The sequence below is a fragment of the Microbacterium sp. Root553 genome, from assembly GCF_001426995.1.
Classification (GTDB): Bacteria; Actinomycetota; Actinomycetes; order Actinomycetales; family Microbacteriaceae; genus Microbacterium.
Map to the genome: position 1 here is coordinate 2887444 of NZ_LMFY01000001.1, position 92533 is coordinate 2979976.

The 92533-nt window shown below is 68.0% G+C and carries 83 protein-coding genes, 1 tRNA gene and 3 rRNA genes (1 of these 87 cut by a window edge); 16 read left to right on the top strand and 71 right to left on the bottom strand.

Annotated features, from left to right (window positions below; translation table 11 throughout):
• From ASD43_RS13630 to ASD43_RS13735, 22 genes are all read right to left on the bottom strand, one after another.
• Nucleotides 1-1255 carry the 5' portion of a hypothetical protein gene (locus ASD43_RS13630; RefSeq protein ID WP_235564137.1) on the bottom strand. It extends 254 nt beyond the left edge of the window, so the window shows 1255 of its 1509 coding nt (coding positions 1-1255); its start codon is at nucleotides 1253-1255; its stop codon lies off the left edge, out of view.
• 117 nt (nucleotides 1256-1372) lie between these two features.
• Entirely contained in the window at nucleotides 1373-4891 is a 3519-nt protein-coding gene (dnaE, locus tag ASD43_RS13635; protein ID WP_056418540.1) for a DNA polymerase III subunit alpha, read from the bottom strand.
• Nucleotides 4892-4901: 10 nt separating this feature from the next.
• On the bottom strand, nucleotides 4902-5522 hold the full coding sequence (locus ASD43_RS13640; RefSeq protein WP_056419682.1) for a GNAT family N-acetyltransferase: 621 nt from the start codon (nucleotides 5520-5522) through the stop codon (nucleotides 4902-4904).
• A gap of 79 nt (nucleotides 5523-5601) precedes the next feature.
• Entirely contained in the window at nucleotides 5602-6522 is a 921-nt protein-coding gene (locus ASD43_RS13645; protein ID WP_056418543.1) for an RluA family pseudouridine synthase, read from the bottom strand.
• 2 nt (nucleotides 6523-6524) lie between these two features.
• Entirely contained in the window at nucleotides 6525-7085 is a 561-nt protein-coding gene (lspA, locus tag ASD43_RS13650) for a signal peptidase II (RefSeq protein WP_056418546.1), read from the bottom strand.
• A gap of 96 nt (nucleotides 7086-7181) precedes the next feature.
• Nucleotides 7182-7784 carry a DivIVA domain-containing protein gene (locus ASD43_RS13655; RefSeq protein ID WP_045253736.1) on the bottom strand — a complete coding sequence of 201 codons (603 nt, stop codon included), beginning with the start codon at nucleotides 7782-7784 and terminating at the stop codon, nucleotides 7182-7184.
• Between the two features lie 154 nt (nucleotides 7785-7938).
• On the bottom strand, nucleotides 7939-8238 hold the full coding sequence (locus ASD43_RS13660; protein ID WP_235564139.1) for a YggT family protein: 300 nt from the start codon (nucleotides 8236-8238) through the stop codon (nucleotides 7939-7941).
• A gap of 3 nt (nucleotides 8239-8241) precedes the next feature.
• Nucleotides 8242-8721, bottom strand: a complete 480-nt coding sequence (locus ASD43_RS13665; protein ID WP_056418549.1) for a cell division protein SepF — start codon at nucleotides 8719-8721, stop codon at nucleotides 8242-8244.
• A 43-nt stretch (nucleotides 8722-8764) separates the two neighbouring features.
• Nucleotides 8765-9469 carry a YggS family pyridoxal phosphate-dependent enzyme gene (locus tag ASD43_RS13670; protein ID WP_056418553.1) on the bottom strand — a complete coding sequence of 235 codons (705 nt, stop codon included), beginning with the start codon at nucleotides 9467-9469 and terminating at the stop codon, nucleotides 8765-8767.
• Complete coding sequence (gene ftsZ / locus ASD43_RS13675) at nucleotides 9466-10617, bottom strand: cell division protein FtsZ (RefSeq protein WP_056418556.1); 1152 nt, start codon at nucleotides 10615-10617, stop codon at nucleotides 9466-9468. The genes ASD43_RS13670 and ftsZ overlap by 4 nt, the downstream gene beginning before the upstream one ends.
• A 175-nt stretch (nucleotides 10618-10792) precedes the next feature.
• Complete coding sequence (locus ASD43_RS13680; RefSeq protein WP_056418559.1) at nucleotides 10793-11740, bottom strand: FtsQ-type POTRA domain-containing protein; 948 nt, start codon at nucleotides 11738-11740, stop codon at nucleotides 10793-10795.
• 3 nt (nucleotides 11741-11743) lie between these two features.
• Complete coding sequence (gene murC / locus ASD43_RS13685; RefSeq protein WP_056418562.1) at nucleotides 11744-13141, bottom strand: UDP-N-acetylmuramate--L-alanine ligase; 1398 nt, start codon at nucleotides 13139-13141, stop codon at nucleotides 11744-11746.
• A 62-nt stretch (nucleotides 13142-13203) separates the two neighbouring features.
• Entirely contained in the window at nucleotides 13204-14280 is a 1077-nt protein-coding gene (locus ASD43_RS13690; protein ID WP_056418566.1) for a UDP-N-acetylglucosamine--N-acetylmuramyl-(pentapeptide) pyrophosphoryl-undecaprenol N-acetylglucosamine transferase, read from the bottom strand.
• On the bottom strand, nucleotides 14277-15467 hold the full coding sequence (gene ftsW / locus ASD43_RS13695; protein WP_056418569.1) for a putative lipid II flippase FtsW: 1191 nt from the start codon (nucleotides 15465-15467) through the stop codon (nucleotides 14277-14279). The genes ASD43_RS13690 and ftsW overlap by 4 nt, the downstream gene beginning before the upstream one ends.
• Before the next feature lie 15 nt (nucleotides 15468-15482).
• Nucleotides 15483-17021, bottom strand: a complete 1539-nt coding sequence (gene murD, locus ASD43_RS13700) for a UDP-N-acetylmuramoyl-L-alanine--D-glutamate ligase (protein WP_056418572.1) — start codon at nucleotides 17019-17021, stop codon at nucleotides 15483-15485.
• The gene (gene mraY / locus ASD43_RS13705) at nucleotides 17011-18123 is read right to left on the bottom strand and encodes a phospho-N-acetylmuramoyl-pentapeptide-transferase (RefSeq protein ID WP_056418575.1); all 1113 of its coding nucleotides are present in this window, start codon (nucleotides 18121-18123) and stop codon (nucleotides 17011-17013) included. Before mraY ends, murD begins: the two co-directional genes overlap by 11 nt.
• Nucleotides 18120-19532: a UDP-N-acetylmuramoyl-tripeptide--D-alanyl-D-alanine ligase gene (locus ASD43_RS13710; RefSeq protein ID WP_056418578.1), complete on the bottom strand. Its 1413-nt coding sequence runs from the start codon at nucleotides 19530-19532 to the stop codon at nucleotides 18120-18122. The genes mraY and ASD43_RS13710 overlap by 4 nt, the downstream gene beginning before the upstream one ends.
• Before the next feature lie 28 nt (nucleotides 19533-19560).
• Nucleotides 19561-21342: a peptidoglycan D,D-transpeptidase FtsI family protein gene (locus ASD43_RS13715; RefSeq protein ID WP_056418583.1), complete on the bottom strand. Its 1782-nt coding sequence runs from the start codon at nucleotides 21340-21342 to the stop codon at nucleotides 19561-19563.
• Nucleotides 21343-21383: 41 nt separating this feature from the next.
• Nucleotides 21384-21959 (bottom strand): hypothetical protein, encoded by a 576-nt coding sequence (locus ASD43_RS13720; RefSeq protein WP_056418586.1) that lies wholly within the window; start codon nucleotides 21957-21959, stop codon nucleotides 21384-21386.
• Complete coding sequence (gene rsmH, locus ASD43_RS13725) at nucleotides 21956-22894, bottom strand: 16S rRNA (cytosine(1402)-N(4))-methyltransferase RsmH (protein ID WP_056418588.1); 939 nt, start codon at nucleotides 22892-22894, stop codon at nucleotides 21956-21958. Before rsmH ends, ASD43_RS13720 begins: the two co-directional genes overlap by 4 nt.
• 114 nt (nucleotides 22895-23008) lie before the next feature.
• Entirely contained in the window at nucleotides 23009-23440 is a 432-nt protein-coding gene (mraZ, locus tag ASD43_RS13730) for a division/cell wall cluster transcriptional repressor MraZ (protein ID WP_056418591.1), read from the bottom strand.
• Between the two features lie 262 nt (nucleotides 23441-23702).
• Nucleotides 23703-24074 (bottom strand): DUF3040 domain-containing protein, encoded by a 372-nt coding sequence (locus ASD43_RS13735; RefSeq protein ID WP_056418595.1) that lies wholly within the window; start codon nucleotides 24072-24074, stop codon nucleotides 23703-23705.
• A gap of 84 nt (nucleotides 24075-24158) precedes the next feature.
• Between ASD43_RS13735 and ASD43_RS13740 the strand changes: the two genes are divergently transcribed.
• Complete coding sequence (locus ASD43_RS13740; RefSeq protein ID WP_056418598.1) at nucleotides 24159-25259, top strand: polyprenyl synthetase family protein; 1101 nt, start codon at nucleotides 24159-24161, stop codon at nucleotides 25257-25259.
• A gap of 57 nt (nucleotides 25260-25316) precedes the next feature.
• Here the strand turns inward: ASD43_RS13740 and ASD43_RS13745 are convergent, their stop codons facing one another.
• Nucleotides 25317-25628, bottom strand: a complete 312-nt coding sequence (locus ASD43_RS13745) for an Rv2175c family DNA-binding protein (RefSeq protein ID WP_327044385.1) — start codon at nucleotides 25626-25628, stop codon at nucleotides 25317-25319.
• A 260-nt stretch (nucleotides 25629-25888) separates the two neighbouring features.
• On the opposite strand from ASD43_RS13745, the gene ASD43_RS13750 reads away from it, so the two are divergent.
• Complete coding sequence (locus tag ASD43_RS13750; RefSeq protein WP_056418600.1) at nucleotides 25889-27070, top strand: LysM peptidoglycan-binding domain-containing protein; 1182 nt, start codon at nucleotides 25889-25891, stop codon at nucleotides 27068-27070.
• A 79-nt stretch (nucleotides 27071-27149) separates the two neighbouring features.
• Complete coding sequence (pknB, locus tag ASD43_RS13755; protein ID WP_056418603.1) at nucleotides 27150-29096, top strand: Stk1 family PASTA domain-containing Ser/Thr kinase; 1947 nt, start codon at nucleotides 27150-27152, stop codon at nucleotides 29094-29096.
• 103 nt (nucleotides 29097-29199) lie between these two features.
• Here the strand turns inward: pknB and ASD43_RS13760 are convergent, their stop codons facing one another.
• On the bottom strand, nucleotides 29200-30540 hold the full coding sequence (locus ASD43_RS13760) for a class II 3-deoxy-7-phosphoheptulonate synthase (RefSeq protein ID WP_045253717.1): 1341 nt from the start codon (nucleotides 30538-30540) through the stop codon (nucleotides 29200-29202).
• A 37-nt stretch (nucleotides 30541-30577) separates the two neighbouring features.
• Nucleotides 30578-31276, bottom strand: a complete 699-nt coding sequence (locus ASD43_RS13765) for a lysophospholipid acyltransferase family protein (RefSeq protein WP_045253716.1) — start codon at nucleotides 31274-31276, stop codon at nucleotides 30578-30580.
• A gap of 150 nt (nucleotides 31277-31426) precedes the next feature.
• Between ASD43_RS13765 and ASD43_RS13770 the strand changes: the two genes are divergently transcribed.
• The gene (locus ASD43_RS13770) at nucleotides 31427-33259 is read left to right on the top strand and encodes an AMP-dependent synthetase/ligase (protein WP_056418608.1); all 1833 of its coding nucleotides are present in this window, start codon (nucleotides 31427-31429) and stop codon (nucleotides 33257-33259) included.
• Between the two features lie 67 nt (nucleotides 33260-33326).
• Here ASD43_RS13770 and def read toward each other — a convergent pair whose 3' ends face one another.
• From def to ASD43_RS13785, 3 genes are all read right to left on the bottom strand, one after another.
• On the bottom strand, nucleotides 33327-33818 hold the full coding sequence (gene def, locus ASD43_RS13775) for a peptide deformylase (protein ID WP_056418612.1): 492 nt from the start codon (nucleotides 33816-33818) through the stop codon (nucleotides 33327-33329).
• Nucleotides 33818-35848, bottom strand: coding sequence for a nucleotide-binding protein (locus ASD43_RS13780; RefSeq protein WP_056418615.1), 2031 nt, complete (start codon nucleotides 35846-35848; stop codon nucleotides 33818-33820). The genes def and ASD43_RS13780 overlap by 1 nt, the downstream gene beginning before the upstream one ends.
• A 64-nt stretch (nucleotides 35849-35912) precedes the next feature.
• Nucleotides 35913-39320 carry a pyruvate carboxylase gene (locus ASD43_RS13785; RefSeq protein WP_056418618.1) on the bottom strand — a complete coding sequence of 1136 codons (3408 nt, stop codon included), beginning with the start codon at nucleotides 39318-39320 and terminating at the stop codon, nucleotides 35913-35915.
• A 93-nt stretch (nucleotides 39321-39413) separates the two neighbouring features.
• Here ASD43_RS13785 and ASD43_RS13790 point away from each other — a divergent pair, with 93 nt between their 5' ends.
• A complete protein-coding gene (locus tag ASD43_RS13790) occupies nucleotides 39414-40226 on the top strand; it encodes a ParA family protein (protein ID WP_056419691.1) in 813 nt (270 codons plus the stop codon).
• Between the two features lie 88 nt (nucleotides 40227-40314).
• Here ASD43_RS13790 and ASD43_RS13795 read toward each other — a convergent pair whose 3' ends face one another.
• The 3 genes from ASD43_RS13795 to ASD43_RS13805 form a co-directional block, all read right to left on the bottom strand.
• Complete coding sequence (locus tag ASD43_RS13795) at nucleotides 40315-40860, bottom strand: MerR family transcriptional regulator (RefSeq protein WP_056418621.1); 546 nt, start codon at nucleotides 40858-40860, stop codon at nucleotides 40315-40317.
• A 99-nt stretch (nucleotides 40861-40959) separates the two neighbouring features.
• Nucleotides 40960-41646 carry a transcriptional regulator FtsR gene (gene ftsR, locus ASD43_RS13800; RefSeq protein ID WP_056418624.1) on the bottom strand — a complete coding sequence of 229 codons (687 nt, stop codon included), beginning with the start codon at nucleotides 41644-41646 and terminating at the stop codon, nucleotides 40960-40962.
• Nucleotides 41646-42131, bottom strand: a complete 486-nt coding sequence (locus tag ASD43_RS13805) for an FHA domain-containing protein (RefSeq protein WP_082539404.1) — start codon at nucleotides 42129-42131, stop codon at nucleotides 41646-41648. Before ASD43_RS13805 ends, ftsR begins: the two co-directional genes overlap by 1 nt.
• A gap of 99 nt (nucleotides 42132-42230) precedes the next feature.
• Here ASD43_RS13805 and ASD43_RS13810 point away from each other — a divergent pair, with 99 nt between their 5' ends.
• Nucleotides 42231-42908: a copper resistance CopC family protein gene (locus ASD43_RS13810; protein ID WP_056418626.1), complete on the top strand. Its 678-nt coding sequence runs from the start codon at nucleotides 42231-42233 to the stop codon at nucleotides 42906-42908.
• Between the two features lie 9 nt (nucleotides 42909-42917).
• Nucleotides 42918-44315, top strand: a complete 1398-nt coding sequence (gene lpdA, locus ASD43_RS13815; RefSeq protein WP_056418629.1) for a dihydrolipoyl dehydrogenase — start codon at nucleotides 42918-42920, stop codon at nucleotides 44313-44315.
• A gap of 57 nt (nucleotides 44316-44372) precedes the next feature.
• On the opposite strand, the gene ASD43_RS13820 is transcribed toward lpdA, so the two are convergent.
• From ASD43_RS13820 to ASD43_RS13840, 5 genes are read right to left on the bottom strand one after another with little or no spacing between them, the layout of a single operon-like run.
• Nucleotides 44373-45092, bottom strand: a complete 720-nt coding sequence (locus tag ASD43_RS13820; protein WP_056418632.1) for a methyltransferase domain-containing protein — start codon at nucleotides 45090-45092, stop codon at nucleotides 44373-44375.
• A complete protein-coding gene (locus ASD43_RS13825) occupies nucleotides 45089-46246 on the bottom strand; it encodes a type III polyketide synthase (RefSeq protein WP_056419697.1) in 1158 nt (385 codons plus the stop codon). Before ASD43_RS13825 ends, ASD43_RS13820 begins: the two co-directional genes overlap by 4 nt.
• 54 nt (nucleotides 46247-46300) lie before the next feature.
• Complete coding sequence (locus ASD43_RS13830) at nucleotides 46301-46942, bottom strand: CYTH domain-containing protein (protein WP_056418636.1); 642 nt, start codon at nucleotides 46940-46942, stop codon at nucleotides 46301-46303.
• The gene (locus ASD43_RS13835; protein ID WP_056418640.1) at nucleotides 46935-47147 is read right to left on the bottom strand and encodes a hypothetical protein; all 213 of its coding nucleotides are present in this window, start codon (nucleotides 47145-47147) and stop codon (nucleotides 46935-46937) included. Before ASD43_RS13835 ends, ASD43_RS13830 begins: the two co-directional genes overlap by 8 nt.
• Before the next feature lie 35 nt (nucleotides 47148-47182).
• The gene (locus tag ASD43_RS13840; RefSeq protein WP_056418641.1) at nucleotides 47183-47653 is read right to left on the bottom strand and encodes a prepilin peptidase; all 471 of its coding nucleotides are present in this window, start codon (nucleotides 47651-47653) and stop codon (nucleotides 47183-47185) included.
• Between the two features lie 133 nt (nucleotides 47654-47786).
• On the opposite strand from ASD43_RS13840, the gene ASD43_RS13845 reads away from it, so the two are divergent.
• Genes ASD43_RS13845 through ASD43_RS13855 form a run of 3 tightly spaced genes read left to right on the top strand, consistent with a single transcriptional unit; the run spans nucleotide 47787 to nucleotide 53577 of the window.
• Nucleotides 47787-48581, top strand: a complete 795-nt coding sequence (locus ASD43_RS13845) for a hypothetical protein (protein ID WP_235564141.1) — start codon at nucleotides 47787-47789, stop codon at nucleotides 48579-48581.
• Complete coding sequence (locus ASD43_RS13850) at nucleotides 48578-50116, top strand: DNA polymerase Y family protein (protein ID WP_056418645.1); 1539 nt, start codon at nucleotides 48578-48580, stop codon at nucleotides 50114-50116. Before ASD43_RS13845 ends, ASD43_RS13850 begins: the two co-directional genes overlap by 4 nt.
• On the top strand, nucleotides 50116-53577 hold the full coding sequence (locus ASD43_RS13855) for an error-prone DNA polymerase (RefSeq protein WP_056419700.1): 3462 nt from the start codon (nucleotides 50116-50118) through the stop codon (nucleotides 53575-53577). Before ASD43_RS13850 ends, ASD43_RS13855 begins: the two co-directional genes overlap by 1 nt.
• Nucleotides 53578-53580: 3 nt before the next feature.
• On the opposite strand, the gene ASD43_RS13860 is transcribed toward ASD43_RS13855, so the two are convergent.
• The 8 genes from ASD43_RS13860 to ASD43_RS13890 form a co-directional block, all read right to left on the bottom strand.
• Nucleotides 53581-53970 (bottom strand): hypothetical protein, encoded by a 390-nt coding sequence (locus ASD43_RS13860; protein ID WP_056418649.1) that lies wholly within the window; start codon nucleotides 53968-53970, stop codon nucleotides 53581-53583.
• A gap of 367 nt (nucleotides 53971-54337) precedes the next feature.
• Entirely contained in the window at nucleotides 54338-54505 is a 168-nt protein-coding gene (locus ASD43_RS17420) for a hypothetical protein (RefSeq protein ID WP_188042338.1), read from the bottom strand.
• Between the two features lie 103 nt (nucleotides 54506-54608).
• The gene (locus ASD43_RS13865) at nucleotides 54609-54953 is read right to left on the bottom strand and encodes a hypothetical protein (RefSeq protein WP_056418652.1); all 345 of its coding nucleotides are present in this window, start codon (nucleotides 54951-54953) and stop codon (nucleotides 54609-54611) included.
• Between the two features lie 95 nt (nucleotides 54954-55048).
• Nucleotides 55049-55348, bottom strand: coding sequence for a DUF7882 family protein (locus tag ASD43_RS13870; RefSeq protein WP_056418655.1), 300 nt, complete (start codon nucleotides 55346-55348; stop codon nucleotides 55049-55051).
• Between the two features lie 50 nt (nucleotides 55349-55398).
• The gene (locus tag ASD43_RS13875; RefSeq protein ID WP_056418660.1) at nucleotides 55399-55824 is read right to left on the bottom strand and encodes a hypothetical protein; all 426 of its coding nucleotides are present in this window, start codon (nucleotides 55822-55824) and stop codon (nucleotides 55399-55401) included.
• 173 nt (nucleotides 55825-55997) lie between these two features.
• Nucleotides 55998-58223: an Ig-like domain-containing protein gene (locus tag ASD43_RS13880; protein WP_056418661.1), complete on the bottom strand. Its 2226-nt coding sequence runs from the start codon at nucleotides 58221-58223 to the stop codon at nucleotides 55998-56000.
• A 903-nt stretch (nucleotides 58224-59126) separates the two neighbouring features.
• Nucleotides 59127-59645 (bottom strand): hypothetical protein, encoded by a 519-nt coding sequence (locus ASD43_RS13885; RefSeq protein WP_056418664.1) that lies wholly within the window; start codon nucleotides 59643-59645, stop codon nucleotides 59127-59129.
• A gap of 96 nt (nucleotides 59646-59741) precedes the next feature.
• Nucleotides 59742-60797 (bottom strand): acyltransferase family protein, encoded by a 1056-nt coding sequence (locus ASD43_RS13890; protein WP_157550981.1) that lies wholly within the window; start codon nucleotides 60795-60797, stop codon nucleotides 59742-59744.
• 186 nt (nucleotides 60798-60983) lie between these two features.
• Here ASD43_RS13890 and trpS point away from each other — a divergent pair, with 186 nt between their 5' ends.
• The 3 genes from trpS to ASD43_RS13905 all read left to right on the top strand — a co-directional run bounded on the left by trpS (nucleotide 60984) and on the right by ASD43_RS13905 (nucleotide 63568).
• Complete coding sequence (gene trpS, locus ASD43_RS13895; RefSeq protein WP_056418670.1) at nucleotides 60984-62018, top strand: tryptophan--tRNA ligase; 1035 nt, start codon at nucleotides 60984-60986, stop codon at nucleotides 62016-62018.
• Nucleotides 62019-62159: 141 nt separating this feature from the next.
• Nucleotides 62160-62996 carry a leucine-rich repeat domain-containing protein gene (locus ASD43_RS13900; protein ID WP_157550983.1) on the top strand — a complete coding sequence of 279 codons (837 nt, stop codon included), beginning with the start codon at nucleotides 62160-62162 and terminating at the stop codon, nucleotides 62994-62996.
• A 38-nt stretch (nucleotides 62997-63034) separates the two neighbouring features.
• A complete protein-coding gene (locus ASD43_RS13905) occupies nucleotides 63035-63568 on the top strand; it encodes a hypothetical protein (protein WP_157550985.1) in 534 nt (177 codons plus the stop codon).
• A 159-nt stretch (nucleotides 63569-63727) separates the two neighbouring features.
• Here ASD43_RS13905 and ASD43_RS17705 read toward each other — a convergent pair whose 3' ends face one another.
• The 3 genes from ASD43_RS17705 to ASD43_RS13915 all read right to left on the bottom strand — a co-directional run bounded on the left by ASD43_RS17705 (nucleotide 63728) and on the right by ASD43_RS13915 (nucleotide 65034).
• Nucleotides 63728-63967: a LysE family transporter gene (locus tag ASD43_RS17705; protein ID WP_200946592.1), complete on the bottom strand. Its 240-nt coding sequence runs from the start codon at nucleotides 63965-63967 to the stop codon at nucleotides 63728-63730.
• A 234-nt stretch (nucleotides 63968-64201) separates the two neighbouring features.
• On the bottom strand, nucleotides 64202-64642 hold the full coding sequence (locus tag ASD43_RS13910) for a hypothetical protein (RefSeq protein WP_157550987.1): 441 nt from the start codon (nucleotides 64640-64642) through the stop codon (nucleotides 64202-64204).
• Between the two features lie 318 nt (nucleotides 64643-64960).
• Nucleotides 64961-65034, bottom strand: a tRNA-Pro gene (locus tag ASD43_RS13915).
• A gap of 133 nt (nucleotides 65035-65167) precedes the next feature.
• On the opposite strand from ASD43_RS13915, the gene ASD43_RS13920 reads away from it, so the two are divergent.
• Both ASD43_RS13920 and ASD43_RS13925 read left to right on the top strand, forming a co-directional pair.
• A complete protein-coding gene (locus ASD43_RS13920; protein ID WP_056418688.1) occupies nucleotides 65168-65623 on the top strand; it encodes a hypothetical protein in 456 nt (151 codons plus the stop codon).
• Nucleotides 65624-65687: 64 nt separating this feature from the next.
• Complete coding sequence (locus tag ASD43_RS13925) at nucleotides 65688-66074, top strand: RNA-binding S4 domain-containing protein (protein WP_056418690.1); 387 nt, start codon at nucleotides 65688-65690, stop codon at nucleotides 66072-66074.
• 27 nt (nucleotides 66075-66101) lie between these two features.
• Here the strand turns inward: ASD43_RS13925 and ASD43_RS13930 are convergent, their stop codons facing one another.
• The 21 genes from ASD43_RS13930 to ASD43_RS14025 all read right to left on the bottom strand — a co-directional run bounded on the left by ASD43_RS13930 (nucleotide 66102) and on the right by ASD43_RS14025 (nucleotide 87534).
• Nucleotides 66102-67037, bottom strand: a complete 936-nt coding sequence (locus ASD43_RS13930) for an NUDIX domain-containing protein (protein ID WP_056418693.1) — start codon at nucleotides 67035-67037, stop codon at nucleotides 66102-66104.
• A gap of 172 nt (nucleotides 67038-67209) precedes the next feature.
• Nucleotides 67210-68748 (bottom strand): ribosome biogenesis GTPase Der, encoded by a 1539-nt coding sequence (gene der / locus ASD43_RS13935; RefSeq protein ID WP_056418696.1) that lies wholly within the window; start codon nucleotides 68746-68748, stop codon nucleotides 67210-67212.
• Entirely contained in the window at nucleotides 68741-69415 is a 675-nt protein-coding gene (cmk, locus tag ASD43_RS13940) for a (d)CMP kinase (RefSeq protein WP_056418700.1), read from the bottom strand. Before cmk ends, der begins: the two co-directional genes overlap by 8 nt.
• On the bottom strand, nucleotides 69408-70553 hold the full coding sequence (locus tag ASD43_RS13945) for a prephenate dehydrogenase (RefSeq protein ID WP_082539406.1): 1146 nt from the start codon (nucleotides 70551-70553) through the stop codon (nucleotides 69408-69410). The genes cmk and ASD43_RS13945 overlap by 8 nt, the downstream gene beginning before the upstream one ends.
• Nucleotides 70550-71338 carry a pseudouridine synthase gene (locus tag ASD43_RS13950; RefSeq protein WP_056418702.1) on the bottom strand — a complete coding sequence of 263 codons (789 nt, stop codon included), beginning with the start codon at nucleotides 71336-71338 and terminating at the stop codon, nucleotides 70550-70552. Before ASD43_RS13950 ends, ASD43_RS13945 begins: the two co-directional genes overlap by 4 nt.
• Nucleotides 71335-71937: an SMC-Scp complex subunit ScpB gene (gene scpB, locus ASD43_RS13955; RefSeq protein ID WP_056418706.1), complete on the bottom strand. Its 603-nt coding sequence runs from the start codon at nucleotides 71935-71937 to the stop codon at nucleotides 71335-71337. The genes ASD43_RS13950 and scpB overlap by 4 nt, the downstream gene beginning before the upstream one ends.
• The gene (locus tag ASD43_RS13960; RefSeq protein ID WP_056418709.1) at nucleotides 71927-72748 is read right to left on the bottom strand and encodes a segregation and condensation protein A; all 822 of its coding nucleotides are present in this window, start codon (nucleotides 72746-72748) and stop codon (nucleotides 71927-71929) included. Before ASD43_RS13960 ends, scpB begins: the two co-directional genes overlap by 11 nt.
• Entirely contained in the window at nucleotides 72732-73565 is an 834-nt protein-coding gene (locus ASD43_RS13965; RefSeq protein ID WP_056419707.1) for a ParA family protein, read from the bottom strand. Before ASD43_RS13965 ends, ASD43_RS13960 begins: the two co-directional genes overlap by 17 nt.
• A gap of 143 nt (nucleotides 73566-73708) precedes the next feature.
• Entirely contained in the window at nucleotides 73709-75055 is a 1347-nt protein-coding gene (locus ASD43_RS13970) for an ABC transporter permease (RefSeq protein WP_082539407.1), read from the bottom strand.
• Nucleotides 75055-75699, bottom strand: a complete 645-nt coding sequence (locus ASD43_RS13975; RefSeq protein WP_235564179.1) for an ABC transporter ATP-binding protein — start codon at nucleotides 75697-75699, stop codon at nucleotides 75055-75057. The genes ASD43_RS13970 and ASD43_RS13975 overlap by 1 nt, the downstream gene beginning before the upstream one ends.
• Before the next feature lie 83 nt (nucleotides 75700-75782).
• Nucleotides 75783-77405 (bottom strand): hypothetical protein, encoded by a 1623-nt coding sequence (locus ASD43_RS13980; RefSeq protein WP_056418716.1) that lies wholly within the window; start codon nucleotides 77403-77405, stop codon nucleotides 75783-75785.
• A gap of 1 nt (nucleotide 77406) precedes the next feature.
• Nucleotides 77407-78423, bottom strand: a complete 1017-nt coding sequence (locus ASD43_RS13985; protein ID WP_056418718.1) for a hypothetical protein — start codon at nucleotides 78421-78423, stop codon at nucleotides 77407-77409.
• A 131-nt stretch (nucleotides 78424-78554) separates the two neighbouring features.
• A complete protein-coding gene (gene xerD, locus ASD43_RS13990) occupies nucleotides 78555-79457 on the bottom strand; it encodes a site-specific tyrosine recombinase XerD (protein WP_056418720.1) in 903 nt (300 codons plus the stop codon).
• A gap of 2 nt (nucleotides 79458-79459) precedes the next feature.
• Nucleotides 79460-80038, bottom strand: a complete 579-nt coding sequence (locus tag ASD43_RS13995) for an NUDIX domain-containing protein (protein WP_056419713.1) — start codon at nucleotides 80036-80038, stop codon at nucleotides 79460-79462.
• A gap of 13 nt (nucleotides 80039-80051) precedes the next feature.
• Nucleotides 80052-81749, bottom strand: coding sequence for a CTP synthase (locus ASD43_RS14000; RefSeq protein WP_056418725.1), 1698 nt, complete (start codon nucleotides 81747-81749; stop codon nucleotides 80052-80054).
• Nucleotides 81750-81766: 17 nt separating this feature from the next.
• Entirely contained in the window at nucleotides 81767-83458 is a 1692-nt protein-coding gene (recN, locus tag ASD43_RS14005) for a DNA repair protein RecN (RefSeq protein ID WP_056418734.1), read from the bottom strand.
• A complete protein-coding gene (locus ASD43_RS14010) occupies nucleotides 83455-84369 on the bottom strand; it encodes an NAD kinase (protein ID WP_056418738.1) in 915 nt (304 codons plus the stop codon). Before ASD43_RS14010 ends, recN begins: the two co-directional genes overlap by 4 nt.
• Nucleotides 84366-85163: a TlyA family RNA methyltransferase gene (locus ASD43_RS14015; RefSeq protein ID WP_056418742.1), complete on the bottom strand. Its 798-nt coding sequence runs from the start codon at nucleotides 85161-85163 to the stop codon at nucleotides 84366-84368. Before ASD43_RS14015 ends, ASD43_RS14010 begins: the two co-directional genes overlap by 4 nt.
• Nucleotides 85160-85336 carry a hypothetical protein gene (locus ASD43_RS17425; RefSeq protein ID WP_200946593.1) on the bottom strand — a complete coding sequence of 59 codons (177 nt, stop codon included), beginning with the start codon at nucleotides 85334-85336 and terminating at the stop codon, nucleotides 85160-85162. The genes ASD43_RS14015 and ASD43_RS17425 overlap by 4 nt, the downstream gene beginning before the upstream one ends.
• 59 nt (nucleotides 85337-85395) lie before the next feature.
• On the bottom strand, nucleotides 85396-86433 hold the full coding sequence (locus ASD43_RS14020) for an HAD-IIA family hydrolase (protein WP_056418745.1): 1038 nt from the start codon (nucleotides 86431-86433) through the stop codon (nucleotides 85396-85398).
• Nucleotides 86434-87534: a hypothetical protein gene (locus ASD43_RS14025; RefSeq protein ID WP_235564180.1), complete on the bottom strand. Its 1101-nt coding sequence runs from the start codon at nucleotides 87532-87534 to the stop codon at nucleotides 86434-86436.
• Between ASD43_RS14025 and ASD43_RS17245 the strand changes: the two genes are divergently transcribed.
• Nucleotides 87493-88746 (top strand): hypothetical protein, encoded by a 1254-nt coding sequence (locus ASD43_RS17245; protein ID WP_157550988.1) that lies wholly within the window; start codon nucleotides 87493-87495, stop codon nucleotides 88744-88746. The two genes, ASD43_RS14025 and ASD43_RS17245, sit on opposite strands and share 42 nt — an antisense overlap.
• A 45-nt stretch (nucleotides 88747-88791) precedes the next feature.
• Here the strand turns inward: ASD43_RS17245 and rrf (ASD43_RS14035) are convergent.
• The 3 genes from rrf (ASD43_RS14035) to ASD43_RS14045 form a co-directional block, all read right to left on the bottom strand.
• Nucleotides 88792-88911, bottom strand: a 5S ribosomal RNA gene (gene rrf / locus ASD43_RS14035).
• A 41-nt stretch (nucleotides 88912-88952) separates the two neighbouring features.
• Nucleotides 88953-89069 (bottom strand): 5S ribosomal RNA (rrf, locus tag ASD43_RS14040).
• Between the two features lie 105 nt (nucleotides 89070-89174).
• Nucleotides 89175-92279 (bottom strand): 23S ribosomal RNA (locus ASD43_RS14045).
• Nucleotides 92280-92533: the final 254 nt, after the last annotated feature.

The window sequence follows — 92533 nt, forward strand, 5'->3', positions numbered from 1 at the left end:
CGACGGTGCGCGGGGACGAGACGTCGTACGCCGTGGCCCCCAGCAGGGACTCGATGCTGCCGGTGTCCGAGAGGATCTCCTGCGTCTGGCCCCGGGACCGTCGGGAGTACGCCGGCACGTACTCCTCGTCGGCGGTGGCGTCCTCGGTACCCGTGCCGCCCCCGGAGGCGTGCGCGGCGAGCGGTACCTGCTCGGCGAGATCGATCCGGGCGACCTCGTCCGTGGCGTGCTCCCCCGAGAGTTCGACGTCGAGCCCGCCGGCGGGAAGCGGCGTGGTGGTGTACGCCGGCGTGGCCGAGCTCGCCGATGCATCCCCGGCGACGGGAGCCTGCCCAAAGTCGGCGCCGAGATCATCCGTCTGGACCGGATCAGCCGCGAGGGTGGGCTCCACGAACAGAGCGTGGTCACCGGCGGGCTGCGCGGACCCGGACGCCAGCTGCTCCTGAGCGGGAGCCTGCCAGTCCTGGGCGGGAGTCGGCGGCTCCTGAACGGGAGCCTGCTGCTCCTGGGCGGACGCATCCGTCGTCCAGGAGGAATCCTGCAGAGCCTCGTCTGCCGTGGCGTCCGCTGCGACCGGGGCGGAGTCCGCCGTGACCGGGGCGGAGTCGGCTGCGACCGTGGCGGCCGTCGGCTCGGGTCGAGGACGCGGGATCACCGGACGGACGGGGTTGGCATTGCGGTGGGCGAGTGTGACCAGTCGACCCTGGAAGTCCTCCTTGAGCCCCGGTACCAGGGGCGCGAAGACCGTCAGCACCACGAGCGCCAGTGCAGCGATGAGCTGGACGACACCGTTCCAGGAGAGTCCGAAGGCTCCGATCTCGATCGCGACGGTCACGGCGCTCCACAGCGCTCCGAGCCAGTAGACGGCGGCGACGGAGAACGCGACCGAGGCGAACTGATCGATCCCCAGTGAGCCGACCCGGCGGATCCCGTCGGGCGAGAAACGTCGCAGGATGAGCAGGAAGACCGCGGCCGTCGGGACTCCGACCGGGAGCACCCACTGGATCCCGGTGCCCCAGATCGAGACACCGCCGAGGTGCGGGAAGAACGACGCGATGAACGCGATGGCCCAGACGCCCACGATCAGCAGCTCGCGCAGAGTGAATCCGATGATGCCGAACTCCGGCGTCACCTCCTCGTCGTACAGCACGCCGTCGTCGTCGGAGAAGACCTCGTCGGCCGTGTGCTCCGTCGACGCCGTCCGGTCATCGGCATCCGTGCCGGCGCCGCTGAGGAAGGGTGATTCCGTGCTCATGGGGAGGGTCCTTTCGCCACGGTGCAGAGCTTCTGACGCCCGCACCCGAACGCGTCCTGATACTACCCGGTGCGTCCGTGAGGTCCTCACCGGAAGACGCCCCTCACGGGACCTCGGTCACCCCAGGCAGGTGGGTCCGAGGAGGGACTTCAGATCTCCGAACAGATCAGCCGTGACCTTGACCGGCATGGGGACCTCGAACACCTTCGCGGTGTTCCCGCGGTGCACCCGCAGCACCACCTCGGTCTCGCCGTTGTGTCGCCGCAGCACCTCGGCGAGCTCGTTCATGACCCGCTCGGTCGCACGCTGTTCTGCGAGCACGAGCGACAGCGGGCCCGCTGCATCGAAGGACCCCACATCGGGGGCGAACGCCGACTGGGCATGCAGGTTGAGCCCGTCATCACGTCGCGACACCCGACCGCGCACGGCCAGGATCGAGTCCTGCTGCAGGACGTGCTGGAACTCGGTGTAGGTCTTTCCCATGAACATGACCGTCACCTCGCCGTTGAAGTCCTCGATCGTGATCATGCCGTACGGGTTCCCGCTGGCCTTCGCGACGCGATGCTGCACGCTCGTGACGAGCCCGGCGACGGTGACCTGGTCGCCGTCCTGCACGTCGTCGGAGTTGTTGAGGACGTGGATCGAGATCGACGCGTGCTTCGCCAACGGGACCTCGAGACCGGCGAGCGGATGGTCCGAGACGTAGAGTCCGAGCATCTCGCGCTCGAAGGCGAGCTTGTCCTTCTTGATCCACTCCGGACGCGGCGGCACCTTGGCGGGGGCGACCTCCTCGAGGCCGTCGTACAGACTGTCGAAATCGAATCCGATCGCTCCCTGCGCCTCGTTGCGTTTGCGGTCGACGGCGGCCTCGACCGCATCCTCATGCACTTCGAGCAGCGCGCGGCGCGTGTCTCCCAGCGAGTCGAACGCACCGGCCTTGATCAGCGACTCCACGGTGCGCTTGTTCGAGACGTGCAGCGGCACCTTCTCGAGGAAGTGGTGGAACGACGTGAATCGCTCGCCCTTGCGGGCCTTCACGATGCCTTCGACGACGTTGCTTCCGACGTTGCGCACCGCTCCGAGGCCGAAGCGGATGTCGTCGCCCACGGCCGCGAAGTAGTTGATGGAGTCGGAGACGTCAGGGGGAAGCACCTTGATGCCCATCCGTCGGCACTCGTTGAGGTACAGCGCCATCTTGTCCTTCGAGTCGCCGACGCTGGTGAGCAGCGCCGCCATGTACTCGGCGGGGTAGTGCGCCTTGAGGTAGGCGGTCCAGTACGAGACCACCCCGTACGCGGCCGAGTGCGCTTTGTTGAAGGCGTAGTCGGAGAACGGGAGCAGGATCTCCCAGATCGCATTCACGGCGCCGTCGGAGTATCCGTTGGCGTGCATGCCGGCCTGGAAGCCCTCGAACTGCTTGTCGAGCTCGGACTTCTTCTTCTTTCCCATCGCGCGACGCAGGATGTCGGCCTGTCCGAGCGAGAACCCCGCCACGCGCTGGGCGATGGCCATGACCTGCTCCTGATAGATGATCAGTCCGTAGGACTCGTCGAGGATGTCGGCCAGCGACTCGGTGAACTCCGGGTGGATGGGAGTGATCGGCTGCTGGCCGTTCTTGCGCAGCGCGTAGTTCGTGTGCGAATTCGCCCCCATGGGCCCCGGCCGGTACAGCGCGATGAGCGCCGAGATGTCGCCGAAGTTGTCGGGCCGCATGAGCCGCATGAGCGATCTCATCGGACCGCCGTCGAGCTGGAACACGCCGAGCGACTCACCCCGACCGAGCAGGTCGTAGGCTCCCCGGTCGTCGAGCTCCAGCTTCTCGAGGTCGAGCTCTTCGCCGCGGTTGGTGCGGATGTTGTCGAGGGCGTCCGAGATGATCGTGAGGTTGCGCAGCCCGAGGAAGTCCATCTTGATCAGGCCGAGCGACTCGCAGGACGGATAGTCGAACTGCGTGACGATCTGGCCGTCCTGCTCGCGGCGCATGATCGGGATGATGTCGATCAGCGGCTCGGACGACATGATCACGCCCGCGGCGTGGACGCCCCACTGACGCTTCAGCCCCTCGAGACCCAGCGCGCGGTCGAAGACCGTCTTCGCCTCGGGGTCGGTCTCGATGAGCGCGCGGAACTCGCTCGCCTCTTTGTAGCGCTTGTGCGCCGTATCGAACATGCCGCCGAGCTCCATGTCCTTGCCCATGACGGGAGGCGGCATGGCCTTGGTGAGACGCTCACCCATGCTGAACGGGAAGCCGAGCACGCGGCCGGCGTCCTTGAGGGCCTGCTTCGACTTGATGGTGCCGTAGGTGACGATCTGCGCCACGCGCTCCGAGCCGTACTTGCGGGTCACGTAGTCGATGACCTCGCCACGGCGACGATCATCGAAGTCGACGTCGAAGTCGGGCATCGAGACGCGGTCCGGGTTGAGGAACCGCTCGAAGATCAGACCGTGCTCGAGCGGGTCGAGGTCGGTGATCCGCATCGCGTAGGCGACCATCGAGCCGGCGCCGGAGCCTCGACCCGGTCCGACGCGGATGCCGTTGTCCTTGGCCCAGTTGATGAAGTCGGCGACGACGAGGAAGTAGCCGGGGAAGCCCATCTGCAGGATGATGCCGGTCTCGTACTCCGCCTGCGTGCGGACCTTGTCGGGGATGCCGCTCGGGTACCGGTAGTGGAGGCCGGCCTCGACCTCTTTGATGAGCCAGCTGTCTTCGGTCTCGCCGTCCGGCACGGGGAAGCGCGGCATGTAGTTCGCCGCCGTGTTGAACTCGACCTCGCAGCGTTCGGCGATCAGCAGCGTGTTGTCGCACGCCTCGGGGTGGTCGCGGAACAGTTGGCGCATCTCGGCCGCGGTCTTGATGTAGTAGCCGTCGCCGTCGAACTTGAACCGGTTGGGATCGTCGAGTGTCGAGCCGGACTGGACGCAGAGCAGCGCCTCGTGCGCGCCGGCCTCGTGCTGGTGGGTGTAGTGGGAGTCGTTGGTGCCGACCAGCGGGATCTGCAGGTCCTTGGCGAGCCGGATGAGGTCGGTCATCACCCGACGCTCGATGGACAGACCGTGGTCCATGATCTCGGCGAAGTAGTTCTCCTTGCCGAACAGATCCTGGAACTCCGCCGCGGCCGCACGTGCGGCGTCGTACTGACCGAGACGCAGCCTGGTCTGGATCTCGCCCGAGGGGCAGCCGGTCGTGGCGATCAGCCCTTTGCCGTACGTCTGCAGGAGCTCCCGGTCCATGCGGGGCTTGAAGTAGTAGCCCTCCATGCTCGACAGCGAACTGAGGCGGAAGAGGTTGTGCATCCCCTGGGTGGTCTCGCTCCACATCGTCATGTGGGTGTACGCGCCGGAGCCCGAGACGTCATCGCTCTTCTGATCCGGCGAGCCCCACTGCACTCGGGTCTTGTCGCTGCGGTGGGTACCCGGGGTGACATAGGCCTCGAGACCGATGATCGGTTTGACCCCGGCCGCGTTGGCGGCCTTGTAGAACTCGAATGCGGCGAAGGTGTTGCCGTGATCGGTCACCGCGATGGCCGGCATCTCGTAGTCTGCGGCGGCCTGAGTCATCGCCGCGATCTTCGCCGCCCCGTCGAGCATCGAGTACTCGCTGTGCACGTGCAGATGGACGAAGGAGTCGGATGCCATGCCTTCGAGTCTACGGCTGACCCCCGACATCGGAGCCGCTGCGGGGGGTCGCCCCGGCCCCTCGAAGATCGAGGCGCATGAGCACCCGGGGGAAGCCGTCGAGCGTGGATCGCGTGTCGGTCGCCTTGGTGAATCCCGCCGCCTCGAACAGCGCCCTCGTCCCGACATACGCCATCGTGAGGTTCACCTTCTCGCCACGGTTGTCGACGGGATAGCCCTCGATCGCCGGTGCGCCCAGCCTCTTCGCGTGCGCGACGGCCCCCTCGATCAGCGCGTGCGATATGCCCTGCCTGCGGTGCCCCGGACGCACTCGCACGCACCAGAGCGACCACACGTCGAGGTCGTCGATGTGCGGGATGAGCCTGTTCCTCGCGAACGTGGTATCCCGGCGGGGATGAACCGCCGCCCACCCGACAGGTTCGTCGTCGAGGTAGGCGATCACGCCGGGAGGCGGGTCCTGATGGCAGAGCTCCCGCACGCGATCCGCGCGCTGGGAGCCTCGCAGCTCGTTGTTCTCTTTGCTGCCGATCCGATAGCTCAGGCAGAAGCACACGTTCGACGTCGGCTTCTTCGGCCCCACGAGAAGGGCCACGTCGTCGAACTCGGTCGCCGGTCGCACCTCGATGCTCATGCCGAGAGTCTGATGCACCCCACGGACATCGTCGAGCATCTCGATCGATTCCCGACGGGGATGGACGACTCGGAACGGGCTATTCGCCGCGCAGGATCTCCAACGCATGCTCGAAATCCGCAGGGTAAGCCGACTCGAACTGCACCCACTCCCCCGTGGCGGGGTGCGAGAACCCGAGCTTGTGCGCGTGCAGCCACTGCCGGGTGAGGCCGAGCCGTGCCGACATCGTGGGGTCCGCGCCGTAGAGAGGGTCGCCGACGCACGGATGCCGGAGCGCGGCCATGTGCACGCGGATCTGATGCGTGCGCCCCGTCTCCAGGTGGATCTCCAGCAGAGACGCACCCGGGAACGCCTCGAGCGTCTCGTAATGGGTGACCGACGGCTTGCCGTCCGGCGTCACCGCGAACTTCCATGAGTGGTTCGGATGCCGCCCGATCGGCGCCTCGATCGTCCCCGTCAAGGGATCGGGGTGACCCTGCACGACCGCGTGATAGATCTTCTCGACCGTGCGCTCTTTGAAGGCGTGCTTCAGCGCGGTGTACGCGGACTCGCTCTTGGCGACGACCATGAGCCCGCTCGTGCCGACGTCGAGTCGGTGCACGACGCCCTGTCGTTCGGGAGCGCCGCTCGTCGCCACACGGAATCCCGCCGCGGCCAGCGCACCCACCACCGTGGGGCCCTCCCAGCCGAGGGACGGATGAGCGGCGACGCCGGTCGGCTTGTCGACCACCACGATGTCGTCGTCGTCGTACACGATGCCCAGCTCGGGGACCGCGATCGGGATGATGCGCGGCTCCTCCTTCGGCTGCCATTCGACCTCGAGCCAGCCACCGCCGCGAAGGCGATCCGACTTGTCGAGCGTGACACCGTCGAGGCGCACGCCTCCGGCTGCGGCGACGTCCGCTGCGAACGTGCGGGAGAACCCGAGCATCTTGGCCAGGGCGGCGTCGACGCGCGTTCCCTCCAGTCCGTCGGGAACGGGGAGAGAGCGGGACTCCACGCTCAGCGTCCGTCCGACGCGGGCGCACCCGGCGTCGTACCGTCGAGGCGTGAGGAACCGGCCTCGGCGGAGGAGGACTCCGCATCGGCGTCGACAGCGGCGGCCTCGGCTTCCTCATCGGTCTCGACGGCGACGTGATCGCGGTCGCGGGTGCCATCGAACCGCAGCCCGAACACCACGAGCAGCGCCACGGAGATCATGCCGGTGACGATGAAGATGTCGGCCACGTTGAAGATCGCCGGCATCATCCAGGGCATGGAGATCATGTCGACCACATGACCCATCGGGAAACCGGGATCGCGGAACAGGCGATCGGTCAGGTTGCCCAGCACACCGCCGAGGAGGCAGCCGAGCACGACGGCCCAGAGCCGGGAGCGGAGTCCTGTGGCCTTCCACACGATCACGCAGGCGACGACCGCGAGTGCGATCGTGAAGATCCATGTGACGTCGGACCCGAGCGAGAAGGCGGCACCGGGGTTGCGGACGTAGTACAGCTGAAGGAACTCGCCCAGCACGGGGACCGGCTCCTGCAGCGGCAGGTTCTCGGTGGTGAGGTACTTCACAAACTGATCGGCGGCCAGCACGAGCGCTGCGAGAATCGCAACGATCGCGCCGGCCGCCGACCGACGAAGGGCGGGGCGTCCTGGCAAAAGGACGACCTACAGTCCGATCGCGGAGACCGGAGTCGAGTCCGTGGATCCCGACTTCTCGTCGAGGTCGCGGAGCTGGCCCTCGATGTATCCGCGCAGCTGCGAGCGGTAGTCGCGCTCGAAGTTGCGGAGCTCGGTGATGCGGGCCTCGAGCGTGTTGCGCTCGCGCTCCAGGCGTGCCGACTCCTCGCGCTGCTTGGCCTCGGCCTCGGTGCGGATGCGGTTCACCTCGCCCTCGGCGTCGGCGATGAGCTGGTCGCGCTTGGCTTCACCCTCGGCGACGTGCTCGTCATGCAGACGCTGTGCGAGCTCGATGATCCCGGCCGTGGCGGTCGCCGAGCCGGAAGGCGTCGGCTCGGCCGGGGCGGGAGCCTCGGCGACGACGGGAGCAGGGGTCTCGGCGACGGGAGCAGGAGCCGCGGCGGCGACGGGTGCGTCACCGGACTCGAATGCTGCCAGCTTGGCCTTGAGCTCGGCGTTCTCCTCGAGGGCCTTGCGCCACTCGATGACGATCTCGTCGAGGAAGTCGTCGACCTCGTCGGGGTCGAAGCCGTCCTTGAAACGGACGTGCTGGAACTGCTTGGTGACGACGTCATCCGGGGTAAGTGCCATGGTGGCTCCTTCGATGAGTTCGGTTGCCAGTGTTGATGATGGCATGGTCGAGATGTGGCGCGAACCCGGGGCGCGCACCTGGGAGCCAAGCATAGCCCCCGTGCCTGTCAGCCGCGACGACACGACACTCGGGCTCGGCGAAATCTCCGGGCTGTCAGATGAAGTTTCGCACGATGCTCATCAGGATGAGCACGATCAGGATGGTGATCGAGAAACCGAAATCCAGAGAGATCCCGCCGATCCGGAGGGGCGGGATGATGCGCTGGAAGAACCGCACGGGCGGGTCGGTGACGGTGTACACGAGCTCGGCCGCGATGAGGCCGGCGCCCTTGGGCCGCCATTCCCGATTGAACAGCGGAATGTAGCTGAGGATGAGTCGCGCGAACAGCACGATCAGATACAGCAGGAGCGCCAGATGGACGGTGCTGGCGATGATGGAGACGACGATCCCCACGGTCTACGACTGGTCGAAGCCCGCAGACTCGGCGTCTGCGTGGGCGATTCCCCCGTGGCCGGACACCGAGATGTTCTCCGGAGAGAGCAGGAACACCTTCGAGGTGACCCGCTCGATGCGGCCGTAGAGGCCGAGCGAGAGCCCGGACGCGAAGTCGATCAGACGGCGAGCGTCGGCGTCGCTCATCTGGGAGAGGTTGATGATGACCGGGACACCCTCGCGGAAGCTCTCAGCGATGAGCTGCGCATCGCGGTACTGCTTCGGGTGCACGGTGAGGATCTCGTTCACTGCCCCTCCTGCGGGCTGACGCACGGCGACGGGGCGCCGCAGCGGGGTGACGGGGGCCGGCGCGGGCTCTTCCCGATCACGGTCACGGTCGCGGTCACGCTCGCGCTGGGCGCGAGCGGGAGCCGGCTCTTCGTAGACCTCTTCCTCATCGGCGAGGCCGAGATACACCATGGTCTTCTTCAGCGGGTTACCCATCGTGTCCTCCGGTTCGAACGAGTCGGGTTGGTCTGTTCACAGGTTAACCCCGGTCGGGGCGGGGGCCCGTGATTGCGGAGCCGATCCGCAGGTGTGTCGCGCCCGCGTCGATGGCCTCGACGAAATCGCCGGTCATCCCGGCCGAGATCCAGGTCGCGGACGGCTCGAGCAGGCGCACCTGATCGGCCACCACCCGCAGCCGGGAGAAGGCGGATGCCGGCTCCTCGTCGAGCGGAGCGACGGCCATCACGCCGCGCAGCCGCAGCGAGGACAACGACAGGATGTGCTCGGCGAGGGTCGACGCGTCGGCGGGCTCGATCCCGCCGCGCCCTTCGTCCTTCGTGAGGTTCACCTGGATCAGCACGTCGAGCGGCTCATCATCCTCGGCCACCCGGTGCAGGGCGTCCGCCAGCTTCGCCCGATCGAGCGAGTGCACGGCATCCGCGCTCCGACGGATCGCCGACGCCTTGTTGGTCTGCGCCTGCCCGATGAAGTGCCAGCGGACATCCAGGTCGCCCACCTCGGAGACCTTCGATGTGAGCTCCTGCTGACGATTCTCCCCCACCTCGAGGACCCCCAGCGCGTGCAGGTCGCGCACGAGGGACGCGGGGTGGAACTTCGTCACGACGATCCGGGTGATCTCCGAGGGGTCGCGATCCGCTCGGCGCGCTGCGTCGGCGATCCGTTCGTCGATCGCCGACAGCCGCGCGGCCAGAGCCGAACGGCTCTGGCCGGGGCCGTCCGTCACTTCAGGAATTCGGGGATGTCGATGTCGTCGTCGGCGAAGGCCGGCTCGATGCTGGTCGTCGCGACGCGCTGCTGCACGCGCTCCGGTGCGGCAGGCTCTGCGGCGGGCGTGCTCTCCTCGTCCTTCGACAGCGTCACCTCGGGCAGCGTGCTCGCGGCGGCGGGACGCGTGACGACCATCGGGTCGAGGCGGAGCGACGGCTCGCCGCTGTCGAAGCCGGCGGCGATCACGGTGACGCGCACCTCATCGCCGAGCGTGTCGTCGATGACGGTACCGAAGATGATGTTCGCCTCGGGGTGCGCTGCCTCCTTGACGAGGTCAGCGGCGTCGTGGATCTCGAAGATGCCGAGGTTCGATCCACCCTGGATCGAGAGCAGCACGCCGTGCGCTCCCTCGATGCTCGCCTCGAGGAGCGGCGATTCGACGGCCAGCTCTGCGGCCTTGATCGCCCGGTCGGCGCCGCGGGCGGATCCGATTCCCATGAGTGCGGATCCCGCACCCTGCATGACGGACTTGACGTCCGCGAAGTCGAGGTTGATCAGACCCGGCGTCGTGATGAGGTCGGTGATGCCCTGGACACCCGCGAGGAGCACCTGGTCGGCCGTGGCGAAGGCCTCGATCATCGAGATGCCGCGGTCGCTGATCTCGAGGAGACGGTCGTTCGGCACCACGATGAGGGTGTCGACCTCTTCCTTGAGCTTCACCACGCCGGCCTCGGCCTGGCTCTGACGGCGACGGCCCTCGAACGAGAACGGCTTGGTGACGACGCCGATGGTCAGCGCGCCGATCGACTTCGCGATGCGTGCGACGACGGGAGCTCCACCGGTTCCGGTTCCGCCTCCCTCGCCCGCGGTCACGAAGACCATGTCGGCTCCCGTGAGCGCCTGCTCGATCTCTTCCGCGTGGTCTTCCGCGGCGCGGCGCCCCACCTCGGGGTCGGCTCCTGCGCCGAGACCACGGGTGAGCTCGCGACCGACGTCGAGCTTGACGTCGGCGTCGCTCATGAGCAGCGCCTGGGCGTCGGTGTTCACGGCGATGAACTCGACTCCGCGAAGACCGAGGTCGATCATGCGGTTGACGGCGTTGACGCCGCCACCGCCGACGCCGACGACCTTGATGACGGCGAGGTAGTTCTGGTTCTGGCTCATGGCCGGCCTCCGAGTAGTCGAGCCTGTCTATGGGTGAGAATCCAGGGCTTGAACCTTAAACCTCAACTAGAGGTGTAAAGTATTTCCCGGTATTGGTTTCTCTTGTTCGAAGGTAAGCGCGATGCACACGCGCGCACGCAGCGACACGGGCGTGTCGCCCGTTTGACGCCGAAAGTCAGCCGACGACGACGGCGTGCGGCGACGTGACGTCGATGGAGGACGCCCCGGGATTGCCGATCAACGTCTTCGAGAGGACCTCGCTCTTCATCGGCGAGTTCTCCGAGCTCCCCCACACGACGGTCAGTCCGGTGTTCAGCGTGAGCGTCACATCGTCGGCCGTCGTCGCTCTGACTCCGGTGAGAGATGCGCGCAGATCCGCAGGGACGGACCGTATGACGAGTCCGGCGCTCTCGAACGCGGCCGAATCCGTGCCGCCCTCGATGTCGAGCAGGGGCTGCCCCTCCGGCTGATCCGAGGTCGTGGAGAGCGCGACGCCCGCCGCATCGACCAGCGTGTACCCCGCATCCGAGCGGATGACGCCGACGGGGGTCCGCTCGACGATCCTCACCGTCAGGTCATGCGGAGGCTTCGCTTCGAGCGCGTAGGTCTCTATCAGCGGGAAGGCCAGCAGGGCCGCCTTCACCTCGCTCGAGTCGACGAGCGCCAGAGGCGTGCCCACCTGCCCCGCCAGAGCGGTCTCGACCGCGGCAGGATCGAGGGTCGAGGCGCCGACGACCGTGACCTTCTCGACCGCGAAGAGCGGGCTGTACGCCGCGATCACCGTGCCGCCCACCACCACGGCGATCGCGCCGACGGTGCTCAGCCAGATGATGCGGCGACGACGCGACCGCTGCGTGAATCGCCGGATCTCGGCTCTCAGCGCCTTGCGGCGCGCTCGGGCCGCGCGCCACACGTCACGCGTGGACGTCGGCCGATCCGACGCCTCCTGCACGGTCTCGTCCGCACCGTCGGCCTGCGAGCCCACGGGCTGATCCGCACCGGTGCGTGTGGTGGGGTCGTCGCGCTGCGCACGAGATGCCCGACCCGCGCCACGGCGTCGCGACGCCGTGGCGCCGTCCGCGGCCCCCGCGGGCGGGGTGGGGAGCGCAGGTGGACGCCGCATCGGCTAGGCCCCGGTGGTGCGCAGCGACTCGAGCACCTGCGGGATGATCTGGTAGACGTTGCCGCAGCCGAGAGTCACGACGAAGTCGCCCTCACGCGCGACGGATGCCGTGTAGTCGGCCGCCTGCTGCCAGTCCGCGACGTAGTGCACGTGCGCGGGGTCGCGGAATGCGCCACTCACCAGCTCGCCCGTGACGCCGGGGACCGGATCCTCCCGCGCACCGTAGACGTCGAGCATCACCGTGTGATCGGCGTGGGCCTCGAGCACGTCGGCGAACTCCTGGAACATGTGCTGCGTGCGCGAATAGGTGTGCGGCTGCTGGATCGCGATGATGCGACCGGCGCCTGCGAGGGAGCGCATGGCCTCGAGCGCCGCGCGCACCTCGGTCGGGTGATGCGAGTAGTCGTCGTAGACCGTCACACCGCGTTCGACGCCGTGCTGCTCGAGACGACGCACCGTACCGGCGAAGCCTTCGACGGCACGCGCGGACTCGGCGAGCCCGAAGCCGACGGCGAGGAGGACCGTGATGGCACCCGCCGCGTTGATCGCGTTGTGCACTCCCGGCACGGCCAGCTGCAGACGGACGCTCTCGTCGCCGCGACTGATCGTCGCGGAGACGGGCCCCGCTGCCACGATGTCGGTGACGCGGACGTCGGCATCCTCCGCCTGTCCGAAGGTGAGGACGTGCGGATGCGACAACCCTGCCCCGACCCGCAATGCCCCCGGGTCGTCGCTGGAGATGACGACGGCCTCGGTCGCGGCATCGGCGAAGCGGACGAACGCATCGTGGAACGCCTCGTCGGAACCGTAGTGGTCGAGGTGGTCCGGGTCGACGTTGGTGATGAGCGCCACGGCCGTGTCGTAGAGCAGGAAGGTGCCGTCGGACTCGTCGGCCTCGATCACGAACAGCTCCCCCGTGCCCGTCGCACTGGAGATGCCCAGCTGCTCGATGACACCGCCGTTGACGAAGTTCGGATCCGCGCCGAGTGCCTGCAGAGCCGTCACGATCATGCCGGTCGACGTGGTCTTGCCGTGCGCGCCTGCGACCGAGACCAGTCGGCGCGAACCGATGAGCCAGTGCAGTGCCTGCGAACGGTGGATCACGTGCAGGCCGCGCTCCTTCGCCGTGACGAACTCCGGGTTCTCGGGCCAGATCGCGCCGGTGTGCACCACGGTGTCGGCATCGCCGAGGTGAGCAGCATCGTGCCCCACATGGACGACCGCCCCGGCGGCCGCGAGGGCGCGCAGATTGTCGCTGTCGGCGCGGTCGCTCCCGGACACCCGGATGCCCGCGTCCAGGAACATCCTGGCGAGGCCGCTCATGCCGGAACCACCGATGCCGATGAAGTGGGCGGAGGAGATCGACTCGGGGATCGGGAGGGAGAGGTCAGGTCTGATCATGTCGGATTCAGTCTACTTTTCGGTAGGGACGTTTCGGCGGCGCGACGCCGCCGGAGGCACGGTCAGGAGACGCCGAGTGCGCGATCCACGAGGGCGATCACGTTCTCGGTGCCGCTGCGGGTCCCGACCTTCCCAGCTGCTGCGGCCATCTCAGCGAGCCGCCCCGGATCGTTCAGGACGGGGATCACGATGCGGCGCACGGCATCGCCGTCGAACGACGCGTCGTCCAGCAGGCGTGCCGCTCCGACGGCGACGGCCGACGCGGCGTTGAGCCGCTGCTCGCCGTTGCCCACCGAGTACGGCACGTACAGGGCGGGGATGCCCAGCGCGCTGATCTCGCTGACCGTGGCGGCGCCGGAGCGCGAGACGATCAGGTCGGCGAGGGCGAACGCGAGATCCATCCGATCCACGTAGCGCCGCAACGCGTATCCGGGCACCTCGGGGTCGACGAGGTCGCTGCGCTCCCCCGTGACATGGAGCAGCTGCCAGCCGGTGGCAAGGATGTCTCCCCACGAATCCGCGAGCGCGTCGTTGAGGCGCTGAGCACCGAGCGAACCGCCGAAGACGAGCAGCACAGGGCGGACGGCGTCGAGTCCGAAGTGCACCGCCGCCTCGTCGCGGGCTGCCGCGCGATCGAGCTCGATGACCTCACGGCGCAGAGGCATGCCCACCACCTCGCTGCCGCGCAGACGGGTGCCGCCGAAGGCGACTCCGGTGGCCGCAGCCCCTCGCGCGCCGAGGACGTTGGCCAGTCCCGGCTTGGCGTTCGCCTCGTGCACGACGAAGGGCACGCCCTCGCGACGGGCCGCGACGTAAGCCGGAGCGGCGGCGTAGCCGCCGAAGCCCACCACGACATCCACGTCGTGGGCCCGGATGTGGTCGCGGACCTGGGCGACGGCGCGGCGGAATCGAGCGGGGAAGGACGTCGCCTGCCGGTTCGGACGGCGCGGGAAGGGCACCTTGTCGACGATCAGAAGCTCATAGCCGCGGACGGGGACGAGTCGGGACTCGAGGCCCTCGGCGGTGCCGAGCACGAGCACATCGGCGTCGGCATCCCTGGCCCGCAGTCCGTCGGCGACGGCGAGCAGGGGGTTGACGTGACCGGCGGTGCCACCGCCGGCGAGAAGGTACGAGGTCACCGTGCGACCCTACCCCGCCCCACTGATGCGTTCCGCAGAGGAGCCTGAGCCTCGACGGCGGGGATGGTGCGGGCGAAGGAGAGCAGCACTCCGCAGGCGATGAGCACGGCGAGCAGCGCGGTGCCGCCCTGTGACATGAACGGCAGCGGAACTCCCATGACGGGGAAGAGACCGATCACGACGCCGACGTTGAAGACGGCCTGGCCGGTGATCCAGACCGTGATCCCGCCGGCGGCGACGCGGATGAACGGGTCGGCCGTCTTGCGGATGATGTGGAAGGCACCGACCGTGAACAGCGTGAAGAGCGCGAGCACGACGATGCATCCGATCAGACCGAGCTCCTCGCCGACGATCGCGAAGATGAAGTCGTTCCCCGCAGCGGGCAGCCACCCGTACTTCTCCTGCGAGTTGCCCAGACCGACGCCGAAGATCCCGCCCGAGGCCATGCCCCAGATGCCGTGGATCGACTGGTAGCAGTCCCCTGTGTAGGCCGACATGTCGGAACAGGTCGCGGTGATGCGCCGCATCCGGTCGGGGCTGGTGATGGCGAGAGCGATCACCGACACGACCCCGAGGAGCACGGGCAGGATGAACAGGCGCAGCTTGACGCCGGAGAAGAACAGGCACCCGAGCAGGACGATCACGAGCACCATCGCCGTGCCGAGGTCCTTGCCCGCGATGACCGTGCCGATCGCGAGCGCCCCGACGGGCACGACGGGGATGAAGACCTGGTGCCAGGTGCCGAGCATGGTGTGCTTGCGCATCAGCACGAAGCCGATCCAGAGGGCGAGGGCGAGCTTGAGGAACTCCGACGGCTGCAGGGTGAAGCCCGCGACCATGATCCAGTTGCGGTTGCCGCCGTCCTCGATGCCGAGGGGGGTGAACACGAGCAGCTGGAGGGCGACCGCACCGAAGAGCGCAGGCCACGCCATCTTCTTCAGGAAGGCGATCGGCAGTCGCGAGATCAGGAACATGAGCGGGACGCCGAGGACGGCGAAGATGCCCTGGCGCAGGGCGCCGTCCATCGGATTCTCGCCGCTGGCGACCGCGGTGGCGCTGGTCGCTGAGAGCACCATCACGAGTCCGAAGATCGTCAGCATCAGCGCGGCCGACGCGATCATGAGGAATTCGGTGGAGACCGGGGTGAACCTCCGGCCGAGCGAGACGCGAGCGGCGAGACCGCTCATCCCCCGCCTCCGGACTCAGACCGTGAGGGGCGTGCGACCTGAGTCATCGGCGTTCCCCCGGTCTATCCAGTCCCGCACCGCCTCGGCGAAGCGGTGTCCGCGATCCGCGTAGCCGGAGAACTGGTCGAAGGATGCCGCTGCGGGGGCCAGCAGGACTGTGCCCTCACCCTCGACGATCCCCGCGGCGATCTCCACGACGCGATTCATGACGTGATCAGTCTCGCCAGCATCCACCTCGAACACCGGGACCGTCGGCGCGTGTCGCTCGAATGCCGCGACCACCGATCCGCGCTCGACGCCGATCACGACCGCCGCCTTGGCCGTCGCACCGACCGACGCGACGAGCTCGCCGATGTCGACGCCCTTGAGGTCGCCGCCGACGACCCAGATCGCTCCCGGGTATGCGCGCAGCGACGAGGCCGCGGCATGCGGGTTGGTCGCCTTCGAGTCGTCCACCCAGGTGATGCCCGCATGGCGCGCGATGACCTGGATGCGGTGCTCGTCGAGGCGGAAGGACTGCAGCGCGGCGTGGATCGCCTCCGGCTCGACTCCCAGCGATCGGGCGAGCGCGCTTGCGGCCAGGATGTTCTGCACGATGTGCGGAGCCGCGAGACCGACCCGCTCCAGGTCGGCGACGGTGGTGAGCTCGAGCGCGCTGCGCGCCCTGTCGTCGAGGAAAGCCCTGTCGACGAGCAGCCCCTCCACCACGCCGAGGTCGCTGGGACCGGGGATCCCGAGGTCGAACCCGACGGCACGCGCCCCCTCGACCACCTCGGCCTGCTCGACCATGGTGCGGGTCGCCGGATCTGCCTTGTTGTAGACGCACGCGACGCGGGTGTTCCGGTACACGATCGCCTTCGCATCGCGGTAGGCATCGGCGCTGCCGTGCCACACGAGATGATCGTCCGCGAGGTTGAGACACACGGACGCGTGCGGGTACAGCTCACCCTCGGCGCTCGACCGGCCGAGATACCAGAGCTGATGGCTGGACAGCTCGACCACCAGCACGTCGAAGCCCTCGGGGTCTCGCACCGCATCGAGGATAGGCACTCCGATGTTGCCGCAGGGGGCGGCGCGCAGCCCGCCCTCGACCAGCAGCGACGCGGTGAGCTGAGTGGTCGTCGTCTTGCCGTTCGTGCCGGTGATCAGCACCCAGTCGGCGGACGAGCCGTCCGCTCGCCGCACCTTGTCGCGCACACGCCAGGCGAGTTCGACGTCGCCCCACAGAGCGATGCCGGACTCCTGCGCCCAGCGGATCACGGGATGTGCGGGCGAGAACCCGGGAGAGGCGATGATCACCTCGGGATCGAATCCGCTCAGGGCGGCGGGCACCGTCGCCAGCGGACCGAGCTCGAGGCGGGCCCCGATCACCGGAAGCAGCCGGGCGTACTCCTCTTCGGCGGACTCGCTGAGCACGAGCACGTCGGCGCCGAGCTCGGTCAGGGTGTCGGCGACCGAGAAGCCCGTCATCGACAGGCCGAGCACGGCGACCCGCAGGCCGGACCAATCGGCGTGCCAGCTGGTCAACGTCGCGAGCCTGGCGTCAGTCGACACGGGTCAGCCATTCCACATAGAACAGACCGACCGCAGAGACGGCCAGGAGACCTGCGATGATCCACATGCGCACCACGATGGTCACTTCGGACCATCCGCGCATCTCGAGATGATGGTGGAAGGGGCTCATCAGGAACAGCCGCTTGCCGCGAGTGATCTTGAAGTAGCCGCGCTGCAGGATGACCGACCCCGAGGCCATGACGAACACGCCGGCGATGATGAAGAGCAGCAGCTCGGTGCGGGTGAGGATCGCCATCGCGGTGATCACGCCGCCGATCGCCATCGAGCCCACATCGCCCATGAAGACCTTCGCCTTGGGCGCGTTCCACCACAGGAACCCGATCAGGCTCGAGGCGACCGACGCCGCGATGATCGCGAGGCTGAAGGGGTCGCGGACCTCGTAGCATCCGCTGAACGCCGCCTTCTCGACGCCCTCCCCCACACACGACTGCTTGAACTGCCAGAAGGCGATCAGGCTGTAGGCGCCGACGACGATGACCCCGGCACCGGCCGCGAGACCGTCGAGACCGTCCGTCAGATTCACGCTGTTGGACGTCGCGACACCGATGATCGCGATCCACAGCAGGTAGAGCACCCATCCGAGGATCGCCGCGAAGGCGAACAGGTTCAGCCACGGGATGTCGCGGAACAGCGAGATCGATCCGGATGCGGGGGTCTGATCGTACGCGTTGGGGAAGTTCAGGGCGACGATCCCGAACGGGATGATCACGACGAGCTGACCGATGATCTTGCGCCATCCCGACAGACCGAGGCTGCGCTGGCTGTGCACCTTCATGTAGTCGTCGATGAAGCCGACGGCGCCGAAGCCGACCATGAGCCACAGCACGAGCAGTGCGGAGAGCGCGGGGGTGCCGCCGCCGACGTACGTCGCGGTGAAGTAGCCGACCATCGTGCCGAGGATGAAGATGACACCGCCCATGGTGGGCGTGCCGCGTTTGGCCTCGTGGCTCGGGTTCTCGATCGCTTCGGGGGTGCGGATGACCTGCCCCCAACCCCACTTGCGGAAGAGCCGGAGGAAGACGGGAGTCAGGAACAGGGTGAAGGCGAGCGATATCGCGGCCGCCATGATGAGAGACCTCACGAGAACAATTCTCCCAGACGATCGCCGAGATGCCGCAGGCCCACGGAGTTGGACGACTTCACGAGGACCCGATCGCCGTCACGCAGCTCCGTGCGCAGGTACTCGAACGCCGCGTCCTGGTCGGGGAAGAAGACGGCTTCGCTGTCCCAGGACCCCTCGCTGATCGCGGAGATGAACAGTCGGCGCGCCTCCGGCCCGACGACCACGATGCGCTGGATGTTGAGGCGCACGGCGAGCAGTCCGATCCGGTCGTGCTCCTCGCCCGCGGTCTCGCCGAGCTCGCTCATGGCGCCGAGGACGGCGACGGTGCGCTCGTCCTGGCCGGTGATCTGCGCGAGGGTGCGCAGCGCTGCCGCCATCGAGTCGGGGCTCGCGTTGTACGCGTCGTTGATGATGCGCACCCGGTCGTTGCCGAGGGGCTGCATCCGCCAGCGCTCGGCGATCTCGACGGTCTCGAGGCGCGCGACGGCGTCGGCGGTCGACACTCCGAGCACCCGAGCGGCGGCGATCGCCGCGAGCGCGTTGCCCACGTGGTGCGCGCCGAGCACCTGGAGCCGCAGCGGGATCCGCTCTCCGCCTGCCTCGACCACGCACGTCGTACCCGAGGCGGTCACCTCGACATCGTGCGCGCGGACGTCTGCGGCATCGCTCTGCCCGAAGCCGACGACCGACATCCCCCGGGACGTCGCCAGCTCGCGCATGGCGGCGACACGGAAGTCGTCCACGTTGAGCACGGCGGTGCCCGACGCGGTGGCCGCAGAGACGAGTTCGGACTTCGCCTTCGCCGTCGCCTCGATCCCGCCGAACCCTCCGGCATGGGCCATGCCCACCATGAGGACCACCGCGACATCGGGATGCACGAGACCTGCCAGCCGCGCGATGCTGCCGGGAGCGTCCGCTCCGAATTCGCTGACGAGGAATCGGGTGCCGTAGGTGACGCGCAGCATCGTCACGGGCGCGCCCACCTCGTTGTTGTAGGACTTGATGGGAGCGACGGTCTCACCCTCGTCGGCGAGGATGCGAGCGAGGAAGTTCTTCGTCGTGGTCTTGCCGTTCGAGCCCGTGATGCCCACGATCCTGAGGTCACCGGCGGCGCGGACCCGAGCGACGACCTCGCGGGCCAGATCCGCGAGGGCGGTCACGGCGTCGGGGACCACGATCTGCGGGATGTCCTCGTCGACCACGTGCTCGACGATCGCGAGAGCCGCGCCCGCCTCGCGCGCTGCGCCGACGAACCGGTGCCCGTCGGTCTCGGCACCGGGCTTCGCGACGAAGATCGAGCCGGGACCCATCTCTCGGGAATCGGTGTCGACGATCCCGTCGACGATGGTCTCGGCTGTCGCGGGACCCGCGAGACGGAGATCACCCCCGAGGACGGTGGCGATCTCAGCAAGCGACAGGGCGATCATGACGTCTCCAGGCGCGGCGGGGCGCCGGCTATTCGAACTTCGGGAGCGGTGCGTCCATCGGAGTGGAGGACGGCATCACGCGGTAGGTCTTCATGGTCTGGGTCATCGCCTTCTGGAAGGCCGATGCGGTGGCGGCAGACGATGTAATTCTAGTCGGCTCGTCGAGTGTGACCACGACGACGTACTGGGGGTCGTCGACCGGGGCGAAGCCCACCATGCTCGTGTAGTAGACGCCCGACTTGTAGCCGCCGTTGCCGTCGGGGATCTGTGCGGTACCGGTCTTGCTGGTCACGCGGTAGCCGGGGACCTGGATGCGTTCGGCGTTGCCGCCCTGGACGGCGACGTTCTCGAGCATCCGGGTGATGTCCGCTGCCGTCTGGGTCTTGATGATCTGCTCGTGCGCGGGGGTGTCGGGCGTGACGACGGTGCCGTCCGGCGTGGTGCAGGACTCGATGAGCGAGAGACCGATCTTCTCGCCGCCGTTCGCGATCGCCTGGTAGGCACCGGCGAGCTGCGGGGCCGTCACCGTGAAGTACTGCCCGAAGGTGGTCGTGTACAGCGACTGGTTGTCCCACTCGCTCGTGGGATGCAGCAGTCCGCTCGTCTCGTCGGGGAAGCCGATCGTCTTGGTCCCGACGCCGAAGCGCTCGAGGTAGTCGTGGCGCACGTCGGGGCTGACCATGGTGCCGAACTTCGACAGCGCCACGTTCGACGAGTCGATGAGGGCGCCCGCGAGCGTGTACTGGAAGGTCGGGTGCACGAAGGCGTCGTTGATGACCGCACCGTTCTCGAACTTCTCGTGCGACGACGCCGACACCGTGGGGGTCGTCATCGTGACGCCGGCGTTCTCCATGATCGCCGCGGCGGTGACCGGCTTGAACGTCGAGCCCGGCTCGAACGGGTAGGTGAAGAGCTTGCTGCCCCAGGTGTCGGGCGACGAGGCGTTGAGGTCGTTGGGGTCCATGGTCGGCCACTCGGCCGCGGCGCGGATCTTGCCGGTCCCCACCTCGACCACCGTGACGGTGCCGCCCTTGGCGCCCTGGGTCTGCGCCTCTTCGGCGATCATCTGCTGCATGTACCACTGCAGGTCGCTGTTGATGGTCAGCTGCACCGAGCCGCCGTCGACCGCGTCGGTCCTGCTCTCGCTGCCCGGGATGACCACGCCGTTCTTGCCGGTGCGGTACGACTCCTCACCGTCGGTCGGAGCCAGGCACTTCTCGTCCATCTTCTCGACGCCGGCCTGAGCGGTGCTCGTGCCGTCGAGGAAGCCCAGAAGGTTCCCGGCCACGGCGCCGTTCGGGTAGACCCTGACCTCGCGAGGCTTCATCTCGAGGTAGGAAGAGATCTTGAGGTCGCGCAGCTGGATGTACTTCTCGGTGCTCAGCCCCTTCACGAGCGGGAAGTACTGCGAGTCGGGGTTGTCCGCGAGCACCGCCGCGACGTCGGCGCGGAGCTTGTCGGCGTCCAGGCCCATGATCTCCGCGATGCGCGTGGACGCCTCCGCCCAGGGCAGCGCCGGCGGGTTCTTTTCGTCCTCCTCCAGCAGGCGGATGACCTGCGGGCTGAGCTGCGCGTCGTACACCAGCACGCTCTCGGCGAGCACCGAGCCGTCGGCGTCGACGATCGATCCGCGTTGACCGGGGATGGCCGTGCCGTGCGCGATGTACTCCATCGACTGGGCGACGTGCTCGTCGGCCTTGACCACCTGGATGTCCACGAGTCGGACGACGAACGCCCCGAGGACCGCGAGGATCACCGCCAGAGCGACGACCGTGCGTCGCCGAGGCGTCCGGGTGGCTCGTGTCGTCATGGATGCTCTCCGTCAGCTCGGGGTGGTCGGTGGGGTCGTGGCTATCGTGTGCTCGGACTCGGGAGGCCGTCGGTGATGGCCGGCGGGAGCTCCTGCATCGACTGCCCCGACGGTGCGTCCGGAGTGTCGTCGTCCGCTGTCGACGCGTTGACCGGGACGTCGTTGAGGAGTGCGTTGCCCACCGCGCCCGCGCCGGTCGGATCGATCGTCGACGCGCCGGCCGCGCCGGTCCCCTGCCCGAACACCGCGCCGTCGCTCAGTCTCAGGTACGCAGGCGAACCCGCCACCACCATGCCCAGCGCCGCAGCGCTCGTCGCGAGCGACTGCGGGGAGCTCATCCCGGTGAGGTCCTCCTGCAGCGCATCGGTGCGCAGGTCGAGCTCGTGCTGCTGCGAGGTGAGTCCGGCGAGCGTGAACGAATCCTGGGTGATCGCGAGCGAGAGCCCTATCTGGGCCGCACCGATCGCGAGCGCTCCCCCGACGGCCAGCAGCGCGTAGGCGAGCCTCGGGCGGCGACGCTGCGGCGTCCCGGTGACGGGCTGCAGTGTGCGGCGGGGAGTACGGGCGGGAGCCTCGGGTGCGGGCCGGTTCGGACGGACGGCGGCGTTCAGGCTCATGAGTTCTCCCGCACCTTCTCGGCGGCGCGCAGGCGCACCGGGATCGCCCGAGGATTGCGTGCGCGCTCGTCGTCGTCGGCGAGTTCCGCGCCCCGGGTGATGATGCGGAATCGTGGCGCGTGCTCCGGAAGCTCGACCGGGAGGCCGCGCGGGGCGGTGGATGCCGCACCGGCGGCGAACGCCTGCTTGACGAGCCTGTCTTCGAGGGACTGGTACGACATGACCACGATGCGTCCGCTCGGCGCCAGGGCGTCCATCGCGGCCGGGATCGCGTCGGCGAGCACGTTGAGCTCGGCGTTCACCTCGATGCGCAGCGCCTGGAAGACGCGCTTCGCCGGGTGTCCCGCGCGCTGCGCGGCGGCGGGCGTCGCGGCGATGAGAATCTCGACGAGTTCACCGGAACGGGTGATCGGCTGCTTCTCGCGGGCGGCGATGATGAACCGCGCGTACCGTCCGGCGAGCTTCTCCTCGCCGTAGCGCTCGAAGATGCGGCGGAGGTTGCCCTCGTTGTAGGTCGCGATGACCTCGGCGGCGGTGATGCCCTTGGTCTGATCCATCCGCATGTCCAGCGGAGCATCCTTGGAATACGCGAAGCCGCGTTCCGCTTCGTCCAGCTGCAGCGATGAGACGCCGAGGTCGAAGAGGATGCCGGCGGCCCCCTGCGCATGCAGTCCGATCTCGTCGTAGACCGTGTGCACCAGCGTGACCCGGTCGGCGAAGCGTGCGAGCCTCTCCCCCGCGATGCGGAGGGCGTCGGTGTCGCGGTCGAGACCGACGAGGCGGATGTGCGGGAAGCGCTCGAGGAGCGCCTCGGAGTGGCCACCCATGCCCAGCGTGGCATCGACGAGCACCGCTCCGTCGGCCTGCAGGGCCGGAGCGAGCAGCTCGACACAGCGGTCGAGCAGTACGGGGGTGTGGATGTCGCGGAGGTTCATGATCTTTCTCGGGTGACCCTGTGGTGGAGTCCAAGGCCCTGATCCCCCTCCGCTTCTCGACCCGGCACCGGGGAAGTGTGTCGGGGCGGGAGCGGCGGGGCATCACGGCCGTGGTCAGAAGAGTCCCGGGATCACCTCCTGCTCGAGATCGGAGTAGGTCTCCTCACCGGCGGCGAGGTAGGCGTTCCAGCTCTCGGCATCCCAGATCTCGGCATGTGCGCCGACTCCGGTGACGATGAGCTCCTTCTGCAACCCCGCGTACTGACGGAGGTGGGCGGGGATGGTGATGCGGTTCTGGCTGTCGGGCATCTCCGCACTCGCACCGGAGAGGAACAGACGCATGAAGTCGCGCGCCTGCTTGTTCGCGAGCGGCGCCTGACGGATCCGCTCGTGCATGGTCTCGAACTCGGCCGTGCTGAACACGTAGAGGCAGCGCTCCTGCCCCCTGGTGACGACGATGCCGCCACCGAGGTCTTCACGGAACTTCGCGGGAAGGATGACCCTTCCTTTGTCGTCCAGCTTCGGCGAGTGCGTGCCCAGCAACATCGGCCATCACCCCCTCTCCGTCCGGCCCAACTCGAGGTGCGCCCCACTTTACTCCACTTTCCTCCACAAACCTACGACGAATCGGCGCCCAGGCACTCCGATCAGAACCCCGACCCGCGACATTTCGCGGTATCACAGGGATCGCGGCGGGTGGAGGGAGGTGGAGGACGGAGACGACGCGGGCGCGCGCCCGGCGCAGACACGACGAAGGCCCGGATGCTCAGAGCATCCGGGCCTTCGTAGAGGAAGTGTGTGGGGAGAGTCAGCGGCCGTCTTGGCGGCGGTCCCATCGATCGTTCATCCGGTCCATGAAGGACGCGGAGCTGTGCTGCTTGGCGGCACGCTCCTGAGGCACCGACGACAGGGGCTTGCGCACCGGGGTGACGGCGAACATCACGCCGCCGAGCATCGCGGCAAATCCGACGACGCCGACCACGACGCCCCAGACGTCTCCGAGGACGACTCCGACGATCAACCCGCCGACGCCGGCGAGGAGCAGCAATGCTCCGTAGACCAGATTGCGGTAGCTGAGTGCTCGGTCACCTGACGGCGCACTGACGACGTCTGCGTCGTTGTGGAGGAGATGGCGTTCCATCTCGTCGAGCAGACGCTGCTCCTGTTCGGAGAGTGGCATTTCGTCCCCCTCGGGTATCGTCTGTTCATTCTACGCGCGGTATGCGGCTCCGGGCTAGCAGTTGGCGCCCTGTTCGCTTTACGTATGCTGGGAGTCGTGCCGTCCCCCACACTCGTCCCCGACGCCGTCGCCGCACGCCTGCATCTCTTCCTGGAGCGGATGCGGAGCGAGTCGAGCGACTACGGCCCCGACGCGGCCGGTCTCATCGACTCGGCCGCCGACACGCTCGTCGGAGGCAAACGACTCCGGGCCCGCTTCTGCCACGCCGGTTGGCAGGCCGTCGCCCGCGTCGCAGACCGGGCCGCCGCACCGACGGATGCGCTCTGGGACGTCTGCGCCGCTCTGGAGATCTTCCAGTCCGCCGCCCTCGTGCACGACGACCTGATCGACAACTCCGACACCCGCCGCGGTCGCCCCGCGGCGCACCGCGCACTCGAGGGCACGCACCGCGATGCGGGGTGGCGCGGCGACGCGGCGGCGTTCGGCCGATCCTCGGCGATCCTGCTCGGCGACCTCCTGGTGGCGTGGAGCGACGATCTTCTCGAGGATGCCGTGGCCCCGCTCCCCCATGCGGCGGCGGTCCGTCACGAGTATGCGCGCATGCGTCGAGATGTCACCGTCGGGCAGTTCCTCGACATCGCGGAGGAGTCCGCGTGGAGTGTGCACGCCACCGAGTCGCATCTCGCTCGCGCGCTGCGCGTGGTCTCTCTCAAATCCGCGCGCTACAGCATCGAGCAGCCTCTCGTGCTCGGCGCGGCGATCGCCGCCGGCGATGCGGATCAGCTCGACGCGCTGCGGCGCTTCGGGCACCCCGTCGGAATGGCCTTCCAGCTCCGAGACGACCTGCTCGGCGTATACGGCGACGCCGCCGTCACGGGAAAGCCCGCGGGCGATGACCTGCGCGAAGGCAAGCGCACTGTGCTGGTCGCGCTCACGCGGCAGACCCTCGACACCGCGACACGCGATCTGTTCGATGAGATGCTCGGGGACCCCGACCTCACGACCGAGCAGATCGCGTTCCTGCAGGACATCATCTCGGGCTCCGGCGCGCTCGATCAGGTGGAGCGGATGATCGGGGACTACGCCGAAGAGGCCGACGGGGCGCTCTCCGACGCACGCCTCGACGGCGCTGCGCTCGGAGAGCTGCGGGATCTGGCGCGCGCGGCGACCGTCCGGACGGCCTGACAGGACCCCTGCGGTTCGGAGCCGCACCGGCTCACGAGGGTCAGGGTCAGGTCAGGGTCAGGCGAGGGTGCGAGCGATCCGACGGACCGAGCTCTTGTGCCCGGCGAGGAGAGCGTCGATCGGCGAACGGCCCAGCTCCTCCTCGGGTGCGAGCAGCCAGTCGATGACCTCGTCGTCGGAGAAGCCCGCATCCTGCAGCACGATGATCGTGCCGCGCAGCGACGGCAGCGGGCTGCCGTCGACGATGAACACGGACGGGACCGCGAAGACGCCCGTGCGGCGCGAGCCCACGAGGTAGTGCTCGTCGATCAGCCGGCGGACACGACCGAGGGCCTCGTCGAGGACATCGACGAGGTCGGGCATCGTCAGCCACTCGGTGGGGGTGGGTGCAGACGCAGCCGCGAGGTGCGCGGATGCCGTCGCGGGCTCCGGGTTCTCGGGACGATTCTCAGACGGGTTCACTTCAGGCACAGACACGATGCAACTATCTCACCTCTGCGCGCACCTCGCACTTTCATTCACACCAGTCTCTTCCGTCTCTCCAGTCTCATCTTGCACATGAGCCCCTCCAGTTGACTTACGTTTACATCCGTGTCAGCGTGGGCGGACGCCGAACAAGGGAGATCGCCTTGAGAACGCAGACTGTCGCGCACCGAACGCGCTACCTCCGACTGGGCGTGCCCGCCGCCGTGCTGGGAACGCTCACGGGGGCCATCGCCGTCGCACCCGCGCACGCAGAAGGCGCCGCCCGTCCGGTGGAGCGACTGCAGTCGCCACCCACCCGCTTAGCGCCGACCGAGGCCCCACCGGCCACGTACACGGTGCAGCCGGGCGACACGATCGCCGCCATCGCCACCCGATTCGGCCTGCGCACCGTGGACGTGCTCACCGCCAACGGGCTGGGATGGCGGTCGGTCATCTACCCGGGTCAGGTGCTCTCGCTCACCGGATCCGCCGCACCGAGCGCGCCCGCGACGTCGCCCTCCCCCGTCGTCACGACGACCACCCACGCGGTGGTCGCCGGAGACACGGTGTTCGGCATCGCGCAGAGGTACGGCACCACCGTCGACGCGGTGCTCGCCGCGAACGGGCTGACGCGCGCATCCGTGATCTATCCCGGGCAGCAGCTCGCGCTGACGGGTGCCCCGGCCCCGGCAGCGCAGGCACCGGCCGCCCCGGCGGTTGCGCCCGCATCGGCCCCCGGCGGCCGGACTCACACGATCGTGCCCGGCGACACCCTCTTCGAGCTCGCCAGGACGTACTCCATCACGGTCGCCCAGCTCTATGCGCTCAACGGCCTGACCGCCGAATCGATCATCTATCCCGGGCAGAGTCTCGTCGTCGCTGCGGCGCCGGCCCCCACCCCGCCGACCGCACCAGAACCTCCTGTGCAGCTGTCCACGGCCCTCGATGCCGAGCAGGCCGGCAACGCCGCTCTCATCATCGGCATCGGCAGGGAGCTCGGCGTACCGGACCGCGGCATCGCGATCGCTCTCGCGACGGCGATGGTGGAGTCGGGCATGCGCAACCTCGCCTGGGGCGACCGGGATTCCCTCGGCCTCTACCAGCAGCGCCCGAGCATGGGGTGGGGCTCGCCCGAGCAGGCCATCGACTCCGACCGCAGCACCCGCGTCTTCTACGGCGGCGCGTCGGATCCCAACGGTCCGGCATCCCGCGGCCTGCTCGACGTCTCCGGCTGGGAGGGCATGCGGTTCACCGACGCGGCCCAGGCCGTGCAGATCTCCGCATATCCGGAGCGGTACGGCCAGTGGGAGACGCAGGCGTACCAGTGGCTCGCCAGCCACGGGTGAGGCGGTTTCCGGCAAACCCGCAGGGTCGAGGGGCGAGCCGCTCCCCGAGCTTTCAGGCAGTTCTCCATAGAATCTTGACGTGACGACCAATCAGCAGGCCGACCCCCTCATCGGGCGGCTCGTCGACGGTCGGTACCGGGTGCGTGCACGGATCGCGCGCGGAGGCATGGCGACCGTCTACGTCGCCACCGACCTCCGGCTCGAACGGCGCATCGCCCTCAAGGTCATGCACGCCCACCTGAGCGATGACTCCGCCTTCCAGAGCCGGTTCATCCAGGAGGCCAGGGCCGCGGCCCGCCTGGCCGACCCGCACGTGGTCAACGTGTTCGATCAGGGCCAGGACGGCGAGCTCGCCTACCTGGTGATGGAGTACCTGCCAGGGATCACCCTGCGCGAGCTCCTGCGCGAACAGAAGCGCCTGACGATCCCGCAGACGATCACGATCATGGATGCGGTGCTCGCCGGGCTCTCCGCCGCGCACCGCGCAGGCATCGTGCATCGCGACGTCAAGCCTGAGAACGTGCTGCTCGCCGAGGACGGCCGGATCAAGATCGGCGACTTCGGGCTCGCCAGGGCGACGACCGCCAACACCGCCACCGGACAGCAGCTGCTGGGGACGATCGCCTACCTCGCGCCCGAACTGGTCACCCGCGGGACGGCGGACGCCCGCAGCGACATCTACGCGCTCGGCATCATGCTCTACGAGATGCTCGTGGGTGAGCAGCCGTACAAGGGCGAGCAGCCGATGCAGATCGCCTTCCAGCACGCGACCGAATCCGTGCCGCGCCCCAGCGTCCGCAACCCGGGGGTGCCCGAGCAGCTCGACGAGCTGGTGCTGTGGGCCACCGAGAAGTCCCCCGACGAGCGACCGGACGATGCTCAGCAGATGCTCGATCGTCTGCGCGAGATCGAACGCGGGCTCGGCATCGCCCCCGCCGTCGCGGCGGCGACCATGTCGCAGCGTTCCCAGGCGGATTCGGGCGACGTCACCAAGGTGATGCCGAGCACGATCGCGATCGCCGATCCGACCGCGCCGGTGGCCGCGCCCGTCGACAACGCCACGCTGCTGCGCCGACGCTCGTCGCGTCGACGTGCGCGCGGCGCTTTCCTGCTGACGCTGGTTCTGCTACTCGCGACCGTGGCCGGCGGAGTCGGCTGGTGGTTCGGGTCAGGACCGGGATCCCTCGTCGCCGTTCCTGCGGTCGCAGGGATGTCGTACGACGATGCAGCCAACGCTCTGACCGCCGAGGGGTTCGTCCCCGTCCGCGGCGAGGAGAACTCCATCGATGTCGCCCGCGACCAGACGATCCGCTCCGACCCCGACGAGGGCGCCCGACTCGACAAGGGTGCCGAGGTCACGGTCGTCGTCTCGATCGGCCCTGCATCGCACACGGCCGAGACACTCAACGGCAAGACCGAGCAGGAGGCCCGCGATTACCTGGCGGGCATCAGGGTCAACACGGCCGAGACGTCTCTGGTGCTGTTCTCCGATGCCGATGCCGGGCGGGTGATCAACGCCTTCGTCACCCCGCGCGACGGCGGCGAGGTGTATGCCTGCGCCGAGGGCTGCGAGCTGTTCGAAGACGATGCGGTCGAGCTGTATGTCTCGGCCGGTGCGTTCCCCGACGTCGCGGGGTTGTCCGTCGACCAGGCCACGAAGACCCTCACCGACAAGCAGCTCCAGGTCAGCGGAGACATCCAGTACGTCTCGAGCGAGGACGTCGACAAGGATCGCGTCATCGGCGTCGCCGATCGCGCCGAAGAGGGCAACTGGCGCCCCGGTGACCAGGTCCAGCTCATCGTGTCGACGGGCCCTCCCCTGTTCCCCGTCCCGGATGTCACCGGGATGAGCCGGGACGAAGCCGCGCAGGCGATTCGCGATGCGGGCTTCGAGCCCACCTGGAACGGCATCTGGAACGCCTTCCCGAACGACTTCACCGAGGTCACCGGATCGGATCCGGGCGAGGGTGAGCAGCGACGCAAGGGGACGAAGATCACCCTGCAGATCCGCAGCAGCGCCTTCTAGCCGCGTGACGGCGGCCGTCGCTGCACAGCTCCTCCGGCGCACCGATCAACGAGAACCGCCCTCCCGGAGACTCCGGGAGGGCGGTTCTGTCGTCGGTCAGGGATCAGCGCTTCTCGAGCTCCTCGGCCACGAGGAACGCGAGCTCGAGCGACTGCATGTGGTTCAGGCGCGGATCGCACAGGCTCTCGTAGCGGGTCGCGAGAGCCGCCTCGTCGATGTGCTCCGATCCACCGAGGCACTCGGTGACGTCGTCACCCGTGAGCTCGACGTGGATGCCGCCGGGGAACGTGCCGACGGCGCGATGCGCCTCGAAGAATCCGCGCACCTCGTCCACGACGTCGTCGAAGCGGCGCGTCTTGTATCCGGTCGGCGTGGTGATGCCGTTGCCGTGCATCGGGTCGGTCACCCAGAGCGGCTGGGCGCCGGAGTCGCGGACCGCCTCGAGCAGCGGGGGAAGCGCGTCGCGGATCTTGCCCGCACCCATCCGGGTGATGAACGTCAGCCTTCCGGGCTCGCGGTTCGGGTCGAGCTTGTCGATCAGCGCGAGAGCGGTCTCGGGGGTCGTGGTCGGTCCGAGCTTCACGCCGATCGGGTTGCGGATCTTCGAGAAGTAGTCGACGTGCGCACCGTCGAGCTCGCGCGTGCGCTCACCGATCCACAGGAAGTGCGCCGAGGTGTTGTACGGCGTGTCCGTGCGGGAGTCGATGCGGGTCATCGGGCGCTCGTAGTCCATGAGCAGTCCCTCGTGCCCGGTGAAGAACTCGACGCGCTTGAGCTCGTCGAAGTCGGCACCCGCCGCCTCCATGAACTTGATCGCGCGATCGATCTCCGCCGCCATGCGCTCGTACCGCTGGTTGGCCGGGTTCTGCGCGAAGCCCTTGTTCCAGGAGTGCACCTCGCGCAGGTCGGCGAAGCCCCCCTGCGTGAACGCCCGGATGAGGTTCAGCGTCGAGGCGGCCGTGTGGTACCCCTGCAGCAGGCGACCCGGATCGGGCTGACGCGACAGCTCGGTGAAGTCGTACCCGTTGACGATGTCGCCGCGGTAGGCGGGCAGTGTGACGTCGCCGCGCGTCTCCGTGTCGCTCGAACGGGGCTTCGCGAACTGCCCTGCCATGCGGCCCATCTTGACGATCGGCATCGATGCGCCGTACGTGAGCACGACCGCCATCTGCAGGACGGTCTTGATGCGGTTGCGGATCTGCTCGGCGGTCGCGCCGGCGAACGTCTCGGCGCAGTCGCCGCCCTGAAGCAGGAACGCCTGTCCGGATGCCGCACGCGCGAGACGGTCGCGGAGGTTGTCGACCTCGCCGGCGAACACCAGCGGCGGGAGCGCCCCGATCTGCGTGGAGACCTCGGCGACGCGCTCTGCGTCCGCCCACTGAGGCTGCTGCTTGATCGGGAGCGAACGCCACGCATCAAGCGCGTCGATGTGGTGCTGGAGCATGAGACCAGCCTAGTGCGCGCGTGGCGCGCCGGATGCCTCAGGACCGCTGTGTGACGCGGGCCGGAAGACGGTCTTTCACGGTCGACGCGTACACGTCGTCGTACTGCTGCTCGCCGAGGCGGTGGAGGGCGACCATGATCTCGTCGGTGACCGAGCGGAGGATGTATCTGTCGTTCTCCATGCCCGCGTATCGCGAGAAGTCGAGGGGCTCGCCGATCACGATGCCGACCCGAACGACACGGGGCAGCCGCTGCCCGATCGGCATCGCGGTGTCGGTGTCCACCATGATCACGGGGACGACGGGGACCTTCGCCTCCAGCGCCATCCGGGCGATGCCCGTGCGACCCCGATAGAGTCTGCCGTCGGGACTGCGGGTCCCCTCCGGGTAGATCCCGAGGAGGTCGCCTCGACCGAGCACCTGGAGGCCGGTGTTGAGGGATGCCTCCGAGGCCTTGCCGCCGGAGCGATCGATGGGGATCTGCCCCGTGGCCTTCATGAAGAACTTGGTCGCCCAGCCCTTGAGTCCGCGCCCGGTGAAGTAGTCGCTCTTCGCGAGGAAGGACATGGGACGGTCGATCATCAGCGGCAGGAAGATCGAGTCCGCGAAGGACAGGTGGTTGCTGGCGAGGATCGCGGCGCCGTTCGCGGGGATGTTCGCACGCCCGACGACCCATGGGCGGAACACCGCTTTGACCACGGGACCGATCGCGACGTACTTCATCAGCCAGTAGAACATCGAGGTGAAGTCTAGCGCCGAGACCGCGATCCGCCGCGCACGGAACGACAGCTCCGCCATGGGCGACTGGGTTTCATCAACCGTGCGACCGAGTCTCATACCCTAGACTCGGGTGCAACCCAGTGCCCGACCGGTACCGAAGGAGCTGCCGTGGTCCAATTCGAAGTCCCCGCCGTCGTCCCCGCCGATCCCGATGCGAACATCGCCGACCTGCTGGCCCAGCGCGTCGCGGCGACGCCGGATCGCCCGCTCTTCTCCGTTCCGGATGGCGAGGGATGGCGCGACATCAGCGCCTCTGCCTTCGAGACCGCGGTGATCGCCCTGGCCAAGGGCCTCGTCGCAGCCGGCATCCAACCCGGCGAGAAGGTCGGTTTCCTCGCGCGCACCACCTACGAGTGGACGCTCGTCGATTTCGCGCTCTTCTACGCGGGTGCCGTGATGGTCCCGATCTACGAGACCAGCTCGCCGTCGCAGATCCAGTGGATCCTCGAGGACTCCGGCGCCATCGCGCTGATCGTCGAGTCCCCCGAGCACTTCGCCCGACTCGACGAGGTGCGCGGCGATCTGCCCCTGCTCCGCGAGGTCTGGCAGCTGCATCTCGGCGCGATCGACACGCTCACGGCGCAGGGCGCATCGGTCTCGGATGCCGAGATCGAACGCCTGCGCGGCATCGCGGTCGGCTCCGACATCGCCACGCTGATCTACACGTCCGGCTCCACGGGCCGCCCGAAGGGCTGCGTGCTGACCCACAGCAACTTCGTCGAGCTGTCGCGCAACTCCGCCAAGGCCCTGGATGCCGTCGTGCAGACGCCCGGGTCGTCCACGCTGCTGTTCATCACGACGGCGCACGTGTTCGCCCGCTTCATCTCGATCCTCAACATCCACGCCGGCGTGCGCACCGGGCACCAGCCGGACACACGACAGCTGCTTCCGGCACTCGGATCGTTCAAGCCGACATTCCTGCTCGCCGTCCCCCGCGTCTTCGAGAAGGTCTACAACTCCGCAGAGCAGAAAGCGGAGGCCGGCGGCAAGGGCAAGATCTTCCGCGCCGCCGCGGATGTCGCGATCCAGCACTCCAAGCTGCTCGAGGAGGGGAAGAGCATCCCGTTCGGGACGAAGCTGAAGTTCGCCCTGTTCGACAAGCTCGTCTACGGCAAGCTGCGGGATGCCATGGGCGGTCGCATCGTGTACGCGGTCTCAGGCTCCGCTCCGCTCGGAGCGCGCCTCGGGCACTTCTTCCACAGTCTCGGCGTCGTGATCCTCGAGGGCTACGGCCTCACCGAGACCACCGCGCCCGCGACCGTCAACCTCGCCGACAAGTCCAAGATCGGCACGGTCGGCCCCTCGCTCCCCGGCGTGGGAGTGCGGCTCGCAGACGACGGTGAGATCGAGGTGAAGGGCGTCAACGTCTTCAAGGAGTACTGGAACAACCCCGAGGCGACCGCCGCGGCGTTCAGCGACGACGGCTGGTTCCACACCGGTGACATCGGCAGCTTCGACTCCGAGGGGTTCCTCACCATCACCGGCCGCAAGAAGGAGATCATCGTGACGGCGGGCGGCAAGAACGTCGCACCGGCGGCTCTCGAGGATCCGATCCGCGCGAACCCGATCATCGGACAGGTCGTGGTCGTCGGCGACCAGCGCCCCTTCATCTCGGCCCTGATCACCCTCGACCCCGAGATGCTGCCGACCTGGCTCGCCAACGCCGGGCTGCCGAAGGACATGTCGCTGGCGGATGCAGCGACCGATGACACCGTGCGCGCCGAGATCCAGAAAGCCGTGGATGCCGCCAACTCCCGCGTCTCGCGCGCCGAGTCCATCCGCAAGTTCACGATCCTCGACAGCGAATGGACCGAGGCCTCCGGGCACCTGACGCCGAAGCTGTCGATCAAGCGGAACGTGATCATGAGCGACTTCGCCGATGAGATCTCGGCGATCTACGACGAGCCGGTCACCACCACGAACGTCGCCATCGGCGGCTGAGCGGCACACCCCCATCACGAGAGAGGCCCCGCCGTCACGGCGGGGCCTCTCTCGTGATCCGGAGCGGTCAGAACCAGGCGCTCTCGCGCACTTCGCGCATGGCGCGCTTGCGCGTCTCGGCGTCGAGCCTGTTGAGGTAGAGCGTGCCGTCGAGGTGATCCGTCTCGTGCTGCAGCGCCTGGGCCAACAGGCCGTCGCCCTCCAGGACGACAGGCTCGCCGTCGAGGTCGATCCCCTCGACACGGGCCCACGGATGACGCAGGGCATCGTGCCACAGTCCGGGAACGGACAGGCATCCCTCTCCCGTCGGGACCGGCTCGCCACGCACCTCGGTGAGCACGGGGTTCAGCACGTAACCGATGTCGCCGTCGATGTTGTAGCTGAAGGCGCGGAGCGCCACACCGATCTGCGGAGCGGCCACACCGGCACGGCCGGGGAGCTCGACCGTGTCGATCAGGTCGGCGACCAGTGCCCGCACGCCGTCGTCGATCGCGCCGATCGGCGCACACACCGTGCGCAGCACCGGGTCTCCGAAGACGCGGATCTCGCGAACCGTCATCAGGCGTCCTTCGCCCGGAGTCCCTCGACGAGGAGCGCCGCGAGCTCCCGCGCCGCCACCCGCGTCTCGGGCTGCAGGTTCGCGAAGACGATCGTCCCGCCCCCGGCGATCTGCGCGTCGTACGGCATGCGCACGACCTTCTTGGCGCGGGTGCGGAAGTGCGCCTCGAGCTCGTTCAACCGCACGAGCGGGGCGCCCGGGGTCGACTGGTTGAGCACCACGACTGCGTCCCGCGCCTGGTCGGCGTATCCGTTGCTCTCCAGCCAGGTGAGGGTCTCGGATGCGAGACGCGCCTCGTCGACGCTCAGCCCCGACACGATCACGATCTGGTCGGCGAGGTCGAGCGTGGCCGACATCACCGAGTGGACGATGCCGGTGCCGGTGTCGGTGAGGACCAGCGAATAGTAATGCGCCGCCACCCCCGCGACATCGCGGTAGTCGCTGTCGCTGAAAGCCTCCGCGATCCGCGGATCCGAGTCCGAGGCGAGCACGTCCAGCCGCGTCGCATCGCGCGCGACGATCGCCGAGATGTCATGGTAGCCGCGGACCTCGTCATGGATGCGGACGAGGTCTCGCACCGAGCGCTTGTGGTTCGGTCGCACGACCCGATCGGCGAGAGTGCCCCGGTCAGGATTCGCGTCGACGGCGATCACCCGATCGTCCCTGGCATCTGCGAGGGCCATACCCAGCAGAGCGGTGATGGTCGTCTTTCCCACGCCGCCCTTGCGGGAGAGCACGGGGACGAAACGGGCGTTCCCCACGATCGGGGCCGCGATCCGCGCGCTGAGCGCCTTGCGCTCACGCGCACGTCGTCCGTCGCCGATGTTGATGCGGCGTCCGGAGATCGTGTAGAGGAAGTGACTCCAGGCGCCCTCCGGTTCCGGCTTGCTGACGCGGTGCGGATCGAGCAGGCGATCCGCGGTGAGCAGGTCCGCGCTCTCCCGGGAGGAGTCCTCGAGGTCGTCCAGCCTCTTCGAGGTGAGCTGCACGTCCGTGCGCGCGGCCCGACCGCCGCGCGGTGCGAGGGGTGCGCTCTTCGATGTGTCCACTGTCGAACTCTCCTTCTTGGCGAGCGATGCCGCTGCCGCGGATCTGCGGGAGGTGGGCACGGATGCGGTGTCGGCGCGTGCGCGGGCGACGAAGGCCGCCGCCGCAGCGGCATCCGCCGCATCGGCCGCAGCCGTGTCGACAGTGATGGTGACCGGCTCCGGGGCGGGCGCGGGCTCGGGCTCGGCATCCGGCTCGGACTCGCGCTCGATCTCCCGCTCCGGCTCGACCTCAGGCTCGACCTGCAGCTCCGGCTCGACCTCAGGCTCGACCTGCAGCTCCGGCTCGACCTCAAGCTCGACCTGCAGCTCCGGCTCGACCTCAGGCTCGATCTGCGGCTCCGGCTCGGCATCCGGCTCAGGCGCGATCTCAGCGACACCCGCATCGATCTCCGGCTCCGTCTCAGCCATCAGCTCCGGCTCTGCTTCTCGCGCAGGTTCGAGTTCGGTCTCCGCCGGTCCGGCGTCCGCCTCGGCCTCGGTGGGTTCCAGCTCCGGCTCAGGCTCGGGGTCCGGCTCGGCATCCAGCTCGGGCTCGGCATCCAGCTCGCCCTCGGCAGCCGACTCCGGCTCGAGTTCGACCTCAGCCTCAGCCTCAGCCTCAGCCTCAGCCTCAGCCTCAGCCTCAGCCTCAGCCTCAGCAGTCGATTCGGGCTCGGGCTCGGTCCGGGGTTCCGACTCGACGGGAAGCTCGATGATCATCGGCGCGCTGCCCAGCGCCGGCGGCGAAGCGATGCCCGCCGCGAGAGTCTCCGCAGCCGCCTTCGATGCGGCGACCGGCTCGTCGACGATGAGGTCGGCGATCACCTCACCGTCGACGACGCCGTCGTCCTCGAGGTCGTCATCGTCGTCCGTCGGCAGAACCACGCTCACCTGAGCGGTGTTGCCGAGGATGCTGATGTGCGAGGTGTCCAGGGATGCGGCGTCGTCGAGCACCCCTCGGGACTCCTCGTCCGGCGTATCTGCCACTTTCTTCGGGGTCACGTCGTCGCTCCAAGCTTGTGCGGGCCTCGGGTGCGCTGGTGAGCGCGGCCTCGCCCGCACAAGATTAGTGCGCGGGAGTGATCACGACCAAAAGATCTCCCGCTTCCACCTGCTGGGTGGCGCCGATCGCGAGACGTCCGATCACGCCGTCGACCGTCGCGGTGATGGCGGCCTCCATCTTCATCGCCTCTATGGACGCGACCGGCTCACCGGCGCGCACCGAGGTCCCGACGTCGACCTTGAGCGTGACGACCCCCGAGAACGGGGCCGCGATCTGACCGGGCACTGAGGTGTCGGCCTTCTCGACCTCGTGGGCTTCGACCGCCACGGATCGATCGCGCACGAACACCGGACGCAGCTGCCCGTTCAGTGTCGTCATCACCGTGCGCATGCCCTTGTCGTCCGCGTCGCCGATCGCCTCGAGGCCGACGAACAGCTGCACGCCACGGTCGATCTCGACCCGGTGCTCCTGACCTTGGACGAGGCCGTAGAGGTAGTCCGAGGTGTCGAGCACGGAGAGGTCGCCGTACTGCTCGCGCACCTGGGCGAACTCGCGGGTGGGTGCGGGAAAGAGCAGAGCGTTGAGTCGCGCGCGTCGTGACGCGCTGTCACCCGTGAGGGCGGCCTCGTCGTCCTCGGAGATGTCCGTGAGACCGACCCGCACCGAGCGTCCGGCGAGCACCTTGGTGCGGAACGGCTCCGGCCACCCGCCCGGCAGCTCGCCGAGTTCACCAGCCATGAACCCGACGACGGAATCCGGGACGTCGTACTTCTGGGGGTTCGCCTCGAAGTCCGCGGGGTCCGCCTTCACCGCCGCGAGATGCAGCGCGAGATCCCCGACCACCTTCGACGACGGCGTCACCTTGGGAACGCGGCCGAGGATGCGGTCGGCGGCGGCGTACATGTCCTCGATGAGCTCGAAGTCATCGGCGAGTCCCAGCGCCTTCGCCTGCTGACGCAGGTTCGAGAGCTGTCCACCCGGGATCTCGTGGTGGTAGACGCGTCCGGTGGGTCCGGGCAGACCCGACTCGAACGGCGCGTAGACGCGGCGCACCGCCTCCCAGTAGGGCTCGAGATCCGAGACGCGGTCGAGGTCGAGCCCGCTGTCGCGCTCGGTGTGCGCGAGTGCGGCCACGAGCGATGACAGGGACGGCTGGCTGGTCGTCCCCGACAGCGGAGCGGATGCCGCATCCACAGCGTCGACGCCGACGGCGCTGGCCGCGAGGAGCGTCGCGAGCTGGCCACCTGCGGTGTCGTGCGTGTGCAGGTGCACGGGCAGGTCGAAGCGCTCGCGCAGCGCGGTGACGAGAGTCGCCGCCGCCGCCGGCCGCAGGAGCCCCGCCATGTCCTTGATCGCGATGATGTGCGCGCCGGCGGCGACGATCTGATCCGCGAGCGCCAGGTAGTAGTCGAGGGTGTAGAGATCCTCAGACGGATTCAGCAGGTCGCCCGTGTAGCAGAGCGCCACCTCGGCCACGGCCGTTCCGGTGCGCCGCACCGCCTCGATCGCGGGGCGCATCTGTTCGATGTCGTTCAGCGCGTCGAAGATGCGGAAGATGTCCACCCCGCTGTCGGCCGCCTCCCTGACGAAGGCGTCGGTGACCGCGGTGGGGTACGGGGTGTAGCCGACCGTGTTGCGTCCGCGGAGCAGCATCTGGATCGCGACGTTGGGCAGTGCGGCGCGAAGCCGATCGAGGCGCTCCCAGGGGTCCTCACCGAGGAACCGCAGCGCCACGTCGTAGGTCGCCCCTCCCCAGGCCTCGACCGACAGCAGCTCGGGCGTCAGTCGGGCGATGTGCGGCGCGACGGCGACGAGGTCCCGCGTGCGCACCCGGGTCGCGAGCAGCGACTGGTGGGCGTCGCGGAACGTCGTGTCGGTGATCGCGAGCGCGGTCTGCGCGCGCAGATCCTTCGCGAACCCTTCGGGCCCGAGCTCGAGGAGCCGCTGCCGCGACCCCGCCACCGGCTCGCTCGCCGGGTCGGTCCGCGGGAGCTTGGCCCTCGGATCCAGAGCGCCGGGGTGCGCGCCGTGCGGCTTGTTGACCGTGACGTCGACCAGCCAGTTCAGGATCTTGGTCCCGCGGTCCTTCGACTCGCGACCGCGCAGCAGATCGGGGCGCTCGTCGATGAACGAGGTGCTCACGTCGCCCGCGATGAACGCCTCGTCCTCGAGCAGCGCCTGCAGGAAGGGGATGTTGGTCGACACCCCGCGGATGCGGAACTCCGCGAGCGCGCGCCGCGCACGAGCGACGGCCGCCGGGTAGTCGCGCCCGCGGCAGGTCAGCTTGGCCAGCATCGAATCGAAGTGCGGACTGATCTGCGCGCCCTGATGCACGGTGCCGCCGTCGAGTCGGATGCCCGCGCCGCCGGGTGAACGGTACGTCGTGATCTTGCCGGTGTCCGGTCGGAATCCCTGCGTGGGGTCTTCGGTGGTGATCCGGCACTGCAGCGCGGCGCCCCGGACGTGCAGGTTCTGCTGCTCCAGCCCGAGCTCGGCGAGCGTCTGGCCCGCGGCGATGCGCATCTGGCTCTGCACGAGGTCGACGTCCGTGACCTCTTCCGTCACGGTGTGCTCCACCTGGATCCGGGGATTCATCTCGATGAAGACGACCTCGCCGGACCTCTCCCCCGCGGTCTCGAGCAGGAACTCCACGGTCCCCGCGTTCTCGTAGCCGATCGACCGGGCGAACGCCACGGCGTAGCCGTGCAGAGCCGTGCGGATGCCGTCGTCGAGGTTCGGCGCCGGAGCGATCTCGACGACCTTCTGATGCCGGCGCTGCACGGAGCAGTCGCGCTCGAAGAGGTGGACGGTCTCGCCGGTCTTGTCGGCGAGGATCTGCACCTCGATGTGCCGGGGGCGCAGCACCGCCTGCTCGAGGAACATCCGCGGGTCCCCGAACGCGCTGCCCGCCTCACGCATGGCCTCGGCGAGGGCGGGGGCGAGTTCGGCCGCCGACTCGACGCGACGCATGCCACGACCGCCCCCACCGGCGACCGCCTTGGCGAAGAGCGGGAAGCCGATGTCGTCTGCCTGGGCGACCAGGACGTCGATGTCGTCGGAGGCTTCCGTCGACCGCAGCACCGGCACGCCGGCACCGATCGCGTGACGCTTGGCCTCGACCTTGTTGCCCGCCATCTCGAGAACGGACGCGGGCGGCCCGATGAAGACGATGCCGTTCGCCGCGGCCTTCTCAGCGAGCTCGGGGTTCTCGGAGAGGAATCCGTAGCCGGGGTAGATCGCATCGGCGCCCGCGTCCTTCGCGACCCGGATGATCTCGTCGACGTCGAGATAGGCGCGGACCGGATGCCCGCGCTCACCGATCTCGTAGGCCTCATCCGCCTTCAGCCGATGGACCGACCCGCGGTCCTCATGAGGGAAGACGGCGACGGTCCGCGCCCCCACCTCGAAAGCCGCTCGAAAGGCACGGATCGCGATCTCGCCGCGGTTGGCCACAAGGATCTTCTGGAACATGCACACCTCTGAAAGCTCGATGCGCGCGGGATTCCTTGCGCATGGGGCGGGGCTGAGTGTGCACCCAGCCTAGGGGAAGGTAACGTGGTGTTCGTGCACGTACTCAGCGTCAGCTCTCTCAAGGGAGGCGTCGGCAAGACGACCGTGACCCTCGGCTTGGCCTCAGCGGCCTTCGCCCGTGGTGTCCGAACGCTCGTCGTCGACCTCGACCCGCAGTCCGATGTGTCCACCGGCATGGACATCCAGGTGGCCGGCCGGCTCAACATCGCCGACGTCCTCGCCAACCCCAAGGAGAAGGTCGTCCGTCAGGCGATCACCTCCAGCGGCTGGGCGAAGGTGCACCCCGGCACGATCGACGTGCTGATCGGCAGCCCCTCGGCGATCAACTTCGACGGCCCGCACCCGAGCGTGCGCGACGTGTGGAAGCTGGAAGAGGCACTCGCCGCCGTCGAGGCCGACTACGACCTCGTGCTCGTCGACTGCGCCCCCTCGCTGAACGCCCTCACCCGCACGGCGTGGGCTGCGAGCGACCGGGTCATGGTCGTCACCGAGCCCGGACTCTTCTCCGTCGCCGCAGCCGACCGCGCATTGCGTGCGATCGAAGAGATCCGCCGCGGCCTTTCGCCGCGTCTGCAGCCGCTCGGCATCGTCGTGAACCGCGTGCGCCCGCAGTCGATCGAGCACCAGTTCCGCATCAAGGAGCTGCGCGACATGTTCGGCCCCCTCGTGCTCTCGCCGCAGCTGCCCGAGCGCACGTCGTTGCAGCAGGCACAGGGCGCCGCGAAGCCGCTGCACATCTGGCCGGGAGACTCGGCCCAGGAGCTCGCCTCCGACTTCGATCAGCTGCTCGACCGGATCATCCGCACCGGACGCATCCCGGTGAGCGATTCCGGCGCTCCCGCCTGATCCGCCCCGGACAGCAGAACGGCCATCCTCTCGCGAGGGTGGCCGTTTCTTCGTTGCGCCCGCTCCGGTGACCGGATGGGGAGGAGTGTCAGGCGGATCGCTTGGTGCGACGGGCGGACAGCTCGTCGACGGGGTCGGGCACCGTGGCGTCGAAGGCGACGAGAGTGGACTCCACCTCGCGAAGCACCTTGCCGACGGCGATGCCGAAGACGCCCTGGCCGCGGCTGACGAGATCGATGACCTCGTCGTTGGACGTGCAGAGGTAGACCGAGGCCCCGTCGCTCATCAGAGTGGTGCCTGCGAGGTCACGGATGCCCGCGCGACGCAACTCGTCGACGGCGGTGCGGATCTGCTGCAGGGAGATGCCGGTGTCGAGCAGGCTCTTCACGAGCTTGAGGACGAGGATGTCGCGGAAGCCGTAGAGACGCTGCGACCCTGAGCCGTTCGCTCCGCGGACCGTGGGCTCGACCAGCTCGGTGCGAGCCCAGTAGTCGAGCTGTCGATAGGTGATTCCCGCTGCCCGTGCCGCTACCGCTCCGCGGTAGCCGACCTCGTCATCCATGGCCGGCAGACCGTCGGTGAAGAGGAGTTCGGGCACGAACCGCGGGTCGTCTGCACGCTCATCCGCACTCATCTGAAATCCTCCTTGGAGCTGATACATCCACGCTAGAGCAGCCCCCCGGTACCGGCAATGACATACGCACGAGCGCGGAGGTGTGTCGCAACCAGTTCGTTACGAAAGCAGCCGCTCGATCGCGTCCTTGACGAAGAGCGAGCGCACCTCGTCGATCTTGGCGGCGAGGGTCGGCGCCATCTCGCTCGCCTTGGCTCGCGACGTCGCATCCGTTCGGCGCAGCAGTGACGACATCGCCGATTCGATCAGCGCGACCTCACGCTCTGCACCCTGACGCAGTGACCGGAGGTGACGGGGCTCGATGCCGTGACGGTCGAGTGCGACCAGTCCGCGCAGAAGGGTGACCGTCGCCTCCGAGTAGTACTCCTGGGCCACGACCACGCCGGTGCTGATCGCGTCGTTGAGCAGCTGAGGCCCGGCACCGGCTGCCGACAGCAGCTCCGCCCGGCGGTACCTGCGTGCAGCGGGCGCGATGGAGGGCGGCGGAACGAGGGCCGTGGACTCGCCGTTCGCCTCGGCGTCGTCGAGCTGCTCGCGGATCACGCTGAGCGGAAGATAGTGATCACGCTGCAGGGTGAGTCCGAGGCGCAGTCGCTCGATGTCGGACGACGAGAACTTGCGGTAGCCCGACTCGGTGCGCGACGGGGTCACGATGCCCTGGACCTCGAGGAAGCGGAGCTTGCTGGAGGTGAGTTCGGGGAATTCCGGGGTCAGCCGTGCCAGCACCTGACCGATGCTCAGCAGGCCGGATGACGCGGAGCGTTCGCGGGCGGGGGACGCCGCCATCAGTCGATCGCCGCGACGCGATCGAGCGGAGAGGCGAAGAAGTTCAGGCGGAACTTGCCGACCCGAAGCTCGGTGCCGTCAGCCAGCGCGCTGCGGTCGACGCGCTCACCGTTCACGTAGGTGCCGTTGAGCGAACGCTGATCGATGATCTCGAAAGTCGTGCCCGATCGGGTGAACTCCGCGTGTCGGCGGGACACGGTGACGTCGTCGAAGAAGATGTCGGCCTCGGGGTGGCGGCCGACGGTCGTCACGTCCGTGTCGAGCAGGTAGCGGGCCCCCGCGAGGGCACCCGAACGCACGAGCAGGAGCGCCGAGCCGGAGGGCAGCGCCGAGATGGCACTCTGCTCCACATCCGTGAGCTCCACGCCGAAGGGGATGAAGGAGAGGTCCGAGTCGTGCCCGAACGTCTGCGTCACGTCGTGTCTCTGCTCGCCGGGACGGTGGATCGCGGCGTCTCCGCCCGATCGATTCTGGCTGTCTGTCACTATGCCCTCCTAGTCCTCCAGACTAACTGATCGGATGCCCCTCGCGGGAGCGCCGTTCACACTCAGACATCGCCTATCGGGCGTGCATAGGCTGAAGGGGTGAAAACTTCCGCTCGCCGCCTCCCCGCAGCCCCGATCGCTCTCGCGGCAGCCCTGCTCACCGCGCTCCTGGTGATGTTCGCACCGCTCTCCGCGTCCGCGCACGACAGCCTGACCGCCTCCTCCCCCGAGGCCGACAGCACTGTCGACACACTGCCGACCGCGCTCACCCTCACGTTCAGCGCCGACCTCATCGAGGGCGGGAATGCGACCGAGGTCGTGGTCACCGATCCCTCGGGGGCGTCGGTGACCTCCGGCGCGGCGACCGTGAGCGGTGCGACCGTCACTCAGCCACTCACCGGCGAGGGTCCGGCCGGCGTCTACCACGTGATCTGGAGGGTCCTCTCCAGCGACGGCCACCCCACCTCGGAAGAGTTCGACTTCAGCGTGACCACGAGCACCGTGAGCACGGCCACGGAGGAGGCGACCGCCGAACCGACGGCCGAGCCGACGGCATCCGCGACGCCCGAGCCGACGACCACCGTCGGACCCGATGCGGGTGTCACGTCCGCACCGGAAGAGAGCACCGGATCGTCCGCGTCCGCGTGGATCTGGGGCATCTCGATCGCGGTCGTGGCGGTCGCCGTGGGAGCCGCGATCTGGCTCTCGATCCGCAGGCGTCGTAGCACCGGTCCCGGTGCGGATGCGGCCGATTCCGACACCGCCGCAGGGCGATAGGCTGGACGCATGCCACACTACGATGTCGTCATCCTCGGTGCAGGTCCTGGTGGATACGTCGCTGCTGTCCGCAGCGCGCAGCTGGGTCTGTCCACCGCCATCATCGAAGAGAAGTACTGGGGTGGTGTCTGCCTCAACGTGGGCTGCATCCCCTCCAAGGCGCTCCTGAAGAACGCGGAGCTCGCGCACACGCTCAACCACAAGGCCGACTTCTTCGGCATCTCGGGTGAGTTCACGATCGACTACGGCAAGGCGTTCGACCGCAGCCGCGTCGTCGCAGACGGTCGCGTCAAGGGCATCCACTTCCTGATGAAGAAGAACAAGGTCACGGAGTACGACGGCCGTGGCACGTTCACCGGACCGAAGGCGATCTCGGTCGCGAAGTCCGACGGATCCACCGAAGAGGTCACGTTCGACAACGCGATCATCGCCACCGGATCCAAGGTCCGTCTCCTCCCGGGCGTGCAGCTGAGCGACAACGTCGTGACGTATGAGGAGCAGATCCTCAGCCGCGAGCTGCCGAAGTCCATCGTGATCGTCGGCGCCGGCGCCATCGGCATGGAGTTCGCCTACGTGATGACCAACTACGGGGTCAAGGTCACGATCATCGAGTTCCTCGACCGAGCGCTCCCCAACGAGGACCCCGACGTGTCGAAGGAGATCACGAAGCAGTACAAGAACTACGGCGTCGACATCCTCACCTCCACCAAGGTCGAGTCCGTGGTCGACAACGGTTCGTCCGTCACCGTCTCGTACACCGGCAAGGACGGGCAGCAGACGTCCATCGAGGCCGACAAGGTGCTCATGTCGGTCGGGTTCGCCCCGAACGTCGAGGGCTTCGGACTCGAGGCGACCGGCGTGAAGCTCACCGAGCGCGGCGCGATCGACATCGACGACCACATGCGCACCAACGTCGAGGGCATCTACGCCATCGGCGATGTCACGGCCAAGCTGCAGCTCGCCCACGTGGCCGAGGCACAGGGAGTCGTCGCGGCCGAGACCATCGGCGGCGCCGAGACCCAGACCCTCGGCGACTACCGCATGATGCCGCGCGCGACCTTCTGCTCGCCGCAGGTCGCATCGTTCGGACTCACCGAGCAGCAGGCCAAGGACGAGGGCCACGAGGTGAAGGTCGTCACCTTCCCGTTCATGGCCAACGGCAAGGCCCATGGCCTCGGAGAGCCCGTCGGGTTCGTGAAGATGATCGCCGACGCCGAACACCTCGAGCTGCTCGGCGCGCACATGATCGGCCCCGATGTCTCCGAGCTTCTGCCCGAGCTGACGCTGGCGCAGAAGTGGGACCTCACCGCACTGGAGCTCGCCCGTAACGTGCACACGCACCCGACGCTGTCGGAGGCGCTGCAGGAGGGCTTCCACGGCCTGGCGGGACACATGATCAACTTCTGATCCCTCGGATCGGCTCGAAGGCCCGGCGCACTCACGTGCGACCGGGCCTTCGTCGTCTCACCGGCCGGTCGCTCCGTCTCGCCGGAGCTCGAGCCGCGAGGGCAGCCGGAAGCGGACGGCCCACCCGACGGGCACGGCGACGGAGAGCTCCCCCGGCGTGTACGAGCGACGGATGCTGATGAGGCCGTCCTCGCGGATGAACGACCCGCGCAAGAACGTCCGCGCGAACACCCAGGTCAGAGCGCCGTACAGCGCATAGGCCACCCTGCTGCGGGCGATGTCCCGGTGCACCACGAGTCCCCCGTCGCCGACGAGCCCCACCGAATCGCTCAGCAGCCCCTGCAGCTCGGAGTCGCTCAGGTGGTGCAGCAGATGATTCGAGAAGACGACGTCGTACCGCGTCCCCTCGGAGAGGAGATCCGCCGAGAGCGCACGGCGGTACCGCACGCCGGAGCCCTCGTCATGGGCGACCGCCCAGCGGATGGCGCGCTCGTCGCTGTCCAGTGCCGTGATCTCGGCACGAAGCCCGTCGCGTCGCAGGCGCGCGGCGATCATCCGGCACACGTCGCCACCACCGGCGCCGATGTCGAGGATGCGGATGGGACCGCGACGGGCGCGTGGCCGGATGTCGCGGCGGTAGAGCTGCCCTGTGCCCGAGACGAGGGCGTTGACCACCCGGAAGCGGTCGTATGTGCGCTCCAGCATCCCGAGGTCCGCATCGGGGTCGTCCATGAGCTCGCGCGCGCCGGAGGCGCGGATCGACAGGTCGTGTCTCACGCGACGCCGGAGGTCACGGTCATCAGAGCGCTCTCGGCCGTCAGGCCGGGGCCGAAGGCCATCGCCGCGATGCGGGACCCGTCCACCGCACCCTCGTCGAGGATGCGCCGGATGACGAAGAGGATCGTCGCGCTCGACATGTTCCCGTACTCGCGCAGCGTCTCGCGCGCGGGGTGCATCTGGACGTCGCTGAGTCCGAGTCTCTCCTGCACCCGGTCGAGGATGCTGCGACCACCGGGATGGATCGCCCAGTGCTCCACCCGCTCCCCCACGCGCCCCTGAGCGAAGGCCGCGGCGAGCTCGCCCTCGTGCGCGTAGAGCGGACCGATCGCACCGATGATCGTCTCGCCGATGATCTGCGGCACCCTCGTGGACAGGATCATCTCGAAGCCGTGATCGCCGATCGTCCACGCCATGTCCCGCTCCCCCTCGGGGGCGATCGCCGTGTGGAAGCCGTCGAGACGCACGGCGGGGACGGGGGTCGCGAGGTCTCTCGCGGTGACGATCCCGGCAGCCGCACCGTCGGCGAAGAGCGAGTTGGCGACGATCAGATCGGGATCCTCCGAGGATCGCAGATGGACCGTGCAGAGCTCGACGCTGACGACCAGCACGACCGCCTCGGGATCCGCGGCGCAGAACTGACTCGCCGCTCGCAGTGCCGGCATGGAGGCGTAGCAGCCCATGAATCCCAGGTGGTAGCGCTGGACGCTGTCGGAGAGACCGAGCCCCCGGACGATCTCGTACTCGGGGCCGGGAGCGTGGAATCCGGTGCAGGATGCGGTGATCACGTGCGTGATGTCCGCGGCCACCACGTCGGGATCGGCGTCCAGCGCCTGTCGGGCGACCTCGACGAACAGACGCGAGGCCTCCGCGACATAGACGTCGTTGCGCGCTTTCGTCCCCGGCGACAGCAGGAGACCCGTGTCCGGATCGAGGAAGGTCGGCGGATCGATCGTCGCCGCGGCAGGTGAGAGTTCCTTGATAACCGTATGCCGGGTGTCGATGCCCGACCCGTTGAACGAGGCTCCGATGATGCGGGTCGCGAGGCGCCCCACATCCGGCTGGGCGGCGAAGATGTCACGGACGGCGTCCTGCTCGATGACGGTGTCGGGAACGATCGTGCGCAGCGAGCGGAGTACGGCGGAACGGCTCATGTCGCTCACTCAAGCACGATTCCGTCCGGGCCGAGAAGGGGCTTGCGGCACGTGTCAGAAACCCAGAGCACGGGCGAGCTTCGACCCCGATGCCGCCTCGCGCCCGCCTGCGGCCGCGACCGCCGACTCGACAGCGGCGAACAGCGCGTCACGTCCTGCCTCATCGGCGGGAGCGGCGGGACCCAGTTCGAACTCCCACTCGCGCCATTCGCGACGGACGTCCTGCCGGAGATCCGTCGCGCGGACCCGGTCGTCGACGAACTCGGCGATCACCCCGGCGTCTCCGGTGAGCAGGTACGCGGTGCGGGAGTTCTCGATCCGCGCGAGCGGTGACAGCGGCTCCGTGGTCCACTGCGACAGGGTCGAGGTCACCGCATCGGGGACGCGGTCGTCGTCGCCCAGCGGCCAGCCGATCTCGACTCTGCCGTCCCCCTCGCGGGGGCCCTTGATGTGCCATCCGGCATCAGGGCCTCCGGTTCGCCGGCGCAGAGCGACTCCCGCGCGGGACAGTGCGGCGTCATCGGTGTCGAGGTAGCGCGCGTCGAGTTCGCGCACCTCTCCCTCGGACACCGCGGTGACGCCGGGCAGGTCGCTCCACTGCGGTAACGGCGTGCGGGCGTCGACGTCGTACTTGCGCTCGACCTCGACGACCCGTGACGGGGCGTCGCCCGACTGCGGAGCGCCCGGTTCAGTCATCCGAGGGGGTGAGTTCCTCGAGGGATTCGTCGAACCAGTAGTCCACCTCGGTGGGGCCGTCGGTGTCGCCGGTGTTCTGCGCGTCGCCGCGACGGTTGTACACCACCTGGGTCTCGCTGTAGGGGACGATCAGCTTGTCGTCCGCGTCGCCGAGAGGAATGATCTGCCCGTCGAGCGGGCCGCCGTGAAGTCGTGCGAGTGCCATGTCCTCATGCTATCCCCGCAGCCGCGGATCGGAGCTCACCGCGCGATGATGCCGAGAAGCGCGCCGAGGATCATCCACGGCCCGAAGGCGATCCGCGTGGCTCCGTCGGCCCGACGCAGCACCATCAGCCCTATCGCATACAGCGCACCGATCACGAAGGCGGATGCCGCGCCCACGGCGAGCGCCTGCCAGCCGTGCCATGCGAGAGTCAGCCCGATGACGGCCGCGAGCTTGACATCTCCCCCGCCGATCCCCTGTCGGCTGAGTGCACGGAGCACCGCGTAGAAGCCTCCGAGGATCAGCATCCCCAGCAGGGATCTGACCGTCGTCCCGCTCTCCCCCGCGACGGCGGCGTCGACCGCCACGAGGACGACGAGGACGGCCAGGGTGGGGAGCACGATCCGGTCGGGCAGCCGATGGCTGCGGATGTCGATGACGACCAGTCTGCAGCCCACCGCGAAGAGGGCGACATGAACGATCACGACGACGGCGGTGCGGAGATCCATGCCCGGAAGGCTAGGAGACCACGAGGTGCGGCGAGCGCGGGGTGTGGATAACGTCTCGCACCGATGTCGGGGGTTCGAACTAGAGTCGACTACTCCAGTTGATTTATTAGTACATATCTTCGAGGATGGAATCATGGGGATCGGGCTCGATGCGGTGACCGCGCTCTCTCCGGGCGGCGACTCTCGCGCCGGAGAGGTTCTTCGGCTGCGCCGCGAGATCAGCCGGATGCAGCGCCGACGCAGCGAGCATCCCCTGCTCCCTCTCGAGCCGGCGTTCTCCGCCCTTCTCCCCGACGAAGGCCTGCAGACCGGGACGGCCTACACCGTCTCCCCCTCGCCCAGCCTGGTCCTCTCGCTGCTCGCGGCCGCGTCGCGGAAGGGACATTGGTGCGCGGTGGTCGGCATGCCGACGCTGGGGGTCGAGGCCGCTGCGGCCTTCGGCATCGAACTGCCCCGACTGATCCTCGTGCCCGATCCGGGCGACCGCTGGCTCGCCGTGACCTCCGCACTCGCCGAGGTCGTGCCCCTCATCGCCGTGCAACCGGGAGGCCGGGCGCGAGACGCCGACGTGTCGCGATTGAGCGCTCGCCTCAGAGACCGAGGCAGTACGCTCCTCGTCGCCGAATCCGCCGAATCGGGAGTCTGGCCGCAGAGCGAGGGCACCATCCGACTCCATGACCAGCAGTGGCTCGGCATCGGCGAGGGCTGGGGGCTGATCGAGGGGTCGACCGCGACCGTCACGGCGCAGACGAGGCACACCCCTCAGTCCACGAGCGTGAGGGTGCGGCTGCCCGGCACCCATGGCGCGGTCGAAGAGCTGCCGATCGAGAAGACCGCCTCGCCCATCGCCGAGATGACCGCGCGTGCAGGGCTGCGCGGCGACCGCACCGAGCCGCACGAGTACCCGCCCCTGGCGGTGGCAGGATGACGGCCCCTCTCCGCACCATGGTGCTGTGGTTCCCCGACTGGCCCCTCCGTGCCGCTCTGGGTGGGCCGCCACCGCATCCGCCCACGGCCCTGGTGCATGCGAACACGGTCATCGCCTGCACCGCATCGGCGCGGGAGCACGGCGTGCGCGCAGGCCAGCGTCGTCGCGTGGCACAGGGGCACATCTCCTCGTTGCGTGTGCTTCCGCACGATGTCGCTCGCGACGAAAGAGCCTTCCTCCCGGTCCTGCAGCTCATCGAGAAGCACGCCCCGGGCGTCGCCCTGCTTCGTCCGGGCCTCGCCGCGGTGCGTGCACGCGGCATCTCCCGCTATCACGGCGGCGAGGCGGAGGCCGCGGACACCCTGATCGGCATCCTCGCCGAGGCCGGCTTCCCCGAAGTGCGCGTGGGGATCGCCGACGGCCCCTTCACCGCCGAGCTGGCGGCACGAGGACCCACTCCTCGCACCGTCGTCCCGCCGGGTCTCGCGAAGGAGTTCCTCGCTCCGCTCCCGGTGCGGGTACTCAAAGACGAGCAGATCACCGGCCTGCTCATCCGGCTGGGGGTGCGAACGCTCGGCGACTTCGCCGGACTCGACGAGATCGAGGTGCGCGATCGCTTCGGCGAGCGCGGTGCTCGTCTGCACGCTCTCGCCGCCGGAGCCGATTCCCGCCCCGTGGTGCCGAGACCGCCGGACCCGGAGCTCGTTCGCTCCGTGGAGTTCGAACCCGCCCTCGCCGGAGCGGATCAGGTGGCCTTCGCCGTGCGACAGACCGTCGATGCGGTCATGCTCGCCCTCGCCGACGCCTCCGTTGTGTGCACCGAGGTGCGCATCGATCTGGTCGACGACAACGGTGCGGTGTTCTCCCGACCCTGGCTGCACCCCACCTGCTTCGACGCCGCCGATCTGGTCGACAGGGTGCGCTGGCAGCTCGAGGCCCTGGGAGCGGAATCCGCCAAAGCACCGATCGATGAGGCTCGGGCCTTCGGCGGCATCGTTCTGGTGCGTATCATTCCGGTGGCCGTCGACGATGCCGCGCATCACCAGCCCGGCCTCTTCGGTTCCGGGACCGACGAGCGCCTGCACCATGCCATCTCCCGCGTGCAGACGATGCTCGGTCATGAGGGCGTCGTCACCGCTGCCCTCTCCGGTGGGCGCTGGCTCGCCGACAGGCAGGTTCTCACACCGTGGGGAGAGCGATCGACCGCACCTCGCGACCCTGCCCGCCCCTGGCCGGGGAGCCTTCCCGATCCCCTCCCCGCCGAGGTCTTCCGACCGCCTCGCCCGATCGGTGTGCTCGCACCGGACGGAGGCACACTCCTCGTCGATGATCGGGGGGAGCTCTCCGCCGCGCCGTCGCACATCGACGGCGACGAGGTGCAGGCGTGGGCGGGGCCATGGCCCATCCACGAGCGTCGATGGGAGGCGACCGGCGGCAAGCGGGGGCATCGCCTGCAGATCGTCGACGGTCACGATCGGGCATGGCTCGTCTTCTGCACCGGCGATCGCTGGTGGGCCGAGGGGCGGTACCGCTGATGGGCTGGCACAATCCGCCGCAGACGTGGAAAGAGCTGGAACGCACGCTGAGCGGCGAGGAGTCCCCCTACCCGACGGGAGGGACGCCGCCGGGCAGACGACCGGACGCCGGTCCCATCAGCACCCGACGCACACGCACCGCTCCCACGACCGTGAGCAGGCCCGAGCAATCGGTCCCGTACGCGGAGCTGCACGCGCACTCCTCGTACTCCTTCCTCGACGGGGCGTCCTCGCCCGAGGATCTGCTGGCCGAAGCCGAGCGTCTGGGTCTCACCGCGCTGGCACTCACCGATCATGACGGGTTCTACGGAGCCGCCCGTTTCGCGGAGGTCGCCGAGCTGATGGATGTGCAGGTGCAGACGGTGTTCGGCGCCGAGCTCTCCCTGGGCTTCGATGCTCCGCAGCGCGGTTCCCCCGACCCCATCGGTGACCATCTGCTCGTACTCGCCGACGGGCTCGAGGGGTACCACCGGCTGTCCGGTGCGATGACGGCGGCTCATCTTCGCGGCGGCGAGAAAGGACGCCCGGTCTACGACCTCGATGAGCTGGCATCCATGTCGGGCGGCCACTGGACGATCCTCACGGGATGCCGCAAAGGAGGTGTCCGTCGTGGCCTGGAGGCCGGAGACGCGCAGACCCCGCTGCGCCGGCTGGTCGACCTTTTCGGTCAGGATCACGTCGTCGTCGAGCTCTTCGATCATGGCGACCCCCAGGACTCCCGGCGCAACGATGCCCTCGCCGACCTCGCCCGGCAGATGCGGCTCCCTGTGGTGGCGACGAACAACGTGCACTACGCCACACCCGAGCGCGCGTCCCTCGCCGAGGCGGTCGCCGCGGTCCGCGCCGTACGCAGCATGGACGAGCTCGACGGATGGCTCCCCGCTCATGGCGGCGCGCACCTGCGCAGCGGTGCCGAGATGGCGGCGCGCTTCCGTCGTCATCCCGGTGCGATCTCCTACGGACTGGAGCTCGCCGCTGCATCCGCGTTCTCCCTCCGACGCGCCCGCCCGGCGCTTCCGAGGCAGGAGGTGCCCGATGGTCACACTCCGATGAGCTGGCTGCGACACCTGGTGTGGGAGGCCGTGCCGACGAAGTATCCGCACCTCGATGGCGACGGGCGCCGCCGGATCGGGCGCGAGCTCGACGTCATCGAAGAGAAGGACTTCCCCGGGTACTTCCTCATCGTGCACGGCATCGTGACGGAGGCGAAGCGACGGGGCATCCTCTGTCAGGGACGAGGCTCGGCCGCAGCGAGCGCCGTCTGCTATCTCCTGGGGATCACGGCCGTCGACCCGATCCTCTACGGGCTTCCCTTCGAGCGCTTCCTCGCGACCACGCGCTCCGAGGAGCCGGACATCGATGTCGACTTCGACTCCGACCGTCGCGAGGAGATCATCCAGTGGGTGTATCGCGAGTACGGCAGGGAGCGTGCGGCTCAGGTCGCGAACGTCATCCAGTATCGTCCGAAGAACGCCGTGCGCGACATGGCGAGGGCGCTGGGCTACTCCCCCGGACAGCAGGACGCCTGGTCGCGGCAGGTCGACGGCTGGAGCACCGGCCTCGAGGTGGCCGACGAGCACGACATCCCGCCGAACGTCCTCGACTATGCGAGCGAGCTGTTGAAGGCTCCGCGTCACCTCGGCATCCACTCCGGTGGCATGGTGCTCACGGCGCGTCCGGTCGGCGAGGTGGTGCCCGTCGAACATGCACGGATGGAGAATCGCACCGTCATCCAGTGGGACAAGGACGACGCCGCCTGGATGGGCCTGGTGAAGTTCGACCTGCTGGGTCTGGGCATGCTGGCCGCACTCCAGCACTGCTTCGACCTCATCGACGACGCCACCGGTGAACGATGGACCCTCGAGACCCTCCCCAAAGAAGAAGCCGCGGTCTACGACATGCTCTGCCGCGCCGACTCGATCGGCGTCTTCCAGGTCGAATCGCGCGCGCAGATCGGCCTCCTTCCCCGGCTGCAGCCCCGCGCCTTCTACGACCTCGCGATCCAGATCGCGCTCATCCGCCCCGGCCCCATCCAGGGCGGCGCCGTGCATCCGTTCGTCCGCCGCAAGATGGCGAAGGACGCCCTCGATGAGGAGAACCTCGCCAGGGCCGCCAGGGGCGAGGAGCCTGTGGTGCTCGACATCCCGTATCCGCATGTCGACCTCACGCCGATCCTCGAGAGAACCCTGGGCATCCCCATCTTCCAGGAGCAGCTGATCCAGATGGCGACCGCCATCGGCGACTGCACCGCAGACGAAGCCGACCTGCTGCGACGGGCGATGGGCTCCAAGCGCGGACTCGAGAAGATCGAGAAGGTCCGAGACAAGCTCTACGCCGGGATGTCGAGACGAGGGCTGTCCGCTGATCAGTCTGATCGCATCTATGCGCAGATCCAGGCCTTCTCCAACTTCGGTTTCGCCGAGTCCCACTCACTGTCCTTCGCCCTTCTCGTCTATGCGAGCTCCTGGCTCAAGCTGCACTATCCGGCAGCCTTCCTCGCCGGTCTGCTGCGGTCACAGCCGATGGGCTTCTATTCGGCCTCGACACTCACCGCAGACGCCCGTCGCCACGGGGTGGAGGTCCGCCGCCCGGATCTGCATGCCTCGGGAGCGACCGAGACCCTCGAGCCCCTCGACGGCACCGCCCTGCGGAGACCGACGGGACTGCACACCTGCAGCGATCCCCTGCAACCTCGGGTGCCGCGCTTCGACCGCACCGCGCCCGATGAGTCCGAGGCGCACCGCCGCGACGGAGGGTACGCCGTACGCATGGGTCTGGGCGGGGTCCGGGGCATCGGCGCGGCACTGGCCGAGCGCATCGTCGCCGCCCGCGAGGCGGGCGGCCTCTTCCGCGATCTGAACGACCTGGTCCGAAGGACAGACGCGACTGCCGCGCAGTTGGAGGCGCTGGCGACCGCCGGAGCATTCGAATGTCTCGGGCTCCAGCGCCGGGAGGCGATCTGGCTGTCCGGGGCCGCAGCCGAAGACCGTTCACGCTTCCTCCCCGGCACGACGGTCGCCGTGCAGCCTCCGCTGTTCGCGGATCAGTCCAGCTACGAGCGCCTGTCCGCTGATCTGTGGGCGACCGGCGTGTCCACCGACGACCATCCGATGGCCCATTTCCGCGGTCTTCTCCGGGACCGTGGCGTGCTCACCTCGACCGACCTCCAGAACCACGAGACCGGACGGCGCATCGAGGTCGCCGGCCTCGTGACCCATCGGCAACGACCCGCGACGGCGGCGGGGGTGACCTTCCTCAACCTCGAAGACGAGAGTGGGCTGGTGAACGTGATCTGCTCCACCGGAGTGTGGGGTCGCTATCAGCGGGTGGCGCGGGACTCCCCGGCTCTCATCATCCGTGGAATCCTCGAGCGCTCAGCAGAGGGCGTCGTGAACGTGCTGGCCGATGCCTTCGAAGACCTCCGCACCGGTGTCACGCACCGCTCGAGGGACTTCCGGTGAGCGTCACCAGAAACGGTCGGGCTCGGGTTCGGGCAGCCGATCGCCGCCACCCCACCGGTCCGCTTCGGCCTTCGCCGCATCGACGGCGGCATCCGCGGCGTGAAGTGCCACCCGCGCACCCGTCGACCCGCCCCGTTCGGAGTCCGCCGTGACGGTGAGCGACGTGTGCGAACCCCGTCCGCCGATGACGACCGTGCAGTCCACGACGTGACCCGTCCAGTGGACGATCTCGCTGTCCGGCTCTTCGACGCTGCGGTACCGGATTCCACTGTCGAGATCGAGGACCGAGAGGATTCCGGACTCCCCCGTCAGCTCGTCGATGCGCTCCGTCACCTCGATGCGATGGCCCCGAGCGATGGCGATATGCGCGTTCACGACGAGCTTTCTGTCCATGCCCCCACTCTATGAGTCGCCCCTCTCAAGGCAAGCCTCAAACCGGGAAGAAACATTCGTAGATTTCTTTGTCCCCCAAATGGCGGACAAGACATTTTCGCGATATTCTGCAAGGAGTAGCGGGGGCTACCGGCTGAACATCTGGGGATATCAGTCGAGAGAGCAGCGAAGTTCTTCGCCGCCTCCCCTACCGTCCGGGAAGGACGGTGAGCCCTCTCGAGCGATCCAAAGTGGGGTTTGGGTACTCGGGAGGGCAACCAGGGATCGCCGCGCACGACGACCGCAGCGCGCAGACGTTCTGAGGTCTCAAGCGAAAGCCCCCATCCGCACGGGGCAGATGAGGGCCTTGCGGCATTCCGGATGACGCTCACCCGCCGGACGGGTTCTCCAGAGGCTTACCGTCCTCGTCGGTGGTCTCATCCTCGATGATCTCGTCGGTGCTCGTGGACGTCGACTCGTCGGGCGCACCGCCGGAGGCGGTGTCCGCCTCCTCGCCAGCGCCGGCCGTACCGTGGGTGTTCTGCAGATCGCTCATGACATCTCCTTCGTCTGATGGCCGACGCTACGCGCCGACGACCCCTTCGCCGGAGGGGGTTGACGCAGAAGGGATGACGAGGGATCCTCCGCGTCGCCGCCGCTCAGAAGTCGTGGTCGAGACCGTAACCGAAGAAGGCGGAATCCGTGTCGACGTCATCCGCCTCGTCATCGCTCCCACGACGGGGATAGAGCCGGTGCTGCCGCAGCTGTTCGGCCTCCACGGAGAAGTCGGGGTCATCGCCGTTCGAGGACTGCGGGCCGACCAGCAGGTCGTTCCCCACGCCGACGATCAGGTCTGCGCAGTCCTTCTCCCCGTCCATGACGATCGGGATGTGCAGAGCTTGAGAATCACCGTCGCTGGCGATCGCCGCGGCGAGCTCCACCAACGCGTCGGCGACATCGTCGGTCGTCACGAGCTGCTGTCCGGCGTAGGAGACGAGTTTCATGCACTCAGCCTCTCACCGCCCGGGAGAAGTCTCGGCCGGGTTGACAGGCCGCGACGCGCGTGCGTAGTGGAAGCGTCCGTCGCCCCACGCGCCACTCAGAGATCGTCGAGGATCAGCTCTCCACGACTGTTCAGGTTGCCCATCATGCGCTCGATGCGGTGCGGATCGAGAGAGGGCGACTTCTCGGTATCGATCTCGATGATGAGCGGGATGCTCGGGTGCATCCACACGGTGAGACGGCTGTGACGATCGGCGCCGGCCGCGCCCGCCGGCCAGGTCATCATGAAACTCTCCTGGCGACGAAGCTTCGTCGCGATCACGACCTTGAGGTGGGCGAGAGTCTCGTCTTCCACGTCGATCGGAGGCCGCGAACTGTTGTACTCGAGTCTTCCCATGTCGCCCAGATTACGTCACTCAGGCCGGTCATGACATGCCTGACGACGGATCACCCTGCGTTGTCGAAGCTGTCCTTGTAGACGATGAAGCCTTCAGGAGAGATCTGGGCGCTCCGGTCACGCAGAAGGAGCTCGCTCAGCTCCTCGACCGTCTTGTTGTTCCGCTGGGCGACGACGGAGATCCGGTCGCCGAGCTCGTCGATCGCCGCTTCGCCGCCCATCGACTCGGGGAGGAATGTTCCGAATGCCGGTCCAGGTGTCATTTCTCCGCCTTCGTCGTCAGAGGTGCCGGACCCGGCGGGGCCGGTCGTGGATGCGGGCGTCTCCGTCAGCTCGGAGGATGGCACGGCCGTGCCGCCGGGGCCCGGATTCGTCATGAGCATTCCGAAGATCACGGCGATCACCACGAGCACGACCGCCACCACGGCGACGGCGAGCACGGGGCGCCGACTGGACTGTTCTGCTGTCTCGGACATGGGTACCCTCCTCCATCCCATCCAGCGAACCACTGTTCCGCTCAGAAGGGAAACGGTCTCACCGTATTGACAGCGAGAAAAGACGAAACGGGGTGAGGATCGATACTCGATCCTCACCCCGTGGTGGTCAGGTCACGACCGGAGCGTCAGCCGCGATCGTGACCTGACACCGATCATGCCTCGACGGAGGAGCTCCGACGACGGGCGTGCACCAGCACGCCGGCGCCGATCAGCAGCAGCAGGGCTGCTCCCCCGACGAACGGAGCGGCGTCGAAGTCGCTACCGGTCGTGGCGAGGTTGCCGTCCGTGTTGTCACCGTCGTTGTTGTTGCCGGTGGGCGGAGCCGCAGCGACCGTGAAGGTCACCGCTGCGCTGCTCACCGAGGTCTCACCCGCGAGCGTCTGCACCGCGGAGACGACGTACTCGCCGTTGACGAGAGCCGTGGTGAGGGTCAGCGACCAGGTGCCGTCTGCTGCGACGGTCGCCTGACCGACGAGCTCGCCACCGGCCGCGTTGCGCACCGTCACGGTCACGGTCGCACCAGCGACACCCGTACCCGAGATGGTCGGGGTGGAGTCGTCGGTGGTCGCGCCGTTGGTCGGCGACGTGATCGCGGGAGCCGCGATCGGTGCGGCCGGAGCGACGACGGTCACCGAGGTGGTGCCGGGGATCGCGATGGTGCCGACGGTCTGTGCGGCCACGATCTCCGTTGCGTCGTACTGGTTCACGGTCACGTTGCCGGACCATGCGCCCGCGCCGTCGGCGGTCACGGTGTCGACGACAGCGCCGCCCACCGAGAGAGTGACGGTCGCGCCGGGGGTCGCGGTTCCGGTGACGTCGATCTCCTCGCCACCGGTGACAGCGGAGCCGTCCTCCGGGGTCAGGATCACGAGCGGAGCAGAGGCGAACGGCTCAGCTGCACCCGAGAGGGTGTAGTTGCCGAGGCTGCCGTATGCGTCGTATCCGTTGGCGTTCAGCGCGGTCGCCGTTGCGGGGTCGCCCGCTCCGACGCCCTCGACGGCGAGGTAGTAGACCCCGGCCTGGAGGTTCGGCAGCGTGACGGAGGCGTTGAGGCCGGCCGCGACGGTGTCCGAGGTGCGCGTGGACTCGGGGTTGCTCTCCGCAAGGACCGCGCCCGAGGCGTCGACGACGCTCAGCTTCGCGTCGAGGTTCGGCGAGATGTTCGCGACCTGGACGTTCGCGGTGAGCTCGCCACCGGCGGTCGTGACGGCGAAGACGTCGAGGTCGGAGTTGCTCTCGATGACGGCTGCGGCCCCGAAGGTGCCCGCCGCGTTGTCGAGTGCCTGCGCGTTCGCACGGTCGTTGCCGACGGCGTCCGCTGCGTAGTCCGCACGGTCAGTCCACGTGAAGTTCAGCGTGAGCTGGTCTCCGGCCGGGTTGCAGTCTCCGTTGACGCCGACGGCGAAGATGACGTCGCCGGGCTGCGGGTTGCTCGGGTTGGCCGTGCTGCCGGCAGGCAGGCACACGCTGCTTCCGGTGTACGGGGTTCCGTCCGGGAGCGTCGCGTTGACGAAGAGCGGGCCGCCTGCCGAGCGATCGGCGATCGTGGCGAGGTCGTCCTGGTCGTTCGTGGCTCCGGCGTAGGCGCCGGCCGACCACTGCGAGACGGGAACGTAGTAGGCAGCGCCCATGATCGTTCCCCACACGCCGTCCTCGGGGGCGTAGTACTCGCCGCCGCCGGCACCGCTGATGCCGTCGTGCTCGAGACCGAAGTTGTGACCGGACTCGTGCGCGGCGATCTCAGCGATCGCCTTCGGGGAGCCACCGGTTCCCTCGGTGAACACGAGCGCGCCACTGAGGTACTCGGATCCCGTGCCGCCGAGCCAGGCGATTCCACCGTTGCCTGCGGCAGCGGGGAGGACCTCGTCGTACGAGTCGGTGATGATGACGTGCGAGCCGTACACGTTGTCGTCCTGCGACGTCTTGTAGAGAGCCTCATCGCTCGGACGCGTCGTCGTGACGTTCACGTTGAACGGTGCGTAGTCCTCGGCCACAGCGGCCCAGACGGCAGCGCGGTCGGTGACGGCAGCGGCGGGAGCGAAAGCCAGGGAAGCAATACCGGAATCGGTGTTCCAGTGCTTGCCCTCGAGGGTCTCGCCGTCGAAGTCGAGGTAGACCGTCACGGGTGCCCCGGGGCGAGATCCGGCGGCGGGAGTGCCGGGGATCGCAGCGCCTTCAGGAGCCGCGGGGAGCGCGAGCGTGCGAAGGCTCTGCGACTCGTGGGCCTGGTCGTTGAAGTAGAAGAAGCCCTTGTCGGTCACGCTGATGAGACCGGCTTCCTCCTGGTTCTTGATCTCCGCGGCGGAAGTGCCCGACTGGGCGGCCGCGACGTCGTACTTGGATGCGGAGGACTGGAGTTCAACCGGTCCATCCTGCACGTCATCGGCTGCAGCCGGAATGACAGCCCCTCCGAGAGCCAGAGCACTTGCTCCGATGGTCGCCACGGCGCCTGTGAGCCACCGACGTTTCGTATTTTTCACTATTTTCGAATCCCCTGGGTCGATAGACGGACAACGCCGCCAAACATATCAATATTCAGGAAACGACAACCTCTCTCCCAGGGTTTTCACAGATAACGTTTACCCCTCGGGCGGTCTTCCTTCCTCCTGTCAGAGCGGAACCCAGCGACCAGGACCATTCACCACTGAACGTTGTGCGAAGCCGCGGGTGAGCTCAGGGCGGGATTCGCTCGTCACGGGCGCACCGGACTGCACATCTTCGAGAAGCCTAAACCTCTGAATGAGGGTTCAACCGCGAAGGGAACAGCGGAGGGACTCTCTCTCACCGGATCATCTGTGACCGTGTTGAGGAAGAGTCCCCCGACCGGAGCGGCCCCGACGCGGCCCCCAGACCGTGGCCAGTGCGCGCTCTCGTCGGCGATGGTACGTCCGATGTGCCCGGGTGCATATCCCATGGTGGATGACGGCGCGTAGGCGTACCCTCATTGATGTCGAAAGTGGCCCTACGCCGGATGCCTCTGTCGAGGGCGACACCTGTGAGACCTCTGCGCCGCGTAGCAAGAACTGCCGGGACCCGTCGGCGTTCGGTTCAACGGTGCGCCCGCCGCGGGCTGGGGTCCCGCACTGACGGCGGACGCACCTGGTACTGGTCGAACGACTGGAGGGCCCTCGCCGAGCGGGTACGGATGAACCGCGAGGCAAGAGCCCCCGCGTAGAGCGATACCGGTGAGCCACCCCAGGGCCTGTGTATTCGCGCTCTGATCCGCACCCTACGCTCGATCCCCCGAAAGCATCACCCCGCCTTCGATCCGTCTGAGACGTCTACGGGCGCAGAGAGCCACCCTCCTCGAACCAGTCCTCTATCCGCGCGTCGTCGTCCGAGACATCCGCAGCGGGGCGTCGTGCGAACGACACGGATCCTGCCAGGGCGGCCACCGCTGCGGCGCGTACCTGTTCGCGCTGCGAGGCGTCCTGGAAGAGGTGAGCGGCGACCTCGCGAGCCGCAGTGATCCCGACGGAGATCTCGGCCAGTCGTTCCGCGATCCTGGCGGCGAGCCCATCTCGGAGCTCTTCAAGATTCGTGTTCGCGATCTCCAGACGACGATCGGCGACGCGCAACTCGACAGTCGAGTACCCGTGGGCCGACAGGTAGGCACGCGTCGCGCTGCCCTGGATCGCGGCCACCTCGTCGCGATCCGTCTTGCGCGTGAACACCGCTTCCACGGTGTACCGGTCCGGCGCGTCTCCCGTCATCAGCGTCGCAGGAAGCGACCCGATGAGAATGGACCCCAGACCCAGCAGTTCGGAGCTTTGCCCCGCGATCTTCAGTTGTGTGTTCATACACGGACGTTACGCCCCGAAACTGGGCGCGTTCACAGTTCCGTCCGCGCACATCCAGGGCCGAAGAGGCGGATGCTCGGCGGGGTTCCGCTCCCGCTACGAGACCGGCTCCTCGGCACGTACGCGCTTGTCGGCGCCGATCCGATCCGTCAACGTTCGGAGGCGCTCCTGAAGCGGGGCGAAGGCGTGGTGCGTGGCCGCGGCGACCACGAACACGATCGGGTACACCCACCACCAGACGTCGACGCGGTTGACATGCAGGTACGTCGCCGCCGCGATGAGGATGGGCACGTGCCAGAGGTACAGCTCGTACGAGATCTTGCCGATGTAGACGACCGGTCTGAGCTCGAGCATCCGCTGCAGCCACCAGCGCCGACCGCTGCACACCGCGTAGATGATGCCGGTCGTGCCGACCGCGATGCACACCGGGGCGAAGGATTCGAGGATCTTCGGGCCGCTCATCGCCCAGGCTGCCGCGATGCCGGCGACGCCGATGAGCGAGTTGAGGATCGGGTTCCCCCGCCAGTCGGTCTCCGCGATGATGATCGCGACGCCGCACCCGATGGCGATACCGCCCGTGCGATACAGGGGCAGACCTGCGCCCGTCGTGAAGGCCGCGTACACCCGGACCGCGTTCATTCCCAGTCCGAGGATGATCATGAACGCCGCCATCGTCTTCCACGACAGCCGAAGACGCATCATCAGGATCAGCAGCAGCGGCCACACCACGTAGAAGTACTCCTCGGCGGCGAGGCTCCACATATGGCCGTGGAACATCGGCGACCCGTAGCGGGCATCCGTCACCGGCGAGAGGTAGAGCGCGGATCCGATCGTGTGGATGAGGAACCCACGCCGGTCCGGGTCGAGAGTGAGCCCGAAGATCATCGTGACGGCAAGGGTCGCGAGCAGCGCCGGGTACAGCCGGATGAAGCGGCGCAGGTAGAACCGTCGCAGTCGGAGCCTGCCCAACTTCTCGTGCTCGTACCAGAGGATCGTGGTGATCAGGAAGCCCGACAGGACGAAGAAGATGTCCACGCCGAACCCGCCTGGAACGAAGAACGGCTTGGCACCATGAGTGGCCATGACGAACAGGACCCCCACGGCGCGGAGGCCGTCCAAGGCAGGCGTATAGGCCAACTTCCGCGCGGTCACACGATGACGTTACTCGATCAGGGACCGCATGGGACTCTTCCGCTAATCTGAGCGCATGCGTTTCACCGTTTCTTCGTGGTGGTGGCTGCGTCCGCAGCCATAACGCATTCACGCGCGGGCTGCACGGCAGCCCGCGAACCATCGCGGTACCCCACGTCCGTGCAGCTCCTCGATCCAGGAGCAGACATGGACTCATTCACCGCCACCGCCGAACGCATGCCCGCGCTGCGCGCTCGGATCGCCGCGCACCCCGAACAGTTCCGGGTGCTGACCGGAGAGCGCCCCACGGGACGGCTGCATCTCGGGCACTACTTCGGCACGGTGCGAGAGCGTGTCCGATTGCAGTCGCTCGGGGTGGAGACCTTCGTGATCCTGGCCGACTACCAGGTCATCACCGACAGAGACGTCGCGGGGAACATCCGCGAGAACGTCTACGAAGCCGTGCTCGACTACATCGCCGCCGGTCTCGACCCGCAGTCGTCGACGATCTTCACCCACTCGGCCGTTCCCGCCCTCAACCAGCTCCTCCTCCCCTTCCTCAGTCTCGTCACCGAGGCCGAGCTGCACCGCAACCCCACGGTGAAGGCGGAGCTGGCGGCATCCGGCCGTGCGCTGAGCGGACTGCTGCTCACCTACCCCGTGCACCAGGCCGCCGACATCCTCTTCTGCAAGGGCACACTCGTCCCCGTGGGGAAGGACAACCTGCCGCACGTCGAAGTCACTCGCACGATCGCGCGCCGCTTCAACGAGCGCTACGGGGAGGTCTTCCCGGAGCCGGCAGCGCTCATCACAGATGCGCCCGAGCTTCCCGGCCTCGACGGCCGCAAGATGTCCAAGAGCTACGGCAACGCGATCGCACTGGGCATGACGGCCGATGAGACCGCCACCGTCATCCGGCGAGCGCGCACCGACTCCGAGCGATCGATCACCTACGACCCCGAGAACCGTCCTGAGGTGTCCGGCCTGCTCGCGACCGCCGCGACCATCCTGGGCCGCGACCCCGGCGAGCTCGCGGACGAGGTGGGAGACGCCGGAGCCGGGGCGCTGAAGACCCTCACCATCGACGCCGTGAACGATTTCCTGGCCGAGCACCGTGCGCGACGAGCAGAGCTCACCGTCGGCGACGCAGCAGCGGTGCTCCGCGAAGGGAACGAGCGGGCGCAGAGCATCGCCGCCGACACCCTCCACGAGGTGCGAGCCGCGATGGGCATGCTCTATTGACGCGGTGGACTTTCGGAGGGCGGCATCCGGCGGGCGAAGCGTGCGCAGGCGCGGCAGGAACGACGACAGCACGCGCCGCTAATCTGAGGTGCGTGGCGTGGACGACAGTCCGCGACGTCACGGGTGAACGGACGGGGGCTCATGAGCAAGCGGACCATGGTGTTGCACAGTACACACAAGGACCAGTTCGACTTTCCGGACAGAGACCTCGTGTTCTACGACCAGCCCTACGACGCCGACGAGCTGTCACGCGTCACCGATGTGCACCTGTGGTCTCCCCTCGACGGTCCCATAGACCGTCTCCCCGAGATCATCACCGCGATGCCGCATCTGAAGACTCTGAGCATCGGCCCGGGGAGGGTCCTCCCCACCATCGTCACGGAACTGCGGCAGGGCGACCTCCCTGAGAGTCTCGAAGAGCTCTCGGTGCACATCGGCGATCGGACCCTGGTGTGGCCGAATGTGGTGGTGCCCAACCTGAAGACCCTCTACGTCGGCGAACCCTTCCGCTTCAAGAACGAGCACTTCCCCGGGCTCCGTGCGCTCTCCCTCTACCCGCAGAGATCTCTGAACAATGTGCGGCAGGCACTCGAGCTGCCGCTGGAAGAGCTGAACCTGTTGAACGTGCCCACGGACGAGCAGATCTTCCGTCTCGTCGAACCCGTCGGGCTTCGCCGCCTCGGGCTGATCGGTGGACGCACGCTGACAAGCCTCACCGGGATCCGCGTGCTCCCCGAGTTGGAGTCGTTGCGCCTGAAGAACCTCACCTCTCTGGGTGACATCTCGGAGCTGGCCGCTCTCGCGCGACTCGAGATCGTGAACATCCAATACTGCAAGAAGATCACCGGCATCGCCGCCATCAACGACCTTCCCCGACTGCGCAGGCTCACCCTGGTCGGATGCGGGACCATCGGCCTCGAGACGATCGAGGCGAAGCTGTCGACACTGGAATGGGTCAACACGGGCGCGACCTGGTGACCGCGTGCCCAGAGAGACTGCTCGGTAGCCTGGGGACCATGACGGAGCTCTCCCGAACGGCCACCGGATGCTTGCAACACGCCGGGTGGACGTATGAGCCGCCTACGCCCACGGGCGACGGTGTCCCCTTCCCGCTGCGCACAGCACCCGACACGGTGATCCGCTGGGTGTCCTCGTTCTCACTGCTCGCGAAAGCAGATGAGACGGTGTGGTTCTTATCTCGCGACGATTACTCGACGGGCGCGGCGGGTGCGTTCGCGTGGAACGAGTACGAACAGCTGAGCCTCCAGGCTGCGACAACGGATGACGAGGCGGCCGCGGTCTCCCGTTTCTGGACGCGCCACCTCCCCCTGCTGCTGTCCGTGCGCAACGGATACGAGTATCTGGCCGTGCGAGACGATGGAGCAGTCGTCCACGGAGCGGAGCCCGAGTTCGAAGAAGCGGTCATCGTCTTCTCGCATTTCGAGGATCTGCTGACGCACATCATCTCGTGGCCGGCCCGACTCGACCATGTCATCGACGGGCTGCTGTTCGATTCGATCAGCATCCCTCACACGAGGCCGGGCCACTGACCCTGGGGGCTGGGGGCTGGGGGCTGGGGGCTGGGGGCTGGGGGCTGGGGACCGACTGTGGTCGCACGACTTCGGGGGCTGCAGAGGAGGTCCGGCCCCTCGAATATGCACAAGGCTGCGAGAACTGCGCAGCATAGGGCGCGCCGTGGGTCGCGAGATTCACGTAGCTGGCCGCAACTGTGACGGATGACGAACTCCACTGGGAGACGCAAACAGCGTGACTGGCCAGATCTGACCTCGGAGTTGGGCTGCTTTTGCGGGGAGGTAGAGCAGGTAGGCGACGCCGAGCCACTTGATCGTTTGGAACGCGATCGCGGATCCGCTCAGGATCGCGGCGAGCCCCGTGATCGCGGCGACCATGTGTGGGATCACGCCAAGGGTGCAGCCGAACGCGGCCACGATCCCGGCTTCGTGCCGCGGGAGAGCCCGGCGGCGATGGAGAACACGGCTCCCGTGCCGAGGATGGCGACCACCACGATGGGGTGGTCAGCAGGAATGCAACGCTCATCGAAAGTCCTTCTGAGAGTCGTTGCTTCCGCACAGTACCGCGTCCAGGTGGCGCAAATGTGTCCGGTCGGACGAGCGCGCGTCGTCTGAGCTCGCACATCGAGCACCGTCCGGTTTGGGGATCGTTCAGCGGTTCACGCGATCCGTCGCCGTCTGAACGATCGGCAGTTTCTTCGCGCGAAGGGTGCTGGCGAGGAGCCAGCCGAGGAGGGAGGCGATGCCTGCCGTGACAGCATATTCAGTGATGAGGCCCGCGGAGGAGGGCCAGGTCGCGTTTCCCGACGCGAGTACCAGCGCGGTGGAGACGGCGGCGCCGATCACGAGCCCCAGACCCAGGAACCCGGCCGCCTGGCCGATGTGCGGGAAGCGGCGTGTCCGCCGGTCGAGCCAGAGGCTCGAGGGAAGCCACAGGAGTGCGCCCGCGACGGCGAACGCAGCTGCCGTGCCCGCGAGGACCCCTGCTGCGGCCCCGCCCGATACATCCCAGCTGCCCGCAGTTCGCAGCAGCGCGAGGACCCCGACCGCCGGCCACGCCAGAATCCCCCATGCCAGTTCTCGTGCTCCCATGAGCATCATGGTCCAGCCCGTCGGTGAACACGCCATGAATCAGAACCGTACAACACGCCACGATCATGTGTTCCATAAAAAAGGGATCGCTCACCGGTAGACACAGAAGCAACGAACGCGGCGGTCGCTCGCCGATGGCAGTGACAGTGCCCGACGACGACGCCCGCCCCGTCCGCACCGACGTCCACGAAGCGCTCCACAGCTGGCACGCACACACCAGCGACACAAACGAAAGAGCCTCCCGCGTTTCCGCGGAAGGCTCTTCGTCGACCAACCCATGGGACAACTTGTCCCATGGTTTGAGTAACAATCAATCGGTCGGGCTGACAGGATTTGAACCTGCGACCCCTTGACCCCCAGTCAAGTGCGCTACCAAGCTGCGCCACAGCCCGTTGTTCTGCACTCTCGCGCAGGCAACTCCCCTATCTTAGCCCCACTCCGTCGCGCTCCGCGAACCGAGCGTGCGCTCGGGCACGTCCCCATCTCACCGGTGTGATGTTCCCGCTCGACGACTAGCGTGGAGACATGAGCGACGAGCATCCGACCATCGATGACGCGGAACTCGGAACGCTCACGCGAGCGACGACCGAGCTGACCGACGGCACCGTCCTCGAACACGACTGGTATGCGGGCGGCACCGTCGTCGACGGAGCGCCCCTCGACCTCATGATCGAGGGGACGACCGTCGATGAGGCGCGCGCACTGCTCCCGCACGTGCATGAGACGATCGCCGCGCTCGGCGTGCTGCGACGGCTGGCCTCGGATGCTGTCGTCGTCGCGTTCAGCGCCGGCACACCCGAGCAGCATGAGCTCGACGATGCCGAATCCGATCTCGCTCTCGAGACGCTCGAGGCATCGGCCGACGGCACGATCGTGCTGCACCTGATCGACACCTGCGGCGAGCACTTCCCCGAAGGGCACTGGCCCGCCGTGCATCTCGGCGACGACGGCCAGATCACGCAGGTCACGGTGGAGTCCTGAGCGCCGCCGACCCCGTTCTCCCCCGTGCCGCCGTGGGAGTTCCGATGCGAAGGGGAGCACGCTGATGGCCGACGCCGCGCGCGTGGACAGCTGGCTCTGGGCGATCCGGGTCTACAAGACCCGCTCCGCCGCGACGACCGCATGTCGCGCGGGGCATGTACGGGTCAACGGCGAGAAGGTGAAGGCCGCGCAGCACCTGAAGATCGGTGACGAGCTGCGGATCAGGATCGCGGGCTTCGATCGCATCCTCTTCGTGCGCCAGCTGCTCGTCAAGCGCGTCGGTGCGCCTCTTGCGGCCCTCGCGTACGACGACCGCACCCCCGAGCGGGAGCCGCAGGCCGCGCTCGGTCTACGCGACCGAGGCGCCGGGCGTCCGACGAAACGCGAGCGCCGCGACATCGACAAGCTCCGTGCTCGCGCGTCCGGCGACGACAGCTTCTTCGGCGGATAGCTCAGCCGGTACGAGCGCTCGAGTCCCTCAGGGCGTGCCGTCGAGAAGACGCAGCAGCCACCCCGCGGTCTGCACGCCCGCTGCGCCCGCAGCGAGCACTCGGGACTGCAGCTCACGGTCGCTGGTCACCGCGATCACGCGCTGGCCGTCACCGACACGACGGTCGACCTCCGCCACGATCGCGTCATCGCCCGCACCGGCGGCCTCGACGACGGACACGACGGCGGCAGGCAGCAGCTCCGCGGTGTCGTCGGGCGTCGGGGCCTCCGCACCCCGAGCGCGACCTTCGACGACGAGAGCGAGCTCGGGGAACCAGACGGTTCCCCCGATCCCCAGCTCTCCCGCCGGGACGGCGAGTCCGTCGAGGCGCGACGCGAGACGAGTTGTCGCCCCCGCCCGGTCCTTCCACCAGCCGTCCGGCACCGCCCCGACGACATTGGCCGCATCCACCACCAGCGCGGGCCGCACGTCGAGAAGAGTCCGCAGAGTCGGCCACGCTCCCGCGAACCCGGGATGCAGCGGAAGCGAATCGACGTCGCTCACGGGCACCCATTCGAGCGCCACGCTCTCGGGGTCGCTGATCACCGGGTCGAACGGCCGCACGACGTCGGCGATCACCGTCGTGTACGACCACACGTCGAGGTCGAGAACGCTGGTGAAGCGAGGACGCACGGCACCGTCAGGCACTCCCGCCTCCTCCTGCGCCTCTCGCACGGCGCCCACGATCGCGCTCTCGCCCTCGTGCATGGCTCCCCCGGGGAGACCCCACGTCCCGCCGAAGTGGCTCCATGCGACACGGTGCTGGAGCAGGATGCCTCGGGCGGGATCGTAGGCGAGCAATCCTGCGGCCCCGAACCGCCCCCAGTACCTCTCCCCCGATGGCGCGACCACCCAGGCATCGCCGGGGTCACGGGGCCCTCCAGGACGACGAGGCTCACCGGCCTCCGGGGGTACGACAGTCATCCCTTCAGCCTGTCACAGCATCCGGGCATCGGCACGTACGCAGGACACACACCGGAACACCGCACGACGCGCCACCGCGGACGCCGGGGTGGCCGCACGCATACGGCTGTGCCCGCGCGGATCCGCGCGGGCACAGTGTCGCATCGAGGCGATCGGTCGAGTCCGGACCGACTCAGCGCTGGCGCTTCTCGCGGACGCGCATGTTGATGACGATCGGCGTGCCGTCGAATTCGTACAGCTCGCGCAGGCGGCGCTGGATGAATCGGCGGTATCCCGGGTCGAGGAAGCCGGTGGTGAACAGCACGAACGTCGGCGGGCGCGTCGACGCCTGGGTGCCGAACAGGATGCGCGGCTGCTTGCCGCCACGCAGCGGATGCGGGTGCTCGGCGACGAGCTCGGCGAGGAAGGCGTTGAACTTGCCGGTCGGGATGCGTCGATCCCAGTTCTCGAGGGCGGTCTCGAGCGCAGGCACGAGCTTGTCGAGGTGACGACCCGTCTTCGCGGAGATGTTGACGCGCGGGGCCCATGCCACGTGGGCGAGGTCCTGCTCGATCTCACGCTCGAGGTACCGACGACGGTCGGCGTTCTCGAGGTCGTCGTCGTTCAGACGATCCCACTTGTTGAACGCGAGAACGAGCGAGCGACCGGACTCGAGCACGAGGTCGATGATCCGCACGTCCTGCTCGCTGATGGTCTCCGACACGTCGAGCACCACGACGGCGACTTCCGCCTTCTCGAGCGCCGCCGAGGTACGCAGCGACGCGTAGAAGTCGGCGCCCTGCGCCATGTGCACGCGACGACGGATGCCGGCGGTGTCGACCAGGCGCCACAGCTTGCCACCGAGCTCCACGACCTCGTCGACCGGGTCGCGGGTCGTGCCGGCGAGGTCGTTGACGACCACGCGCTCTTCGCCCGCCGCCTTGTTCAGGAGCGACGACTTGCCGACGTTCGGTCGACCGAGGATCGCGACACGACGCGGTCCGCCGATCTCCGCCTTCGCGACGGCCGAGACGTCGGGCAGGGTCTTCAGCAGCTGATCGAGCAGGTCTGCCACGCCACGGCCGTGGATGGCCGAGACCGGATGCGGCTCACCGAGTCCGAGGTTCCAGAGAGCTGCGGCCTCGGGCTCCTGGCGGGCGTCGTCGATCTTGTTCGCGACGAGGAACACCGGCTTGCCGCTCTTGCGCAGCAGCTTGACGACATGCTCATCGGTCGACGTGGCGCCGACCATCGCGTCGACGACGAAGAGCACCACGTCGGCGAGGTCGATCGCGACCTCCGCCTGCGCGGCGACCGAGCGGTCGATGCCACGAGCGTCGGGCTCCCATCCGCCGGTGTCGACAAGCGAGAACCGGCGGTCCGCCCACTCCGCCTTGTACGTGACACGGTCGCGCGTCACGCCGGGGGTGTCCTCGACGACGGCCTCACGGCGTCCGAGGATGCGGTTCACCAGCGCGGACTTGCCGACGTTCGGTCGACCGACGATCGCGACGACGGGCAGGGCGGGGAAGAACTGGATGCCGTCCTCGCCCATCGTGATGCCGGCGAGGAGCGCGGCATCCTCATCGTCCAGGTCGTAGTCGGCGAGGCCGGCGCGCAGCGTCTCGGCGCGCGCCTCGGCGAGCTGCTCGTCGAGCGACTCCATCTTCTCGGCGAGCCGATCGACACCGGTCCCTGAGCCTGTCGAAGGGTCGTATTCGTCGTCAGCCATGGTGTACTCCTCGGATTCGTTCGATCACCGAGAGAACGGCGTCGATGGTCTGTGGGAAATCGAGCTCCGTCGAGTCGACGACCTCCACGCCCTCTGCGGCGTTGAGGAAATCGACGACGGCGCTGTCTGATGCGTCTCGCTTGTGCAGTGCGGCGGCCACGGCCTCGGCGTTCTCCCCTGCGAGCTCGCCCGCACGGCGCGCGGCGCGCACCTCGGGGGCTGCCGTCAGGAGGATGCGCACGGGCGCGTCCGGAGCGACCACCGTGGTGATGTCACGGCCCTCGACGACGACCGCAGGATACGGCGCCTCGGCGACGAGGGAACGGAACAGGCGGTTGACCTGCTCTCGCACCTCGGGCACCCGCGCGACACCGCTCACCGCGCCCGAGACCGCCGGCTCGCGGATGGCGTCGGTGACGTCGACGTCACCGACATGCACGGCACGGTCATCGGGATCGAGTCCGAGACGCACCGGGAATTCGGCGACCGCGGCGAGGACGGCTCCGGCATCCGCCGTGTCCGCACCCCGATCGAGGACGTGCCAGGCGAGTGCGCGGTAGGCGGATCCGGTGTCGAGGTAGCCGAATCCGAGCGTGCGGGCCACGGCCTTGGACACGCTGGACTTGCCGGAACCTGCGGGTCCGTCGATCGCGATGAAGTCAGTCATTGGTCGTACCTGCAATCCGCCAGCCGCGTTCCTGGAGTCCGGTGATCGCCCCGTGCAGCGCAGCGGGGTCGACGCTGATCTCGGCGAGACCGAACTGCGCACCGGGCGAGTGCTCGAGGCGGAGGTCCTCGACGTTCACGCCGAGCTCGCCGAGCTCCCCGAACAGCCGGCCGAGCTGCCCCGCGGTGTCGTCGATCATGACGACCAGGGACTCGAACCTCTGGTTCTGGCCGTGCTTGCCCGGCAGCCGTTCGACGCCGTCGTTGCCCTGCCGGATGGTCTCGGCCACCACGCGCCGGGCGCCCGGCGCCTCGGGGGCACGCAATGCCTCCGACACCTCTCGGAGGTCGGCTGCCAGCGCGTCGAGGATCTCGACGACGGGCGCGGCGTTCGCGCCGAGGATCTGCACCCACAGCTCGGGCGCGGATGCCGCGATGCGCGTGGTGTCTCGCACACCCTGACCGGAGAGCCGCAGAGCGCCCTCGTCGGCCACGGCGAGTCGCCCGGCGAGCAGACTCGCGACCACCTGCGGCACGTGCGAGGTCAGCGCGACGGAACGGTCGTGCTCCTCGGGAGTCATCTCGAGAGGCATGGCGCCGACGTCCAGCGCGAGCCCCTCGACGAGCGCGAGGTCCGTCGCCCGGGTGTCCGCGTCGCGGCAGACGACCCAGGGACGACCGATGAACAGGTCGGCGCGTGCCGAGATCGCGCCGCCGCGCTCTCGGCCGGCGAGAGGGTGCGAGCCGATGTACCGGGTGAGGTCGACGCCTCGGTCCCGCAGACTGCGGAACGGCTCCAGCTTGACGCTCGCCACATCGGTGACCACCGCGTCCGGGAAGCGGGTCAGCTCCGCTTCGATCACGTCGGCGGTGACATCCGGGGGGACGGCGACGACGACGAGCACGGGAGCGTCATCGTCGGCGGCGGCACGGCCCGCACCGTAGTCGACGGCGAGGCGGAGCTGGGCGGGCGATGTGTCGGCGAGGACGACATCGATGCCCTTCCCGCGGAGCGCATGGCCGATGCTCGAGCCGAGCAGGCCGGCGCCGACGACGCGCACGGTGCCGGAGAGCCTCGCCGCAGTTCGCGGCGCGACGGAACTCCGAGCCCCCGTGGGCACACTCGTCGTATCGGTCACTCGTTCTCCTGCTGCTCGCCTGGCGCCGCGGCGACACCGGAATCACGGCGCGACAGAGTCAAGAGCGCGCCCAGTTCGATTTTAGTCAGTTCGCGGCTCTTCCCGACCGGGAGCGTTCCCAGGTGCAGCGGACCGAACTGCCGACGCACGAGTTCGGTGACCGGATGGCCGACGGCGGCCAGCATGCGCCGCACGATGCGATTGCGCCCGGAGTGCAGCGTCAGTTCTACGAGGCTCGACCCGCGCGAGGTGTCGAGCAGGCGCGCCTTGTCGGCCGCGATGAACCCGTCGTCGAGGTCGATGCCCTTGGTGAGCCGCGAGATCGTCTGAGCCGTGACCGCGCCGTCGACCTTCGCGATGTAGACCTTGGTGACCCCGAACGAGGGGTGCGCGAGAACGTGCGCGAGCTCCCCGTCGTTGGTCAGCACGAGCAGGCCGCTGGTCTCGGCATCCAGTCGCCCGACGTTGTAGAGCCGCTCTTCGTAGTCGTCGGTGAATCGGCGCAGGTCGGGGCGGCCGCTCTCATCGCGCATGCTGCTGACCACTCCCGTGGGCTTGTTGAGGATCACGTAGCGCTTCGACACGTCGAGCTGCACGGCGGTGCCGTCGACGTCGACGAGATCGGTCTCGGGGTCGATCCGACGTCCGAGCTCGGTCACGGTCTCGCCGTTGACCTTGATCCGGCCCTCGACGATGTACTGCTCCACGACCCGTCGCGAGGCGACCCCGGCGGCAGCCAGGACCTTCTGCAGGCGGACGCCCTCGGGTGTCTCGAAGCCGCTCATCGGATGGTCCCTTCGTCGAAGCCGTCTGCACCGTCGTCGAGCAGAGGAGAAATGGGGGGCAGCTCGTCGAGCGAGTTGATGCCCAGATGCTGCAGGAGCGCATCCGTAGTGCCGTAGTTGATGGCGCCGGTCTCGGAGTCCGCGAACATCTCGGTGATGAGGCCGCGGGCGAGCAGCGTGCGCACCACGGAGTCCACGTTCACCGCGCGGATGGAGGCGACCTGGCTGCGCGTCACGGGCTGCTTGTAGGCGATCACCGCGAGCGTCTCGAGTGCCGCCTGTGAGAGGCGTGCGGGCGCCTGGCCGCCGATGAACTCGGCCACGAGGTCGTCGTGGTCGTCGCGCACGTAGAGACGCCAGCCGCCCCCGACCTCACGCAGCTCGAACCCGCGGCGCGGGCCTGCGCCTCTGCCGTCGTAGTCGTCGACGAGCGTCTCGATCGTCTGACGCACCGCCGCCACCGGCGAGCCCACGGCCGCCGCCAGCGCGATCAGCCCGATCGGCTCGTCGATGATGAGCAGGATCGCCTCGATCCGCTCCGCCAGCGGAGACTCGGTCGCGGGGGGATCCGTCACGGATCCGGTCACATCATCGGTCATAATCGGCTCCCAGGGTCGCGAGTGTCTCGTCCGACCACGAATCGGCCGCCCAGCGCAGTGTCAGTTCGCCGAGCGGCTCCAGCTGCTCGAACGAGAGCGCCGCGTGGCGGTACAGCTCCAGCACGGAGATGAAGCGAGCGACGACGATTCCCGGCTCGCTCACTCCGGCGACCAGCTCGCGGAAGCTCACCGCCTCTGCGGCGCGCAACAGGGTCACCACGATCGCCGCCTGCTCGCGGATGCTGACGAGCGGGGCGTGCAGGTGGTCGAGCCCGACATGCGGGATCTCCTTGGGCGCGAACGCCAGCAGGGCCAGCGCGGCGAAGTCGTCGACGCTCAGCGACCAGACCAGCTCCGGGGTCTTCCGACGGTGCTTCTCGTCGAGGCGCACCGCCCGCACATGCCGCCGGTCCTCGCGCTGGAGGCAGCGGGCGAACCACGCCGAGATCTCCTTGAACGCCCGGTACTGCAGCAGCCGTGCGAAGAGCAGGTCACGGGCTTCGAGCAGGGCCACCGCCTCGGCATCCACCAGCTCGCCCTGCGGGAGGAGGCCGGCGACCTTCATGTCGAGCAGCGTGGCCGCGACGACCAGGAACTCCGACGCCTGGTCGAGCTCCTCGTCGTCGTCGAGCTCGCGGAGGTAGGCGATGAACTCGTTGGTGACCGCGCTCAGCGACACCTCCGTGATGTCCATCTCATGCTTCGAGATGAGATTCAGCAGAAGATCGAACGGTCCGTCGAAGTTCGACAGCGAGACCCGGAATCCCGTCGTGTCGTCAGGTGCGAGGCTCTCGTCAGGCGACAGCGCCACGGGCGACCAGCTCCCGCGCCAGCCGCAGGTATGCCTGGGCGGCGGCGTGCTCCGGAGCGAACTCGGTGATGGGCACACCCGAGACCGACGCATCCGGGAACTTCACGGTGCGGCCGATGACGGTCTCCAGCACATCGTCGCCGAAGGCCTCGACGACGCGCTGCAGCACCTCACGGGAGTGCAGCGTGCGCGGGTCGTACATCGTGGCCAGCAGACCGTCCATCGTGATGGACGGGTTGAGGCGGTCGCGAACCTTGTCGATCGTCTCGATGAGCAGGGCGACGCCGCGAAGAGCGAAGAACTCGCACTCGAGCGGGATGATGACACCGTGCGCGGCGGTGAGCGCGTTCACGGTGAGCAGCCCCAGCGAGGGCTGGCAGTCGATGAGGATGACGTCGTACTCCCCCGCCACCTGACGCAGGACGCGGGCGAGGATCGTCTCACGGGCGACCTCGTTGACGAGGTGCACCTCCGCCGCCGACAGGTCGATGTTCGCGGGCATCACGTCGAGGCCCGCGACGCCGGAGTGGACGATCGCGTCGTGCGCGTCGCGCTTGGTGTCGAGCAGCAGGTCGTAGACGGTCGGCACATCGTGCGTCTGGATGCCGAGACCGGCCGACAGGGCCCCCTGCGGGTCGAAGTCGACGGCGAGCACCTTGCGTCCGTACTCGGCCAGCGCGGCGGCCAGGTTGATCGAGGTGGTCGTCTTGCCGACGCCGCCCTTCTGGTTGCAGAGCGCGATGATGCGCGCCGGGCCGTGCGACGCCAGCGGTTCGGGGGTCGCGAAACCGTGATAGGGACGCCCGGTGGGTCCCATGGGGGTGTCGTCGGTCTTCGACGTCTTCACCCTGGACTTCGCCGCGTTCTCAGCCACCGATTCTCCTGCTCCGTCGTGCTTGAACGAGTCTAGCGGGAGCCCTGTCGACCCGTGCCTCGGCGCGCGGCAGCAGCCGCACGCGCTCAGCCGCCCCGGAGTGCCTCCACCGGCTCGATCCGCGCCGCGCGCCGGGCCGGATACCACCCGGACCCCCACCCGACGACCGCCCCGAGCAGGGCGCCCGCCACGGCGACGAGCGGATCGGTGACCGGAGTCCACCCCTGCACGACGGCGACCACGATCACGGCGAGCACGCCGAGCGCTGAGCCGATCAGACCGCCGATGAACCCGATGACGACGGACTCCACCATGAACTGCGAGCCGATCTGCCGACGGGTCGCTCCGAGCGCTCGACGCAGGCCGATCTCGCCGATGCGCTCCATGACCGAGAGCAGGGTGACGTTCGCGATCCCGAGACCCCCCGCCAGGAGGGCGATCACACCGAGGATCAGGAACACGACGTTCACGTCGGACTGCACGCTCTGGCTCAGGTCGGACGAGCCCGAGGGCGCATTCGCCTCCAGGCTGTCCGGGTCGTCGGGCTGCAGTGCGAGGACGGACTGCTCGGCGACCTGAGGACCTGCGCCGACGACGATGCGAATGTCGAGATCGGACGGCGCGAGCAGACCGAAGTCCGCCCTGGCCGATCCGATCGGGATGATCACCGCGTCCGAGAGCTCGCTGCGTCTTTCCATGCCGTCGACTATGCCGACCACGGCATATGCGATGCCGGCGACGAAGACGGAGGGCTGCGAGTCGACCCGGTTGATGCCCATGCGCTCGGCCGCGCGTGCGCCGAGCACCGCGACCCGATCGGCGCGGGTGTCGTGCCCCTGGTCGAAGAACCGCCCGGCGACGACCTCGCCCTCCTCGGCGTCGACGAGCTCCGGAGAGGCGGAGAAAAGCCGCGGCGACGAGACCGCCGGCGCCGACGGGTCGTTCACCGGCACAGCCGTCACCGTCTCGCCCTCGGCGAGTTCGACCTCGCCCAGCAGAGCCGCGCTCTCGACTCCTGCGAGCAGCGCCACGCGATCCGGAGCGTCCCAGGGCAGCCGCCCGGCGGCGACCGTGGTGTTCTTCGCTCCGGACTGCGCGGTCGCCGCGGTCACCACGACCCTCGTGGCCGCCGCTCCGTCGAACTGGCTGGCGATCTGGCCGGCCGCCGTCTGCGCGAATCCGAGAGTGGCGACGAGCGAGGCGATCCCGAGCACCGTGCCCATGATCGTCATCACGAGGCGCGCAGGGCGCGATCCGATGTCCGCGGTCGCCTCGGCGACGAGATCCTGGAAGGTGAAGCGGTCCGCGTGCGTGATCGCCGGGACGAGAGGCGCAGCCGTCGGGTCGCCCGTCACCGCGGCCCCACCGCCCTCCTGCTCGGCGGAGGCGTCCGCCCGTGCGCGCTGTCCGCGACGCCACCGCAGCGCGCGCATCACAGCTCCGTCAATCGGCCGTCGGATATCTGGATGCGGCGGCGGGCGCGCCGAGCGACATCCTGATCATGGGTGATGACGATCAGCGTGAGCCCGTCGGCGTTGAGCTCTTCGAAGAGCGCCATGACCTCGCCGGATGTCCGGTGGTCGAGGTTTCCCGTGGGCTCGTCGGCCAGCAGCAGCCTGGGGCCGCTCACGACCGCGCGGGCGACGGCCACACGCTGGCGCTCACCGCCGGAGAGGGAGTTGGGGAAGAAGTCGACACGGTGCGAGAGTCCGACCCGGGACAGCGCCTCGCGCGCCCTGGCCTCGCGCTCGCGACGTGGCACGCCGCTGTACAGCATCGGCAGCAGCACGTTGTCGAGGACGGTGCGCCGCGGGAGCAGGTGGAACGACTGGAACACGAACCCGATGAACCGGGCACGCACGGCCGCGCGCTCGTCCTCGGTGAGGTCCCCCGTGAGCGAACCCGCGAGGCGGTACTCTCCGACGCTCGGACGGTCGAGGAGTCCGAGCAGGTTGAGCATCGTCGACTTGCCGGAACCGCTCGGCCCCACGATCGAGAGGTAGTCACCGGACTCGATCGACAGCGTCGCCGCCTTCAGCGCCTGCACCTCGGGCGGGCCGGGGAAGGACCGCGTCACATCACGGAGCTCGACGAGCGGTGGCGCGACGACGGTCGCTCCCCCGACCTCGGGATCGACCTCGGTGGTGGCGCCCGCGTCGGTCACTTTCCGACCACCACGAGGTCGCCCTCGTCGAGTTCGCCGTCCACCGGCGTGACCTCCACCGCCCCCTTCGCCGCGAGACCGGTCTCCACCACGACGATCCGTGTCTCGGTGTCGTCTCCCTTGCGCGGATCCGACTCCGCCACCTCGATGCGCGATTCTCCGCCGGGGCCGGCGGTGAGCGCCGCCAACGGCACCGACAGCACGTCGCCCTCGGTGGCACCGACCGCGATGCGCACCCGGACGTTCGCTCCCTGCAGCTGCGTGATCTGCTCGGGCGTGAGCGGGTCGGGCTCGAAGAGCACCTCCCATCGCGCCTTGTTGTCCTTGCCGGGGTTGAGTTCGACGATGACGGCCCGGTGCTCGGTGCCGTCGGGGAGTTCGAACGTGCCTTCGCCGCCCGCCTTGAGCAGACGAGCGTCCGCCTCGGCTGCGGCGCCCGTGAGGCGCACCGTCGCTCCCGACACGGTCATGACCGCCCCCGAGATCGAGGTGCCCCGAGAGACGTTCACCGCATCGACGCGGCGGGGCAGCTCGGTGAGGAACAGCACCTCGCTCGACGGCAGGAACGGAAGGACGCTCTGGCGCGCGGTCTCGAGCGTCTGCGCGGCCGAGTCGACCTGAGCGCGGGCCGATTCCAGCGCGGCGCTCTCCGCCCCGGTGTTCTTCGCCGCCCACAGCTGATCGCGCTCGAGGCGCGCCGTCTGCAGGGCCCATTCCGCCTCCTGGACACTGGTGCCCTCGGCTCCGGCCCTCGCCGCGGCCAGCGCCTGCTCAGCGGCGGCGACGTTCACGTCGGCCTGCCAGCTCTCGAGCTTGCTCGGGCCGGCACCTGCGAGATTCAGCGCCTGCTGCGCCTGCTGCACGCCGTCCTCGGCGGCGCGCACCCCCTCCTCGGCGGAGCGCACCGTCTCCTCCGCGCCCTCCTCGGGCGACGGAGCGGGGTAGCCCGCCTGCGCGTAGAGCTGCCCCACGGCATTCGCGGTGGCCTGGTCGAACAGGTTCGACGTGACATCGCCGGCATCGATCCCGATGCTCACTAGGGACTGCTTGAGCTGCAGCACGTCGGGACCCGAGACGCCGATGCGCAGCGTGCGGTAGGCGGGGAGCTCACCCGGCAGGACGATGACCGGACGGCCCTCGATCTCCAGCGCGATCGAGAGCGGATCGAGCGTCGCCCCGACCTCGGGCACGGCACCGGTCACGACGCTGCCTCCCCCGGTGGTGTCGATCGTCACATCGACCGCATCCGCGTATCCGACATCGGCCCGCAGGGTCACGTCGTTGCTGAGGGGACCGAACTCGACCGGTACGGTCACCAACCCAGGGTCCGGCGTCTCGCCCGCCGAGGCGGGCGATATCAGGAAACGTCCGACCAGCAGCCCGACGACCAGGCTCAGCACCGCGCAGAGCGCGACGATCCAGAGGGTGCGATTGCCACGGAGGATGCGCCGCCAACCGCTGACGCGGGATGTGTCGACGCGATCCTCCGTCTCGTCGAGGACGGGGTCCTCGTCGGTCGGGATCAGTTCATCGACCCCCACCCCCTGTTCGGGGGCGCGTCCGCCGGTGATCGACGGGTCTTCCGGGAGTGGTGTCGTGGGTGTCTCGTCGCGCGTCATTTCAGCTGTTCTGCTCGGCGGCGGCCTTGAAGGCCTCGAGGTCGGCCTTGTTGTCCGCGATGAACTTCTCCTCCAGCGCGAACTGGATCTTCAGCGACTCATCGGCGTACGAGGTCTTGGTGCGGCATTCGAGGTCCGCGAGGGCGAGCTTGATCTCGCGCTCGCCGAGCGCCGCCATCTCCGGGCTCTCGTTGGGGTCGACGAAGTCGGGCGACTCGGTGTCGACCGGGGTCGAGCCGTCGCCGTAGGCGGCGTCGTAGAGAGCGGACTGCTCGTCCGAGATCGACTGCTGCGCCTCGAGCTGCGCGGAGAACCCGGGCTCACCCGCGTCGTCCATGCACGACGCCCATGCCGCGTTGAGCTCTTTGAGCTCCGGCGAGTCCTGCGTCGACGTGTAGAGCTCGTTCATCTTGTCGCGGAGGTCGGCGAATTCGTCCGACTGCCACGGGTCGTCGCCTTCGAGCTCGTGCTGCGCCCAGCCCTGGCATCCCGCGGACTCCCAGCTGTACTCGTAGCTGCCGTCCTCGGACATCTCCTCCTCGGTGGGGCCGGCACCGTAGGCGGTCTCGTAGAACGCGGTCTGCTCGGACTCCGAGAGCGACTCGATGTACTCCTGGTTGGGGTCGACGTACTCCTCCCCGGTCTGCTCGCCCATCTCCTCGCTGTACGGGCTGTTGACGATCCCGTAGCCGTACTTCTCGACCCAGTCCTTCTTCTCGGGCTCCCAGACGACGTCGTCACCGGAGAACACCATGCCGCCGTTGGCGGTGTTCGGCGTGTACTCGAACCCCTCCTTGGCCATGCACTCGGCCATCAGCTCCTCTTGCTCACGCTGCCGTTCCTCGTACTGCTTCTGCTGCTCCTCCTGCGACATGTCGCCGCCGTATGCGGAGGCGAGGTAGGTGCTCAGCGGGGAGTCCTCGTAGCTGAGACCCTCATCGGATGCCGGAGAACACCCCACCAGCGTCGCAGCCAGGGCGGTGGCGGCGAGGGCCGCAAGAGGTCCGGTGGAACGCATGTCGTACTCCTTCGTCGATCGACCCGAGTGATCCGAGGTCTCCCGTAAGCCTAGGGAGAAAGGGGAATTCCTCGCGTCCCCCAAAAGGATGACAAAAACTGGTCGTCGACCGGGGCGGCGTACCGCTAGGATCAGCGCGCGCGCGGATGCGACGTCGCGTAGATGTCCCGCAGGGTGTCGACCGACACATGGGTGTAGATCTGGGTCGTCGCGACCGAGGCATGCCCGAGAAGCTCCTGCACCACGCGGACGTCGGCTCCGCCCTGCAGCAGATGGGTCGCGAACGAGTGCCGCAGCGTGTGCGGAGAGACCTCGGCCGTGATGTGCGCGCTCTCGGCGGCGGCGCGGATGACGAGCCAGGCGCTCTGACGGGACAGCGGTGCACCGCGCGCCCCGAGGAACAGACGAGCGGAGGCACGCCCCTTGGCGGCGAGTCCCGGACGCACCCTGGTGAGATACGCGTCGACGGCGGCCCGGGCGAAGGATCCGACGGGCACGATGCGCTCCTTCGACCCCTTGCCGCGCAGGCGCAGGACGTCGCCGTGCGCGAGGTCGTCGACGTCGAGGCCGACGGCTTCGGAGACCCGGGCGCCCGTCGCGTAGAGCAGCTCGAGCAGAGCCCGATCGCGGATGCCGAGCGGGTCCTCGGCCGACGGCGCGGCGAGCAGCCGCTCGACCTGATCGATGGTCAGGGCCTTCGGCAGCCGCTGCGGCGCTTTCGGAGGACGCAGGCGGCCGCTCGGATCGTCGATGTCGATGCCCTCCCTGGTGAGGAAGCGATGCCACCCGCGCACCGAGGACTGCAGACGCGCGAGACTCGAGGCGGCGGGCGCCGGATCGGCACTCGATCGGTCGGCGATGAAGCGTCCGACCACCGCGGCCGTGATCGCCGAGGTGTCGGCGATCCCCTCGGCGTCCAACCACTCGACGTACGCCGTGAGGTCCCGGCGGTATGCCGCGATCGAGTGCTCGCTGAGCCCGCGCTCGATCGTGACATGGCGCAGATAGGCGTCCAACGCTCGATCGAGCTGCACGCTCAGCTCCGGTCGCGCAGCCTCTGCGCGGCGGCGAAGACGCCGATCGTCAGGATGCCGTTGCGCATGCGCCCGTCGAGCACGGCGGAGACGGCGTCGTCGAGCGGAATCCACTCGACGCGGATGTCGGCCTCTTCGTCCTCACGATCGTGCGCGGTGGGCGCGGCGGAGATCCCGGTGGCGAGGAACAGGTGGATGACCTCGTCGTTGCCGCCCGGCGTGGTCCATGACGAGACCAGCGGCTCCCAGTGCGCCGCGACGAGATCGGCCTCCTCGGCGAGCTCCCGCCTGGCGGCCTCGAGCGGATCCTCGCCCGGCACGTCGAGCAGGCCGGCCGGCAGCTCCCAGTCCCGATGGCGGATCGGATGCCGGTACTGCTGGATGAGCAGCACTCGTCCGTCGTCGTCGAGAGCGAGAATGGCCACCGCCCCCGTGTGCGCCACGTACTGGCGACGGATCTCCCCGTCGCCGTAGCGCACCCGGTCATCGCGCACGTCCCAGACGACGCCTTCGAACGCGAGCTCGCTGGTGAGCACCTCCGGCTGGAAGGGCTCGTCGCGCAACTCGTGCGACTCAGGCATCGGCTTCGCCGACTCAGGCATCGGCTTCGACATCGAACAGCTCGCTCGAGCGGTGCCGGTCGATCGCCGCGCCCACCAGCCCGCGGAACAGCGGGTGCGGGTCGGTCGGACGCGAGCGGAGCTCGGGGTGCGCCTGCGTGGCGATGTAGTACGGGTGCACGTCGCGCGGGAGCTCGACGTATTCGACGAGGTCGAGCTCCGGGTTGAGACCGGAGAACACCAGGCCCGCATCGGAGAGACGGTCGCGGTAGGCGTTGTTGACCTCGTAGCGGTGGCGGTGACGCTCGGAGGCCTCCGGAGCGCCGTACACCTCCCGAGCCAGGGATCCCTCGGCGAGAGCCGCCCGGTAGAGGCCGAGGCGCATCGTGCCGCCCAGGTCACCGCCGTCGAGGATCTCGACCTGCTCCGCCATCGTGGCGATCACGGGCTCCGTGGTGTCGGGGTCGAACTCGCTCGAGGATGCGTCGACGATGCCGGCGACGTCCCGCGCGTACTCGATGACCATGCACTGCAGACCGAGGCAGAGCCCGAGCGTGGGGATCCCCTGCTCGCGGGCGAACTTCAGCGCGCCCAGCTTGCCCTCGATGCCGCGGATGCCGAATCCTCCGGGGACGCAGATACCGTCGAGCGCGGCGAGCTGCTCGCGCGCGCCCTCGGGCGTCTCGCAGCGGTCGGAGGGGATCCAGCGGATGTTGACCTTGGTCTCCTGCGCGAAGCCGCCGGCCTTGAGCGCCTCGGTCACCGAGAGGTACGCGTCGGGAAGGTCGATGTACTTGCCGACCAGCCCGATCGTCACCTCGTGCTTGGGGTTGTGGACCGCGTGCAGCACCTTGCTCCAGCGCGACCAGTCGACCTCGTCCGCGGCCTTCTGGTCGAGACCGAGGCGACGGACGATGTAGGAGTCGAGCCCCTGGTCGTTGAGCGTCGACGGGATGTCGTAGATGCTCGGCAGGTCGACGGTGTTGATGACGCCTTCGGCGTCGACGTCGCACATCAGGGCGATCTTGTTCCGGTTGCTCTCGCTCACCGGCCGGTCGCTGCGCAGCACCAGTGCATCGGGCTGGATGCCGACCTGGCGGAGGGCCGCGACCGAGTGCTGGGTCGGCTTCGTCTTCTGCTCTCCGGACGCGCCCATGAAGGGCACGAGCGACACGTGCACGAAGAACACGCTGTCGCGACCGAGCTCGTGGCGCAGCTGGCGAGCGGCCTCGAGGAAGGGCTGCGACTCGATGTCGCCGACCGTGCCGCCGACCTCGGTGATGATGACGTCGGGGCGGGGGTCCTCGGTCGCCTGCAGACGCATGCGGCGCTTGATCTCGTCGGTGATGTGCGGGATGACCTGCACGGTGTCGCCGAGGTACTCGCCGCGGCGCTCGCGCGCGATGACCTGCGAGTAGATCTGACCGGTGGTGACGTTGGCCGCCTGCGACAGGTTGATGTCGAGGAAACGCTCGTAGTGTCCGATGTCGAGGTCGGTCTCTGCGCCGTCGTCCGTGACGAACACCTCACCGTGCTGGAAGGGGTTCATGGTGCCGGGATCGACGTTCAGGTACGGGTCGAGCTTCTGCATCACGACGCGGAGTCCGCGGGCGGTCAGGAGGTTGCCCAGGCTGGCGGCGGTGAGCCCCTTGCCCAAAGACGAAACGACACCACCCGTCACAAAGATGTGCTTGGTCGTGTCGTTCTTGGGCCCCGCAGAAGAAGAGTTCATCACGGGCTTCGATCCTATCAGTCGGTGGAGGACCCGAGGGTGAGAAGTTCCCGGGCATGGGTGATCGCGGCATCCGAATCGGTGAGTCCCGACAGCAGTCGAGCCATCTCGGCCTCGCGCTCCGGTCCGTCCAATCGCCGCACACTCGACGCGGTGACCGCCCCGTCGTGCGACTTGACGACCGACAGATGGTTCGTCGCGAAGGCGGCGACCTGCGCGAGATGGGTGACGGCGATGACCTGAGACTTCTGTGCGAGCCGGGCGAGTCGTCGCCCGACCTCGATCGCCGCAGCGCCGCCGATACCGGCATCCACCTCGTCGAAGACGAACGTGGCCACGGGGTCGGTCGCCGCGATGACGACCTCGATCGCGAGCATGACGCGCGACAGCTCTCCGCCCGATGCCCCCTTGGCGACCGAGCGGGGCTCGGCGCCGGGGTGCGGAGCCAGCAGGATGGCCACGTCATCGCGACCGTGCGTGCTCTCTGCGCCGAGGGTGACGGAGACCTGCAACGTCGCATCGGGCATCGCGAGCGCGTGCAGCTCCTCGCTCACCGCGACGCCGAGGCGTGCGGCGGCGGCCGTGCGGGCGGCCGTCAGCGTCTCGGCGCGAGCATCGAGGTCGGCGCGTGCCGCATCGCGCTCGGCCTCGAGTCGGTCGACGCGCTCGCCGTCGTCGTCGAGTTCGGCCAGTCGCGCCGATCCGGTGCGCCAGAGCTCGAGCGCGTCGTCGAGCGAGCCGTGCGCGCGGATGAGAGTGCCCAGCGCCGCCCGGCGCTCTTCGACCGCGGCGAGCTCGTGCGGACCGGACTCGTCGAGGTCGGCGAGGTACGCCGACAGCTGCCCCGCGACGTCCGCGATGCGATAGCCGATGTCGGCCAACGCGGCGGAGACGTCGGTGAGCGAGGCATCCGAGACGCGCTCGAGGGCGCGACGGGCCTCGGCGACGAGCGCGGAGGCATCCGGCTCGCCCTCTTCGCTCGACAGCGCACTGTGGGCGAGCGATGCGGCGAGGCGCAGCTCCTCGGCGTTCGCCAGCCGCTCGGCCCGAGCGGACAGCTCGACGTCTTCGCCGGGTTCGGGTGCCGCGGCCTCGATGAGCGCCAGAGCCTCCCTCAGGCGGCTCGCCTCTTCGGCCCGACGATCGCGGTTCTCGGTGATGTCGACGATCTCGGCATCCAGTGCGCGCCAGCGCTCGAACGCCTCTGCGTAGGCCTGCAGCGGCACCGCGATGCCAGCGCCTCCGAAACGGTCGAGGGCGTCGCGCTGAGCGGACGCCGAACGCAGCCGCAGCTGCTCCGACTGACCGTGCACGACCACCAGCTCCTCGGCCAGAGCCGACAGCACCCCGGCGGGTGCCGCGCGTCCGCCGACGCTCGCCCGGCTGCGCCCCTCGGCGCTCAGCGTGCGGGAGACGTACAGCTCAGCGGCGCCGTCGCCGGCCGGTTCGAGCTCTCCCCCGGCGTCTGCCACGATGTCAGCGACATCGCCGGTCGACGGCACGATCCACACACCGGCGACGGATGCCTGCCCGGCACCCGCTCGGACGGCGCCCGAGTCCGCACGCTGCCCGAGCAGCAGGCCGAGACCGGTCACGACCATGGTCTTGCCCGCGCCGGTCTCGCCGGTGATCGCCGTGAACCCGGCGCCGAGCGGCAGAACGGCATCGGCGATCACGCCGAGCCCCTGCATCCGCATCTCCTCGATCACGACACGACCCCCTGACCGCGCCATCCGGCGACGGGCAGCTGGAACTTGCGCACGAGCCTGTTGGTGAACTCGGTGGGATGCAGGCGAGCCAGACGCACCGGCCGCGAGGAGCGACGCACCACGACGCGTGCACCCGGAGGGAGATCGTGGGAACGACGCCCGTCGCACCAGAGGATTCCCGACCCCGAGGTCCCCTCGAGCATCTCGATGGCGACGGCCGCGTCAGGGCTGACGACGAGCGGCTTGGCGAACAGCGCGTGGGCTGACAGCGGCACGACCGCGATGGCCTCGACGCTCGGCCAGATCACGGGGCCGCCGGCCGAGAAGTTGTACGCGGTCGACCCGGTCGGGGTCGAGACGACCATGCCGTCGCATCCGAAGCTCGACAGCGGCAGTCCGTCGATCTCGAGCACGACCTCGATCATGCGTTCGCGGCTCGCCTTCTCGACGGTCGCCTCGTTGAGAGCGAATGTCTCGTAGACGACCACGCCGTCGGCATCCTTCACCCGCACCGACAGCGCCAGCCGCTCTTCGACGCCGTAGTCGCGGTCGATCACCTTGCGCATCGCGGCGTCCATGTCGTCGCGGTCGATCTCTGCGAGGAACCCCACGTGTCCCATGTTGATGCCGAGCACCGGTGCCGTGCACCCTCGCACGAGCTCTGCCGCGCGCAGGATCGTCCCGTCACCGCCGAGGACCACCGCGAGCTCGAGGTCCTCCTGCTGGACGGTGTCGCCGAGCACGTCGATGTCGGCGAAATGGGAGTCGACGGCGCGAAGATCCAGGCTGTCGTCGGCGGCGAGCACCGGGCGGATCCCGGCATCGCGCAGCGAGTCGACGACCCGCCGGGCTGCCGCGACGGTGTCCTCGCGTCCCGCGTGGGCGACGATCAGGATGTTGCGTTCGTTCATCGTCTCCCTGCCAATGTGTTGATGCGGTCCGACCATTCTGACGGATCGCTGCCTCGCCCCGGAGCGAGATGCAGCAGGTACTCCGTGTTGCCGTGCGTGCCGAGGATCGGAGAGGGGAGGATGCCGAGCATCCCGAGTCCCGTGTCCCACGCGCTCCAGGCCGTGCGGGCGACGGCGTCCGCCCGGGTCGCGGGGTCGGTGACGAGGCCGCCGCGCACGGCCGTGCGTCCGACCTCGAACTGCGGCTTGACGAGCAGGACGATGTCGGTGGTGGGCGCGGCGACACCGGCGACCGCGGGGAGGACGAGTTCGAGCGAGATGAACGAGAGGTCGCCGACGATGAGGTCGAGCGTGCCCTCTTCTCCGGTGACGCTGCGGAGGTTGTCCGTCGTCATATGACGGACGTTGTAGCCCTCCACCACGACGACGCCGGGGTCGGCGGCGATCGACGGCGCCATCTGGTCGTGCCCGACGTCGACCGAGAGCACTCGTCGCGCCCCGCGTTCCCTGAGTACCTGAGTGAAACCGCCCGTGGACGCCCCCATGTCGAGGGCCAGACGTCCGTCGACCGGGATCCCGAAACCGTCGAGCGCGGCGATCAGCTTGTGGGCGGCCCGCCCGACGTAGTGGTCGGCGCCGGCGACGGAGATCTCGGCAGCATCCGACACGGCCGTCGACGCCTTGATGACGGGGCGTCCGTCGACGCTCACCAGGCCGTCGGCGATCAACGACGCGGCATGGGTGCGCGAACGAGCGAGTCCTCGCAGGGCGAGGGCGGCGTCGAGTCGGGTCATCGGGCGCCCGGCGCGTCGCGCTGATCGAGTCGCGCACCGCTCTCGAGTCGCCGGGAGAGCTCATCGTGCAGCCCGGAGTACGCGTCGGCCCTGGCAGCGAGCGGCTGTCCTTCGATCAGGCGCAGGCGACTCCACAGGCCGTCCGTCGGCGCATCGGTCGTCTCATCGCTCACGTCTCTACTGTACGTGGAGCGAGGGACTCCCGGTCGGAGCCGGGCCGAGCGACCGGGGGTCAGGGTCGGTGGAACGGATCGTCGTACAGACGCTCCGGCACCCGCAGCACGAACACGGGAGTGCCGGACGCCCAGATCGCGGCCGCACCGGCGCGCAGCAGATCGATCTGACGGCCTCCCTCGGAGACGATCTCGACGTCCGCCCCCACCACGCGGACGGAGGCGCCGTTGACCGAGTGGATGCCGTCTCTGACTGTGGCCTCGGGATACGGTTCGTGCAGCTCACGCAGATCGCTGAGGATGAAGGTGGGCCGCGAGCCCTCGGGCGCCGCCAGCACGTGCTTGGGGCGGTCGATGCCGGTGAGGACCAACGCGGACTCGATGCCGGCCCGCACCGCACCGAGGATGTCGGTGTCGAGGCGATCGCCGATGAACAGCGGCTTCTTCGCGCCGAAACGCTCGGTCGCTTCGTCGAAGATCGGCGTCTCGGGCTTGCCCGCCACCGTCGCGAGGCGACCGATGGCTGTATGCACGGCCGACACCAGGGTGCCGTTGCCCGGGGCGACACCGCGCTCCCGCGGGATCGTCCAGTCGGTGTTGGTGGCGATCCAAGGGATCCCGCCTTCGTCCTCCGGCAGCTTCAGTGCGAAAGCGGCCTCGGCGAGGTCGGTCCATGCCACCTCAGGGGCGAAGCCCTGCACGACCGCATCCGGGGCGTCCTCGGCGCTGCGGGTGACGGTGTACCCCGCCTTCTCTGCCTCGTCGACCAGCCCCGCTCCCCCGATGATCAGCAACGTCGCCGGCGCCGGCACCAGTCCGGCCAGCAAGCGCATGGCCGCCTGCGGGCTCGTGATCACGTCTGCAGGCGCCACCGTGAGGCCGAGGCTCGACAGGTGCTCGGCCACGGATGCATCCGTGCGTGACGCGTTGTTCGTGATGTACCCGAGTCGAGCTGTTCGCGCAGCGGCGTTCAGGCTCTCCACCGCGTGCGGCAGCGCGCCCGGCCCCGCGTACACGACACCGTCGAGGTCGGCCAGAACGGTGTCCACACCGTCGAGGGGAGTCCGCGAGGACGCGTTCCGCGAGAACAGCCCCACTCACGCCTCCTTGGACGTTGCGGTGTCGTCGCTCGCGGTGTCGTCGCTCGCGGTGTCGTCGCTCGCGGTGTCGTCGCTCGCGGTGTCGTCGCTCGCGGTGTCGTCGCTCGCGGTGTCGTCGCTCGAACCCGTCGAAGACGCGTCGGAGTCGACGGACTCCTCGGACTCGTCGTCGTCCTCGCCGAGCAGCTCACGAACCTCGTCCTCGACCGTCGGCTCGGAGTCGACGACCCCTGCCGCGTCTGCGTCGGCGTCTGCATCTGCATCGGCGTCCGCGGCGAGGCTTTCGTCTGCGTCTGCGTCTGCGTCTGCGTCTGCGTCTGCGTCTGCGTCTGCGTCTGCGTCTGCGTCTGCGTCTGCGTCTGCGGCGAGGTTTTCGTCATCGTCGAAGTCGCCCTCGATGAGGCCGTCCTCGATCATGATCTCCTCATCGCCGGCGTCGTCGACTCCCAGAGCCTCGGCGGCGACCTCGGCGCGGTGCGACCAGAACTCGGCCTCATCGGTGCGACCGAGATCCTCGAGCACTGCGGCGCGAGCAGCGAACAGAGCCGGGCTCCACTCGAAAGCTCGGTCAGGGTCGAGCTCAGGGATCTCGAGTTCGCCGAGAGCCAGCTCGAGGTCGCCCTGATCGAGGCGAGCGCCCGACATCGCAATCGCGAGAGACACGCGTACAGGCGTGGTGAGAGCTGCACGGTCGACGGCGCGACCCGTCTCGAGCGCACGATCAGGGCGGCCGATGCCGCGCTCGCTGTCGACCATGAGAGCGATCTGGTCGTCCTTGCCGGAGATGCGGCGGTAGGTGCGCAGCTCGCGGAGAGCGAGAGCGAAGTCCTCTGTCGCATAGGCCGTGATGCCGAGAGTCTCACGCACGATCGCGATGCGGCCGGCCCGACGCGACGCGGCCAGGGCATGCTCGTGAGCCAGCGCGGGATCTTCGTCGATAAGGCGGGATGCCATCGCCAGGTGCCGAGCGACGAGATCAGCGTTCTCCTTGCTGAGGGTCTTCAGCTCGTTGCGGGCCGATGTGTGCAGATCGCGCGCGGTGACCTCGTCGGGAATGTGCGGATCGTTGAACCGCGGACGATCGCCCGATGCCTGCACCGGGCGCTCGCGGTCCGCTCCCCCGCGCTGCGGGTACGAACGACCCGCGTCGCGGTCCTGGCGAGGAGCGCGGTCATCCCGGTTGTAGCCGCCGGAACGGGGAGCGCCACCATCGCGGTTGTCGCGGTTGTAGCCACCCGAGCGAGGAGCGCCACCATCACGGCTGTCACGGTTGTACCCACCCGAGCGAGGAGCGCCACCATCACGGCTGTCACGGTTGTAGCCGCCGGAGCGGGGAGCGCCACCATCACGGCTGTCACGGTTGTACCCACCCGAGCGGGGAGCGCCGCCGTCACGGTTGTAGCCACCCGAACGGGGAGCGCCACCATCACGGTTGTCACGGTTGTACCCACCCGAACGGGGAGCGCCACCATCACGGTTGTCACGGTTGTAGCCGCCCGAACGGGGAGCGCCACCATCACGGTTGTCACGGTTGTACCCACCCGAGCGGGGAGCGCCGCCGTCACGGCTGTCACGGTTGTACCCGCCCGAGCGAGGAGCGCCACCATCACGGCTGTCACGGTTGTAGCCACCAGAGCGAGGAGCGCCACCATCACGGCTGTCACGGTTGTACCCACCCGAACGCGGAGCGCCACCATCACGGTTGTACCCGCCCGAACGGGGAGCGCCACCATCACGGCGGTCACGGTTGTACCCACCCGAACGCGGAGCGCCACCATCACGGTTGTACCCACCCGAACGCGGAGCACCACCATCACGGTTGTACCCACCCGAACGAGGAGCACCACCATCACGGTTGTAGCCACCGGAGCGAGGAGCGCCACCGTCACGGCTGTCACGGTTGTAGCCACCCGAACGAGGGGCGCCACCGTCACGGTTATCGCGGTTGTAGCCACCCGAACGAGGGGCACCACCGTCACGGCTGTCGCGGTTGTAGCCACCCGAACGAGGAGCACCACCATCGCGGTTATCGCGATTGAACCCGCCGGAGCGAGGGGCACCACCATCACGATTATCGCGGTTGTACCCACCCGAACGCGGAGCTCCACCATCACGGTTGTAGCCACCCGAACGAGGAGCACCACCATCACGGTTGTCGCGGTTGTACCCACCCTCACGACGCGGGCCGCTGCTGCGGCCGTCGGATCGCCCGCCGGAAGGTCGACTGTCACGCGATCCACTGTCGTCATTGCGACGCGGACGGCGCTGTTCCTCTTCCGGCATGATGCTCCCTGTTCTCGATCGTGTTAACGCAAAATGGCCACCCAACGATGGGTGGCCATTTGCTTAAAAGAAGTCCGGCGGTGTCCTACTCTCCCACAGGGTCCCCCCTGCAGTACCATCGGCGCTGTGAGGCTTAGCTTCCGGGTTCGGAATGTAACCGGGCGCCCGCCCATCGCGTAGTGAGCGGTCGGCATCACCGGCACGGGCTCGACGACCGGGTCGACATAAAAGAAGTCCGGCGGTGTCCTACTCTCCCACAGGGTCCCCCCTGCAGTACCATCGGCGCTGTGAGGCTTAGCTTCCGGGTTCGGAATGTAACCGGGCGTTTCCCTCACGCTATGGCCGCCGAAACACTATAGATGTTTCAATCAAACACATAACAAAGTCATTGTCATGCGGTTCTCGACCGTACATCGAGAACCACTCAGTGGACGCGTAGCACCAACAAACGGTGTGTTATCAAGTCATCGGCTTATTAGTACCAGTCAGCTGCATGCATTGCTGCACTTCCACATCTGGCCTATCAACCCAGTAGTCTGGCTGGGAGCCTCTCACCCGAAGGTATGGAAATCTCATCTTGAGGCCGGCTTCCCGCTTAGATGCTTTCAGCGGTTATCCATCCCGAACGTAGCTAATCAGCGGTGCTCCTGGCGGAACAACTGACACACCAGAGGTTCGTCCAACCCGGTCCTCTCGTACTAGGGTCAGATCCTCTCAAATTTCCTACGCGCGCAGCGGATAGGGACCGAACTGTCTCACGACGTTCTAAACCCAGCTCGCGTACCGCTTTAATGGGCGAACAGCCCAACCCTTGGGACCTACTCCAGCCCCAGGATGCGACGAGCCGACATCGAGGTGCCAAACCATGCCGTCGATATGGACTCTTGGGCAAGATCAGCCTGTTATCCCCGAGGTACCTTTTATCCGTTGAGCGACAGCGCTTCCACAAGCCACTGCCGGATCACTAGTCCCGACTTTCGTCCCTGCTCGACCTGTCAGTCTCACAGTCAAGCTCCCTTGTGCACTTACACTCGACACCTGATTGCCAACCAGGTTGAGGGAACCTTTGGGCGCCTCCGTTACTTTTTGGGAGGCAACCGCCCCAGTTAAACTACCCACCAGGCACTGTCCCTGAACCGGATTACGGTTCGAAGTTAGATATCCAGAGTGACCAGAGTGGTATTTCAACAATGACTCCACACGAACTAGCGTCCATGCTTCACAGTCTCCCACCTATCCTACACAAGCCACACCGAACACCAATACCAAGCTGTAGTAAAGGTCACGGGGTCTTTCCGTCCTGCTGCGCGTAACGAGCATCTTTACTCGTAATGCAATTTCGCCGAGTTCGCGGTTGAGACAGTTGGGAAGTCGTTACGCCATTCGTGCAGGTCGGAACTTACCCGACAAGGAATTTCGCTACCTTAGGATGGTTATAGTTACCACCGCCGTTTACTGGGGCTTAAATTCTCAGCTTCGCCTTGCGGCTAACCGGTCCTCTTAACCTTCCAGCACCGGGCAGGCGTCAGTCCGTATACATCGTCTTGCGACTTGGCACGGACCTGTGTTTTTAGTAAACAGTCGCTACCCACTAGTCTCTGCGGCCACCACACGCTTTTGGGAGCAAGTCCCTATACGCGGATGGCCCCCCTTCTCCCGAAGTTACGGGGGCATTTTGCCGAGTTCCTTAACCACGATTCTCTCGATCTCCTTGGTATTCTCTACCTGACCACCTGAGTCGGTTTGGGGTACGGGCGGCTAGAACCTCGCGTCGATGCTTTTCTTGGCAGCATAGGATCATCCACTTTTTATCCGCATCGTGTCTCAGCCTATGTGAACGGCGGATTTGCCTACCGTTCGGCCTACGCACTTGCACCAGGACAACCATCGCCTGGCTTGGACTACCTTCCTGCGTCACACCTGTTAATACGCTAACCGCACCAGAATGGGGTCGTGCGCTAGGCCCAGAGCGTCACCCCGAAGGGATCAGTCACTGGGATTCAGACACTTAGCACTACTGGATTAGCTTGGGCGGTTCTTCGCCGGTACGGGAATATCAACCCGTTGTCCATCGACTACGCCTGTCGGCCTCGCCTTAGGTCCCGACTTACCCAGGGAAGATTAGCTTGACCCTGGAACCCTTGGTCTTTCGGAGGACGTGTTTCTCACACGTCTTTCGCTACTCATGCCTGCATTCTCACTCGTGTAGCCTCCACGGCTGGTTTACACCGCCGCTTCGCTGGCCACACGACGCTCTCCTACCCATCAACACGGCTGGACCACGAAGGCCTACCAATAATGTCAATGCCACAACTTCGGTGGCGTGCTTGAGCCCCGTTACATTGTCGGCGCGGAATCACTTGACCAGTGAGCTATTACGCACTCTTTCAAGGGTGGCTGCTTCTAAGCCAACCTCCTGGTTGTCAAGGCAACTCCACATCCTTTCCCACTTAGCACGCGCTTTGGGACCTTAGTTGGTGGTCTGGGTTGTTTCCCTCTCGACTATGAAGCTTATCCCCCACAGTCTCACTGCTGCGCTCTCACTTACCGGCATTCGGAGTTTGGCTGACGTCAGTAACCTTGTAGGGCCCATCGGCCATCCAGTAGCTCTACCTCCGGCAAGAAACACGCAACGCTGCACCTAAATGCATTTCGGAGAGAACCAGCTATCACGAAGTTTGATTGGCCTTTCACCCCTATCCACAGCTCATCCCCTCAGTTTTCAACCTAAGTGGGTTCGGTCCTCCACGACGTCTTACCGTCGCTTCAACCTGGCCATGGATAGATCACTTCGCTTCGGGTCTAGGACATGCGACTGAATCGCCCTATTCAGACTCGCTTTCGCTACGGCTACCCCACACGGGTTAACCTCGCCACATATCGCTAACTCGCAGGCTCATTCTTCAAAAGGCACGCTGTCACAGCTACTAAGGCTGCTCCAACGGTTTGTAAGCAAACGGTTTCAGGTACTATTTCACTCCCCTCCCGGGGTACTTTTCACCTTTCCCTCACGGTACTTGTCCGCTATCGGTCATCTGGGAGTATTTAGGCTTATCAGGTGGTCCTGACAGATTCACACGGGATTTCACGGGCCCCGTGCTACTTGGGATACTCTTCGCGCCACGGTTGGCATTTCGACTACGGGGTTGGCACCCTCTATGACCGGCCTTTCAAGACCGTTCGTCTATACCATCGTGTAACGCCGCCATCTCGGCAGAGATGACTGAAAAGTCCCACAACCCCCAACGTGCAACGCCTGCCGGCTATCACACACGCTAGGTTTAGCCTGTTCCGGTTTCGCTCGCCACTACTAACGGAATCGCGGTTGCTTTCTCTTCCTGTGGGTACTGAGATGTTTCACTTCCCCACGTTCCCTCTACCCGCCCTATATATTCAGGCGGGAGTCACTAGGTCGGCACGCCGCCCAGCGGGGTTTCCCCATTCGGACACCCTCGGATCAAAACTTGCTTATCAGTTCCCCGAGGCTTATCGCAGATTGCTACGTCCTTCTTCGGCTCCAGATGCCAAGGCATCCACCGTTTGCTCTTAAAGACTTGAAATCACATGAGTTTGAATCAGAATCGACGTGAACCCCGAAGGATCCACATGAAATTGACTAATGATCTTTAAGATCATCTTGTGCAACCGACCGAAGCCGGCTGCAAGATGCTCGCGTCCACTGTGTAGTTCTCAAAGTACGGGCGGTACCCCTACCAGCAACCCCCACAGGGGAAACCAGAAGAGGCCCAGAGGTACGAAAAACGAATCCTTTCAGATCCGCATCCGGTCCCTCAGGACCCAACAGCGTGCAGGC

Coding starts and splice junctions, on each gene's coding strand:
- dnaE (WP_056418540.1), bottom strand. CDS start 4,891: ATGGCATCCGACTCCTTCGTCCATCTGCACGTGCACAGCGAGTACTCG.
- ASD43_RS13640 (WP_056419682.1), bottom strand. CDS start 5,522: ATGAGCATCGAGGTGCGACCGGCGACCGAGTTCGACGACGTGGCCCTT.
- ASD43_RS13655 (WP_045253736.1), bottom strand. CDS start 7,784: ATGGCACTTACCCCGGATGACGTCGTCACCAAGCAGTTCCAGCACGTC.
- ASD43_RS13665 (WP_056418549.1), bottom strand. CDS start 8,721: ATGGGTAACCCGCTGAAGAAGACCATGGTGTATCTCGGCCTCGCCGAT.
- ftsZ (WP_056418556.1), bottom strand. CDS start 10,617: ATGAGCCAGAACCAGAACTACCTCGCCGTCATCAAGGTCGTCGGCGTC.
- ASD43_RS13680 (WP_056418559.1), bottom strand. CDS start 11,740: ATGCGGCGTCCACCTGCGCTCCCCACCCCGCCCGCGGGGGCCGCGGAC.
- murC (WP_056418562.1), bottom strand. CDS start 13,141: ATGATCAGACCTGACCTCTCCCTCCCGATCCCCGAGTCGATCTCCTCC.
- ftsW (WP_056418569.1), bottom strand. CDS start 15,467: ATGAGCGGTCTCGCCGCTCGCGTCTCGCTCGGCCGGAGGTTCACCCCG.
- ASD43_RS13710 (WP_056418578.1), bottom strand. CDS start 19,532: ATGATCGCCCTGTCGCTTGCTGAGATCGCCACCGTCCTCGGGGGTGAT.
- ASD43_RS13715 (WP_056418583.1), bottom strand. CDS start 21,342: ATGACGACACGAGCCACCCGGACGCCTCGGCGACGCACGGTCGTCGCT.
- ASD43_RS13720 (WP_056418586.1), bottom strand. CDS start 21,959: ATGAGCCTGAACGCCGCCGTCCGTCCGAACCGGCCCGCACCCGAGGCT.
- rsmH (WP_056418588.1), bottom strand. CDS start 22,894: ATGAACCTCCGCGACATCCACACCCCCGTACTGCTCGACCGCTGTGTC.
- mraZ (WP_056418591.1), bottom strand. CDS start 23,440: ATGTTGCTGGGCACGCACTCGCCGAAGCTGGACGACAAAGGAAGGGTC.
- ASD43_RS13735 (WP_056418595.1), bottom strand. CDS start 24,074: ATGCCACTCTCCGAACAGGAGCAGCGTCTGCTCGACGAGATGGAACGC.
- ASD43_RS13740 (WP_056418598.1), top strand. CDS start 24,159: ATGCTGGGAGTCGTGCCGTCCCCCACACTCGTCCCCGACGCCGTCGCC.
- ASD43_RS13760 (WP_045253717.1), bottom strand. CDS start 30,540: ATGCTCCAGCACCACATCGACGCGCTTGATGCGTGGCGTTCGCTCCCG.
- ASD43_RS13765 (WP_045253716.1), bottom strand. CDS start 31,276: ATGTTCTACTGGCTGATGAAGTACGTCGCGATCGGTCCCGTGGTCAAA.
- def (WP_056418612.1), bottom strand. CDS start 33,818: ATGACGGTTCGCGAGATCCGCGTCTTCGGAGACCCGGTGCTGCGCACG.
- ASD43_RS13785 (WP_056418618.1), bottom strand. CDS start 39,320: ATGTTCCAGAAGATCCTTGTGGCCAACCGCGGCGAGATCGCGATCCGT.
- ASD43_RS13795 (WP_056418621.1), bottom strand. CDS start 40,860: ATGAGTGCGGATGAGCGTGCAGACGACCCGCGGTTCGTGCCCGAACTC.
- ftsR (WP_056418624.1), bottom strand. CDS start 41,646: ATGGCGGCGTCCCCCGCCCGCGAACGCTCCGCGTCATCCGGCCTGCTG.
- lpdA (WP_056418629.1), top strand. CDS start 42,918: ATGCCACACTACGATGTCGTCATCCTCGGTGCAGGTCCTGGTGGATAC.
- ASD43_RS13825 (WP_056419697.1), bottom strand. CDS start 46,246: ATGAGCCGTTCCGCCGTACTCCGCTCGCTGCGCACGATCGTTCCCGAC.
- ASD43_RS13830 (WP_056418636.1), bottom strand. CDS start 46,942: ATGACTGAACCGGGCGCTCCGCAGTCGGGCGACGCCCCGTCACGGGTC.
- ASD43_RS13835 (WP_056418640.1), bottom strand. CDS start 47,147: ATGGCACTCGCACGACTTCACGGCGGCCCGCTCGACGGGCAGATCATT.
- ASD43_RS13840 (WP_056418641.1), bottom strand. CDS start 47,653: ATGGATCTCCGCACCGCCGTCGTCGTGATCGTTCATGTCGCCCTCTTC.
- ASD43_RS13845 (WP_235564141.1), top strand. CDS start 47,787: ATGGGGATCGGGCTCGATGCGGTGACCGCGCTCTCTCCGGGCGGCGAC.
- ASD43_RS13850 (WP_056418645.1), top strand. CDS start 48,578: ATGACGGCCCCTCTCCGCACCATGGTGCTGTGGTTCCCCGACTGGCCC.
- ASD43_RS13855 (WP_056419700.1), top strand. CDS start 50,116: ATGGGCTGGCACAATCCGCCGCAGACGTGGAAAGAGCTGGAACGCACG.
- ASD43_RS13860 (WP_056418649.1), bottom strand. CDS start 53,970: ATGGACAGAAAGCTCGTCGTGAACGCGCATATCGCCATCGCTCGGGGC.
- ASD43_RS17420 (WP_188042338.1), bottom strand. CDS start 54,505: ATGAGCGATCTGCAGAACACCCACGGTACGGCCGGCGCTGGCGAGGAG.
- ASD43_RS13865 (WP_056418652.1), bottom strand. CDS start 54,953: ATGAAACTCGTCTCCTACGCCGGACAGCAGCTCGTGACGACCGACGAT.
- ASD43_RS13870 (WP_056418655.1), bottom strand. CDS start 55,348: ATGGGAAGACTCGAGTACAACAGTTCGCGGCCTCCGATCGACGTGGAA.
- ASD43_RS13875 (WP_056418660.1), bottom strand. CDS start 55,824: ATGTCCGAGACAGCAGAACAGTCCAGTCGGCGCCCCGTGCTCGCCGTC.
- ASD43_RS13885 (WP_056418664.1), bottom strand. CDS start 59,645: ATGAACACACAACTGAAGATCGCGGGGCAAAGCTCCGAACTGCTGGGT.
- trpS (WP_056418670.1), top strand. CDS start 60,984: ATGGACTCATTCACCGCCACCGCCGAACGCATGCCCGCGCTGCGCGCT.
- ASD43_RS13900 (WP_157550983.1), top strand. CDS start 62,160: ATGAGCAAGCGGACCATGGTGTTGCACAGTACACACAAGGACCAGTTC.
- ASD43_RS13905 (WP_157550985.1), top strand. CDS start 63,035: ATGACGGAGCTCTCCCGAACGGCCACCGGATGCTTGCAACACGCCGGG.
- ASD43_RS13910 (WP_157550987.1), bottom strand. CDS start 64,642: ATGGGAGCACGAGAACTGGCATGGGGGATTCTGGCGTGGCCGGCGGTC.
- ASD43_RS13920 (WP_056418688.1), top strand. CDS start 65,168: ATGAGCGACGAGCATCCGACCATCGATGACGCGGAACTCGGAACGCTC.
- ASD43_RS13925 (WP_056418690.1), top strand. CDS start 65,688: ATGGCCGACGCCGCGCGCGTGGACAGCTGGCTCTGGGCGATCCGGGTC.
- ASD43_RS13930 (WP_056418693.1), bottom strand. CDS start 67,037: ATGACTGTCGTACCCCCGGAGGCCGGTGAGCCTCGTCGTCCTGGAGGG.
- der (WP_056418696.1), bottom strand. CDS start 68,748: ATGGCTGACGACGAATACGACCCTTCGACAGGCTCAGGGACCGGTGTC.
- cmk (WP_056418700.1), bottom strand. CDS start 69,415: ATGACTGACTTCATCGCGATCGACGGACCCGCAGGTTCCGGCAAGTCC.
- ASD43_RS13950 (WP_056418702.1), bottom strand. CDS start 71,338: ATGAGCGGCTTCGAGACACCCGAGGGCGTCCGCCTGCAGAAGGTCCTG.
- scpB (WP_056418706.1), bottom strand. CDS start 71,937: ATGACCGATGATGTGACCGGATCCGTGACGGATCCCCCCGCGACCGAG.
- ASD43_RS13965 (WP_056419707.1), bottom strand. CDS start 73,565: ATGGGACCCACCGGGCGTCCCTATCACGGTTTCGCGACCCCCGAACCG.
- ASD43_RS13970 (WP_082539407.1), bottom strand. CDS start 75,055: ATGCGCGCGCTGCGGTGGCGTCGCGGACAGCGCGCACGGGCGGACGCC.
- ASD43_RS13980 (WP_056418716.1), bottom strand. CDS start 77,405: ATGACGCGCGACGAGACACCCACGACACCACTCCCGGAAGACCCGTCG.
- ASD43_RS13985 (WP_056418718.1), bottom strand. CDS start 78,423: ATGCGTTCCACCGGACCTCTTGCGGCCCTCGCCGCCACCGCCCTGGCT.
- ASD43_RS13995 (WP_056419713.1), bottom strand. CDS start 80,038: ATGCCTGAGTCGCACGAGTTGCGCGACGAGCCCTTCCAGCCGGAGGTG.
- ASD43_RS14000 (WP_056418725.1), bottom strand. CDS start 81,749: ATGAACTCTTCTTCTGCGGGGCCCAAGAACGACACGACCAAGCACATC.
- ASD43_RS14010 (WP_056418738.1), bottom strand. CDS start 84,369: ATGAACGAACGCAACATCCTGATCGTCGCCCACGCGGGACGCGAGGAC.
- ASD43_RS14015 (WP_056418742.1), bottom strand. CDS start 85,163: ATGACCCGACTCGACGCCGCCCTCGCCCTGCGAGGACTCGCTCGTTCG.